This window comes from Brasilonema angustatum (genome assembly GCF_059505445.1).
Genome location: NZ_JCACKO010000141.1, coordinates 1 through 115,343 on the forward strand (window position 1 = coordinate 1; position 115,343 = coordinate 115,343).

At 41.5% G+C, this 115,343-nt stretch carries 74 protein-coding genes and 4 pseudogenes (1 of these 78 running past the window's edge); 42 read left to right on the forward strand and 36 right to left on the reverse strand.

Annotated elements, in window-relative coordinates; all coding sequences use genetic code 11:
- The 4 genes and pseudogenes from AC5JM2_RS27535 to AC5JM2_RS27550 all read left to right on the forward strand — a co-directional run.
- Positions 1-458: pseudogene (locus AC5JM2_RS27535) on the forward strand (hypothetical protein); the annotation flags it as partial.
- 10 nt (positions 459-468) lie between these two features.
- The gene (locus AC5JM2_RS27540) at positions 469-945 is read left to right on the forward strand and encodes an ASCH domain-containing protein (protein ID WP_495838004.1); all 477 of its coding nucleotides are present in this window, start codon (positions 469-471) and stop codon (positions 943-945) included.
- 131 nt (positions 946-1,076) lie between these two features.
- The gene (locus AC5JM2_RS27545; protein ID WP_495838006.1) at positions 1,077-2,642 is read left to right on the forward strand and encodes an McrB family protein; all 1,566 of its coding nucleotides are present in this window, start codon (positions 1,077-1,079) and stop codon (positions 2,640-2,642) included.
- On the forward strand, positions 2,639-3,832 hold the full coding sequence (locus AC5JM2_RS27550; RefSeq protein ID WP_495838007.1) for an McrC family protein: 1,194 nt from the start codon (positions 2,639-2,641) through the stop codon (positions 3,830-3,832). Before AC5JM2_RS27545 ends, AC5JM2_RS27550 begins: the two co-directional genes overlap by 4 nt.
- Here the strand turns inward: AC5JM2_RS27550 and AC5JM2_RS27555 are convergent.
- Entirely contained in the window at positions 3,829-5,091 is a 1,263-nt protein-coding gene (locus AC5JM2_RS27555; protein WP_495838009.1) for an FGGY-family carbohydrate kinase, read from the reverse strand. The two genes, AC5JM2_RS27550 and AC5JM2_RS27555, sit on opposite strands and share 4 nt — an antisense overlap.
- A gap of 513 nt (positions 5,092-5,604) precedes the next feature.
- On the opposite strand from AC5JM2_RS27555, the gene psaM reads away from it, so the two are divergent.
- Both psaM and AC5JM2_RS27565 read left to right on the forward strand, forming a co-directional pair.
- Positions 5,605-5,703: a photosystem I reaction center subunit XII gene (psaM, locus tag AC5JM2_RS27560; RefSeq protein WP_495838011.1), complete on the forward strand. Its 99-nt coding sequence runs from the start codon at positions 5,605-5,607 to the stop codon at positions 5,701-5,703.
- 237 nt (positions 5,704-5,940) lie between these two features.
- Positions 5,941-6,345, forward strand: coding sequence for a slr1601 family putative cell division protein (locus tag AC5JM2_RS27565; RefSeq protein WP_495838013.1), 405 nt, complete (start codon positions 5,941-5,943; stop codon positions 6,343-6,345).
- Positions 6,346-6,540: 195 nt separating this feature from the next.
- On the opposite strand, the gene AC5JM2_RS27570 is transcribed toward AC5JM2_RS27565, so the two are convergent.
- Positions 6,541-7,263 (reverse strand): tetratricopeptide repeat protein, encoded by a 723-nt coding sequence (locus AC5JM2_RS27570; RefSeq protein ID WP_495838015.1) that lies wholly within the window; start codon positions 7,261-7,263, stop codon positions 6,541-6,543.
- A 439-nt stretch (positions 7,264-7,702) separates the two neighbouring features.
- Between AC5JM2_RS27570 and AC5JM2_RS27575 the strand changes: the two genes are divergently transcribed.
- Entirely contained in the window at positions 7,703-8,167 is a 465-nt protein-coding gene (locus tag AC5JM2_RS27575) for a hypothetical protein (RefSeq protein ID WP_495838017.1), read from the forward strand.
- An 87-nt stretch (positions 8,168-8,254) separates the two neighbouring features.
- Positions 8,255-8,812, forward strand: a complete 558-nt coding sequence (locus tag AC5JM2_RS27580) for a glutathione S-transferase family protein (protein WP_495838018.1) — start codon at positions 8,255-8,257, stop codon at positions 8,810-8,812.
- Positions 8,813-8,901: 89 nt separating this feature from the next.
- On the opposite strand, the gene AC5JM2_RS27585 is transcribed toward AC5JM2_RS27580, so the two are convergent.
- The 4 genes from AC5JM2_RS27585 to AC5JM2_RS27600 all read right to left on the reverse strand — a co-directional run bounded on the left by AC5JM2_RS27585 (position 8,902) and on the right by AC5JM2_RS27600 (position 11,078).
- The gene (locus tag AC5JM2_RS27585) at positions 8,902-9,393 is read right to left on the reverse strand and encodes a YajQ family cyclic di-GMP-binding protein (RefSeq protein WP_495838020.1); all 492 of its coding nucleotides are present in this window, start codon (positions 9,391-9,393) and stop codon (positions 8,902-8,904) included.
- A 124-nt stretch (positions 9,394-9,517) separates the two neighbouring features.
- Positions 9,518-9,913, reverse strand: coding sequence for an MAPEG family protein (locus tag AC5JM2_RS27590; RefSeq protein WP_495838022.1), 396 nt, complete (start codon positions 9,911-9,913; stop codon positions 9,518-9,520).
- A gap of 30 nt (positions 9,914-9,943) precedes the next feature.
- Entirely contained in the window at positions 9,944-10,447 is a 504-nt protein-coding gene (locus AC5JM2_RS27595; protein ID WP_495838024.1) for a DNA recombination-mediator protein A, read from the reverse strand.
- A 100-nt stretch (positions 10,448-10,547) separates the two neighbouring features.
- Complete coding sequence (locus AC5JM2_RS27600) at positions 10,548-11,078, reverse strand: PadR family transcriptional regulator (RefSeq protein WP_495838026.1); 531 nt, start codon at positions 11,076-11,078, stop codon at positions 10,548-10,550.
- 120 nt (positions 11,079-11,198) lie between these two features.
- On the opposite strand from AC5JM2_RS27600, the gene AC5JM2_RS27605 reads away from it, so the two are divergent.
- A complete protein-coding gene (locus tag AC5JM2_RS27605) occupies positions 11,199-11,684 on the forward strand; it encodes a DUF3291 domain-containing protein (RefSeq protein WP_495838028.1) in 486 nt (161 codons plus the stop codon).
- A gap of 23 nt (positions 11,685-11,707) precedes the next feature.
- Here AC5JM2_RS27605 and AC5JM2_RS27610 read toward each other — a convergent pair whose 3' ends face one another.
- Entirely contained in the window at positions 11,708-12,802 is a 1,095-nt protein-coding gene (locus AC5JM2_RS27610; protein WP_495838030.1) for a phosphotransacetylase family protein, read from the reverse strand.
- Between the two features lie 314 nt (positions 12,803-13,116).
- Positions 13,117-13,488, reverse strand: a complete 372-nt coding sequence (ebsA, locus tag AC5JM2_RS27615) for a type IV pilus biogenesis protein EbsA (protein WP_495838032.1) — start codon at positions 13,486-13,488, stop codon at positions 13,117-13,119.
- Between the two features lie 705 nt (positions 13,489-14,193).
- Between ebsA and AC5JM2_RS27620 the strand changes: the two genes are divergently transcribed.
- Together AC5JM2_RS27620 and AC5JM2_RS27625 are read left to right on the forward strand one after the other, a co-directional pair.
- Positions 14,194-15,168 carry a radical SAM protein gene (locus AC5JM2_RS27620; protein ID WP_495838035.1) on the forward strand — a complete coding sequence of 325 codons (975 nt, stop codon included), beginning with the start codon at positions 14,194-14,196 and terminating at the stop codon, positions 15,166-15,168.
- On the forward strand, positions 15,122-16,537 hold the full coding sequence (locus AC5JM2_RS27625) for a glycosyltransferase family 2 protein (RefSeq protein WP_495838037.1): 1,416 nt from the start codon (positions 15,122-15,124) through the stop codon (positions 16,535-16,537). Before AC5JM2_RS27620 ends, AC5JM2_RS27625 begins: the two co-directional genes overlap by 47 nt.
- Before the next feature lie 105 nt (positions 16,538-16,642).
- Here AC5JM2_RS27625 and dnaX read toward each other — a convergent pair whose 3' ends face one another.
- Entirely contained in the window at positions 16,643-19,939 is a 3,297-nt protein-coding gene (gene dnaX / locus AC5JM2_RS27630) for a DNA polymerase III subunit gamma/tau (RefSeq protein ID WP_495838038.1), read from the reverse strand.
- 323 nt (positions 19,940-20,262) lie between these two features.
- On the opposite strand from dnaX, the gene AC5JM2_RS27635 reads away from it, so the two are divergent.
- Together AC5JM2_RS27635 and AC5JM2_RS27640 are read left to right on the forward strand one after the other, a co-directional pair.
- Entirely contained in the window at positions 20,263-20,949 is a 687-nt protein-coding gene (locus AC5JM2_RS27635) for a hypothetical protein (protein ID WP_495838195.1), read from the forward strand.
- Positions 20,950-21,223: 274 nt separating this feature from the next.
- Positions 21,224-25,018 carry a CHAT domain-containing protein gene (locus tag AC5JM2_RS27640; RefSeq protein ID WP_495838040.1) on the forward strand — a complete coding sequence of 1,265 codons (3,795 nt, stop codon included), beginning with the start codon at positions 21,224-21,226 and terminating at the stop codon, positions 25,016-25,018.
- A 10-nt stretch (positions 25,019-25,028) separates the two neighbouring features.
- On the opposite strand, the gene rpsU is transcribed toward AC5JM2_RS27640, so the two are convergent.
- From rpsU to grpE, 5 genes are all read right to left on the reverse strand, one after another.
- The gene (rpsU, locus tag AC5JM2_RS27645; RefSeq protein ID WP_048867264.1) at positions 25,029-25,217 is read right to left on the reverse strand and encodes a 30S ribosomal protein S21; all 189 of its coding nucleotides are present in this window, start codon (positions 25,215-25,217) and stop codon (positions 25,029-25,031) included.
- Between the two features lie 142 nt (positions 25,218-25,359).
- Positions 25,360-25,683 carry an RNA-binding regulator gene (gene rbp, locus AC5JM2_RS27650; RefSeq protein ID WP_495838043.1) on the reverse strand — a complete coding sequence of 108 codons (324 nt, stop codon included), beginning with the start codon at positions 25,681-25,683 and terminating at the stop codon, positions 25,360-25,362.
- Positions 25,684-25,964: 281 nt separating this feature from the next.
- A complete protein-coding gene (locus AC5JM2_RS27655) occupies positions 25,965-27,188 on the reverse strand; it encodes a J domain-containing protein (protein ID WP_495838045.1) in 1,224 nt (407 codons plus the stop codon).
- Between the two features lie 3 nt (positions 27,189-27,191).
- A complete protein-coding gene (locus AC5JM2_RS27660; RefSeq protein ID WP_495838047.1) occupies positions 27,192-28,943 on the reverse strand; it encodes an Hsp70 family protein in 1,752 nt (583 codons plus the stop codon).
- A gap of 196 nt (positions 28,944-29,139) precedes the next feature.
- The gene (grpE, locus tag AC5JM2_RS27665) at positions 29,140-29,781 is read right to left on the reverse strand and encodes a nucleotide exchange factor GrpE (protein ID WP_495838049.1); all 642 of its coding nucleotides are present in this window, start codon (positions 29,779-29,781) and stop codon (positions 29,140-29,142) included.
- A gap of 633 nt (positions 29,782-30,414) precedes the next feature.
- On the opposite strand from grpE, the gene AC5JM2_RS27670 reads away from it, so the two are divergent.
- The gene (locus tag AC5JM2_RS27670) at positions 30,415-30,879 is read left to right on the forward strand and encodes a hypothetical protein (RefSeq protein ID WP_495838051.1); all 465 of its coding nucleotides are present in this window, start codon (positions 30,415-30,417) and stop codon (positions 30,877-30,879) included.
- A 21-nt stretch (positions 30,880-30,900) separates the two neighbouring features.
- On the opposite strand, the gene AC5JM2_RS27675 is transcribed toward AC5JM2_RS27670, so the two are convergent.
- The 5 genes from AC5JM2_RS27675 to hisS all read right to left on the reverse strand — a co-directional run bounded on the left by AC5JM2_RS27675 (position 30,901) and on the right by hisS (position 35,786).
- Positions 30,901-31,299: a nuclear transport factor 2 family protein gene (locus AC5JM2_RS27675; RefSeq protein ID WP_495838053.1), complete on the reverse strand. Its 399-nt coding sequence runs from the start codon at positions 31,297-31,299 to the stop codon at positions 30,901-30,903.
- A gap of 38 nt (positions 31,300-31,337) precedes the next feature.
- Entirely contained in the window at positions 31,338-32,345 is a 1,008-nt protein-coding gene (locus tag AC5JM2_RS27680) for a zinc-binding dehydrogenase (RefSeq protein WP_495838055.1), read from the reverse strand.
- 34 nt (positions 32,346-32,379) lie between these two features.
- A complete protein-coding gene (locus AC5JM2_RS27685; protein WP_495838057.1) occupies positions 32,380-33,207 on the reverse strand; it encodes an alpha/beta fold hydrolase in 828 nt (275 codons plus the stop codon).
- Positions 33,208-33,410: 203 nt separating this feature from the next.
- A complete protein-coding gene (locus AC5JM2_RS27690; protein ID WP_495838059.1) occupies positions 33,411-34,235 on the reverse strand; it encodes an alpha/beta fold hydrolase in 825 nt (274 codons plus the stop codon).
- A gap of 162 nt (positions 34,236-34,397) precedes the next feature.
- Positions 34,398-35,786 (reverse strand): histidine--tRNA ligase, encoded by a 1,389-nt coding sequence (gene hisS, locus AC5JM2_RS27695; RefSeq protein ID WP_495838061.1) that lies wholly within the window; start codon positions 35,784-35,786, stop codon positions 34,398-34,400.
- Between the two features lie 93 nt (positions 35,787-35,879).
- On the opposite strand from hisS, the gene AC5JM2_RS27700 reads away from it, so the two are divergent.
- The gene (locus AC5JM2_RS27700) at positions 35,880-36,041 is read left to right on the forward strand and encodes a hypothetical protein (RefSeq protein WP_495838063.1); all 162 of its coding nucleotides are present in this window, start codon (positions 35,880-35,882) and stop codon (positions 36,039-36,041) included.
- A 65-nt stretch (positions 36,042-36,106) separates the two neighbouring features.
- Positions 36,107-37,450: an aromatic ring-hydroxylating dioxygenase subunit alpha gene (locus AC5JM2_RS27705; protein ID WP_495838065.1), complete on the forward strand. Its 1,344-nt coding sequence runs from the start codon at positions 36,107-36,109 to the stop codon at positions 37,448-37,450.
- Positions 37,451-37,541: 91 nt separating this feature from the next.
- On the opposite strand, the gene AC5JM2_RS27710 is transcribed toward AC5JM2_RS27705, so the two are convergent.
- A complete protein-coding gene (locus AC5JM2_RS27710; protein WP_495838066.1) occupies positions 37,542-37,988 on the reverse strand; it encodes a DUF3598 family protein in 447 nt (148 codons plus the stop codon).
- Positions 37,989-38,061: 73 nt separating this feature from the next.
- A complete protein-coding gene (locus tag AC5JM2_RS27715; RefSeq protein WP_495838068.1) occupies positions 38,062-39,531 on the reverse strand; it encodes an amidohydrolase family protein in 1,470 nt (489 codons plus the stop codon).
- Positions 39,532-39,719: 188 nt separating this feature from the next.
- On the opposite strand from AC5JM2_RS27715, the gene AC5JM2_RS27720 reads away from it, so the two are divergent.
- Positions 39,720-40,520 carry an aspartyl/asparaginyl beta-hydroxylase domain-containing protein gene (locus tag AC5JM2_RS27720; RefSeq protein WP_495838069.1) on the forward strand — a complete coding sequence of 267 codons (801 nt, stop codon included), beginning with the start codon at positions 39,720-39,722 and terminating at the stop codon, positions 40,518-40,520.
- A 369-nt stretch (positions 40,521-40,889) separates the two neighbouring features.
- Complete coding sequence (locus AC5JM2_RS27725) at positions 40,890-43,289, forward strand: FG-GAP-like repeat-containing protein (RefSeq protein WP_495838071.1); 2,400 nt, start codon at positions 40,890-40,892, stop codon at positions 43,287-43,289.
- A gap of 321 nt (positions 43,290-43,610) precedes the next feature.
- Here AC5JM2_RS27725 and AC5JM2_RS27730 read toward each other — a convergent pair whose 3' ends face one another.
- The 3 genes from AC5JM2_RS27730 to modA form a co-directional block, all read right to left on the reverse strand.
- Positions 43,611-45,038, reverse strand: a complete 1,428-nt coding sequence (locus AC5JM2_RS27730) for an aldehyde dehydrogenase family protein (protein ID WP_495838073.1) — start codon at positions 45,036-45,038, stop codon at positions 43,611-43,613.
- A gap of 3 nt (positions 45,039-45,041) precedes the next feature.
- Positions 45,042-46,085 carry a nitrilase-related carbon-nitrogen hydrolase gene (locus AC5JM2_RS27735; protein ID WP_495838074.1) on the reverse strand — a complete coding sequence of 348 codons (1,044 nt, stop codon included), beginning with the start codon at positions 46,083-46,085 and terminating at the stop codon, positions 45,042-45,044.
- Positions 46,086-46,293: 208 nt separating this feature from the next.
- Positions 46,294-47,196, reverse strand: coding sequence for a molybdate ABC transporter substrate-binding protein (modA, locus tag AC5JM2_RS27740; RefSeq protein WP_495838075.1), 903 nt, complete (start codon positions 47,194-47,196; stop codon positions 46,294-46,296).
- A gap of 707 nt (positions 47,197-47,903) precedes the next feature.
- On the opposite strand from modA, the gene AC5JM2_RS27745 reads away from it, so the two are divergent.
- A complete protein-coding gene (locus tag AC5JM2_RS27745; RefSeq protein WP_495838077.1) occupies positions 47,904-48,833 on the forward strand; it encodes a lysophospholipid acyltransferase family protein in 930 nt (309 codons plus the stop codon).
- An 8-nt stretch (positions 48,834-48,841) separates the two neighbouring features.
- Here the strand turns inward: AC5JM2_RS27745 and arsC are convergent, their stop codons facing one another.
- The 3 genes from arsC to AC5JM2_RS27760 all read right to left on the reverse strand — a co-directional run bounded on the left by arsC (position 48,842) and on the right by AC5JM2_RS27760 (position 50,798).
- A complete protein-coding gene (arsC, locus tag AC5JM2_RS27750; protein WP_495838079.1) occupies positions 48,842-49,243 on the reverse strand; it encodes an arsenate reductase, glutathione/glutaredoxin type in 402 nt (133 codons plus the stop codon).
- A gap of 43 nt (positions 49,244-49,286) precedes the next feature.
- A complete protein-coding gene (arsB, locus tag AC5JM2_RS27755; RefSeq protein WP_495838081.1) occupies positions 49,287-50,354 on the reverse strand; it encodes an ACR3 family arsenite efflux transporter in 1,068 nt (355 codons plus the stop codon).
- Positions 50,355-50,468: 114 nt separating this feature from the next.
- The gene (locus AC5JM2_RS27760; protein WP_495838083.1) at positions 50,469-50,798 is read right to left on the reverse strand and encodes an ArsR/SmtB family transcription factor; all 330 of its coding nucleotides are present in this window, start codon (positions 50,796-50,798) and stop codon (positions 50,469-50,471) included.
- 396 nt (positions 50,799-51,194) lie between these two features.
- Between AC5JM2_RS27760 and AC5JM2_RS27765 the strand changes: the two genes are divergently transcribed.
- On the forward strand, positions 51,195-52,079 hold the full coding sequence (locus AC5JM2_RS27765; protein ID WP_495838085.1) for an isocitrate lyase/PEP mutase family protein: 885 nt from the start codon (positions 51,195-51,197) through the stop codon (positions 52,077-52,079).
- Between the two features lie 73 nt (positions 52,080-52,152).
- Here AC5JM2_RS27765 and AC5JM2_RS27770 read toward each other — a convergent pair whose 3' ends face one another.
- Complete coding sequence (locus tag AC5JM2_RS27770) at positions 52,153-52,482, reverse strand: transposase (RefSeq protein ID WP_495838087.1); 330 nt, start codon at positions 52,480-52,482, stop codon at positions 52,153-52,155.
- A gap of 134 nt (positions 52,483-52,616) precedes the next feature.
- Between AC5JM2_RS27770 and AC5JM2_RS27775 the strand changes: the two are divergent.
- Positions 52,617-53,342 (forward strand): annotated as a pseudogene (locus tag AC5JM2_RS27775) (transposase); the annotation flags it as partial.
- 264 nt (positions 53,343-53,606) lie between these two features.
- On the opposite strand, the gene AC5JM2_RS27780 reads toward AC5JM2_RS27775, so the two are convergent.
- Together AC5JM2_RS27780 and AC5JM2_RS27785 are read right to left on the reverse strand one after the other, a co-directional pair.
- A complete protein-coding gene (locus tag AC5JM2_RS27780) occupies positions 53,607-53,795 on the reverse strand; it encodes a Tn3 family transposase (protein WP_495838088.1) in 189 nt (62 codons plus the stop codon).
- Between the two features lie 81 nt (positions 53,796-53,876).
- Complete coding sequence (locus AC5JM2_RS27785; RefSeq protein WP_495838090.1) at positions 53,877-54,374, reverse strand: hypothetical protein; 498 nt, start codon at positions 54,372-54,374, stop codon at positions 53,877-53,879.
- A 1,102-nt stretch (positions 54,375-55,476) separates the two neighbouring features.
- On the opposite strand from AC5JM2_RS27785, the gene AC5JM2_RS27790 reads away from it, so the two are divergent.
- The 18 genes from AC5JM2_RS27790 (at position 55,477) to AC5JM2_RS27875 (ending at position 102,536) form a co-directional block, all read left to right on the forward strand.
- Positions 55,477-57,345, forward strand: coding sequence for a fatty acyl-AMP ligase (locus AC5JM2_RS27790; RefSeq protein ID WP_495838092.1), 1,869 nt, complete (start codon positions 55,477-55,479; stop codon positions 57,343-57,345).
- Positions 57,346-57,437: 92 nt separating this feature from the next.
- Positions 57,438-57,773 carry an acyl carrier protein gene (locus AC5JM2_RS27795; protein WP_495838094.1) on the forward strand — a complete coding sequence of 112 codons (336 nt, stop codon included), beginning with the start codon at positions 57,438-57,440 and terminating at the stop codon, positions 57,771-57,773.
- A gap of 52 nt (positions 57,774-57,825) precedes the next feature.
- Complete coding sequence (locus tag AC5JM2_RS27800) at positions 57,826-59,184, forward strand: hypothetical protein (protein ID WP_495838096.1); 1,359 nt, start codon at positions 57,826-57,828, stop codon at positions 59,182-59,184.
- 97 nt (positions 59,185-59,281) lie between these two features.
- Positions 59,282-67,483 (forward strand): amino acid adenylation domain-containing protein, encoded by an 8,202-nt coding sequence (locus AC5JM2_RS27805; protein ID WP_495838097.1) that lies wholly within the window; start codon positions 59,282-59,284, stop codon positions 67,481-67,483.
- Positions 67,476-72,158 (forward strand): type I polyketide synthase, encoded by a 4,683-nt coding sequence (locus AC5JM2_RS27810; protein ID WP_495838099.1) that lies wholly within the window; start codon positions 67,476-67,478, stop codon positions 72,156-72,158. The genes AC5JM2_RS27805 and AC5JM2_RS27810 overlap by 8 nt, the downstream gene beginning before the upstream one ends.
- A gap of 296 nt (positions 72,159-72,454) precedes the next feature.
- Positions 72,455-79,123: an amino acid adenylation domain-containing protein gene (locus tag AC5JM2_RS27815; RefSeq protein ID WP_495838101.1), complete on the forward strand. Its 6,669-nt coding sequence runs from the start codon at positions 72,455-72,457 to the stop codon at positions 79,121-79,123.
- A 38-nt stretch (positions 79,124-79,161) separates the two neighbouring features.
- Positions 79,162-79,980, forward strand: a complete 819-nt coding sequence (locus AC5JM2_RS27820) for a phytanoyl-CoA dioxygenase family protein (protein ID WP_495838103.1) — start codon at positions 79,162-79,164, stop codon at positions 79,978-79,980.
- A gap of 229 nt (positions 79,981-80,209) precedes the next feature.
- Positions 80,210-81,814 (forward strand): MBL fold metallo-hydrolase, encoded by a 1,605-nt coding sequence (locus AC5JM2_RS27825; RefSeq protein ID WP_495838105.1) that lies wholly within the window; start codon positions 80,210-80,212, stop codon positions 81,812-81,814.
- A gap of 60 nt (positions 81,815-81,874) precedes the next feature.
- Positions 81,875-88,453 carry an amino acid adenylation domain-containing protein gene (locus AC5JM2_RS27830; protein WP_495838107.1) on the forward strand — a complete coding sequence of 2,193 codons (6,579 nt, stop codon included), beginning with the start codon at positions 81,875-81,877 and terminating at the stop codon, positions 88,451-88,453.
- Between the two features lie 166 nt (positions 88,454-88,619).
- Entirely contained in the window at positions 88,620-93,821 is a 5,202-nt protein-coding gene (locus AC5JM2_RS27835; RefSeq protein WP_495838108.1) for an SDR family NAD(P)-dependent oxidoreductase, read from the forward strand.
- Complete coding sequence (locus AC5JM2_RS27840; protein WP_495838110.1) at positions 93,814-95,142, forward strand: MFS transporter; 1,329 nt, start codon at positions 93,814-93,816, stop codon at positions 95,140-95,142. The genes AC5JM2_RS27835 and AC5JM2_RS27840 overlap by 8 nt, the downstream gene beginning before the upstream one ends.
- A 258-nt stretch (positions 95,143-95,400) precedes the next feature.
- Positions 95,401-95,631: an MbtH family protein gene (locus AC5JM2_RS27845; protein ID WP_210613560.1), complete on the forward strand. Its 231-nt coding sequence runs from the start codon at positions 95,401-95,403 to the stop codon at positions 95,629-95,631.
- A gap of 53 nt (positions 95,632-95,684) precedes the next feature.
- A complete protein-coding gene (locus tag AC5JM2_RS27850; protein WP_495838112.1) occupies positions 95,685-96,539 on the forward strand; it encodes a 3-hydroxyacyl-CoA dehydrogenase family protein in 855 nt (284 codons plus the stop codon).
- Between the two features lie 47 nt (positions 96,540-96,586).
- Complete coding sequence (locus AC5JM2_RS27855) at positions 96,587-96,838, forward strand: acyl carrier protein (RefSeq protein WP_495838113.1); 252 nt, start codon at positions 96,587-96,589, stop codon at positions 96,836-96,838.
- A gap of 47 nt (positions 96,839-96,885) precedes the next feature.
- Positions 96,886-98,040 carry an acyl-CoA dehydrogenase family protein gene (locus AC5JM2_RS27860; RefSeq protein ID WP_495838115.1) on the forward strand — a complete coding sequence of 385 codons (1,155 nt, stop codon included), beginning with the start codon at positions 96,886-96,888 and terminating at the stop codon, positions 98,038-98,040.
- Between the two features lie 33 nt (positions 98,041-98,073).
- Entirely contained in the window at positions 98,074-99,144 is a 1,071-nt protein-coding gene (locus tag AC5JM2_RS27865; RefSeq protein ID WP_495838117.1) for an HAD-IIIC family phosphatase, read from the forward strand.
- A gap of 144 nt (positions 99,145-99,288) precedes the next feature.
- Complete coding sequence (locus AC5JM2_RS27870; RefSeq protein ID WP_495838119.1) at positions 99,289-101,187, forward strand: acyltransferase domain-containing protein; 1,899 nt, start codon at positions 99,289-99,291, stop codon at positions 101,185-101,187.
- Positions 101,188-101,264: 77 nt separating this feature from the next.
- Entirely contained in the window at positions 101,265-102,536 is a 1,272-nt protein-coding gene (locus AC5JM2_RS27875) for an acyltransferase domain-containing protein (protein ID WP_495838121.1), read from the forward strand.
- Positions 102,537-102,854: 318 nt separating this feature from the next.
- Here the strand turns inward: AC5JM2_RS27875 and AC5JM2_RS27880 are convergent, their stop codons facing one another.
- The 6 genes and pseudogenes from AC5JM2_RS27880 to AC5JM2_RS27905 all read right to left on the reverse strand — a co-directional run bounded on the left by AC5JM2_RS27880 (position 102,855) and on the right by AC5JM2_RS27905 (position 113,516).
- Positions 102,855-104,408, reverse strand: a complete 1,554-nt coding sequence (locus AC5JM2_RS27880) for a sigma-70 family RNA polymerase sigma factor (RefSeq protein WP_495838123.1) — start codon at positions 104,406-104,408, stop codon at positions 102,855-102,857.
- A 475-nt stretch (positions 104,409-104,883) separates the two neighbouring features.
- Positions 104,884-109,614, reverse strand: coding sequence for an nSTAND1 domain-containing NTPase (locus AC5JM2_RS27885; RefSeq protein WP_495838125.1), 4,731 nt, complete (start codon positions 109,612-109,614; stop codon positions 104,884-104,886).
- Between the two features lie 69 nt (positions 109,615-109,683).
- Positions 109,684-110,922 carry a DUF1822 family protein gene (locus tag AC5JM2_RS27890; RefSeq protein WP_495838127.1) on the reverse strand — a complete coding sequence of 413 codons (1,239 nt, stop codon included), beginning with the start codon at positions 110,920-110,922 and terminating at the stop codon, positions 109,684-109,686.
- A gap of 652 nt (positions 110,923-111,574) precedes the next feature.
- Positions 111,575-112,708 (reverse strand): annotated as a pseudogene (locus AC5JM2_RS27895) (IS4 family transposase).
- A complete protein-coding gene (locus tag AC5JM2_RS27900; RefSeq protein WP_495838129.1) occupies positions 112,617-112,835 on the reverse strand; it encodes a hypothetical protein in 219 nt (72 codons plus the stop codon). Before AC5JM2_RS27900 ends, AC5JM2_RS27895 begins: the two are co-directional and overlap by 92 nt.
- A gap of 288 nt (positions 112,836-113,123) precedes the next feature.
- Complete coding sequence (locus tag AC5JM2_RS27905; RefSeq protein WP_495838131.1) at positions 113,124-113,516, reverse strand: transposase family protein; 393 nt, start codon at positions 113,514-113,516, stop codon at positions 113,124-113,126.
- Between AC5JM2_RS27905 and AC5JM2_RS27910 the strand changes: the two are divergent.
- From AC5JM2_RS27910 to AC5JM2_RS27920, 3 genes and pseudogenes are all read left to right on the forward strand, one after another.
- Positions 113,504-114,188: pseudogene (locus AC5JM2_RS27910) on the forward strand (IS1 family transposase). The gene AC5JM2_RS27905 and the pseudogene AC5JM2_RS27910 sit on opposite strands and share 13 nt — an antisense overlap.
- Positions 114,189-114,744: 556 nt before the next feature.
- Positions 114,745-115,089 (forward strand): hypothetical protein, encoded by a 345-nt coding sequence (locus tag AC5JM2_RS27915; RefSeq protein WP_495838133.1) that lies wholly within the window; start codon positions 114,745-114,747, stop codon positions 115,087-115,089.
- A 10-nt stretch (positions 115,090-115,099) separates the two neighbouring features.
- Positions 115,100-115,343: the beginning of a hypothetical protein gene (locus AC5JM2_RS27920; RefSeq protein WP_495838135.1), read on the forward strand. The gene runs 1,208 nt beyond the window's last position; only the first 244 of its 1,452 coding nucleotides appear in the window; it begins with the start codon at positions 115,100-115,102; the stop codon falls past the right edge of the window.

A 115,343-nucleotide genomic window follows, 5' to 3' on the forward strand; every position in this document is an offset into this window, starting at 1 on the left:
CGACTATTCAAGTGCAAAGCACCCACAGGTTGATAACCCGCAACTTGGGTTATTATAGATCAGTTAAAAACTCCGGAGGATTAAAAGCGCCATGCCGAATTTTATGGTACGTCAGCGGAAAACAAACGGAAGGTAAAGGTAAAGGTTTCAGCGGAGTAGAAGCAATTCGAGCCTCCTCTCGTCTTGATGAAGTCATCATTGGTAAACCTAAGGAGCTATATCAACGTTTCCAACGACTAGGTGTGTATAAGTTCAGTGATATTTTAAATATAAACATAGATAAAGATGGAAATATTATGGCTCTTCGTTTTAGTGATATCGAGTTATTCACTTCACCTGTAACCTTAAAGAAACTTCAAAAACTATCATTTTTAAATTTCTTACTTATATCACCTTATAAAATACCTCAATTTTTATTGAATCAAGTGTATAATTTAGGTGTATTAAATCAAATATGAACGGTAGAAAATGCCTAGTAATATCCTGCTACTATCAATACGTCCTAAATATGCAAAAAAAATATTTGAGGGTAATAAGAAAGTAGAACTGCGGCGGGTTCGTACTCGATTAGATAAGGATGACTTAGTGCTAGTCTACGCTTCGTCTCCTCAAAAAGCTTTGCTCGGCTATTTTGAAGTAGATAGTATTTTGGAAATTCCGATTCATAAGTTCCCGGAAGACCTTAATAAAATTTGGAATCAAGTGGGTAAAACAGCGGAAATGACCCGGAAAGAGTTTGATATTTACTATGCGAATGCTTCTCTAAGTGTATGCATCTTTTTAAAAAATGTTCAACTCTTACCTGAGCCTGTAAATTTAACACGTTTAAGAGAGGAATTATCTGACTTTAGACCGCCACAAAGTTATCATTACCTAACAGAAAATGATTTTCAGACTATTAAATATCTAGCGCAAAATAATACTTCTAGTGTTTCTAATTATTAAGTGTTTTATAGCAGAAGTCAGAAGTAAAAAGGTTTTTTCTATCTAGCTTTTATACCTCAGCCTTGCACCTTATTTACTTGCAATATGCTGTATTTATGAATTAGACACAATTTCCAGTATACGATTAGATAATGTTAGCTCACAAAAAAGATGAATTTGCAAGGCTATTTCAGGAGTTTTTAAACTCATATCCTTACACACCCGCTGGCCTACATCATACAGCAGCCTATGAAAAACAGCGTCAGCAAGGGAAGAGAAACTTTGAGGCGATCGCAGCAGCAGCAGACTTTGGAGAAGACGTAATAGAATTAGTCGTGCTGCAACTACTACCTTACCCAGACGCAACTAAAAATCGTGAAAGGGGAGCTTGGATTCATATTAGTTCATTTGTCACCAAAGATATAAAAGAATCTTTTGAGGCATCAATGTGGATAAAGCCAGAAGACTGGCAGTATATTGCTTTGGCGATTTTAAATTTTGTTCGCCACTGCAATGATGATCCAAAGCAGTTGTCAGCAGCTTGTGTGAATTTTTCGCACCTGCCTTATGCTCAATATTTACCAATAGGAACAATCACGCCTATCCTTAATGCACTCCGACCAGAGGAATTTCTACTAATTAATAACCAATTGATACAAGTGATTAACTATTTTTCAAATACAGTTTATACGGAAAAACTAACTGATTATCCTAAATTGAATGTCACTGGAAAAAAGCTGATAGCAGAACTTTCCCAGCAGATGCACCAATCTGGTGTACCAGCTTTGAGGGATGATGACTTGTTCGATATGTTCTCTCACTGGTTAGTAGCTGTTAAAAAGTATAATTTTATTGGCAAGGATGACCCACGATTTCAAGAAGTAGAATTGCAACCACAATATAGCTTAGCTGAATGCGCTGAAAAAATTGGCTTGAATGAAGCAGAACTAGAAAGCTGGATACGCGCAATTAATCGCAAAGGACAAGCAATATTATATGGCTCCCCAGGGACTGGGAAAACTTTCATTGCAGAAAAACTTGCCCAACACTTAATAGGTGGCGGTAATGGCTTTTCTGAACTCGTGCAATTTCACCCAGCATACTCTTATGAAGACTTTATTCAAGGCATCCGTCCTCAAAACGAAGATGGAAAATTAACATATCTGCTGCTTCCAGGTCGTTTTGTACAATTCTGTAAAGAGGTAGAAAATTGTCAAGGTATTTGCGTTTTAATAATAGACGAAATCAACCGTGCAAATTTAACTCAAGTTTTTGGTGAATTAATGTATCTCCTAGAGTACCGCGACAAAGAAATTCCCCTCGCTGCTGGTAACAAATTTCGCATTCCCACCAACATTCGTATCATTGGCACGATGAACACAGCAGATAGATCAATTGCTTTAGTAGATTATGCATTACGCCGCCGCTTCGCATTTATTGAACTCCGCCCAAACTATGATTTGTTGCGGCGCTATCACCTGAAAACAGATTTTGCAGTCGAGGTGTTAATTAAAATTTTAAACTATATCAATCTAGCTATTTCAGACAAAAACTATGAAATAGGTATTTCGTTTTTCTTAACAGATAAACTGAGTGAAGATATTGAAGATATCTGGCGCATGGAAATTGAGCCTTATTTAGAAGAATACTTCTTTAACCAGCTAGAAAAAGTCAATGAATTTCGCTGGGAGAAAGTCAAGCAACAGTTATCATTATGAAGTCAGAAAAACCAAGAATTATAAAACTGACTGAATATGCAACAAAGTCATGTCAGGCTGATGAAATACCCGAAGGAGTAGGAATAGAGTTATTTAAGAAATATAAAAACCAAATAGATATAGATTTTCCTACCTATAAAACGGGTAATAAATGGCAAATAAAATCTAATGGATGGGTAGGTTATATTCCTTTAAGCACTGAAATTGCTTTCAAACTCAATCCCAAAGTGCCTATCACAAACCTCTTTGGAATGCTAGAGTATGCCTATCATTTAAAAAGTTTCCGCTTTTTGGAAGGGCTGATGGATTGCGAATCTCTAGAGGAATTTTACAACCATCTTGCTTATGTCTTAGCCCTGCGAATTCTAGAGCGTTGTCGAAAAGGATTATATCGTACATACTTACCTCAAAGAAAAGAACTAAGCTATGTACGGGGAAGGTTAGATGTGCAACAAGCTATCCAAAATCAGTGGAATATTAAACTTAAATGCCACTACGAAGAACATAAGGCTGATATTAAAGAAAACCAAATTCTCGCTTGGACACTTTTTATTATTAGTCGCAGTGGTTTGTGTTCACAAAGAGTATCTCCAATGGTACGAAAAGCTTATCATGCCCTGCAAGGATTGGTAACCCTGCAACCCTGTCATTCACAAGATTGTATCGGGCGACAGTACAACCGCTTGAATGAAGATTATCGATTGTTACACAATCTCTGCCGATTCTTCTTAGACAACATTGCACCAACTCATGAAAGAGGCGATCGGACAATGCTACCCTTTCTCGTCGATATGGCAAAGCTTTATGAAAGTTTCGTTGCACAATGGCTGAAGGAAAACACGCCAAAAGCTTATTTTTTCAAACAGCAACATCAGGTAGAAATAGGTCAGAATCGACGGTTTTCTATCGACCTACTACTGTGCGATGCTGCGACTAGCAAAATATTAGCAGTGTTGGATACCAAGTATAAAGCTCCTGATAAAGCAGCAGATGCTGACATTCATCAAATGGTAAGCTATGCCACAACTACTCAGTGTAACCAAGCCATTTTGATATACCCAAAACAGCTCACACAGCCTTTGGATGTTAAAAGTGATGACATCCGAATCCGCAGCCTGATCTTTTCCCTAGATAATAACCTTGATAACGCAGGTCAGACTTTCTTAAAAAACCTTCTCGCCCTTTCTTAATTCATTTCTCCCACTCCCCTCATCGCCAACAACGCCGTCCCATAAGCTGCTTCCATATTCACAGGACGGACTACAGGAACCCGCAAAATTCGCTCCCTAATCGCCGTCCAAGTAGAATTCGCCGCACCACCACCAGCAGTATAAACTTGGGTTAATCGCTCAGCTCCCAATTCTTGCAATAATTCATACCCTCTTGCTTCTATCCGAGCAATGCTTTCTAGCAACCCATGCAAAAATTCTACGTTACTATCTGGACGTGGTTCCAGTCTTGGCAATAAATTTGAGTCATTTATCGGAAAGCGTTCCCCAGCTTTCAACAACGGATAATAATCCAACTTGCTGACTTTTGACCCATCGATTTCACAACTCAAGCTTTCTAATTCAGCTTTAGTAAAAAATTGCTGTAGCACTGCACCTCCTGTATTGGAAGCACCCCCAGTCAGCCACAAATCCCCGAAGCGATGGCTATAAATCCCGTACCTCGAATCTTCCACGCGGGTATGACTCAACAGCTTCAGCACCAGTGTTGAACCAAGCGAAGTCACTGCTTCACCGCTTAATTTGGCACCACTGGCAAGAAAAGCTGCAATACTGTCAGTCGTCCCAGCACACACCATGCAATCTCGACGAAACCCGAATTGATCTGCAATCTCAGAGCGTAATTCTGCAATCGGAGTTCCAGGAGTTATGACTTTTGGTAGATGAATTTTGATTTTTAAGTTTTCTAGCCATTCTGGATATTTCAACTCTTCCACGTCATAACCCAGCTTTAAAGCATTGTGGTAGTCAGTAATACCCAACTGCCCATGCAGGAGAAATGCTAGCCAGTCTGCTTGATGCAGGAAATATCTGGCTTGAGCAAAAGATGGCAATTGAGACATCCACAGAAGTTTGCCAAGGCTGGAAGTAGCACTTAAGACTGTATGATTTGCAGGCGCTATGCTTCTTAATTCCTCCATCACCACTGCTCCCCGTGCGTCGTTGTATAGCAGGGGTGCGTCTACAGGTATCCCCGCAGCATCACACAGCAGAACTGTGGAAGACGTACCGTTGATCGCAATTGCTCTTACTTCTCGCCGCAATTCTTGAGGAATTCGCTCAAGCAAGCTAAACAAAGCTTTCTGCCAAGAATTTGCCAACTCAGATACTTCTGACTTCTCAAAGGGAAATCGCCCCTCCGCTTGAACACAAGCTTGCTCGTCAACAACCACTGCTCTTGCACCGGACGTGCCAAAGTCAATTCCCAAATAAAAATTCATATATAGCAGTCGCCAACTCTATTAGGACATATAGCAAGGAACGCTTAACGCTTAACGCTTAACAGAGTTGAAAATCTCGTCATGTCTGTATTTTCTCATTAGTTCATGTCCTAATCTACCTAGCAACCGCTATTATATAATTTTTCTTTATATTAATTCATAACTAATGACTAATCACTAATCAGATAGGACTCCTATTTGATTTTTGTGAAAGTGCCTGGGTTCTGCGCTTAAAAAGCTCAGTGTACCCCCAACAGCATTTTTTCTGTTCCCTGCTCACGCCAGGTGCTACAACGGGGGGAACCCCCGCAACGCACTGGCTCCCCTGCTCCCTATTCCCTACTCCCTGCTCCCTATTCCCTACTCCCTGCTCCCTACTCCCTGCTCCCTGTTGCCTATTCCCTGTTAAGCGTTCCCTTAGTTATTGTTTCATCTTGTAACAACCTATTCCCCTATCTTGGCAAAACAGTGAAAAGTAGTAAACGAAATGTTCAATATCTGAGGTTTAAAACAATGGCTATTTCAGATACTCAAGTGTACATTGCCCTTGTTGTAGCGCTGATTCCAGGTCTTCTGGCTTGGCGGTTGTGTACAACACTCTACAATTCATAAGACTCGCAAGAGCTGAGTTACCTGGTAGTACAGGGTACAGTTCTCGGACTTTTGCGGTTTAGTATCGTAATTTGTTCGAGACTGTATACGTATAAATGCCAGGTTTTTTACTTGACAGACGATCAGTGTACCAAGTACGAAAAAATTGAAGTAATATGGCAGCTAAACAAAACTGTAAAAGGCGCAGGTGTGCATTTGGCATGCGTCTACTCATTTAGCGAGGTTCCTTTTATCACCATGAACGCATTTCAACCCTCTAGACTTCCGGTACAACCACCACAACAGCGTCGAGTCACTCCTCGACGGAAGCGGCATCTTCGTCAACGCTCTTATCAAGTGATGGCACTGGAAAGTACGGCAAAGATAGCTGTTAACGTTGTGATTTCAACAGCAGCAGTCTCTGCTCTCATGCAGCTTTTACCTTATCATTGGTCGCAGCAAGAAAAATTACGAACTATCCGTATTGATGTCAATCAGATGGAAGAACGTGTATATCAGTTGCAGGGAGAATTTAGCCGTAACTTTGATCCGCGCCAAGCTAAGATGATTATGCAAGAACAGGGCTATCGATTTGACCCTAATCAGCGTCAGGTCGTGTTCCCAAAAGATACTATAGAACATAAACAACTAGAATCAAACTAATTCCGTTCCTTGTAATTGCCATTCCATAAATAAATTTGGAATTTAGTAGTAAGGCTAAAAGCTGATAGTTCATAGCTAGTCGCTTACTATCTAGGAGCTATATAGTTATCATCTATTAGCCATTACACCGTTATCAGGATGTTTCTAACTCTGTGTTTCATACAGAGGCTATGCCAGTGATGATAAATGCAATGTCTACCAGGTAGGATGCTGCGTTGGTAGCAACTCGTGTAACCAATTTTCGACTTGTAAACGTAAGTGTGAACCGGACTCTACCTTTTTGAAGCTAGGATAAGGTAGTTCAATTAAGGCACGACGATAATCGGCGATCGCACAATTCCAGTCTCCCCAAAGATGATAAGTCCTACCTCGTTCTGCTAGAACATGACCTTCTAACTGACCAAACAGCAGAGCAACCTCAAAATTTTCAATTGCCTCCTCGTATTGCCCTAAATCGCGCAAGGTTATACCTCGGTTTATCCACGCCCTAACGTGGCTTGGGTTGAGATCTAAAGCCCGATCATAATCAGCAATTGCTTCTAATAACTCTCCACATGCGGCATAGTAATTTGCCCGGTTATTATAAGCACTGGCTAATTTCGGATTAAGTTGCAATGCTGTGTTATAATCGCAAAACGCTTTTTGCGTTTCACCACTTTGAAAATAAATTAGCCCTCGATTGTTGTAATCAATAGCGTTGTGCGGATGACGATGAATTAATTGATTCAACAGGGCGATCGCCTCAATGTAATGACCTTGTTGGGCTTTTGTTATAGCATCTGAGCGCAAGTAGGTGTCCCCAAAAGATTTACTGCTACCGTTAGTCCCTTGCTCCTGTCGTACTTTTGTAGTGTGTGAGACACATGGGTTGCGGTGATTTTGTTCGCCACCAAATGGGAAAGATGAATGATTGTTCATATATTACTACCTGAGCTGCTTGCTCTGTGAGATCAACTTATAAGGTTCCAAGCTTCTGTGGTTTTCTAACTGTGTCACTTGTTAAGGTGTCTATGAGTCATTCATAAGTATGGAATAAAAATGTCACAAGTCCTTATAGTGTGAGAGTTTACGGCGTAAAGAGCCAGAAGCTCTTTAACCAGATAAACGTAAAGCATACCCAATAGATGCTTGAATCTAATAATTGATACGTCTTCCCCAAGGTAAATTCCAGATAATATAAAGATCAATTTAGTAGACTATTCAAGTAGCGTGGGCAACAAATTGATAAAATGCCAGAACGCCCCCATGAAAAAAACTCCCCAACTCAAGTGTCAGAGCACAGAAGAACAAAAACACCTCTTATAGTGCGTTGCGGAATTCTAAATTTTCTTATTGTTCGTATTGATAAAATATTCTTATGACAACCGAAACCTCCTACTCCAATGCTCCTGATTTAACAGCCGATGATTACATTGTGATCGGATTGGCAACTTGCTTTGTCAAAGAAGATGGAGAAGTATATCAAGTTGAAGTTCTAGAACCTATTGCCTCTGCATCACTGGAAACACTTGTTAAAGGTATTCCTACCTCCTTCAAGCTTGCTTGCGCCACAACTTTGGGATCTGTGCTGGACGAAGACAAATCTCAAATGCCTCCTGAGTTTCCCCAGACGGCTCAATTTAGTGATGATTTTGTTGAACGGGCGATCGCCGCAGCTCGCACCTACAAGCGTCGTGAAGCTGCTAAATCTCTGATACCTCTGGGCACAACTTATACAGATTTTAAATATTCTACTGATCGCAAGCGAGTATTAAATGCCTCACGAGTTGTCACCAAGGAAGACAATGTCAAACAGCACCCCAATACTCATAAAGTTCTTTAATCAGTTATCAGTTATTTACTTTCAGTCTCAGAAATAACAATATAATTACTGATGACTGATGGTTGTTAACTGTTTACTTATTTGCTCATGCTAAAACTTTACGGCGGCGCACGTAGTCGTGCATCAATTGCTCAGTGGTACCTAGAGGAACTGCAAATTCCCTATGAATTTGTCAAGCTTGATATGCAAGCAGGTGAGCATCGTCAGCCTCAGTATCTGGCAATTAACCCAATAGGGAAAGTGCCAGCAATTGTTGATGGAGATTTCCAGCTCTGGGAATCTGGGGCAATTTTGCTATATTTAGCAGACAAGTATGGTAAATCTGCCCACTCTCCACAGGAACGGGCTCAATTAGCTCAATGGGTGTTATTTGCTAATGGGACTTTGGGACCAGGAATTTTCGTGGAAGCAAGCCGAGAACGAGAAATGCCAGTCTTGATGACTGCTTTAAATGAAATTTTTGAGCGTCAACCTTTCTTACTGGGTAATGAATTCACAGTTGCTGACGTGGCTGTGGGTTCTATCTTATCTTACATTCCCATCATGCTCAAGCTAGACCTGAGTTCGTACCCAGCTGTATTGAACTACATGAAACAAATGTCTGAGCGTCCAGCTTTTCAAAAGAGTATAGGTGGGCGCAGCTAATCACTCGCTTGCGCTCAGATTCACTCATTCGCTGATTCGCTAATTCAAAATTATTTTTTTGAATCAGCGAATTAAGCGAAGGTGCATAACTAACGATAATTTGTAAACTGCAAAGCAACCGGAAAATCTTCTTGCTTTAGCCGTTGAATGATAGCTTGTAAATCATCTTTATTTTTAGCAGTAACACGCACTGCGTCGCCTTGTATTGAAGGTTGTACTTTCTTGAATTCGTCACGAATCAACTTAGAAATTTGCTTGGCATTTTCCTGATCAATGCCTTTTTTAAGTTTGATTTCTTGACGAACTCGATTTCCACTAGATGATTCTACTTTGCCAAAATCAAAGATTTTCTGCGAAAGATTGCGCTTTGCTGCTTTTTCCCGCAGTATAGTATGTACAGATTCTAAAGTAAAATCACTGTCAGTGTTCACCGTAATACTTTGTTCACCTAACTCAACAGTTGTTTGAGTATCTTTGAGGTCGTAGCGACTTTTAATATCTCGTACAGCTTGGTCAACAGTGTTGACCAATTCTTGTCTGTCAAAATCGCTCACAATGTCAAAGGAATAGGTAGAAGCCATAGAAGATTCTAGATTTTAATTTTTGCATTTTGGATTGCTAATTGATTTTTATTAGTTGTTAGTGGTTATGGAATTTTTTACTAACTAATAAATGACTAACCACTAACTAATGCTCATTTCCTAATTAGCTATTTGCTTGAATGATGCTCATGACAATAAGAGTAGCAGACCCAAGGGAACCGATACCAAACATGAGCGAGCGTAAAACGGGTATATTCAAAATATAAAAAACTGAGTATAGCAACCTAGCTACGAGAAAAGCGATGGCCGCCCCTACAGCTAGGGTAGAAAAAACACCCGTTACGTATGCCATTAATGCTGCTGCAGAAAAAATCATAAACGCTTCATACGAGTTTTGGTGTGCCCAAGTTGCTCGTTGGGCGTATGGTGGTAGCTTATCAAACATGGCGCGGGGAGTAGACAAATCATACCCAACACGAACACGGGCATAAGCTACCACTAGAAACGGTAGATAAATGAGTGCAGCAGCAGCGGCAATAGAGTACAAAAAAATAGTCATTAGTCAAATACAAAAGTCAATGACACATGATTAATCAAAGTAGAATAATGTCACCACCTTTCTTTGTTCTTCTGCATCTTTACAAGTTTGCAGCAGGATGCCGCTGTCGTGAAATGCAAAACATATCAGTTGCTGGCAGCGCGAGACAATCTCCTTGTTGCACAAGTAGCTAGCTTCGGCAAGGGACATATGATCCTTGCTAGCATTTTCCACTAGATGCATGACCTTTTCTAATTGCTGACGCGATTCGTGAGGTTGGCGTTCTAAGCTTTGAGGTAGAATCACCGTTAACAAATTCGGATCAGCCCGCATTGCTCCCTTAATCGCAGCTGAATTTGTACCCGTAGCGCCAGAGGTAATCATCCTATTACCGGATAAAACCAAGGCGTAGGTCATCATCTCAATTAGATTCTGATGGGTAATCGGGACATGACGGGAACCGAGCAACGCAATTCGCTTAGAACCCGTTTGCTGGATTGTCGCCAGTTCTTGCGCTAATGTATCGACGTTGTAATGGTCTATTGACTGACTCAAAGACGGACAAAATCAGATTAAACGACCTAGCTATTGTAACAGACGTAGGGGAGTTCTCTGTCAGCGATTTGTCATGTCGTCATGCTATTTTTCTATTTGCTCAACTTAATAGCCTAATTGCTTGCTCACACCAAGCAAGCCAAGATGTTTCAGAACTTATGCCATTGAGTAGAGTCAGGTACTGAAATTTTGCTTGTTCTGGCAGTTGTTGAGGATTTTGGAAGTATTGTTGGTCTAAAAGTTTGTATGTAGACAATTTTTCTTCGTGAGCCTGACGATGACGCTCTAACTCTTCCAAAATTGTCTGCTTTTGAGCAACATAACCGCCAAAAATTTTAACCAGTAAATCGTCTTTGATCGGCGTGGGTTCACATGGCTGTGCAATCCAGTCCAAAAGCTGATGTTTTCCGTGTTCTGTAACATGGTAAAGCTTTTTATCTGGGCGTCCTTGCTGTGGAATGGTCTCGGAGGCAATCCAGCCTTGAGCTTCGAGTTTAGATAACTCCCGATAAATCTGCTGGTGACTTGCTGACCAGAAAAAGCCGACAGAACCATCAAATTGTTTGGCTAGGTCATACCCAGTACAGGAACGGTCTACCAAAGATGCCAATATTGCGTGAGCTAAAGCCATAGGAATCCTCCTTGACATATGCAACTTTTAGAATATATTTTGTCTATATGCAAATATTTGCATATAGACAAATTGCATACAAAGCTCCTCAAAACTGTCAACACAAAGGAAAAACGTCAAATGGTATTAGTTTCAGTAACACGCTTACATCTGTTGTCCCCCCGTTATTTTCCAGGCTTTTTATGGCACACTGCGCTTTCATCATGGCAAATCATCAATATTCCTGGGTTTTTAAGAGGTAAACTCGCATTCGATAAACAAGGAGGTGCTTGGACTATAAGTATATGGGAGACTGAATCAGTAATGCGACAGTACCGTAACTCTGGCGCACACCGCCAAGCGATGCGCTATCTACCCCGTTGGTGTGATGAAGCCGCAGTTGTTCACTGGCAGCAAGAAGATACAACCTTACCTGAAGCCTCAGAGGCTTACCGTCGAATGGTGTCTGAGGGTCACTTCACCAAAGTGCTTCAGCCATCAGATAATCACCAAAAGCGGCAAATTCCAGAACCTCCATTACCAAAGGCAGTACCACTATATCCCAGAAAAAAAAGTAAGAGCACCGCATCCCAGTACGGTACCCCTACTCTCAATCTTCATGACTGAATCGAACTTAGTGTTAAGAATTTTCAAGATAGTGCCGCTGCTGGATTTAAATTCAGCAAAGCAAGCAAGCGATCAACATCAAAATGTTGAGCCATGAGATGGCGAATGCACTGGACTTTTAGAGGTTCATGGACACGAACTGTACCAAAAGTGCGGTTAATAATTTCCACAGTTGTTAAGGTATCTAAATCAACTGATAAGATTGGGATTTCAAGTTCTTCTGCGCGATTGAGAATAAAGGGAGGAGGAGGTAATTGTCCGGTGAGGATTAGGCATTGGGTGGAAGTTTCCAAAGCCGCTTGCTGAATTTCTATGCGATCGCCCCCTGTAACTACTGCCATATTCCGGCGCATACCAAAATACTTTACCGCTGCATTGACATTCATCGCCCCAATTGCCAAACTTTCCACCATCAAATCCAGGCGATCGCCACAGCAAAGAACTTCCGCTTTTAACTGGTTTACCAGTTCACGCACGCTAACACTGCATAACACAACACTTTTCGGTAACATCCCCAGCACAGGGATATCCTGCTGTTCTAAAAACGGACGGATAGTGGTATTGACGGCTTGTAATTGTTCTGCAGGAATATCATTGATGACAACACCAACTAAGCGATCGCCCAGACGTTGTTTAGCACACAACAGTGCTTCAACTAAAAGCAGCGATTTATAGCGTGCGACCAAAAGTACCGCAGCATCCACCACTTCTGCTACTTGCAGCAAAGACAAATCAAACAAACTGCCTTCTTCCAAGTTACCTGGACCTTCTAGTAACACCAAGTCGCCGACTTGTATTTGCGAATATTGCTGCGCTAATAACTTTTGATAATTGGTCTTGTCTAACCCTTGTAAACGTTTTTGCACCGCTACTTCATTTAAAGCCAGCATCGTGGGTGCAACGCGGTTTTTTGGTAAGTTGAGACTGTCAGCAATAAATTGAACATCTTCCTCAACCATCGTTCCTGCAGATTCACTTAAACAAGTACCTAGCGGTTTGCCATAGCCAATATCCAGTCCCTTTAGCTGTAGTTGATAAGACAAACCTAGGACTGTTGCAGATTTCCCGCAGTAAGCCTCCGTAGATCCAATTAATAAATGCTTAGCGGACTTTGGCACACATGCACTCCTACTTTACAAAAGTTTAGGTAACTTTCAACGTTTAGCAGTCAGTTTGATTTTAGCTGTAGATAGTCTATCCACAAAACTTACGGACACACTGCTTTATCATTCGCACAATTTTTCTGTAGGAAGCACAAAAAAGCAAGGTATACGGGCAAAGCCCGTAGCGCTCAAGGGAACTTCTACTCAACCATAGGAATGATTGCTCAACTTAAGGAAATGTTGATGATTCTAACAACAGCTTTTTTTTACGGTAGCATAGCCAAAACCGACAATGATAGAATGACCTGGTCAAAATAGCGTATAATAATTCATTCAAAACGCAGAAGTTTGCGGTAAAATACTTGAGAAAAATCAGTGACGTGATAGCGTTCGTAATTTTCTATGAATTCAATTAAAAAATTAATAAACTCAAAGCTTGCCATCATGACTTCATAACTCAACTCGGCGTTGCCATCAAACTGCATTCGGCAACGGGTCAAGTCTGAGGGCAGAGTCGCAACATTCCAAGTGGCGACAAAGGGAATGTTATCACTGCCTTCTATCTTGCGGTATCCCTCCAAAATACCCTTTTGATAAACACTAATCGCATGAGGTAAGAAGTTACGCTTGTTACCCTGAATGTAAGGCAAGTAGACGCTTGCTTGTTGTTGAGTTGCTGGCTGCAGTTGTTCAAATGACATATTATAAATACTCCTTAAGTAACTTGACTCTTTGCGTAGTTTAATGATTTGTGTCAATAGTATTCCGAAAAAATGTTTGTTTAGTATCCATTGAGGTGAGGAGAATAATTTTTGTGTTTTTACCAAGACTGGGGGTGTAGGGTGTAGGGGAGGACAGTGCCGGGGTGAGGCAGCGCGGACGCCCAGAGGTCTAAAGCGAAGCGGAACCGCTCTTCGCAGCGTGCCCGGAAGGCATAGGTTCTCCCCCATAGCCCTCCGGAAACGCTCGTCGCCTGGCTGTCGGGAAAACGCCAGGTGCTACAACGGGGGGAACCCCCCTTCGGGGAGAACCTGAGCCCTATGGCTAACGCCACGGCTGCGCCTAACGGGCACGGTCCCGTGCCGAACGGTTCCGCTAGCCCCTAAGGGGGCCGGAGTTAACGCGTTCCACCAGTCGCCTAGGTCGGGAAAGCCGTCATTCGCGCTGGATTCACCGCAACGCACTGGCTCCCCTACCAAGAGTGCTGGTGGAACGCGTAGCGTGTCCGGAGGACATACCCGTAAGGGTGGTCTTTTATTGCTGGTGGGCTTCGCCGAACGTCCGAAGTCTTCGCCAAGCGTCCGAACGATTCAAGCCCTTACACCCGCACCCGTTGCGGTATTGACTTTTCAGTTTTGACTTTTTGTTTAAAGATGTCCTAAAGAACACTTAAGTGGTTTTACCCTATGGCTCCACTGGTTGCAAACTACTACTTGACCTACCGTTGTAACGCTAGATGTCATTTTTGTAATATTTGGTCACTTGAACCTGGTAAAGAAGCAGATTTAGAAACAATCAAGCACAATTTGAAGGATTTACGCCGCTTGGGAGTCAAATATGTAGATTTTACAGGTGGTGAGCCACTCCTGCGGAATGATGTGGGACAAATTTATACAGAGGCGAAACGTTTGGGTTTTGCCACCAGTATGACGACAAACACCATTCTGTATCCGAAGAAAGCTAAGGAAATTCAGGGATTAATAGATTATTTAAATTTTTCCTTAGATGGTTCAGATGCTGATACTCACGATCAGTCTCGGGGAGTCAAAATTTTTGACAACTTGGTTGAGTCGGTGGCGATCGCCAAGTCTTTTGGAGAATACCCTGTACTCAACCACACTGTCACCGCTCAGAATTACCAGCGGATAGAAGAAATTGGAGAATTAGGCAAAAAACTTGGTGTTCGGGTTTGGCTAAATCCTGCCTTCACAGCACACGAACACTACAACTCGAACAAAAATCCGACACCAGAAATGGTAACGGCAATAGAAGTCACTGCGAAGAAATATAACAATGTCGGTTACAATAAGGCTGCACTAGCTTTTATTGAGGCTGGGGGCAATGATACAAAAAATCCCCGCTGTAAAGCGGTAGATGCTGTCATTGCTATTTCTCCTAATGACGAATTGCTGCTACCTTGCTACCACTTCGCTCAAAGTGGAGTTCCCATTAATGGGCGACTTTACGAGCTGTATCGCGAGTCTGAGGAAGTTGAAAAATACCGCCAGTCTCAAGGTAAGCTCAAGGTATGTGAAGGATGCACAGTTTGGTGTTACCTAATACCCAGCTTCTTTATGGGTGTAGATAAATATTGGTGGTTAAATCAAGTAACCTATGCCAGCGAATTCCTGGCCCGAAAACGATTCTTACAACGAGCTTGATCCGCTCAATTCCCTATTATCTGATCTATCTGGTTCAGAGGAGTTGGAGGAGGAGACATCCGTAAGCGTGTCTCCTCCATCCCGGTTTCAAGGTCGTAGACGCAAAGCCGCTCTAGTTTTGACGATAGTCTGGAGTGGTACTATCGCTCTACATTTAGTTTCTTGGGGGAGTTTGTTTGTATTGGGACTGACCACTATCATAGGATTTCATGCCTTTGTGATAGTGTTCGCCCGAGCCAAACCCCACCCAGAACAAATGCAGGGAGATTTGCCATCTGTGTCTGTGTTGGTGGCAGCCAAAAATGAAGAAGCAGTTATTGGCAGATTAGTCAAAAATCTTTGTAATCTAGATTACCCAGAAGGTGAATACGAAGTCTGGATCATTGATGATAACAGCAGCGATAGGACGCCGCAGTTACTATCAGAACTAGCCCAAGAATACGACCAACTCAAAGTACTGCAACGAAAGCCAGAAGCAGGAGGAGGAAAATCAGGAGCGTTGAATCAGGTGTTAGCGCTGACAAAAGGAGAAATTTTGGCGGTATTTGATGCCGATGCCCAAGTTTCACCAGATTTGTTACAGCGTGTCATACCGTTGTTTCAACGAGAGAACGTAGGTGCAGTGCAGGTACGAAAGGCGATCGCCAATGCCAAAGAGAATTTCTGGACAAAAGGTCAAGCGTCAGAAATGGCATTTGATACATTCCTACAACACCAACGGACTACGAATGGTGTTATTGGCGAACTGCGGGGTAACGGTCAATTTGTCCGGCGAAAAGCACTTTTGTGTTGCGGTGGCTGGAATGAAGAAACAATTACCGATGATTTGGATCTGACACTGCGCTTACATCTAGAGAAATGGGATATTGAGTGTGTATTCAACCCAACGGTAGAAGAAGAGGGTGTGACCAATGCGATCGCCCTTTGGCATCAGCGTAACCGTTGGGCAGAAGGTGGATATCAGCGGTATCTGGATTACTGGGATTTGATTCTCAGAAACCGCATGGGTACGCGCAAAACCTGGAATCTATTCGTGTTTCTGCTGATCCAGTACATTTTACCCACAGCGACTGTGCCAGATTTATTGATGGCGATCGCACGACATCGTCCACTCATTTTGAGTCCAGTCACAGGCTTGACGATAACGCTGTCAATTACGGGGATGTTTGCTGGTCTACGGCGTATACGACGTCAAGATAAGGAATTCAAAATATCTACCTATCTTCTGCTGCTCCTCCAGACATTGCGTGGCACATTGTATATGCTCCACTGGATAGTGGTCATAAGTAGCACAACCGCCCGGATGTCAGTACGTCCTAAACGGTTGAAATGGGTGAAAACGGTACATCAAGGTAAAGATGAAGAATAAACACAGTGACCAGTTAGCAGTTATCAGTTATCAGTTATCAGGTAGGAAACGGACTCGTCCACCCCTTGTTTACTGTTTGCTGTTTACTGTTCACTGTTCACTGATTTAAAATTCATCATCAGCTTCTGGTTGAGCTTCCCACTCACTTGGGGTTGTAGAAGTCGGTCGTTCTATTTCATCTGCCAATCGGATGATTTCTCCATCAAAGAATTGTGCAAGACGTTGTGCGGCGGCTGCGACTTCATCAACCTCCCAATCAGGTGTGGACGCTTGAGGTTGAGTTGGCGACGGTGGATCACTGCGGTGAGTTGTGTCTGAAGTTTCCGCCGCAGCAGTATTTACTGGATTTGGGGATTTTGTTATCGGTGGTTTGGTTGATTTGGGAACTTCAGGAGAAGGCGCGGATGGTGGTTCATAACTGGGACGAGTTGTGGGCTTTTTTTGAGGAGAAGTTGATGGTGGGATAGAAGTTGATGTCGTTGCTATTTCTAGGTTTATCTTGACTTCGGATTTAAAAGTTTCTTTAAATGCTGCTGCGATTATGGGATGATATGTTTGTACTTGTTTATACCATTTTTCTTTAACACCAACACGAGCTACAGTACCATCAAATTCAATAAGATCGCACATTTGACGCAGTAGCTCCCGCCTTGAGATTGGCTGGAGATTACTCAGCACTCGCTGCCAAACTTGAGTGAAGTCTATTTCTATACTCTGACTAACTTCCTCTGTTTGGGATACTGAAATAGGTGCTTCTATTTCGGGGTGTGGTTTTGGAGGATTAGGAGAAATCGGGGTTTGTTGTGGTGATGAGGGGGTAGCAGAAGTTTTTGCTAAGGTATGCGTTTGGTCAATTTTGACTTCTTCTACAGTTTTTGAATTGTTTTCTGGTGCTGATACTGAAGGTGGTTGATGGCTTGTAATTGAGTTTTGTTCGCTTTTTCCTAGAGATGGTGAAACTGTAGGCGGCGAAATCGTTGGTACGGAAACTGCGCCTCTACCGTTTTGCACAACAGAGATATGAGCTGAGGGTAACAATCCCAGCAACGTCACCTCTAACCACAAACGCGGTTGTGTGGTGTTTTTTAGTTGCACTTCAGCGGTTCGCAAATGTTGCTGTCCCACCAAGATTGTGCTGATCTCAAAGTGTTGGGCAAAATCAATCAGTGCTTCCCAAGTTTGGGGAGTACAAGCAACTAAATCGTTGCGACCAGAGGCAGTTTTAGCTATGAGTAAATCTCGGTAAAATGCAGCGAGATTTTGGAGAATAATCAAAGGTTCTCGACCGCGATCTAAGATTTGACGAGTGCAATCTAAAACAGCTTCTGGGTTGTCAGAGGCGATCGCATTCAGCAAGAAAAGTAAATCGCGTTCGCTAACTGAACCAACCAAATCCCAAACTCGCTCAGGTGTGATTTCACACGACAATAAACTTAACTGATCGAGCAGACTTTCTGCATCTCGCAATCCGCCTTGAGCTATTTGGGCTATTAAAGTTATCGCTTCGATAGTAATATCAATATTTTCTTTGTAAGCGATGTGACTCAAGTGTTTCGTCATCGCTTCTAAGTCTATTCTGCGAAAGTCGAAGCGTTGACACCGAGAAATTATGGTAGGTAAGACTCGTTGTGCGTCAGTTGTTGCTAGTACAAAGACAACCTGTTTCGGTGGTTCTTCGAGTGTCTTTAGTAGCGCATTGAACGCTTGTGTACTGAGCATGTGACAGTTATGGACAAGTAACCCGTTAGCAACAAAGTTATGGTTGTCTGCCACTTCAATGTCATAGACTTTCTCGATCCCAGCGAGGTAAACAAACTCGACCGTTTCTAAACTTGTAGTCCATTGAGGGGATAGAATACTGTTTGAGGTTTGCCAACCATTTTCTACTGGCATCTGCTCCCATCCATATGTAGTGGTATGTTTTGCCAGTGCTACTCCTTGTGTAAAACTTTGTTGTTGCTGGATAACCAATTGCTGTGAGCCAACTGGCAATGATTTGGTTTTCTTCGCCAGAATATCCTTCTGTGTGAAATTGGATTTGTGGACTTCCTTCTGGGCTGAGACTGAGTGAGCCATCATCCATGTACCACCAAGCAAGTCCTTCTGGGGTAATTTGATTAAGCCAGTCTTTAGAGACGAGTTTTTTATCTCCATTTGGCTTAACAATGTTAAAGACATCGTTGAGTTGGGGATGGCAAGATGTGTTGCAAGTAACTGATGTTTTTCCGTATCCCTGATTAAGTCCCAATCGTAGCTTTGGTCGTAGTTCTTGAAGGCGAGAGACTTTATACTCCAGCCATTCTTGCTGGATTTCTCCATGTGTCCAAGCCAATCTAGGGAATCTACTGAATTTATTTGGGTAAGTGACGGAGCAATCTCCCAGTAGCGTTCCGTAAATAAGTCCCAGTGTTTCTGGTTGGAGAACTTCGGCATTGGCAAGGAAATGTTCTGTTCTAAGTTCCCAAATTCCGTGCCCTTTCTTGTATGGATGTTTTTTCCAGTGAGACTGCATGCTACCAAGTCCTCTACCTTTTTGTTGTAAAAAGGTAGGGATATCAAGTTTTTCTGTGCAACCACAGGCACATAAGGGACGGAGTAATTCAGCTTGTTTAAGGATGGATTCCAGGTCGTATGTTTTTTGCCCGTAGGTATTACCTTTAAATTGGTGCCCAGGAACAAATTTCCGAATGCGTCCATCTGTGCCAAATTTGTAGATGAGAGTACCGCATCCACATTCACAGGGGATAGTATCCTCATTCCTTCTTTTACGTCTTTTGCTGGTACCCATCCCTGGTCTGTTTTAATTAAATGATTGCCCGTGCATTTGATTTCTCGGTTAGTTGTTTTAATAACCAGAGTTTGACGCTCACCCTGATCTAGCCATCTTAGAACTTTCTTGAATTCCCACTTGAGCGATGAATCATTATAACTAAGAACTCTTTTGCCTTTAATATTGGGATCATCAATTCTAACAAGTCCCCTATCAGTCAAGACCAAAGAGTCTCCAGTCAGGCACTCATCAATAACATAAACTTTGTACCGACACTGTACGGGAGCAAATTGCGCTCTTTCTATAATTTCGCGAATATTATCAACACCAGTGTTGCTGGCAGCGTCTATTTCAATAACATCTAAAGAATAGCCCTTAGTAATTCCCTGACAAACATCACACACGCCACAGGGTTGAGGCGTGGGTTTGTCACTTTTGAGACAATTAAGCGATTTTGCCAAAATGCGAGCACTGGAAGTTTTCCCTGTACCCCTGGGACCCGTCAACAGGTAGGCAGGGGCAATTTTGGCGGCGCGGATAGCGTTTGTTAGGGTGGTAGCGATCGCCTCTTGTCCCACCAGTTCAGCAAAACTCTTTGGGCGATACTTGTGGTGCAGGGGTTCGTAAGACATAGATGATGATGTCAATGCCTTTGATGGTTAATAACTAGCACCCATGATTTTGGGTTAGATCATTTTAAATTTATGACGTAACTTCAGGCATTGATGATTCTTTTTGTATAGTACAAATATACCATAGAGCCAAGAAAGTCTAGCTTGGGGATATTATCCGACTTGATGCTAATTTTTGTGTCTCTATAGTGAAAAAATTTTTGTGTCTGTATATTCTACTCGATATTAGTAAGACTTCGGAGTGTAGTTGACAAACGCCTAGCAGGTTGTCCTTAGACACCGCTACAATCTATGATGACCACCAACACTTACGGGTGCGGGAGATGCTCAAGCGGTTAATTCAATGGTTCAAAAAGTTTTTGCAACGTTTGTTTGGCTCAAACCAGAGTCCAGCTAAAACACGGGTAAACGTTCACAATGAACCGCCTCCACCTTTAAGTGATACAGATTTGGAATTTCTGTTTACAGAACTATTAGAAGGTGTATATCAAGCACGAGGACAAGTGTGGGCGCAAAAGTGGCTGAATAATATTGAACATCGCGTCCCAGAAGAACGTTGGGTGCAGTGGTTGGAACGTTTTGGTGCAAGATTGTTAGCATCACCCACACCCAATAACGAATTAGCTTCCCGAATGGTACAACTAGGTGAGTTGGAAATTGGAGAAGTGGGAAACGTTGCCTATGATATTGGGATGCAGTTGTTAACGCGTACAGTTGGCGAGCCAATATGGGAGTATCAAGGACCAGATGCAGTCAAGCAAACTCCTGTAACGACACAAACTCAAAATGAGCAACACGATGATATAGAAATAGAAAATCTTCCAGAAGGAGAATACCAAAGTGTTACCTTAGATCAGTTATTTGTGTTAATACAGCAAGACGAGAATTTACGCAAGCAACTTTGTGAGCAATTAGGAATGGAGACAGACGATCCACAAATAATTATCCAAGCTTTGGTTGATCAATTCCAAGCGGCAAATGAATCCACTACAAATCAAGCTGAATCGTAATTCAAGGCTTCACGATGAAAGCATTTTGTATATAGAAATAGTAACCCTAAAACTTTCGGGTAAAATTTTGTGCTACAAATTAGTTTTTTAAGTATAAATACTTAAAAATTTCAACAACCTTTCTTCTGTGAGTGTTAGTATGCTATGTTAGATTGCCAACTGACTGTGTGATCGTTCATTCAATTGTTATAGGTTTTTAAGTCAAGATAACTTTTTTAACACAGTGCTCGCTAAAATCTGATGATGACCAATTTAATCTCCAATAATTCCCGAAATGCTCAAGTGGCTACTCAAGTGGATTAAGAAGTATTTGAAGTTCTTCTTGCGGAAAAAGCAGACTCGTTCTGTATATCCCACAGAAGAACGAAAGATGACACCTCCACCCGCATTGACAAATGCGGATTTAGAATTTCTATTTACCCAACTGCTGGAAGGTGTGCATCAGGGAAGAGGGCAAGAGTGGGCGATTAAATATCTACAAAGAATGGAAAAGCGTATCTCCAATGATCGCTGGATAAATTGGCTACTAGATTTTGGGGAGAGATTGTTAAAATCGCCGGCACCAAATAACTACTTAGCAGAACAAATGGTGCAACTAGGTGAGTTGGGTATTGGGAGGATTGGAGACTTATCTTACGACATTGGCATACGATTGTTGACGCGAAACTTAGACAATTCGTATTGGGAAAATGATCAGACACAAGATACGGAAACCATAACTGATACAACACTGCGAACCCAATTAGAAGAGGGGTTGACACGAAACAAAAGTATAGAGGATTCAGACAATATTCCCGCAGGGATGCCTGCACCCTTTTTAAATCCTCCACAGGAAGAGTATACCAAGAATCAAGAGGAATTTATATGGCAATTTGATCAACCAGGTGTTGATTTGCTAATACCAGAATCTGCCTGGACTTCATCAGATGAGCAAAAGGAGGAAGAATCCTACTACTATGCGGTAGAACAAAACGTGCAAGCAGATTCACAAAGTCCTACAACTCAGGATTTTTCAGATCTTCAGTCACCAATTGCTGTCAGGCTGGATGAATTGTTAGTTAGGTTAGAGCAGAGTACAAGTTTAGTTGAGGAACTGGCTTCTGGGCTAGGGTCTCAAAGCGAAGTATCAACCAATACAAGTTTACCAATAAATCAACAAAAGACGATTTTAGAACAAGCAGAAGCTTGGTTTTACGAAGGTCTTAAGCAAGCTAAAACAGGTGATTTATCAGGAGCAATTGCATCTTACAACAAAGCTATAGAAATTCACCCCAACTCGCATGAATATTGGTTTAACCGGGGGTTAACACTATTTTATTTAGGACATTTTGAAGATGCGATCGCATCTTACGACGAAGCAATTGCACTCAAACCAGACTTTTATAAATGTTGGTATTACCGAGGCGGGGCACTAGGTGAACTAGGACGCTTTGAAGATGCGATTTTGTGCTTTGATAAAGCTATAGACATTAGATTCAATTACCCAGAAGCTTGGTCTGGCAGAGGTATAGCATTGCAGAGATTAGGGCGTGCATTGGAAGCCGTTGCCAGTTACGATAAAGCAATCATACTGCAACCACAAGACCAAGACAATTGGTACTATCGAGGTCTGGCGTTGGCGCAGGATGGACGAAATTATGATGCGATCGCCTCATATGAGAAAGCTTTAGAAATCCAAAATGACTTCCACTTAGCTTGGTACAAACGAGGTGTGGAACTTTCTGATTTAGGAGAATTTGAAGATGCAATTGCCAGCTTAGAACAAGCAACAGAAATTCAAAGCGACTTCTTGGAAGCTTGGTACGCTTTGGCTGGTGCATTGGAAAAAGTAGGAAGATCAGAAGATGCGATCGCATCTTACGAACAAGCGGCTCAAATTAATCCAAACTCTCATGAAGTCTGGATTGACAAAGGTGTGGTACAGTTCAGTTTGGGACGCTGGGATGATGCAATTTCATCCTGGGAAAAAGCTTTAGAAATCAAACCCGACTACTATTTAGGCTGGTTCAACTGTGCTGTGGCGTTGGACAATCTCGGACAGCGTGAAGAGGCAATTGCTTGTTATGATAAAGCGATAGAATTTTATCCTCAGTTTGAATTAGCTTGGTACAACCGAGCTATGCTGCTATTTTATTTGCAGAGATTTGAAGAAGCGATCGCCTCATATGATAGCGCTTTACAAATCAAACCTGACTATTGGGAAGCCTGGATCGCCCGAGGGAATGCAGCAGAAAGTGTCGTTTCTAGGGACAACTCACACTTAAGTTTCTTGAGTCCAGCACAGGTGTATGAACAAGGGCTTGAAGAGAAATTGGCAAGCTATGAACAAGGGCTGAAATATGTTGATCAAAATACACAGCCAGAAGGTTGGGGCAGATTGCATCTCGCGCTTGGCAATGCCTATTACGACCGAGGTAAGAGACATTCTACACCCTCCTATTATTGGCAACAAGCCGTCACTGCGTATAATCAGGCGCTTCATACTCTCACACCAGAACCCTTTGCTTTACTACACCTAGAGGTTTTGCAAAACCTGATAAAAACACTTGTAGCTTTGGGGCAAACTTCCCAAGCGCAAGATTTTCATCTATATGGAACAGATTTCATACAATTTTTACTAAGCGAAACGACTCAATCTGATGAAGAGAAAAAACAGTTAGCACTCAAGTTTGCAGGTTTTGAACAGTTGGCAGTTGATATAGCTGTACAGTCTGGTGAGATAGCGGAAGCTATAGAAATTGCCGAACGTGGCAAAAATGCTTGTTTAACCTGGCTTCTGTATGGTTGGACAGATGAAACCAAACCACTTAGCTATCGATCAATTCAGGAACTTCTCAATCCTACAACTGCAATTATTTACTGGCATATTAGCCCTTGCGCCTTACACACATTCATCATTAAATATAAGTCTCCAGAACCTATTCTCATTTTTAGACCGGTACTTGATAGGGTGATTGATGAAGTGCCTTTACCCGAAGTGGTACAACGCTTGGTTGAATTTGAAGATTGGCTAAAAGATTGGAATCAACAATACAGGCAATATCAACAACTCCAAACTAACGATGCATCAGACAAAAGTGTCCATTCATGGCAGGCAGAAATGGATCAGAGGTTATTGCATTTGAAACAGATCCTCAATATTTCTGCAATTGTGAATGAACTTGAGGACATCACCAACCTGATTTTAATTCCCCACCGTGACTTACACAGATTTCCTCTCCACGCCCTTTTCAATCTTTCCTCTGTTTGGGAAGAAGAATTGTTGAAGCAGCATAATTACACATTTACCTATCTACCTAGCATCCAAATCGGGTTTTCTTTCAAATCCCAACAACTCTTCCAGGTTCAAAACCAATCATTACTCATTGTGGAACCCCAAGAAAGCATAAATTATCCCACACCACAATTTGCTGAACTTGAATCTGAAGCTATTAGTCAGATGTTTACTTACTGTAAACGCATTCAAGGCTTACAAGCTACAAAAAAACAGGTAGAAAATGCTTTATCTGAAAATTACAATATATTTCACTTTACAGGCTATGTTACTGACAATTTAAGTCAGCCACACAAATCAGAATTTCTATTAGCAGGTGAAGATAAATTAACTCTAGAGGAAATCTGCAAACAGCCAATTGCAAGTTATAACCTTATGATTCTTTCAACTTGCGAAACAGGCATGACTAGCAACCAGAATATCACGACTGAATATGTTGGAATAGTCACTGCTTTTCTTAGTCAAAGAGTTAATCATGTATTGAGTAGTGTGTGGACTGTGGAATCAGCTGCTATTACTTTGGTTATGATAGAGTTTTATCTGCGACTTCAGCAAAATAAATCAGCAGCCAAAGCATTGGCGGAAACAACCGCATGGCTTAAGGAACTGACTGCTGGTGAACTGAAACAATGGTATGAAGAATTACTCAACCAACTACCTGAAGAAGGGCAAAAAATTAGGGCAAGTTTAGCAACAGAATTACATAGAAGTCGTGAAATGTCAGCCGAAACCAAGCTCTATAATCACCCTTACTACTGGGCAGCATTTAAGATTGCAGGTAAGTTTTCTTTTTAAACAGTTACCCTCAATAGCGGAAACGATTCTGACGCTGCTTTTGCTTAGCAACTGCTTTGCGTTTACGTTTTTGAAGGGGTGTTTCAAAGTGACGGTGTTTCTTCACGTCCGGAAAAATTCCTGCCTTGGAAACTTCTCGCTTAAATCTGCGGAGGGCTGACTCAATTCCTTCATTTTCGCCAAGAATCACTTGGGTCATTATTATCTCCTCCTTAAATTAATTGAATGAATAAATGACTGGATAGGTTTGAGGAACGTAAGTTAAGCTGAAGCGCAAAAAAGGGCAGACTCTTTGTCTGCCCTTGAGACTTTAGAGTTAAATTCTTTATCGCAAAGCTTAATTAATAGCGATTTCTAGAAGAGTATCCTCCTCTATCTCTATCATTAAATCTACCACCACCACCACCAGATGAGCCTCTGTTCTCTTTGGGCTTAGCCTTATTAACCTTGAGATTACGACCCATCCACTCTGCACCATCTAGAGCCTCTATTGCTGCAGTTTCTTGTGCCTCTTCTGCCATTTCTATAAAAGCAAAACCTCGCACACGACCTGTTTCCCGGTCTACAGGCAATTGAACACTTTTCACAGTTCCATATTCCTCAAAAACCCGTCTGAGGTCATCTTGCTCAACTTGGTAAGATAAATTACCGACGTAAATCGACATGAAACATCTCCAGAATCAAATGGTGTAGAAAGTTAGATTCGGAGAGACGCTTGTAAATAGATAAACACAAACTACACAACCGAATATAATTCCTCGTTAGTAATGTTAGCATAAAATAACAGGATTCTGTTGTCCATATGAAAAAAGTTCAGAAATGTTCAAATTGATTAACAACAGAAGCTCTTGGCTTCCCAAGCCCTTTGCTTTGCGGCAGATTTAGCACCTGATTGTTGTGACAATAGTTATCACAAATTTGCGGATGAGTACTATACTAAAGGGTGTTAAGGTACACAAGCCACTTGCTCAATTCGATGAAAGAGTTCTACGTTCAGCTTATACACTGCAGGATAGTAAAATTTAATTCTCTCAAGTGACGCAAAAATTGTACTGGTGGGAGAAACTAAAATTTCTGTGAGTATGTCATTCAAAAAACTTTTTCTTTCTTGCTGTGAATCATAAAAATTAAAATAATCAGCTAAACAAAATGCAGCTAGTCTTTGGAATCCTTTATTAATGAGATAATCACGATTGAGATTTTCATATTGATCAATAGCTGCAACGGTTTCCTCAACTTTTGTACAAATTTCTTGAATATCTAAATTATCTGGTTCTACATCCCTAGCTGTTTTGAGGAATTGAAAAGCTGCTCTCCACCTATCAAAATTACTAGAGTTTGCAGCACTTTTTGCGATTTCAATTCCCATGTTAGCAAATCTACTAGCAGCGTATCGTCGAATATCTGAGTTTTTCGGTAGTAAAGATATAATTCTCTTGCCTAAAATTTCTATTTTTTGTAATGCACCACTATAAAAGTGAACGCGGCAGATAAAAAAAAGTGCTTCAAAGTCATTATAATCAGCTTTCCCATCAGCACTAATAGCACGTTCTGCCCAAGCAAGTGCTTCAGAGTAATTTTTTTGGTCAAGATACGTTTCCGCTATATCTAGATATGGTGCAGAATTAAATGGTTCTAATTTTACTGATTGCTGAAAGCAGTCACGGGCATTGTGATACATTTGAATTTTACTAAAATCTTCCTCATCAGAACATTGAGCTTGCAGTTTATAAACATAACCTAAGTTACTCCAATAGAGTGTCACGTCTGGGTTAGTTTTCGTTAGTGCTGTGTAGATTTTCACAGCAAAATCCCAATTTTCAGTATGAATGTAACAAAGACCCAGTAGATGACGAGCTATGTCAATTCTTGGTGCTAGTATAAGAGCTTGCTTAAGTAAAGGAATGGCGTTTGACCATTCTTCTACTTGCATTTTATTTTGAGCTTGCGAAATCAGGTCTTTAACTTGGTCGCCATACTTCTGCATGGCGTCATAATTTTCTCGTGTTTTTGAGTCGAAGAGCGTATTATACGCTATCCGAATTTGTTGAAACCGTTCTGGATCTTTTTCTGGAGAATACTTACGAACTAACTGAAAGTACGCTCGTTTGATTTCATCAGCAGATGCCTGAGAGGAAATTCCCAGGATATGATAGAGTTCATACACCATCTGTTATAATTCCATGTTATTTTCTAAATCAAACAATAAGTCAACAAGGCGATCGCCTGCTGTTTGAATTTCTTGAATATTGTCATTCATGAGAGCTTTTTTGAGTTCCATAACAATATCAGATAACGGCGATCTTTCTTGAGGAGGTATTCCAGCCATATATCTTTCTGCTTTATTAATAAGTCCTTCGTATTGTCTTGCTTTGGCGTTTTGCTTCCACAGTTCTTTGAGACGAGAAGCTGCATCCGCTATATCTTTGTTAGCCATGCGCTTGGCTGAAAAACCGTAAGATAGCTCTACACTTTTATTAATATTAGGAATAGTCGCTTTTAGTTTAGCTATCCCATTAATGTCATAATAAAATTCCACTTGCACTGCATAGGGAATACCATCAACAGCTGGAGGAATATCTGTGATCTGTGCTTCTATTCCTGTGTCAATCGCTTCATTTGGTAGCTTTGCTCTCCCTGTGTTGTCTTGATAGAGACGAACTTCCAGCCGCTTTTGATCTGCTTTCAAAAGAGTGTAGGTTTTTTGAGTAGAATAAGGAATCGTTGTATTGGGTTGGATCAAAGGTTCATAGGTAAGCATATACTGTCCGCCAACGTAACTCACCACTTCAATACCCAATCCAAAAGGAGCAACATCAGTGAGAATAACACCGGAATCCTCACAGAATAAACCTTGAGCAATCCCAGCATGAATAGATGCACCAACACCCACAGCTAAGTCTGCACCAACATCAAGTGCTTTGCCTTGTTTACCAAAGATCTCTACGACTAATTGGCGAACAGCAGGAATGTAAGTTGTTCCACCTACAAGTAACACTCGATTGATTGTGCTGGGGTGCAGATTTTTGGCATTTAGTGCTTGATTGATGCAGTCTCGCGCCTTTTCTAATAGAGGTGCGATCGCCTGCTCAAACTCTTGCTGCGTTACTTCCACTTCTAAGTCAATAAATTCACCATGACTTGCTGCAAAATACGGAATTCGTATATCATACGATTGTTGTGTAGAAAGAACTTTTTTTGCTTTTTCTGCAGCTTCTTTCAGTGCACCATGAGCTTTTTGAGAAATTTCTGCCTGAGGATTTTCTGTCTGAAATTTTCTCTTGATGAATGTCATCATTACTTCATCGAAATCTTTACCCCCCAATTGAGGATTACCGAAACTACACTTAACATCAAGAACACCTGCAACCATTTCCAGTACAGTGATATCTAATGTACCACCACCAAAATCAAAGACAACAAGCTGTTCTTCAACATCAATATTTTTGATCCCAAAAGCTAAAGCGGCTGCTGTTGGTTCATTTATCAGGCGAATAATTTTTAATCCTGCCAATTCACCTGCATTCAATGTGGCTTGTCGAGCTGCATCTGGAAAGTTCGCGGGAACAGAAAGGACTACTTCTCGAATTTCTATTCCTAGTGCAACTTCCGCATTTTCCTTCAGTTGACGAAGAATTAAAGCAGAAATTTCTTCAGGTCGATAGTCTTTACCCAGCAGTTTGATAGTTTCTCCAGTTCCCATCTTCCGCTTGACTTCACGAACTCCCCTATTTGAGACATCAAGCCAACTTCTGGCATTTTCTCCTACTAACAGTTCGCCCTTTTTATTTATAGCAACAATTGAGGGAATAATCGTCATTTTTGTAACAGGATCAGGAATTGGAAATGACTCATTATTTCTGTAGACACAAATTTCAGATGTTGATGTTCCTAAATCAATTCCTATAGCATAATTTTTTGTCATTGCCTAACGGATTCCTTTCTCACTGTAAAATTCCTAAGCTGTTATACTAAAATCAGTGCATATAGTCAATATCTAGGAAATTTGCTTATGCTATTTTCATCTTTTTGTAATTTCTGCACAAAAGTTACAGATGCTCACGCAAAACCGCTCCGGAGAACATATTTTGAGTTTTTTAATTTTACTGTTAGGGTACTAGTTATTTTGCTACAATAACCTTTGCTTTCTCAAGAACTTTCTCACCAATTCTGTAACCCCAACTTATACATCTAACGATATTACCTGGTACTATATCTGATTCTTCTTCATCGATTGCCTCATGAAATCTTTCCAAAAGCGATTCTTTTTGTTGTGGAATAATACGCTCTATTCCTAAATTTAGAAAACTCTCATTATAACAATCTAATATTCTATTTATTATCACTCTATTCTCATCTTTCTCGTAATCAACTGCCCTTTCTAATAGCCTAAGAAACTCTATTGCTGACTGTTCCCAATTATTAATTTTTCGTTGCAGTTCCCCATTCTTCTGACGCTGCTCCATAAGCATGTTTTCCACAGATTTTTTCAACTCGTCCAGTTCTGCCATCGTTTGTTCAAGTTTTTCATCTAAATTTTTAATGGTAGCAGTATTATCTAGAATTGCGTTAGTATTTGTGTAAGAGGCACGTTGTATTTTTCTTTGCTCTGATACATATTCATCTAAAGATTCTTTAATATATTTCTCTATATTATTTTTCAACATACTATCTAAAAAAATCTGTAAATTTTCATTGAGTAATTTCTGTAAACCTTTCTCTAATTCTTGAAAATCTTTATTGTTATTATGACTGAAGCTCATCTGATTTTACCAATAATAAAAACTATGTAAAGTTTATAAGTGTTCAAGAAAATATATGCTACTGCTAATATAGCAATCCTAAATCATTTATAAACAATCCCTGTTACGCGTTCCCTGTTCCCTGTTAAGAGCCCTCATGAGACAATTTACAATTTCATTTAGGACTGCTATATTAGCTAATTGATCACAATGATAACAAAGCAGTTCGCTATAGCAATCCTAATTGATTTGTCCTAACTTGCCCGCACTCGCGTATGCCTACGGCACGCTACGCTAACGTGAAACTCTTTTATCTCTGGTGTTTCTTGGCGTCCTAGCCGGAGGAGGCGTCTATATCCTGCGGACACGCACTCGTCGCACTCAAAGAACGCACTCGCGTGTCGCCAAGGGCGGTTAATATTTAGAAATCCAATAGAACTGTTATATGAGCCGATATCAATTAAGCTTTTCTGAGAGTTGAACAGATTTTAAATAATTCTCATTTGTTCAATGTTCAAACACACAAAGGTGTGTAGAGATATTACGTGTAAGCTCTCTACTGTATTGCACCCAATTAAAAATCGCTATGATTCATTTGGTCAAGGGATTTACAAGTGATAGTATGTTAGAGTCGCTGCTTAATGCTCGCTGTCGATGAATAAACCATTGAATGAAGCACTTTCTCTCGATATTGCCCAACGCGTAAAAAGCAAACCTAAAGCTCCATTTGATAATGCTTACAAAGCAGCATTACGGACTGAGGGAGCATTATACGTACAAGGCTTTTTAGCTTTTGCTGGCAAACCACACAAACCGACTGAACACGGTTGGATAGAACTGGAAGATTGTATTGTTGATCCAACATTAGCGTACCTGAATAAAAATCCTCAAGAACTTTGGTACTTTACAGCACAACGGCTAACCGTAAAAGAACTAAAAGCAATCATAGAAGAATCTAAAGAAGATTATCCAGAAGATGATCCATTGCCAATCTATGGTGATCCACCTTACGAGTATTACGGAAATATTATGTTGGGTGCTAAGGATTACTTAGAGGCTTATCAAGCTGCAGAAGCAAAGTGCAGAGAATTGAATCAAAAAAATGCTGAGAAAAATTAACGAAAATTAACGTAGTCTGACCTAATTCGATTTGCCATCACTGCCAAAATATTCTCTATAGCCACAAATTTTGTCTCCCCGCACATCAAAGGAAACTGCTATCCGATTTTTGTAAAGTTCTCCCATGAACGGTCCCTCATCGCGGAACTCAAAAACAACCGTTGTCTCATTACTAGTAACATGGTCTAAGGAAGTCACTGTCAGTCCTGAACTATAAGCTTGGGAAACGTATTCAAAAAACTCTTTAGCTCTTTGTTTGCCTACATTCAACCCGTGAAATTTTCCCACTGGAAACCAGAAGTTAAAGTCTTCTGTAAGCATATCCAACAACTGGTTCCACTCGCCTGTTGCCAAACCATGCTGTAAATTTTCAAATGCTTGATGAGCAACTTTTAAAGTGTTTTCTGACTGTTGTGTCATTGTGACTTCCTGTGTACTGCTAAATATATGATTATTTTCTAAAATCTAACGACGACTTTGCCACAATTTTGACCACTAAGGAGGTATTCGACAGCAGCAGTAATGGATTCTATGCCGTGAAATGGAGTTGAGTCAACAGCAACTTTTAGCTTGTTTGTGTAGAACAGATTGAAGAGGCGATCGCGTGCCTCTGTCATATATTCTTTATACAAAGGCATGAGAAACCCCCGCACCGAAGCCGCTTTCCAAAACAACTTGTGATAAATTCGCGCTTGTGTCACTTGTTCTAAATTATTCGCATATTCGGAAACGAAACCAACCACAACTAAACGTCCGCGAACTGCCAAATTATCCACACAAGTATCAAAGACTTGTTTACCCACACATTCAAAAACTAGGTTAACGCCATTGGGATATTCTTGCTTAAGGACTTGATTAAGATTTTGTGTGCGGTAGTTGATGATGCGATCGCATCCCAACTCCTCCAATAACTCTACCTTTGCATCAGTTCCGCAAGTACCAATCACATGATTACCCGCTAACTTCGCCAATTGTACCGCAATGTGTCCGGTACCACCCGCCGCCGCTGTCACCAACACAACTTCTTGGCTTTTCATCTCTCCCACTTGTTCTAAGGCTACCATTGCTGATACACCAGTAGGCATCAAGGTTAGTATCTCTGGCGTTGCTTGGCGCACCTTGATTGCTAAGTTGGCATTTATCGCTTGGTACTCGCGATACCCTCCGCCACGCACGGTAGTGACTATCGCATCACCAACTTGGAAATCTTTGACATGATTTCCTACTGCGACGACTTCTCCCACCGCTTCCACTCCTAAATCAAAGGCAGGAGTTAAGTTAATGTAACTCACGTCGCCTCGGCAAAGTAAAGTGTCAAACCCAGCGTTGATTCCAGCGAATTTGTTGCGAATGACAATTTCATCTGGTGCAGGTTCGGGGATGGGGAGTTCTACGATTTCAATAGCTGATTTGAAATCTTGGGCAAACTGTTTTGCAACTAGTTTTTTGTAGGTTTTTGAACTCATGTTTTTTGCTTGAGAGTTTCACCTTTTGTATCATTTATGAAACGCTTGTCTCATCCAAAAATTCAAGCACAACATGTGAGATTTCCTCAGGTATCTGGTTCATCATACAAATTGTGCCGTCAGGAAACTCTGCAACCTTAGCGTGGGGAATCGCTTGAGAGAGAAAAAATCGATCTTTTGCTAGCGCTAAACCCAATCTTTCAAATTCTTCTACATCATGAATACCCCATAAAATGAGTGTTGGACATTTGATGAAACTGAACCTTTCTGCCGCTTCCATGCAGTAATTACCCACAGCCCAAACTGCATATAAAGGATAGCCAAAGCATTTTAAATCATCCAAAACCCAACGATGATTTAACTCCGCAGAACCTACATATCTAGAACGAGCTAACCATCTTTCCATCAAGTGAGAGCCATCTTCTTTAATGACGAAACCTTCATCAAATCTCTGCATTAAATCAGTTTTTCCAGCTTCACCAAAACCAGCAACATTGCCCAATATCAGTTTGTTAACACGTTCTGGGTAAGCTGCTGTTACTTCTCCGGAAACAAACGCTCCCGTATGGTTTCCCAGAAGGTTTACTTTTTCAATACTCAACTCATCCAAGAGAGCAATGACAGTTTTGGCGTAGTCAGCAACAGAGTACAATCTAGGGGGTTTGTCAGAATCACCAAAGCCCATCAAATCCATTGCTATGACGCGGTACTTTTGTGCAAGGATGGGCATTAATTCGCGATATTCATCACTACTGCGGGGGTTCATATGTAGTAGTAAAAGTGCTTCTCCCTCACCACAAATTTTGTAGTGAATTTGACCATCTTCAGTATCTAAAAATGCTCGCTTGATAGATTTGTTCATGTGACCCTCCTGATAACTTAAAACTAATATCAAACTCCTTTTTATCTCGTTATCAGGCTCAGCCTGGGAACGAGGAAGCTCAGAATCCGAGTATGAGCGCCTTCCAAAAGATCATTCACAACCCAAGATATCTGCTCGACATCCCCTGATTGAATAAACTCCATGTGCTTTCTTGCCATAATGTTTTTGACAATTCTATAGTTTTAAAAACTTTTGTCTTCTAAAAAATCGATGACTATCTTCGATATTTCTTCAAATCTCTGGAGCATCATGTATGTAGTTCCGCCTTCAATATCAACCACTTTTCCATGAGGAATTGCTGTTAAAATCAAATGGTGATTGTCTGCATTTACTAAACCCAACCGTTCCAACTTTTTTATACCTTCAGTTCCCCATAGAATTAGGGAGGGACATTTTATTTTTTGAAATCTTTCTTGCGTCTTTAAACAGTAGTTTGCTACAGCCCAAACGGCATATAAAGGATAGCCAAAGCCTTTTAAATCATCTAAAACTAACATATGATTTAATTCATCAGATTCTACATACTTTGCACGGACTGCCCATCTTTCCATCAGGTGGGAACCGTCAGTTTTTATTTGAAAACCTTCTGAAAATTGCTGTAATAGGGCTGCTTTTCCTTCTTCACCTAAGACAATGGGATCAGATAAGACAAGTTTTTCGACTCGTTCCGGATATTCTACTGCAACCTCTCCTGCTACAAAAGCACCTGTTAGGTGTCCCAAGATGCTTGTGCTTTTTATGCCTAATTCGTCTAAAAGCAAGATGACAGTTTTAGCGTAGTCCTCAATTGAATACATTTTGGGGGGTTTATCTGAATCACCATAACCCAGAAAGTCCATAGCAATGACACATCGATTTTTTGCCAAAATAGGCATTAACTCTCGATATTCGTTACTACTCATTGGTTTTTGATGTAGTAAAAGCAGAGGACTTCCTTCACCACCTATGCGGTAAAGAATCTGCCCGTCTTCGGTGTCTAAAAAAGCTCGCTTGATTGGTTTATTCATATCCCCCCCTGATAAATTTAGGAATTCATCTCGTTACCAGGTTCAGCCTGGTAACGCCTTGTCAGAGGCTCTGCCTCTAGTATATTTAGTAGTATATTTTAGGAGGCAGAGCCTCCCTGTAGGCATTCCCAGGTAGAACCTGGGAACGAGGAATACGAGGAATTACGCCAGTCTTCTTTTAATTTCCTGAGCCAAATCTTCCAGCGCGACTTCCACCTGCTCACGTGTTCTCAAATCTTTGAGAGACGCCTTTTGCGCTGCTGCTTCTTCAGTACCAATTATCACACAAAATGGAATTCCTTGTTTTTCAGCTAACTGAAATTGCTTGCCTAATGGTCGCTGTTCAAAATTCGTGACAACATTAATTTTAGCTTGACGCAGTTTTTGCGACACATTTAAATAAACAGGCATCAAATCATTTTGCATATTCACTACCATAACTTGCGCTGGAGTAGCCGCGAAGGTACTGAGAATACCAGCTTTGATCAACCGACTAATTAAGCGAGTTAAGCCAATAGAAATGCCGACTCCTGGCATTTTCTCATCCAAAAACATCCCCACTAATTCTTCATAGCGACCACCAGAACAAATGCTGCCCAAAGCTTCATGTCCTATGAGGGTTGTTTCGTACACTGTACCGGTATAATAATTCAGACCGCGAGCAATGGATAAGTCAATACAGAAACGATTTTCTGGAACTCCAAGATTGCGAACTCCAGAAATAACTGTTTCTAACTCTGTCACTCCCAGACTAAATTCCTCAGCTTCTGGTGTTGATTGAGCCAGGTACTTGAGTTTATCTAGAACTTCATCTACAGTGCCATTAATATGAATAAAGTCGATGATTTTTTGAGTTGTATCTGCTAACACTCCCTCTTTTACTAACTCCTGCTTTACCTTGTTCTCACCGACTTTATCCAAAGTATCAATAATTCCAATACAAGATTTAATTTTGTCTTCTGGAATTCCTACGGACTTAAAGAAACCAGTGAGAATTTTACGATTATTGATGCGAATCAGAAAATCACCAATATTAATTGCATCAAATATCTCAGTAATAATAGCAGGCATCTGAGCATCATAGAGCAAACTCAGTTCACGACGACCGACAACATCAATATCGCACTGACGAAACTGACGAAATCGACCATCTTTTGCTCTTTCCCCACGAAATACCACATCCATTTGGTAGCGAGCAAAAGGAAAGCTTAATTCATTCAAGTGACGAGCAATATACGCTGCTAAAGGAACTGTTTGATCAAATTTTAAAGCTCTTGCTTCCGAACCTGTTTCACCTGCCTTATCCTTCTCTGCTTGCCGATTTGGTGGCAAAATGGGATTAAGACCATAGATAATATTGTCGCCTTGATTCCCCTTCGCTTGCAAAACTTCCAAGCGTTCCACTGCGGGAGTTTCTATAGGTGTAAATCCGTAGCTTTCAAAAACTCTCCGGATGGCGTCTAGCAAATACGATTCCAAGCGCTTTTCGCCAGGAAGAAATTCTGGAAAACCACTGGGAGTTGAGAAATTTATTTTGTCACTTTTTGCCATGCCTTTGCCTTGCTAACTCTAGTTAATCTGGGACTGGAGAAATAAAATGGGTAATAGTTCAAAATCTTATCAAGTACCGATAAGCATTTACCAATGACTCATAAAATTTCAACATATGAAACAATTCAATTTTATTGTGCCATTTTTCATCATCCCGAATCTCAAGTTTTCATAAGTCTCACACAGATAGAAGCAAAATTCTTCGGTTCTTCTGTGACTCTCAATAAATCAGGTAAGTCAACCAAGAAAACCTAACTTTTGCTATATGTAAATTAGATAAATAATACAGAGTATATAAGTAGCCGAATCAGGATTCATCCATGATAGTAGATTCCAAGATAGAAGAACAAGCAAGACAAACGGCGCTCCAAACAGAGCAAAATCAAGAGTTCAACTGGAGGGAATGCTGGTATCCTGTTTGCTTTGTGCAAGATTTACCCAAAAACCGTCCCTATAGCTTTTCCTTATATGACGAACCGTTCGTTTTATTTAGAGACTTGGATGAAAAGCTTGTCTGTCTGGTAGATCGCTGTCCTCATCGTGCTGCCAAACTCTCGGATGGACAGATAACTGACGGAAAAATCGAGTGCTTGTACCACGGGTGGCAATTTGGTAGTGATGGTCAATGTCTGCATATTCCCCAGTTAGCTACAGATGCCAAAATTCCTGCAAATGCTTGCGTGCAATCTTTCAAGGTTGTGGAACGCCAAGGTATGGTTTGGATGTGGGCAGGAGTTGGTGAAGCAGCTGCTGATGAGAAGATCCCAACAATAGAGGAGTTGGACAAGCCAGAGTTTGTCACCACAGACGTTATGCGTGACCTGCCTTATGACCAATTCTATTTTATTGAGAACATCATGGATCCAGCTCATGTTCACATTAGCCATGATGGCACTTTAGGTCAGCGAGAAAATGCCAAGCCATCGGAAATGGAAGTGCTGGAAAATTCTAGTAGAGGAATTCGAGGAAGGTTGCGAGGAATGAGCAAACCCAATCTACCTTGGTCACAACTAGATTTCATTGCTCCCAACTTCGTGATTTACAAATTTAGTGTTCCGCAGCGAGGTGTGGCTGGGGGAGTCGCTTTTTATTCGATACCTTTGGGTAAGGGTCGATGCCGGATTTTGGTCAGAAATTATAATAACTTTAAGACGTGGAAATTCAAGCTGACGCCCCGGTGGCTAGATCATATGCTTCGCAACAGAGTATTGGAAGAAGATTTGCCACTTATTATTGGGCAAAAGACACAAATTGAGCGGTTGGGACAAAGCTTGAAACAAGTGTTTTTGCCCCTGAAAACTTGTGACACATTTGTCGTAGAGTACTACAAGTGGTTGGATAAATTTGGATCATCTTTACCCTACTATCAGGGCTACTCCACCTCAAAAAATGTCAGCAGTGATGGGAATTGTTTAAACCCACCGCCACTAGACAGGTTCTCGCAACATACACAAGTGTGTAGTTCTTGCTCTAGTGCATATCAGACGACAAATCGAGTCAAACAAATTAGTGTGGGTGTGGCGATCGCCTTTGCAGCTTTAGCAATATGTGCCGACGGGTGGATGCAAGTTGTGGAAATTTCAGCTTCTCTTCTGGCAGTTGGTATAGCAGTTGCTGCTCAGAAACTCAAAACTCACTTTGAGCTTCCATACACTCGCCACTGAATGGATCATATAACAATGGTGCGTTACACTGCTTAACGCACCCTACGCATTGGAGATCCATTTTACAAATTCTGTGCGATCGCTCAACGTTTTATCGTAGCCGTTCTTCTTGGATCAGGGTTCGCTTGAAGAGTTGATTGTTCTTAAACCAGTGCCAAGTGCGGGCGCGATGATTATTGCAAGGACTAATCACAATCATTTCATACAAGAACATATCCGGTACGGTCTTATAAGAGAACCACAAAATAACCGTTGCATCATCGATTTCCCAGGCTTTTCCGTCAATACGGTCTGTGTCAAACCACAGCGTTTTGTCTCGGTAAGTTCCAGGAAACTCATACTCTTCGTGTTTCCCATCAGACCACTTATAGCGATTGATTTGGTAGTAGGAGTGGGAACCGTCTTCTGGAAATTGACAGGTTAAGTGAGATTCATATTTATCAACGATTTTTCCTTCTGTATCAACCACTGTATACGTACCTACCCAATCTCCTTCGTGGCGAGTAAGTACAGGCATTTCTTCTCGAATGGCAGACATAGCAGAACTCCTTTGTCTTCGCAGATACTAATTACTAAAGATTGTAAGCAACAAGATTTAACTGGAGATTGCTCTAACATCTTTTTAAATAACGTCCAGTCGGTGAACCTACAACCTGTCCATTATTGTAAATAAGATTTCCACGTAAAAACGTACTTTTCACCCGTCCCGTTAACTCCACCCCTTCAAAGGGTGTGTAACCTTGTTGTGACTCTGATTCAGCAGCACGTACCACAAAGGTTTCATTTGGATCTACCAGTACTAAATCAGCATCGTAGCCAATGGCGATATCCCCTTTTTGTAACAAACCAAAGCGTCGCGACGGATTCCATGATAGCAACTTAGCCATGTGGTTGTACGACATTCCCCGCTTACTACCTTCACTTAATACACCAGAAAGTAAATATTCTGTACCACCAAAACCAGACTTTGCCAACCAAATATTATTTGGGTCTTTAGCACTTCTTTTTTGTTCAGCAGAACAGCAAGCATGATCACTCACTATCCAATCTACCTGATGGTTGAGTACTGCTTGCCATAAGTATTCCACATCGGCACGGGGACGAATAGGGGGGTTTACTTTTGCCCAAGTAGCGGTGGGGGTATCAACATCTAATAGCAAATGTCCGACGGTCACTTCTCGCCGAAAATTGATATGGGGAAAAGCAGTTTGCATAGTCAAAGCTGCTTCCATTGCCTTACGTGAACTCAGGTGCAATAAATTGATATTTGCACAGTTCGTCTCATGTGCCAAATAGGAAGCAATGCAAATTGCTAAACCTTCAGAATGAGGGGGACGTGCTGCACTGTAGGCGTTTAGTCCGCTAAGGTTGGAGTCATTTTCAACTATTTTGGTATAGGCGTTGAGAATTTCAGCAACTTCGCAGTGCAAACTCAAGCTGATAGTATCTCGCGCTTCTGGATGTGCTTCCATCAAGCGAGTTAGACGGCGCATGATAAATTCAAAATGGGCGAAGTCATAGCGTTCCTCTTTATTAATCATCAGGAAGAGGTTTTGCTGGTCTGACAAACCATGCAACCCATAGCCGCCATAAAACATGAATATTTTAAACGAAGATACACCATGTTCTTCAAACAGTAAAGGTATTTCGTCGATATGCTGGCTAGCTATAGGTGCGACGTGATAGCCATAATCAACAAAAAAATGATCTGCGGATAACGCCAGTACTTCTGGAAAAAAATCCCGGTAGGAACCGCCTTTGTTGAGATAATACTGTCCTGTACGGATGTAATTGAGACTAGTTGTGACTCCCCCCATCGCGGCTGCTTTGGTTTCAGTCACAGCATCTTTGTCGAGGGGTTGATAGATACCGATGTGCATATGGGCATCTACGACTCCAGGAAAGCCTAGCAAGTTTTTGCCATCCAAGACCTCTTTGCCTTGGTCTGGGTTAATATTAGGAGCAATAGTAGCAAATTTTCCATCCTTAATTCCTAAATCAAGTCGTTCGACAGCATCCTGATGGGGACGAACTACCCGTAGATTTTTGATAATTTTATCTAATACCGGAGCTTCAGACACAGTTGACCTCACGTTAAAATGAGTACAGAACCCAAAAGTTTAAGAACATCAACACAGATGATATTATTCCATTAAACCGTTGTATAAGTTTAGTCTTGAAATCATAAATTTCAACATCGTACTGGGACGCAGACAAAATCCCATCACCATGTAACTTTTTTATTCAATCATCTTTAGGAGAAAAGATAATGGAAAGTTTTAATGAGTATCATCTAGACCCAAAGCAATTTAATTTTCTCAAAACCTTTCAAGATAACTGGCAAGTTATTAGAGATGAGTTTACACACTTTAGTAAACACGCATCGAATGAGGAGTTACAATTCACTTATGATGTTTTGGGTCCTAAAAGTAAAACGATAAAAACAAAAGGAAATTCAAAATACAGTGCTTTTGGTATTTTATTTCAAGGTATCTTCATTGAAGAATATATTCAAATTCATCAAATAGAATATCCTAATTATAGCCAAAATGACGCATCGGAAAAAGCACTTGCACTAAGAGAGAAATATTTCCCAAATGTGGCTCAGGTAATAAAAAAAATCAACTTAATCGATGATAACATCATCAGAAATGTCTATTTTGGTACATTCCATCCAGGCTTGGATATCAAGCTGCATGTGAACGATAACCCTCATATGAATCGTGGCTATCTAGGATTAATCGTACCACCAGGGGATATAGCTATGAAAATATGCCATGAGCAGCTTTATTGGCATGAAGGAGAATTCATGGTTTTAGATCACAGTTATCCACACTGCCCACATAATTACACCAATTATGACAGAACTGTCTTAGTTGTAGACTTTTTAAAAATAGATAAGCCGAGAGAAGAATTGATACGATTTGAACAAGAGCAAGTCACACAACGTATGCAAGATAATCCTTACAGTTTAGGTGTTTTTGGTAAAAGTGATAAAGCTAAAATAGAAGATTTTACCAAGTATGGTTTGGCTCATCAGTTAGAGTGGGATAAAGCTTTAGGGGCTTAATATTCTCTTCACAATAATTGGAAAAACTTATTGCATCCCACATCCTACAGTGGTCAATATTTTGCACATTAATATTTGATAGTGAAGCACTCATGCTTCAAAAATCCAATAAACTTGTTGCAAAAGTCAGGAAGTCTTGACAGGGAACTTTTAACAGAACCTCGTAAAATCTCACTTTTACAAGAAGTGTAATATTTTGCGATACGCATCGACGGTGTCTTCCCTTGAGGTGGCGATAAGCCGGAGGCTTGACGCTTTGCGTATCGCACCTGCGCAGTGCGGGCTTCTACGTGTTAGACCCCATGAGCGCAGACGCTCCAGAATCAGGATTTGCTGAATTCTTTTGCAACAAAAAAGGAACCAATATTTATGGTACTCGCCCGTACCGCAAATCGTCATCCTGTCGTCTTCATTGATGCCAACGTAGACGACTTTCAAAGTCTAATACTCGGTGCAGTAGCAGAAGCTGAAGTGATTGTCCTAGAAAATCACAGTGATGGAATTGCACAAATAACTACAGCACTGGTTGGACGCAGCGATATCTCTAGCATTCACATCGTTTCTCACGGTGCGCCGGGATACTTATATCTGGGTAATAGCCAGCTAAGCTTGGACACCATCGACTCTTATCGCTCACAACTGAAAACTTGGGGATCTGGTTGCATCCAACTCTACGGGTGTAACGTCGCCTCCGGGGATGTGGGTGCACAATTTGTTGCTCAACTATACGAATTGACAAGAACAAGTATCGCTGCCTCTTCTAAGCGAGTCGGAAATACAGCATTGGGTGGGAGTTGGCAATTACAACAACACATCGGAGAGTGTGACGCAACGAATGCGTTTACACCCGAACTGATGCAGAGCTACTCTGGGGTATTTGCTGTCACTTTTAGCACTCCTATTTACTATGGAGTGGGGTCAAATCCCTTTTCCATAACCACAGAGGACTTCAATGGTGACGGGCTACCCGACTTGGCTGTGGCGAACTATGGCTCCGACAACGTTTCAGTGCTGTTGAACAACGGTAGTGGCGGTTTTGGTACTGCTACCAACTTTGCGGTAGGGTTACGTCCGAGATCTGTGACCACGGGCGACTTCAATGGTGACGAGCTACCCGATTTGGCTGTGCCGATCATTGGCTCCGGTGCAGGCACAGTTTCAGTGCTGTTGAACAACGGTAGTGGCGGTTTTGGCACTGCTACCAACTATCAAGCGGGGTTAGGTCCGATATCCGTGACCACAGGGGATTTCAACTCTGACGGGCTACTCGACTTGGCTGTAGCGAACAATAGCTCCAACAACGTTTCAGTGCTGTTGAACAACGGTAGTGGTGGCTTTGGCACCGCCAGCAACTTTGCGGTGACGTCAAGTCCCCAATCCGTGACCACAGGGGATTTCAACTCTGACGGTAAACTCGACTTGGCTGTGGCGAGCTATAGCGACAGCGACAACGTTTCAGTGCTGTTGAACAACGGTGATGGTGGGTTTGGCACTGCTACCTACTATCAAGCAGGGTCAAATCCTTATTCCGTGACCACAGGCGACTTCAATGGTGACGGCAAACTCGACTTGGCAACAGCAAACATTTCTTCCAATAACGTTTCAGTGCTGTTGAATAACGGTAGTGGCGGCTTTGGCACTGCCACCAACTTTGCGGTGGGGTTAGTTCCCCAATCCGTGATCACAGGGGACTTCAATGGTGACGGTAAACTCGACTTGGCAACAGCAAACGTTTCTTCCAGCAACGTTTCAGTATTGTTGAACAACGGTAGTGGCGGCTTTGGCACTGCCATTAACTTTAGGGTTGGGCCAAACTCAGGTCCGATATCCGTGACCACAGCTGACTTCGACTCTGACGGCAAACTCGACTTGGCAACGGCGAACCTTAACTCCAATAACGTTTCAGTATTATTGAGTAGCATCATCAATAACCAATCTCCAGTTGCCGTTGACGACAGCGCCACCACTCGCCAAAATACTGCTGTGACTCTTTCTGTAACCACCCTGCTTGCTAACGACACAGACCCAGATGGCAACCTTTTAATCATTACTGCTGTCGGCAATGCGACTAACGGTACTGTGAGCTTAAATGACAATGGCACTCCTGATTATACGAGTGATGACGAAGTTATTTTTACTCCCAACAACAACTTCAGTGGCAACGCCACTTTTGATTATACCCTCAGCGATGGCAATGGTGGCACTGACACTGGAACCGTCACAGTTGCTGTTGGCCAAAACATCAACGGTGGTAATGGCAATGACAACCTCACTGGTACTGCTGGTAATGATGTCATTTTCGGTTTGAACGGCAACGATACTATCAATGCCTTGGCAGGAGATGACCAACTCGACGGTGGTAATGGCAATGACACTTTACTCGGAGGTAATGGCAATGATCAACTCGACGGTGGTAATGGCGATGACACTTTACTCGGAGGTAATGGCAATGACACTTTACTCGGAGGTAACGGAGATGACCTACTTGTCGGTGGCAACGGTAATGACTTCCTCAGAGGTGGTAATGGGGATGATATCTTAACTGGTGATGCTGGTGCGGATACTTTCGTCTTGCAGAAGAACAGTGGTGTCGATATAATTACTGATTTCAACCGCAGTGCTGGTGACAAAATTGGTTTAACAGGGGGTCTAACCTTTAAGAATTTGACGTTCTCTGGCAACAATATTCTATCGGATAATAGTATCTTAGCAACCCTAACGGGAGTTAATACGATGACGCTAACTGCAAGTCAGTTTGTGAGTGTGTAGAAGAGCTTACCTCACAGAATTTACGCAACGAGAGGCTTCGTTATGGGAGGGTGTAAGCAGGGCTGTTTCATTCGTTAAGGAGCAAGGATTTGTCAATATGTAGCGCGATAATTTTTGGGACATAAGTTATAGAAAACCTACATTGGAACCCAGAAAATTCAATTTTTCTCCAGGAAATAAGGAGCGATGGCTAAGATTAACCCTTGACATGATGAGCCTTTGAGGGAATGAAACAGCCCTGGGAGGGTGTAAGGGGGTAAGGGTGTAGGGCAGTGGCTCCCCTACACCCTTACACCCCCATACCCCTACACCCTTTGTTGGTCAACCACCCGACATGTCATCAAACCACCAAGGGTCGCTGATGTTCTTTGTTTTCACCAAAAAAGCTTTTTTTCGCATAAAACGTGTCAGCGCTGCAGGTCCCATGCGTGATCCACCCATGCCAGAAAATTTAAAAGCATTTTTTTCTCCCTCATGCATAAGAGCAGTCAGACCAGCATCATTAATACTAATAGCACCCGCATCTATCTGACGTGCGACTTTCAAAGCTTCTGTTTCTGAGGAGGCAAAAACGGCTGCACTTAATCCATAAATCGAATCATTTGCCAAGTTCACTGCTTCTTCAGTTGTGGAAAAAGGCATCACTGGCATAATAGGACCAAATGTTTCTTCGGTCATCACCTTCATAGAATGGTTGACAGAAGTGAGAACTGTAGGACGACACCACCAACCTCCTCCATAATTCTCAACTTCACCGCCACAGTGAACAACTGCTCCTTGTTCCACGGCGTCTAGCAGATGGTCGCTGATAATTGCTGCTTGTTTTTCTGCAATAATAGGACCAATTTCTCCATTTTCCAGCCTAGGATAACCTAACTCAAGACGTTGGGCTTTGGCTACCAGTTGTTCAACAAACTTTTCAAAAATAGATTCCGCAACATAGATTCGCTCAATAGAAAGACACGATTGTCCGGTGCTAACGACGGAACCCCACAAAATTGCTGATGTTGCTAAGTCTAAATTAGCAGACGACAAAACGATCGCCGGGTCTTTTCCTCCTAATTCCAAAAAAGCAGGAATAAAGCGTTTGGCTGCTGCTTCTGCGACTTTTCGACCTGTTGCCACACTCCCAGTAAAGCATACCAAATCCACATACTCGATCAGTGCAGCTCCGGTTTCGCCTGCTCCCTCTATAAAAGTTAATATCTCACGTAATATTGGCACTGCATTAATTGATGCCAACAGTGGTCCGCAAAAGCGGGGAGCAATTTCACTGGGTTTGATGATTACAGCACAACCAGCGAGTAATGCTGGAATTGTATCTATTGTGGAAAGCAGCAGAGGAAGGTTCCACGGGCTAATGACTCCAACTAGAGGGTAAGGAACCGCTGTTTGTTGCAGTTCGATAAAAGAAATTGCTGTATCTTTAACAGATTCTTGCAATAGTTGTGGTGCTAATGTACACCATCTATCAATGCTAGAGAGAAATGAGTCAATTTCTAATTGCGATATTGATAATCTTCCGGTGTCATTGACCAACGCTTCGAGCAGTTTATCGCGTCCAGATATAATCGCACTCTTCCACTGTTGCAGAACTGAGATTCTCCCTTCTAAACCAAGCTGCAACCAACTTCTTTGTGCTCTGCGCAAGCGGTTGCATTGCTGTACTATTAGCTTTGGCGGTAGTGGTATAATCACATAATCAAATTTTCCAGTCCAGGGGTTGCGAACTTCTATTGGTTTGGACATGACTCAAATTACCCCCAGTTTAGCTAGGCGCTCTATCGTTTCTTGCTGTGTTTTGATGAAGTGTTTGCGGTCTACTTCTTTTTCCAGCATAGTGTTAGCTGGGTAAAAGTGCGAGTCACGATAACTTTCTGCGTAGAGTTCAAACCGTTGTCGTGAAAGTAAATTATTTAACCCTGGGCGGCGGCGGTAGCGGCGTAAAGCAGCCAAGTCTATCTCAGCAAAAGCTGCTATACTCTCCCCTTGGCCTGTCTCGGCTAAAACCAACCCTCGATAGTCAATGATTTTAGAGCCACCATCGGCAGAAGCAACAGGGATGGGGATATTAGTGATACCCGCAGTATTTGATGAGACTACGTATGCCATATTTTCTGCCGCGCGGCAGATTTTTGCCGCTTCTTTGGGAGCGCGTTCTTTACCATAAACTTCTGAGGTTGAGTGCAGAAAAATCTCTGCTCCACGCATTCCCAGACAGCGCGTCACTTCCGGATATAAAATTTCTTCTGATGCGATCGCCGCTAAATTCCCAATAGCAGTTTTGGCAACCGGAAACACACCTTCAAGTCCATAACAGTCAAGATATTTATCCCAGACATCATGCGGTGTCGGAGCAAACATAGAATTCAGCCGCCGATACCGCAAGACAACTGACCCTGATGGGTCAATAACAAAGCAAGTTTGAAAGTACAGTCCTGGAAAGTTGGGGTCAAGTTCGTAGGCGTTACCCGCAAGAAAAATACTATGTTTTTGTGCAATTTTACTGAGTGCCTCATATTCAGCACCCGCCATTTCAAGACTTGCTTTTTCCCCCCAGACAGCCAGCGACTCTCCCATTGGAAAGCCCGTGAGGAAGTATTCCGGTAAAACAATTAAACGACAGTCAAAGCCGATGAATGCAATACTGGCAGCAATTTGTTGTCCTAAACGCTTGATAGTATTTTGCATCAAAGAACGTGCTTCCTGACGATCAGTTGCTTGGTTGACTGCGTGGCACGTTACTTGGAGTGCTAAGGCTCGAAATGAGTCGATGGTTTCTGGATTGACTGTCATAATCTCGACTTTGTCTAGATTTTCACTATTTTATGTTTTATTGCGATGGGCGATCGCTTTTACAGTATCTGAGCTTCACGGCTGAGAAAGTGCATTCATCCCCCCTTAATCATCAGACAAAAGTGCAAAAAAACCCAGGTTACGCCTGGGTTAATTCCTACTTACAGTTGTGAGTTCAATTTTGATTGCTGGGTACTGCCAAAAACCTTTAATTCACTGCTGCTTTAGTTTTAGCTTTAGCTGCTTTTCGCTTCATCGCAGCACCGAATATACCTGCTGCTATTGTGCCACCAATAGTCAGAGGTTCGGGAACGGGCTTACTGAATCCATATGACTGAAACACGTTGAATGCTTGAGGGCTGCCCAGAAAGCGGTTAAAATCTGTAGCTGCATTTAGGTTTTGACTTTGCGTGAGTACAGCTGAGCCATAAATGATCGGAGGGTAAAGGTTGGTAGGCGGAGTGTATACAACTTTGACTAGATTAGGTTGTGTTAGAGCGTCTGTTTTGTAAACAACACCCGCATCTATAGTATCATTAGTCAAGCTTGACACTTTATTTAGTACGTCACGCACATCCGTGCCGAAGACAAGTTTGGGTTGGATTCGATCATATATCCCTGAATTCCTAAAGAATTGCTGGGCAAACTGTCCGGCTGGAACAACCGCAGGATCACCAATAGCCACGTTACGGGTGAAATTTAATATGTCTTGAGGGCTTGATATAGGTGTGGTTCCATTTGTAGGCTCGATTACAGCCAAGGTGTTGCCTACTACATCTTGTCTGGTTCCCGCTACGAGTTTACCGTTAGATTGCAGAGTATCTAAGGGTGCTTCGGATACTGGGAAGAAGACATCTATATTTCTATTATCTGTGTTGTTTAGGATTTGATTAACGAGAGTACCAGAAGCCCCAAAAGTATTGTTAAAGGTGACGCCTGGATTGCTTTGCTGGTAAAGTGCTTCAACATCCTGTAGGCTGCCGTTCAAGCTGGCAGCAGCGTAGATGTCAATCCCACCAACTGTAGCAGCTTGTGCTGGTTTAGCTTGGACGCCACCGAAACCCAAAGCAATGCTAGCGCTAGCCAGCGCTAATTTGTACCTTTTCTTCATGAAAGATTTCCTGCGTTAATGTGCGATATGTGACTGTAATTTTTCAAATTCCAAATTTCGCACCCACTATTGAAAGTTTGCTTTTTACTCCAGCTAGAAGATAGGAATAAAGTCGTAGCTGGTAAGCAATCTTTGGTAGTCTAGTATTTTTTAAACCTACCTTAATGTTCACTAACTTACAATTATCTCCAAAGCATCTTTATCCAAAAAAGACAGTAGTCTATGTACTTATACTGGTAGAAAATCGTCTGAATTACCAATAAAGTAGGTTAATTTATCTGTTCTATCCTGAAAATTTTGTATAAAGTTATCTTAAAAATTCAATTTTCTATTTAAAAAAGTATACGGTTACTCAGCATATATTGCTTTTATTGTAGCGATTTAGCTTGAAAAAGGGTGTAGGGGTGTAGGGGCATGGGGGTATAGGGGAAAGGCATTATACCGGTTACCAACTTGGTCAGGTACGTTTTTAAAGGTATAGGACTTACGCATGAAAACGAAAAATCAAGGGTTTGGGCAAGGGGTATAGAGGTATAGGGGGGGTAAGGGTGTAGGTGTTCAAACCCTTACCCCCTATACCCTTACACCCTCCCATAACGAAGCATCTCGTTGCGTAAATCCTAAGGTATTAACTCTGAGAAAAAGATTTAGACGTACCTCAATTGCTTGGGAAACGCTATAAGGAAAAGGTATTCAACAATATTTTTATGCGTAACCAGGACTACGACGACAAAATCTCTAACCCGTTTTCTGAATTATTAGAGCAGTTAAGTATTTTCACAAACAACTCGGGTACTGACTCAAAAGCCTCTGGTCGTAGGTTCGATGGTTGGTCTTTATCAGAGCGAAACCCTGAGATTATAAAAGCTTGGATGCCGATATGGGAATGGTTTTACCGCTACTATTTTCGGGTTCAAACCTCTGGGTGGCATCATATGCCATCGGTTGGAAAAGTGTTGATTGTCGGTTCTCATAATGGCGGGTTGGGTTCACCAGATACCTCAATGTTCATGTATGACTGGTTCCGCACTTTTGGCTATGAGCGATTAGCCTACGCCTTGATGCATCCGTCAGCCTGGGATACTCCTATCTTTGCTGTGCCAGGTGCTCCGGTGGGAGCTCTCATAGCACATCCCAAAATGGCGAGTGCGGCTCTACGAAAAGATGCAGCACTACTGGTTTACCCAGGAGGTGCTCAGGATTTGTTTCGTCCTTACACTTGGCGAAACCGAATTCATCTGGCAAACAATAAGGCATTCATCAAGCTGGCTTTGCGCGAGGAGGTGCCAATTGTGCCTATTATTTCTCATGGTGCACACTCAACTTTGATTGTGCTAGCTGATTTCTACCAGCAGATGAAACAATTCCATGAATGGGGCTTTCCTTGGTTACTTGATGGAAACACCGGTGTATTCCCTATTTACCTTGGGCTACCTTGGGGCGTGGGGATTGGACCATTACCAAATTTTCCGTTACCCATGCAGATTCATACTCATGTCTGTGCACCAATTGTATTTGAGCGCTATGGTCGTGTGGCGTCTCGCGATCGCACCTACGTAGATGCTTGTTACGAGCAGGTTCGTGCGATGATGCAAGCTGAGCTAGATGAGTTAGTACAAAAGTGTGAGTCCGAATAGCAAACACTTTAAGTTTGACTTAACAATTCAATCAACTTCACGACTCGTTCTTTAACTTCATCTCGAACACGGCGAAAGGTTTCTATACCTTGCCCTTCTGGATCATCTAGTTGCCAATCTTCAAACACATTTCTTATCACCCATTCTTCAGGTAAATTGACTCCACAACCACAAAGAGAAATCACAGCATCATAATTTTCTGCTTTGAAATTATCTAAAGGTTTGGAAGTCTGATGACTAATATCAATTCCAATTTCTGACATCACTTGGACAGTTTTTGGATCTACTGAACTTGATTCCAATCCAGAACTGTTAACAGCAATTTTACCGTCTCCCAATGTGCGAGCAAATCCCTCTGCTATTTGGGAACGACGAGAATTTTTCTTGCAAACAAACATGACTCGTTTCACGCGCGTTTCCTCTCTATTAGATATTCAAAAATTTTCTGAAAAATTACAAAGTTCTTGGTTCAGAAGACGTGAAGAATCGTCTTTGAAACCAGAGTGCGACATTCACCAAACCAATCAGCACAGGAACTTCTACCAATGGACCAATGACTGCAGTAAAAGCAGCACCTGAGTTGATTCCAAATACAGCGACAGCAACGGCGATCGCCAACTCAAAATTATTACCCGCAGCCGTAAACGCCACACTTGCTGCTTTTGCATAATCAGCTCTGATTTTCCAAGCCATGTAGAAGCTGACAAAAAACATAAGTATGAAGTAAATCAGCATTGGAATTGCGATTCGGACAACATCAAATGGAATCTGAACAATGAGATTGCTCTTCAAGCTAAACATAACCACGATGGTAAATAGTAAAGCGATAAGTGTGATGGGGCTAATTTTGGGAACAAACTCAGTGTGATACCATCTTTTTCCTTTTGCTCTCACCAAAAGAACGCGAGTCACGAATCCAGCGATGAAAGGAATTCCTAAATAAATAAAGACACTCTGGGCAATTTCTCCAATACTAATGTTGACGACACTCCCCTTCAAGCCAAATAAAGGAGGCAAAACACTCATAAAAAACCAAGCGTAAGGACTGTAAAACAGGACTTGAAATATACTGTTGAACGCCACAAGTCCTGTTGTGTATTCAGTATCTCCTCTAGCTAAATCACTCCAGACAACGACCATTGCAATACAACGGGCTAATCCAATGAGAATTAATCCCGCCATGTATTCTGGATAATTATGTAAGAAGATAATCGCTAGAGCAAACATCAAAATTGGTCCGATAACCCAATTCTGAACGAGCGATAAACCGAGAATTTTGCCATTACGAAAGACATCACCCAACTCTTCATATCGCACCTTGGCAAGAGGCGGATACATCATCAGAATTAAGCCGATGGCAATGGGTATATTAGTAGTTCCTACCTGGAATTGGTTAATAAAGGTATCTATTGCGGGAAAAAAGTAACCCAAAAAGACCCCAATAACCATTGCTAAAAAAATCCAAAGGGTTAGGAAGCGGTCAAGAAACGAAAGTTGCTTAAGAAGATTTTTCTTCTTCATTGACCTGATTCCCGTAGAGTATTAAGACTATATCTCTATCATTTCAAAAAAAATTGATATGCCAATCTTTAAAGTAGATTCTGTTACACAAATTAATCAAAAAAAGTTGATGCGTTAGGATGACTCTTGACACAAACGAGCAGGCAGAATTTGGTACAGGCGGCGAAACTCTGACAAATACTGCTCTAAAGCAGCAAATTGAGGTATATTGAGGCTGTAGTAAATCCAGCGTCCTTCTTGACGAGAGCGAACTAAACCAGCTTCCCGAAGAGTTTTTAAGTGAAAAGATAGCTTTGACTGGCTGACTTCTAAAGCATCGCACAAGTCACATACACAAAGCTCTTTATTTTGCAGTAGTTCGATAACACTAATTCTCAGTGGATCGGAAAGAGCATGGAAACCGAGAACAATTAAATCAGGAGTGGTTGTGGAGGAGGATTGCATTAATAAAAATGAAGGTGAAAGTGTTCACTCTCTATTGTGGAATAGAAAATTGAAGTTGCAAGTATTAACTCTGGCAAAAATGCAAAGCTTTATACCTATAAGTCGTGCTAATACCGTGATTTCCACAGGTATTGATTTGATTTTTTAATTTTTGTTTTTGTAGAGTGCAAGGACGCAGTCCATTTTGAATTGTTCATGCCATGCACCTGTTATACTAATCTAAACAAGACAAAACTTTAACAGTTATCAGTTATCAGTTATCAATTGTTCACTGTTTACTGTTCCCTGTTCCCTGTTTACTATTTACTGCTCCCTGCCCCCTGCCCCCTGCTCCCTGTTCCCTGCCCCCTGTGCTCCCTGTTCCCTGTTCCCTGTTCCCTGTTCACTGATTTATTCATGCAACCTTCTAGTCAAAAGCTGCGACAATTACTACAGCGTCCGGAAATTATCATCATTCCTGGCGTTTACGATTGCTTGGGAGCAAAACTGGCTGAACAATTGGGTTTTGAATTAATCGCGACTAGTGGCTTTGGTATCGCCGCCTCTACACTTGGTGTACCAGACTATGGTTTGATGACTGCGACGGAAATACTTGCCAGCACAGGACGAATTGCTCAATCAGTGAGTATACCTTTAATTGCTGATATGGACACTGGCTATGGCAACGTATTAAACGTGATCCGAACTGTAAAGGACGCGGTGCAGCAAGGAATTGCGGGTATTTTACTAGAAGACCAAGAATGGCCAAAAAAATGTGGTCACTTTGAGGGAAAACGAGTCATTTCGATGGCTGAACATGTTGGTAAAATTCGGGCGGCTGTACATGCGCGTGGTGAGAGTGGTTTAATTATTATTGCTCGCACTGATGCTCGTGCTGCATTGGGTTTGGAAGAAGCAATGAATCGTGGTAAAGCTTATATTGATGCTGGAGCAGATATCTTATTTATTGAAGCGCCTCAATCTGTCGAAGAATTACAAAAAATTGCCTCTGCGTTTCCAGATGTTCCTTTAGTCGCCAATATTGTCGAAGGTGGCAAAACTCCCCAACTCTCGGCGTCACAGTTGCAGGAGTTAGGTTTTAAGATTGTGTTTTTCCCAGTTTCTGCTTTGCTTGCAGCGACAAAAGTTATGACTGCTTGCTTGCGTCAATTGAAAGAACAGGGAACTACGGCGGATTTTCAGGAGTTGGTTGAGTTCAAGGAATTTCAAAATCTGATTGGTGTACCTGAATATCTGCAAATGGAGAAGCAGTTTATATTAAATCCGGTAGCATCGGAGTAATTAACAGGCAGTCTGGGGCCACCAATGATAGTAAGTAATAGCCCGAATTAAAAACTGCTGTTCTAAAAGGACTTTACAGCATTGGAATAAAGCTTCCTCGCTCATCCTCAAGTTGATCGAAAGAACGATTCGCTATGGGTTCATTAACTAACGGCCACAAACGTTCTGCAGCCTGCAATTCGGGTGAATAGGCAGGTAAATATTCCAAATGCAAACCCACGGGTATCTCTAAATCTTTGCTCGTATGCCATCCGGCTCTGTCAAGAGTTAATATGATGTGCTTATCTTGACCTAATTTAAATTCTCGCGCGAAGTCGGCTAAAACTTGGTTAAAAAGACAAACGTTAACTTTTGGTAAAATCCAATTAATTTGTCTCTCCAGATTCCGGATGTACAAAACCATATAACCACAGCCATTGATAACGCCAGTACACGTTGGCGATCGGCTGCTCTCCCATATTTACCCACACTCGTCGTAATTTATATGGTGAGCAGCGCGTTGGGCGGCGAGCCGCGCTTGTTGCGACTGCGAACCCGGAGGGTGAAAGTAGTCAATTTATTAGAAAACTAGCTGAATATAAATTAGATTATGTCGTAGCAATAAGAAGTAATCATGGAGTCTGGCTGCCAGCAGGTCAGAGCGTCAGGGCGAATAAGTGGTGTAAATTTGAAAGAACATTTAGCAATCAAAAATCAGAAACTAGATACATTAGAGAAATAATTTATGGTAAAAAAAGAGCCATAACTTACTGGGAAATAACTACCGACCCAGAAACCATGCCGGAAAATTCTACTTCTTACGTTATGACAAATCTTCAAGGAAATCTGAAGAAAACTTTAGGCGACCTATATGGATTAAGAACCTGGGTAGAATATGGTTTTCGGCAGTGTAAACAGGAACTAGGTTGGACAGATTATCGTTTTACTAATTCCCAACATATTGAGAGGTGGTAGGAAATTTTTTTTTGTGTTTACAGCATGATTAGTTTAAATTCTCCAGCATTTGTAGGCTTAAATATTAGTCAAATAGAACCGGAGGTACAAGAAAATAGTTCTGTTGATTTTTCTAATCATCAACAATGGAATCATGAATGTGGATGGAAGAATACTTTAAATAATCTGCGTCTCATTGTCCAACCTATATTACTATTTTGCTTAATTGACCCCTGGTTAAATATTTTTACAAATTCCAATTTTTTCCTGGAATTCAATCAATTAATTAGTACAATGAATCAATTCAAACCCTGTTATGGTTCTGGATAATTTAACTTATTTACTACTTGCTTACTCCGGAAAATGACAGAAGAGGGATATATAAAGAAGAAGCCCAACAAAGAACAGATGATAAGTGGAGGGTCTCTGAATTTTTACTGGGGGATATTGAAAATAGCCCTAGTAAAGACTCCGAACAGATAGAGATACCCCCCAGTAAAGACAGCCCTAGTACAAACTCCTCTAAGTTCCATATACCCCCCAGTAATAGCAGCCCTAGTAAAAAGCGCAGAAATTGGGGTGAGGGTAACGGCACTATTCATTATCAATACTTGCACAGATACGCTTGAGTCCCGTATTCGACCCCAAACCATATAAACACAACAACAACCGTCGTTGCAGAATATCTCGCTCTAAGTTAGAACGGACACCAATATTTTTGAAATGATTGGTAAAACCAATTCGCAAATCGGCTTCTTTCAAGATATCTAGCAAACTTGTCATAAACCAGCATTGGTCTATTTCACGTTTCAAATGCAAAATATTTATGGGTTCGGGTTGAGCTTCTAGTGGCGAAACTTTTATTCAACCGTTGTTTTTCTCTTGAATCTTGACTCTTGTATTTTTGGGCATTCCTTTATCCAACATAGTCAGAGCATCAGTCATTTCCTGTTGGAGTGTAGTAATAAATTTTACGGCTTCGAGTGGTTGCCCAATTGCTTGATAGTAAATTTCCCGGTGTATGTCAAAGTCTTGAGGTAAATCCTCTTCTGGGTTGCAGTAGCGTTTTGCCCCAACGACCCAGATTTCTTTGGAGCGCAACCTGTCCCGCAGTGCTTGCAATACAGAAATTTCGTAATTTACTCGATTAATCCGCTCTCGTCCATCACTCTCAATCTCAACAATCAAATCCTTCCAGTCATTTTTGAGGACACCATCAATGAATAACTCCTCAAGAGGCGCATAGGCTTTGGCATGGCGATTGCCTACGGCAGAGCTACGCTTAACGCACAATTCATATCGTGATTCAGCAACGCCGAATTGACATACTACTTTATCGCCAACACTGGCTGTTGTTGTCATAAGTTTGAAGTCGGAAGTTTGAAGTCGGAAGTTTGAAGTTAGTAATTCAATTATATCTCTTCTTCCTTCTTCCTCCTTCTGCCCTCTGCCATCTGCCTTCTGCCTTACCCCAACCCAGATCACCAAAAGCTGCCAAGAACCATATTATCCTTCCACCGACAAGTTGAAATGTAACGAAATATTTCGCCAACAGCATCCATTGCTACTGATGCCCCTGTTTATGTTGTCTCGTCAGACTGGTGCGAAGTTTCGGCATCACTTAAATCAAACCGCTCACAGATTACTCCGATTGAGGCGATCGCACTTCTACCCCCTGAACGGTTACGAAATTTTTCTGAAAAATTATTTATTTTTTTGAGCAATCACTGCATAAACAATTTATAGAAATACCCACTAAATAAATAGGAGGGCATTGTTGAATTTCAACTGTACTCACATACTCTTCTACAAGACCCTATTATTTAAAGGAGAAAAATAATTGTCAGTTCTACGTCCTCGTCCGTGTCCTTGAAATTACCAGCCACTACGTCAGTGACTTTCAGTAGACCGAAAAGTTTTGTCAGTCAACGCAAGAATCAGGGTTTCAAGCAACGTTTTTGGAATGGATCACAGCGAGTAAAAGCGATAAGCCGGAGGCTTGACGCTTCGGGTACGGTACCCTTGGCGTCCACGAGCCTGTTGCCCAAAAGGCAGATTATGGAAGGATTTCGGTAGATTGTGTTTCCTCGCTCAAATGAAGAGCGCTTAAGTCTTTTAGAAAAGTTTTCGGTCTACTGACTTTGATATGACCAGCCATTACATCAACGACACTGATCACACATTGCAGCATAAGCTGCAACAACTCAAAGACCAACTTCCTAACCTAGAGAGTCATTCACAGGAGTACTGAAACATATTTAGAAGTACGATTTATTTGCTCAAAACTCATTCCTATTGCCCAATACCTTCGCCAAAATAAAGAGGGCTTTCTGTAGTAGAGCAATGCTTTACCACAACTACAACTCAATCACGATAGAAAGCTCATGCCAGATATATTAGCTTTGTTGAAATATTTGCAGCGATATGCGACAAGAACGACATTGAGACGGTGGAGTCGAATTGTATGCTGAAACCTTATAAAGATGAGAAGAAAATGGATAAATTTTCTACCTTTTTAGATATCTTGCAATACCGAGCAATACATCAGTCTGAACAAATTGCCTATACCTTTTTATTAAACGGGGAAACAGAAAGCGTAAGTCTTACTTATCAAGAATTGGAGCGAAAAGCGCAAGCGATCGCCGTTCGAGTTCAAGACCGAGTTAAAGTTCCTGGTTCGCGAGTCTTGTTGCTGTTTCCACCAGGTCTAGATTTTATTACTGCTTTCTTTGGCTGTTTATACGCTGGGTGTGTCGCCGTTCCCGCCTATCCGCCTCGACGCAATCAAAAACTATCCAGACTGCAAGCGATTGTATCAGATGCCCAAGCGTCAGTGGCGCTGACCACTCAATCTCTTTTAGCTAATGTAGAGAACCAATTGACTGAGAATCCAGAATTGGATGCTGTGCAATGGATAGCTACCGATAACCTCAACAGCGACTTGGCGTCAAACTGGCAAGAACCGACTTTGTTCGAGAGTGACCTGGCTTTTCTCCAATATACTTCAGGTTCTACTGGAACACCCAAAGGGGTAATGGTGAGTCATGGTAATCTATTGCATAATCAGCGAATGATTGAAAAGGCTTTTGGGCATACAAAGGAAACTATTTTTGTAGGTTGGTTGCCCTTATTCCACGACATGGGACTGATTGGAAATGTACTGCAACCATTATATTTAGGCATACCATGCATTCTCATGTCGCCAGTAGCTTTTCTACAGAAGCCTTTGCGCTGGCTGCAAGCAATTTCCCGCTACAAAGCGACGACTAGCGGTGGGCCCAATTTTGCTTATGAACTATGCGTTCGCAAGATTACTTCCGAACAACTCTCTACTCTTGATTTGAGCAGCTGGGAAGTAGCTTTCAATGGAGCAGAACCTGTCCGTGCAGAGACATTGGCAGAATTTACAACCACTTTTGCATCTTGTGGTTTTCGTGACGAGGCGTTTTACCCTTGCTATGGGATGGCTGAGACAACCTTATTTGTTTCTGGAGGTTTGAAAACAGCTTTGCCAACAGTACTTTGTGTTGATGGAACAGCTCTTGAACAAAATCGGGTTATAGAAGTTAGCGATGAGTATACAGATCGTCGGAAAATCATTGGCTGTGGCCAGACTTGGTTAGAGCAGAAACTTGCGATCATCGATCCCAATTCCTTAACCTTGTGTCATGCTGACCAAGTAGGAGAAATTTGGGTTCATGGTTCTTCTGTTGCTGATGGCTATTGGAATCGACCTGATCTGACCCAACAAACTTTTAACGCGCAACTACAAGATACTGATGAAGATACTGATGCTGGATCTGAACCATTTTTACGCACTGGAGATTTAGGATTTTTGCACGATGGTGAATTATTCATTACAGGGCGACTTAAAGATGTTATAATTATCCGAGGAAGAAATTATTATCCTCAGGATATTGAACTAACAGTAGAGAAGAGTCATCCAGCACTGCGACCTAGTTGTGGATCTGTTTTTACGATTGAGGTAAATGGAATTGAACACCTGGTTGTTGTTCAAGAGTTAGAACGGAGTTATTTACGAAAATTAGACACCAGTGAGGTGCTGAGAAATATTCGCCAAGCGATAACAGCAGAATATTCTCTACAGATTTATAGCATCGTACTGATTAAGACTGCAAGTATCCCTAAAACTTCTAGTGGTAAGATTCAACGTCAAGCCTGTCGATCTAAATTTCTAGTTGGAGATTTGGATGTTGTCAGTGAATGGAGTGAAAATCCTCGGCATCAAGTCAAATTTATGAATTTGCAGTCTGATATCGAATTAACTTTGAACCAATTATCAACTGTCAGCAGTGAGAAAAGTAAGTCTTAATTAGTTTAGCAATTGCTAAACTAATTAAGTATTTCTAAAAAAATGTCAAAACGAAGGACATACTTGTTAGTAAAATCAACGGAGATGAAAAAATGGTTGAATTTTTGAATTTTCAAATGAGTAACTCTGATTTAAAAACTAATAATGCCTATCACGTGGAAGCCTCACCTGAAAAGCTTAAGACTACAGCAGAAATTCAAGCGTGGTTAGTGTCCTACCTAACAAATGTATTAAAAATTAATCCAAATGAGATTGATGTTACACTTCCCTTTGACTGCTACAACATGGATTCTGCGTCTGCCATTGGATTGAGTGGAGAGATAGAGGAATGGCTTGAATGCGAATTTGAACCAACTTTGCTGTACGATTATCCAACTATTGAAGCTTTAACAAAGTATTTAGCTAACAGCTTATCTATTAAGCAGTAAGTTGTTAGCTAAATACCGAAACAAACATGTAGTATTTGATAAGGTGAAAACAATGCAAAATGTCAACAGCGATCCAAACACAAGTATGCCAAATCCCAAATTTACTGTAGAAAAGGAAATCAAACGTATTAAAATTGTTGAAAATAATTACCAGAATAACCTGAATTCTGACTACACTGAGAAAATTAAGGAGCTAGACCACAATTTCAAATATGAAGAACAGAGTAAATATTATTGGAATCCTCCTGAACTTTCACTTCTTTACGGAACACCCTTTTATGAAGTTGCTTCTCCATCTCAAAAAATAGCACTTAATCATCAATTTTGGATGTCAAACTATAGCCTTACCGCTTATAGTGAAATGGAAACAATTGACTATAACCTAATAACAGCAGATTGTTTCTCTGCTTTAGGCGGTAATTATAAAATTCTTGCTGAACAGCTTGAACATGAAGCGGTTCAAGAACGTGTTCATATTCATGCTTTCTTCAAAGTTAATTTCCAAATTTTGAAAAATTTGTTAGGCAAGCAAGCTTTTACTAATATTTTGCTGGAAAACAAGCCTGCAAAAAATAGTCAATTTGCAAATTTTCAGTATCATAGTCTACGCTTTTTATCGACCCTAATTTCCGATAAAAGAAAACATTATGTCTCTCCTCATTTGAAAAAACTAGAAGCCAAAAATAAATTATCTGTAACGACTACTAATGGTTTTTTCCATGGATACGGAATGCTTCCTTCTTATTTCATCCGATTCTTTGCATCTAGTTGGGGCAGTTCACCCTTCTTAGCTAGCCAATACTATACGTTACGTTATCTTGCTAATATGCTTTTGAAGAATCAAGAACATACTATACATTTGTATTTCAAAAAACTTCAGAAGCAAGGCGAGTATGTTCCAGTACCAACTGCTATCTCCCACTACCACTTTTTAGATGAATCTTTCCATACAACGACATCTTTATTCCTAGCTCGAGATTTACATAAAAACTTCCCAGCGCCAACTGCTTACGAAAAATTACTGATTAATTGGGCAGTTTATGTCACTCAAAAGACTAACCTTAGCCATATATCGGGAGTAATCAAGAATCGCTTTTTTGGAGATGATTTATCGGGAATGTTCTATATTTATAAGGTGTTTAGGAGCACTTTATTTAATCTGTCTCACGAAGAAGCCGTTCAATGGGTTGAGAAATGTTTCTGTCAAGAACACGAAGGTTTTCATCAGTCAGTTAAATGCCACCAGCGTCTTCATTTAGATATACGTAAACTTTGTGAGAATCTCGACTATCTATGGCCAATTAACCGCGAAATGCGTCTCATGGCTTCAGGAGGAACGGTTGACAGAGCTATTAGAGATAATATCAAGACATTCAAACAGTTCTCTAAGTTAGTTGCTTCAGCTGAGTGATAGAATCACCAATCAGTGGGATAGCATCTTTGCAGTCCGTAGAAATATACTTAGCCCTTGAAGCAGTTGCAGGTACGTAAATTATCGTAGGTCTGAAATGGAAGCTATAGCGATTATAGGCATTGGCTGTCGTTTTCCGGGTGCTAACCACCCAGAAGCCTTCTGGCATCTACTAAGAAACGGTGTGGACGCCATTACTGAGGTGCCATCAGAGCGATGGGATATTGATACCTTATACGATCCAAAACCGGTTACACCGGGAAAAATGAATACCCGCTTTGGCAGTTTTCTAGAGCAGGTAGATCTGTTTGCTCCTAGATTCTTTAGGATTTCCCCCCGTGAGGCAGAGCGAATGGATCCCCAGCAAAGGCTAATTTTGGAGGTAGCCTGGGAAGCTCTAGAAAATGCTGGACTAGCACCAGACAAACTAGCTCAGAGCCAGACGGGGGTTTTCATGGGCATCAGCAGCCATGACTATGGCGTTTTGCAAGTCAAGGATTTAGACAGTATAAATGCTTATAGTGGCACGGGAAACGCTTTTAGTATTGCTGCCAATCGTCTGTCGTACTTGCTGGATCTGCATGGACCAAGTGTGACAATAGATACTGCTTGCTCTTCTTCATTAGTTTCACTACATTACGCCTGTCAGAGTTTGCAGATTGGAGAGTCTGAGCTTTGCTTGGTTGGAGGTGTGAACCTGATTTTATCTCCAAATAATCATATTGTTTTCTCGCAGGCAGGTATGATGTCAGCAGATGGGCGTTGTAAAACTTTTGACGCTAATGCTGATGGTTATGTTAGAGGCGAAGGCTGTGGTGTACTTGTCCTCAAACGTCTTTGGGAAGCTCAAAGAGATCAAGACAATATTCTGGCAATTATCAAAGGTTCAGCAGTTAACCAAGATGGTCTTACCAATGGACTTACAGCTCCTAATGGTCTTTCTCAACAAAGAGTAATCCGTCAAGCCTTAAAAAGTGCTGGAGTAACACCAGCGCAGATTAGTTATGTTGAAACCCACGGCACTGGTACCCCTTTGGGAGATCCCATTGAGATTAGAGCTCTAAAAGCTGTGCTAATGGAGGGTCGTTCCTTAGAGCAGCCTTGTTATATTGGTTCAGTTAAAACTAATATTGGTCATTTAGAAGCTGCTGCGGGAATTGCTGGACTGATCAAGGCGGTACTTTCACTACAACATAAAGAGATTACACCGCACTTGCACTTGCAGCAACTGAATCCATATATTTCTTTTGAAGGAACTCCGTTTTCGATTCCAACTAAACGCCAACCTTGGATTGCTGGTACAGAAAAACGTTTAGCAGGGGTAAGCTCGTTTGGCTTTGGTGGTACCAATTGCCATGTGATTCTTGAAGAAGCGCCTGCTGTGACTTTCTCCCCTAGCGATCTTGAACGCAAAATGCACCTGTTGACACTTTCGACAAAAAGTGAGACAGCGTTACAGGAATTGGCACAGAGTTATGTAGATTTCGTCAGGTTTCATCCTAAAGCATCACTGGCAGACATTTGCTTTACTGCTAATGTCGGGCGATCGCATTTCAACCACCGCTTGGCAATTGTCACTGAATCTACTACACAGTTGATCGAGCAACTAACTGCTTTTACTACTGGGAAGCAGGCATCTGGAGTTATTAATGGAACTGTGGAGATTGTGAATCGCCCTAAGATAGTGTTTCTCTTCACTGGGCAAGGCTCTCAGTTTCATGGTATGGGACGCAAGCTCTATGAAACTCAACCCACTTTTAGGAAAATATTGCAGCAATGCGAGCAACTCCTGAAACCCTATTTAGAGCAGTCACTGCTTGAGATACTCTACGGGACGACCCAGACAGCTCATCTGTTAGATGAAACTGCCTATACCCAGCCAGCCCTGTTTGCTCTAGAATATGCCCTTGCTGAATTGTGGCGTTCTTGGGGAATTGTACCAGATGCTGTCATAGGTCACAGTGTAGGTGAGTATGTTGCTGCATGTGTCGCTGGAGTGTTCAGTCTGGAAGAAGGACTTATGCTCGTTGCAGAACGCAGTCGGTTAATGCAGTCTTTGCCAGATAATGGTGAAATGGCAGTGGTGTTTGCCGAACAGGAGAAAGTAGTCAACATTCTTACCCAGTATGAAACAGCGTCATCAAAAGTAGCGACGGACACTAGTGTTTCCATTGCAGCTGTTAACGGACCAAACAACATCGTCATTTCCGGTTTAAGAGAATATGTGCAGTCGGCAGTTGAACAGTTTCAGTCCCAAGGGATTACTGTAAAGCCTTTGGAAGTTTCTCATGCTTTCCACTCACCATTGATGGAGCCAATTCTTGATGAATTTGAGTCTAAGGCAGCAACAGTAAACTTTCAAGCCCCACAAATTCCTTTAATTTCTAATCTGACAGGTGAAATTTTCCAGCCAGGAGAAATTCCAGATGCAAGTTATTGGCGTCGCCACCTGAGAGAACCAGTGCAATTTGCGGCAGGAATCAACACCATAGCAGAGCAAGGTGATAAAGTATTTCTCGAAATTGGTCCTCGCCCTAGTTTATCAGCTATGGGTAAGCGATGCTTGCCGAACGTAAAAAGTACTTGGCTACCTTCATTACAGTATGGGCAAGATGACTGGCAGGTTTTATTGAAAAGCTTGGGGATATTAGACACTCAAGGAGTAGAAGTCAATTGGGTGGGATATGACCATGACTACCAACGACAAAAAATCTCTTTGCCCACTTATCCTTTTCAGCGTAAAAGTTATTGGTTCGACTCGGACGAAGAGAAAAACAACAATTCTATGGATTTGAAAAATTCAGATACACAACTAGTGAAACCACAGCTTAATACTGTTCAAAAAACGATATATAAAGAGAAAATAATATCACAATTAAGTACTCTTGTAGCTGGTTTACTCCAAACAGACTTGTCGGAAATTAATGTTTATGAACCTTTTTTGGAAATGGGTGCAGATTCAATAGTTCTGATTGAAGCTGTCAGAACTATTGAAAACACCTTTGGAATTAAGGTGACTATTCGCCAGATGTTTGAAGAGCTAACAAATATTGACAGTCTTGCAAGTTACATAGAGCAAAATCAACCCGAAGTTGCGATCGAGGAAAAATTAACAGAGCCTGAAATTATCGCTCAAAATCAACCCAACCAAACTATCCAGGAAGAAGCTTCAGAACCTGCAATTGCAATTGGTACATTACCCCAACTCCCACAACCTGCGCTTCCAACTGTGGCTGAGAAGTCTACATCTGTGCGTGAGAACGGGTTAGTAAATAAAACATCAGTAGTTGAAACAGGACTTGAGCGAATTATGGCTCAGCAACTACAACTCACGTCTCAAGTCATATCTCAACAATTGCAGTTATTACAAAACAATCATGTTGTCTCATCAACAGATGAGTCACAAGTAGGATTGATCAAAACCTCAAAGCCAGCAAGTCCAGCAAACAATTTGGTTAAAGGAACAGGAACTCAAGAACCTTTAAGTTTGCAAAGAATTACCGCAGAAGGAGCGGAAGGGCTAAATTCTAAACAACAGCAACACTTAGAGGCATTGATTGCACGCTATACCAAGCGCACGCAAGGGTCAAAACAAGCAAAGCAATCTTATCACCATGTTCTAGCTGACAGCAGAGCTGCGGCGGGATTCCGTCCTTCGATCAAGGAAATGGTTTACCCTATTGTTTGCGATCGCTCTGTTGGTTCTAGGTTTTGGGATGTGGATGGTAACGAGTATGTAGACATCACAATGGGCTTTGGCGTGCATCTATTTGGTCACAATCCGCCCTTTGTCATAGAAGCTTTACAGGAGCAGATAAAACTTGGTATACAACTAGGTCCCCAATCCAGTCTAGCGGGGGAAGTGGCAGAGTTGTTGTGCGAACTGACGGGTACAGAACGCGTCACCTTTTGTCAGTCAGGTACAGAAGCCGTAATGACATCACTGCGTTTAGCACGAACAGCGACAGGACGCACAAAGATTGTCCTATTCTCAGGTTCTTATCATGGGCATTTTGATGGAGTTTTAGCTAGAGCACAAGCATCTGATGACGAGCAGGTTTCTGTACCGTTTGCTCCCGGTATATCGCCACACATGGTTGAAGATGTTGTGGTACTCGATTATGGCGATCCTGGTGCATTAGAGTATATCGAAGCTCATGCTCATGAATTAGCTGCGGTTTTGGTTGAACCCGTACAAAGTCGGCGACCCGATTTACAACCCAAAGAGTTTTTACAGCACTTGAGGCAAGTGACCGCAAAAGCAGGCACAGTCTTGATTTTTGATGAAATAATTACTGGCTTTCGCATTCATCCGGGTGGTGCGCAAAAATACTTTGGTGTAAAAGCAGACTTGGCAACTTACGGTAAAATTTCTGGTGGTGGTCTGCCGTTTGCAGCAGTAGCTGGTAAGGCTACCTTGATGAATGCAATCGATGGTGGTCAGTGGAATTACGGTGACGATTCGTATCCTGAAGCAGAAAGGACATTTTTTGCAGGTACTTTTAACAAATATTCTCTGGCTTTGGCGACCGCAAGAGCGGTACTTAAACATCTTAAAAATCAGGGATCGGGTCTTCAAGAGCAATTAAATCAACGCACAGCACAGTTAGCCCAAACACTCAATACCTTCTTTCAACAAGAGCATGTACCTATTCAAGTGGTTTATTTTGGCTCACTGTTCCGCTTTAGCTTTAAGAAGAACTTGGATCTGTTTTTCTACCACTTAATTGAGAAAGGTGTCTACGTTTGGGAAGGACGCACTTGTTTTCTGTCCACAGCGCATACAACTGCCGATATTCAGTATGTGATTCAGGCTGTGAAAGAAAGCGTAGCCCAAATGCAAGCAGAAGGTTTTCTACCCGAACGTTCACCCAACTTGAATGGATCGAAAAGCAATTCGACAAATTCATTCTTAGCTAAAAGTTCTACTTCTGAAGCTGCTATTTTGCCACAAACGACTACAATGCCTTCTGGGGGTATCGTAGAACCTGTAAATCCGAAAATATTCACATCATTGACCACAATCTCTGATTCTGATGAAGTAGTAAAGTCTGATGCTGTACTTACAGTCCCCTTAACAGAAGCACAAAAACAACTCTGGGTTTTAGCGCAAATTTCAGAAGAAGCATCGAGCGCCTATAACGTCTCTATAAATCTGCAATTACGGGGTTCGTTGAATTTAACAGTACTACATAAAGCAGTACAGAAAGTTGTAGAGCGTCACGAGGGTTTGCGAACGACTATCGATAGCCAAGGAGATTTTCAGCAGATATTGCCATCCTTGAAAGTTGATATTCCTTGCATTAACTTCTCAAATGTTGATAGTTGTGAGCGTGAGTCTAAAGTCGTTGAGTGGTTTAAACAAGAAAGCCTAAAACCTTTTGATCTGACTCAAGCACCTTTGTTCCGTTGTTACGTTCTTAAATTAGAAGAACAGTTACATCTATTGGTTATGACAGCTCATCACATTGTCGTCGATGGCTGGTCAATAAACGTTATCCTGCAAGAATTAGGTGCATTGTATTCACAAGAGTGTCAAGGTGAAGTTTGTCAACTTAAGCCACCGATGCAATTTAGGGAATACATTGATTGGCAGGAACAGCAAAGTCAAACCGAGGAAATGGCAGCCCATGAATCCTACTGGTTGGAAAAATTTGCTAGTTCAACTCCTGTTTTAAACCTGCCAATAGATCATCCTCGTCCTCCAATAAAAACCTATAGAGGTAATAGGCAAACGCTGCGGCTGAATGCAAGCCTTTATCGTGAAGTGAAACAATTCAGCAGCAAAAAGGGTTGCACCCCGTTTATGACTCTCCTTTCTGCATATACGGCTTTTCTTCACCGATTGACAAACCAAGAGGATATTGTAGTAGGTATTTCTTCTGCTGGGCGGTCTTCTGCAAGTAGTGAAAAGCTTGTTGGGTACTGTTCTCACCTACTACCTATCAGAAGTTGTATTGTTGAAAATTTGGCATTTTCCGAATATCTTGGCAAAATGAAGGGTGTCTTGTTAGAAGCTTACGAAAATCAAGATTATCCTTTCGCTTGGTTCCTTAAACAACTAAAATTAGGTCGAGACGCAAGCCACTCTCCTCTGATTGCAACCATATTTAATTTAGACCGACCTGTAGCCGTGCCAAAAATGTTTGGACTGGAGACAGAAATTTTCTCTCCACCGATCGCTTTTACTGGATTCGACATCAGCTTTTATGTGATTGAAATGGGAGATGAGCTGGTGTTGAATTGTGATTACAACACAGACTTATTTGACGCTGCCACAATTAGCCGGATACTAGGGCATTTCCAAACCTTGGTAGAGGGGATTATCTCTCATCCCGAACAACGCCTTTTTGAATTGCCTCTGCTAAGTGAATCTGAGCAACATCAGTTACTTGTGGAGTGGAACAACACTCAAGCAGATTATCTCCAGGACAAGTGTATTCACCAGTTGTTTGAGCAACAGGTAGAGAAAACACCCTATGCAGTGGCAGTGGTGTTTGAGAATCAGCAGTTGACCTACCAGCAATTAAATCAAACAGCCAACCAATTAGCACATCACCTGCAAACCCTCGGTGTCGGACCAGAAGTATTGGTGGGGATTTGTGTAGAACGTTCGATTGAGATGGTGGTAGGACTGTTGGGGATACTTAAGGCTGGTGGTGCTTATGTACCTCTTGACCCTAGTTATCCTCAAGAACGGTTGAGTTATATGTTAGAGGATTCTAGTGTTGAGGTGTTGCTTACTCACAGGTCATTGCTGGAGTATTTGCCACAAAATCAAGCACGCGTGGTTTGTTTGGATACTGATTTGGTGGAAACTGAGCAACATCAAAAGGAGAACCTTGATGTTGGGGTATGTTCGGATAATTTGGCTTATGTCATCTACACTTCTGGTTCTACTGGACTACCCAAGGGAGCAATGAATACCCACCAGGGAATTTGCAATCGTTTACTGTGGATGCAAGAGGCTTATCAATTAACGAGTAGCGATCGCGTTTTGCAAAAAACTCCTTTCAGCTTTGATGTTTCAGTGTGGGAGTTTTTCTGGCCGTTACTAACTGGAGCGAGGATTGTAATCGCTAAACCAGAAGGACATAAAGATAGTACTTATTTAGTCAACCTCATTTTTACTCAGCAAATTACGACAATACATTTTGTACCATCCATGCTTCAAGTTTTTCTGCTTGAACCCAACTGTGGAAATTGCAGTTGCTTGAAGCGAGTTATTTGTAGTGGAGAAGCACTACCGTTTGAACTTACTGAACGTTTCTTTGAGCACCTTGAATGTGAACTTCACAATCTTTATGGACCAACAGAAGCAGCGATTGATGTGACTTTTTGGCAATGTCAGATCCAAGAAAATCGTCAGCTAGTCCCCATCGGTCGCCCCATCGCCAACACCCAAGTTTATATCCTAGACAAACAGCTCCAAGCAGTACCCATAGGCGTACCCGGAGAATTGTACATTGGAGGTGATGGGTTAGCCAGAGGCTACCTGAACCGCCCAGAACTAACTAGCGAAAAATTTATCCCAAATCCCTTGTGTGATCACAAATCCGAACGCCTTTACAAAACAGGGGATTTAGCTCGTTACGGTAGTGACGGTAACATTGAATTCCTTGATCGAGTCGATAATCAGGTAAAGATTCGCGGCTTTCGCATCGAACTTGGAGAAATCGAATCCGTCCTCAACACCCATCCCCAAATCCAACAAGCGGTAGTCATTGCCACAGAAGATCTGACGGGTAACAAACGTCTAGTAGCATATATAGTCAGTGAGGATGAATTACTCACCACCAACCAACTACGTGAATTTCTCTTTTCAAAGCTACCAGAATATATGGTGCCTTCTGCCTTTGTCACTTTAGACACCTTACCGTTGACACCCAACGGCAAAGTAGACCGCAAAGCACTACCAGTACCAGATTTATCTACAAGTGATTTGTTAGAAGGCTTCGTTGCACCTAGTACTCCTACAGAGGAAATATTAGCTAAACTTTGGATGGAAGTTCTCGGGCGAAAACAAGTAGGCATCTACGACAACTTTTTTGATATTGGTGGTCATTCACTCCTGATAATTCAAGTAGGAAACAAAGTTAGAGAAATCTTTAATAGCAATATTTCAGTCACTGACTTGTTTAAGTATCCAACTATAAGTAATTTGGCTAAATATTTAAGCCAAGAAAATAATGTAGAACAAACTACTCTTGCCCCAAGTGATGAGTTAGCCAAAAAGCAAAAAGAGGCTATCAAAAGACAAAAGCAACTCATGAAGCAGAAGAGGAAAGCAAATGTATAATTGGGAAGCTCAAGATTCTTTAGAACCTATAGCTATAATTGGCATGACTGGTCGTTTTCCAGGAGCTAACAGCGTTGATAAATTTTGGCAAAATTTAGTCAACGGTGTAGAGTCAATTACATTCTTCACGGATGAAGAACTCATTGCTTCAGGTGTAGACCCGACTTTACTCAATTCCCCTAACTATGTTAAAGCCAAAGGTGTGTTGGAAGACATTGAAATGTTTGACGCTCTCTTCTTTGGCTTTACACCCAAGGAAGCTGAATTGATGGACCCCCAGCACCGCCTCTTTTTAGAGTGTGCTTGGGAAGCTCTTGAAAATGCTGGTTATGACTCTCAAGCATACGATGGTCGAATTGGTGTTTACGCTGGCGCTGGTTTGAATATTTACCTGGCAACAAACTTAATGTCAAACCGTGACCTGATCGAATCAGCAGGCAATTTACAAGTTTCAATTGGCAATGATAAAGATTATGTGCCTACACGGGTTTCTTATAAATTAAACTTGACAGGGCCCAGTATTAACGTTAATACTGCCTGTTCTACTTCGTTGGTGACTGTTCATTTGGCATGCCAAAGCTTGCTAAATTATCAATGTGATATGGCACTAGCAGGTGGTGTTTCCATTTATACTCCACAAAAAGAAGGTTATTTTTACCAAAACGGCGGTATTGCCTCTCCTGACGGACACTGCCGAGCTTTTGATGCTCATGCTCAGGGAACTGTTGATGGCAGTGGTGTCGGCATTGTTGTGCTGAAGAGGTTAGAGGATGCTTTGGCAGATGGTGACTATATTCATGCAGTTATCAGAGGCTCTGCTATTAATAACGACGGTTCGTTGAAAGTGGGCTACACGGCTCCAAGTGAGTCCGGTCAGGCGGCAGTGATTTCAGAGGCTCTAGCAATAGCAGGAGTTGAGGCTGAGGACATTTCATATATAGAAGCGCACGGAACCGGAACAACTCTTGGAGATCCGATTGAAATTGCAGCACTGACCCAAGCTTTTCAAACCAGTACTCAGAAGAAAGGCTTCTGTGCTATTGGTTCCGTAAAAACAAATATTGGACATCTTGATGCAGCCGCTGGAGTGGCGGGTCTAATTAAGACTACCTTAGCCCTGAAACACAAGTTGCTGCCTCCTAGTCTGAACTTTGAAAAACCATCACCCAATATTGATTTTGCCAATAGTCCATTTTACGTCAATAAGACGCTGTCCGAATGGACAACAGACGGAACACCCTGCCGTGCTGGGGTCAGTTCCTTTGGCATTGGGGGTACTAATGCCCATATTGTCTTAGAAGAAGCACCTGTTAACCAGACGCAAGATATAGCGTCTTTACATTCCAGACCTTGGCAACTAGTATCGCTGTCTGCTAAAACCAGTTCGGCGCTGGATGAAATGACTGCAAACTTAGCTGCGTACTTAAAACAGCATCCCGATCTTGACATTGCTGATGTAGCTTACACGCTTGCTGTTGGTCGTAAAGCTTTCGAGCACCGACGGATTTTAGTTTGCCAAGAGCTTAATGAAGCTGGAAACGCATTGGAGTTAGTTGATCCGCAACGAGTTTTTACAAGCTTTCAGGAACTCAAAGAGCGGTCTGTGGTGTTTATGTTTTCAGGGCAGGGTTCTCAGTATGTGAATATGGGGCGCGAACTCTACCAAACTGAACCGACATTTCGCGAGCACATCGATCTATGTTCGCAAATCCTCAAACCTCATTTAGGATTTGACCTGCAATCTGCATTGTATCCTCAAGAGGAATTAACACAAGAAGCAGTAGAACAACTTAAACAGACAGCTATTGCACAGCCAGCTTTGTTTGCGATCGCCTACTCCCTAGCTCAACTGTGGATGTCTTGGGGCGTGCGTCCAAAAGCAATGATTGGTCATAGTATCGGTGAATATGTAGCAGCAACTCTAGCTGGTGTCTTATCTTTAGAAGATGCCTTAGCCCTAGTAGCTTCACGAGGGCAACTCATGCAACAATTGCCAACAGGGGCAATGCTTGCTATTCATCTTCCAGAAAAAGAGGTGCAAGCTCTCCTAAATGCAGAGATATTGCAGACAAAGTCTCTACAAATTGCTGCCGTTAATGGACCATCCCTTTGTGTGGTTTCAGGTCTCACGGATGATGTGGAGGCATTGCAGAACCAGCTTGCAGAAAAAGGTGTAAACTGCCGACGGCTGCATACCTCCCATGCATTCCATTCCCAGATGATGGATCCAATTTTGGAACCCTTTACCCTCATAGTCAAAAAAGTAACTCTCAATCCCCCACAAATTCCTTACTTGTCCAATGTCACTGGCACCTGGATTACAGCGTCACAGGCAACAGATCCAAGTTATTGGGCAAAGCATTTGCGCTCTTGTATACGCTTTTCCGAAGGACTGCAACAGTTGTTGAAAGAACCCGAACAAATACTGCTAGAGGTTGGCCCTGGAAGAACGTTAAGTACGTTAGCTACACAGCATTCAGCTAAGACAGCAAAGCAAGTTGTGCTAACTTCGTTACGTCATCCACAAGACCGTCAATCAGATGTAGAGTTTTTGCTTACTACATTAGGCAAGCTTTGGCTTTTTGGCGTCAAAGTGGATTGGTCTGGATTTTATAGCCAGCAGAAACATCTTCGCGTTCCCTTACCGACATATCCCTTTGAGCGTCAGCGTTATTGGATTGAACCTCAAAAACAGTTAGATCATAACCGTGAATCTCAGGTATCACTGGGCAAAAAACCAAATGTCGCTGACTGGTTTTACTTACCTTCTTGGAAAGCATCTATACCACCAGTGTCTCTTGCAAATGAAGAGTTGGTAGAAAGGAAATCATCGTGGCTAGTGTTTGTTGATGATTACGGTTTGGGTTCCCTAATTGTAGAACGATTGGAACGGGATGACTGTGATGTTATTATTGTTAAAGTTGGAGCAGAGTTTACTCAGCAGAGCGATCGCGCATATACTCTGAACCCTCAACAACCTGATAACTACAGTACTTTAGTCAAAGAAATTTTAGCGCAAAGACAGTTCCCAAACACAATTGTTCATTTGTGGAGTGTCACAAAGAACAGCCAAACAGTATCAAGGCTTGAAGGGGTTGACAAAGCTCAAGATTTAGGGCTGCACAGTCTTATCTTTCTAGCGCAGGCACTTGGGAAACACAATGTTATGGATGAGATTCAACTGACTGTTATTTCAAATAATGTACAGCCAGTAACTACAGAAGAGGAACTGTGCCCGGAGAAAGCGACCATGTTGGGAGCAATTAAGATCATTCCGGAAGAATACTCCTCAATTAGCTGTCGCAGCATTGATGTTGTCCTTCCCAAATCAGGAACTAGAAGCAAACGCAAGCTTATAGACCAGCTACTCAACGAACTACAAGCAAAATCCTCCGACCTGTTTATTGCCTACCGTGGTCTTCACCGTTGGGTACAAACCTTTGAACCAGTCCAATTGAATAAGCCCAGTGAAACAAATCTCAGGTTAAGGGAACAGGGAGTTTATTTGATTACAGGTGGTCTTGGAGGCGTTGGATTTGTGCTAGCAGAACATCTGGCGAAGACTGTAAAAGCCAAATTAATTCTGTTAGGTCGTTCAGCTTTTCCGGCACCAGATGAGTGGGCCGAATGGCTTACTAATTACGGTCAAGACAATGATATCAGTCGTAAAATTCAGAAAATTCAAAAACTCGAACAGTTTGGAGCGGAGGTTTTAGTAATCAGCGCCGATGTAGCTAACTTTGAACAAATGCAAGCAGCGATCGCCAAGGTTCAACAGCAGTTTGGTTCAATAAATGGTGTTATCCATACTGCTGCGGTTGTTGATTATGCAGGTGTTATTCAAAGAAGAACAAAAGAAATGACAGAGAGTGTTCTAGCACCAAAAGTGAGGGGTACATTGGTACTCGCTAAGCTATTAGAACACGTTGAATTAGATTTTTTAGTTCTTTGTTCATCTATAGGTGTTGCACTGTATAAAACAAAATTTGGTGAGGTTAGCTATGTTGCTGCTAACGAATTCCTTGATGTTTTCTGTTATTACAACACTTGTCAAAATAGAACTTTTACAGTTAGTATTGATTGGGATGATTGGCAAAAAGTTGGAATGTCAGTCGAGGCAGTAAAAAATGCTGCCAAAATAAACTATAATATTCTTGAAGAAGAATACCTCCAGAATGCATTACTTCCTTCAGAAGGTGTTGAGGTTTTTCTGCGTATTCTGGATAGTTCATCTCCCCGATTTACAGTATCAACTGAAGATTTAAGGACTAGGATTAAGCTAAATAATTCCTTTTCAAAAATTTCTTTTGAAAACTTAGAAAAAGTTAATAGATCCCAAGATAAACACTCACGACCTGAACTTAGTAATGCTTATGTTGCTCCTCACAATGAACTTGAGCAAACTATTGGCGAAATCTGGCAACAATTACTTGGTATTGAGAAAGTGGGTATCTATGATAACTTTTTTGAACTAGGGGGACATTCATTACTAGCCACTCAAGTTATTTCTCGGGTTCGTGAAGTCCTTCAAGTGGAACTTTCCTTAAATAACCTGTTTGAAGAACCTACAGTAGCTGGCATATCTGCTTTAGTAGATAAGATTCTTTTAACAACACAAAAACGACAGATAACAATTAGTGATTTTGTGGGTGAGCGAGAGGAGATAGAGCTATGAAAAGCACAAAGAGTTTTTGTCCTATCTTAACAACTTAGACGTCAGGCTTTGGAGCATAGACAATGGTTCCGCTCTAACGCGGCTAAAGGAACATTGACATCAGAACGCGGGAGATATATCAACAGACAGTGGTTGCTATTTTGGGACAAAGAGGAGATATCTTGATGTTAGATAATATGTCATTTGCACATGGAAATCTGTCGTATTTTGGTAAAAATTTTGCAGTAGGCATGGCATAATCTTCGAATTTGAATGTTGTTTTAACAGAAAGAGTGCAATTTTTAACAACTAAAATTATGAAACCCATAGAAAAGTTTTTGTCGTATTTAGATGAGTTAGATATTAAACTTTGGATTGATGAAGTTAATGGATCTGCTGCACAAGATGTTAGCCTGCGCTGTAATGCCCCTAAAGGAACACTGACACCAGACATACGTGCTGAGTTAGCTGAACGTAAAGATGAAATTATCGCGTTTCTGCAAAAAACCAGTCTCGCCTCAACTTTCACTGTTGAACCCATTCGACCCATTTCAAGGAACGGAACTATTCCTCTGTCGTTTAATCAGCAAGGATTGTGGTTCTTAGACCAAATTGAGGAAGGAAGTACTACCTATAACGAGTTTTTTGCCGTGAGCATTAAGGGTTTGCTTCAGATTACTCATTTGGAGCAGAGCTTGCAAGAAATTATACAACGTCATGAAGTTCTACGCACTACTTTTCCCAATCAGGATGGGTATCCTATCCAGGCGGTCGCTCCTACTCTAACAATAACCGTACCAGTAGTGAACTTGCAGACATTGCCAAAAGTTGAGCAATCTGCTCTCATACAACAGTTATCTAAAGAAGTTCAACAACCCTTTGACCTAGTAAATGGTCCGTTGTTGCGAGTTAATTTGGTGCAACTAGAGAAAGAGTCTTATGTGTTGCTACTTTGTATGCACCACATTGTTTCTGATGGTTGGTCAATGGGGGTATTTATTCAAGAACTATCTAGTTTATATCAAGCGAGTTGTGCTGGAGTTCCATCCCCTTTACCAGAATTACCAATCCAGTATGCTGACTTTGCAGTCTGGCAGAGACAATGGTTAAGTGGAGAAGTCCTAAAAACTCAACTAAATTACTGGCTTTCTCAATTGCATGGTGCTCCATCGCTATTACAATTACCTACAGACCGTCCTCGTCCAAGTGTGCAAACTTACCAGGGTAGGACGGAAAGTTTTAGTTTAAATACTCAAATAACCCAGAAGTTGCAAACTCTGTCTCGGGAGTCGGGTACAACCTTATTTATGACCCTGCTGGCGGCGTTTGCCACTTTACTATATCGTTACAGTGGTCAATCAGATATTTTAATCGGCTCATCAATTGCCAATCGTAACCGCAGTCAAATAGAGTCACTGATTGGCTGTTTTGTGAATAATTTGGTGTTGAGAACCCGTTTTGAAGATAATCCCAGTTTTGAGAACTTACTGGCACAAGTTCGGGAAACTACACTCAAAGCTTATGAACATCAAGATGTACCTTTTGGACAGGTAGTTGAGGCATTGCGACCGAAACGAGATTTAAGTCATTCTCCCCTGTTCCAGGTGATACTTATATTACAGAATACACCAAAGAGTGAATTAGAAATACCTGGTTGTACCTGGTGTGAATTAAATCAAGAAAGCACTATTGCTAGGTTTGATTTGACACTGTCAATCACCGAAACAGAAGCAGGATTGGTAGGATCATGGGAGTACAATACAGACTTATTTGATGGCAGCACTATCGAACGCATGGCGGCTCATTTCCAGAACTTGTGTAGCGCAATTGTGGAAAATCCACTAGCAACTGTGGATGAATTACCCTTACTCAGTCAAGCAGAACGCCATCAGTTATTGGTAGAGTGGAATGATACTGCAACGCTTGGAACCACTGACAAATGTATTCATCAATTGTTTGAGCAGCAGGTTGAAAGAACGCCGGATGCGGTGGCCGTGGTATTTGAGAATCAGCAGTTGACCTACGAGCAATTAAATCGAAGAGCCAACCAACTAGCACATCACCTGCAAACCCTTGGTGTGGGACCAGAAGTATTAGTGGGTATTTGCGTGGAACGTTCGATTGAGATGGTGGTGGGACTGTTGGGGATACTTAAGACTGGTGGCGCTTATGTACCCCTTGACCCCAGTTATCCGATAGAACGCCTGAGTTACATGTTGGACGATGCGGAGCTGGCAATATTGTTGACGCAAGACAGCTTGTCGTCGTCTGTTCCATCTCATACTGCCTGGACAGTTTGTTTGGACACTGATTGGGAAGTCATTGAGCAGCATAGTCAGGAGAATTTGGCTACTAGTGTCAGTGCAGATAATTTGGCTTATGTCATCTACACGAGTGGTTCTACGGGGCAACCTAAAGGGGTACAACTACTGCACGGAGGTTTAAGTAACTATTTGCACTGGGCTAAAGACTACTACGCAGTAGCGCAAGGACAAGGTACGCCTGTACAGTCTTCTCTTAGCTTTGATGCAACGATTACCTCCTTGTACCTTCCTCTAATTTGCGGACGTACCACCATCTTGGTAAGAGAAGAACAAGAATTGGAGCTTCTAGCAGACATTGTTAAACAAAATAATCATCTCTCGCTAGTCAAAATCACACCCTCGCATCTGGAAATACTGAATCAGCAAATTAATCCTGATACCATGTCGAATCGGGTCAACGCCCTTGTTTTAGGCGGTGAGACATTACACACTAAGCAAATAATTCCGTGGTTGACTCATGCCCCCGATACTCGCCTGATTAACGAATATGGCCCCACAGAAGCCGTTGTAGGGTGTTGTGTCTACGAAGCAACTGCAAAAAGCGATCTGGCGAGCGATGTATTAATAGGACGGCCAATTGCCAATGTACGTATCTACATTTTAGACAAACAAAACCAACCCCTGCCTCCTGGCATTCCTGGGGAACTTTGTATTGCAGGTGCTCCTTTAGCCCGCGGCTATCTCAAGCGTCCCGGACTCACAGCCGAAAAATTCATCCCAAATCCTTTCTCTGATGACAAATCCGAACGCCTTTACAAAACAGGGGATTTGGCTCGTTACGATAGTGATGGTAATATTATCTTTATTGGTCGCATTGATAACCAGGTAAAGATTCGCGGCTTTCGCATCGAACTGGGAGAAATTGAAGTAGTCCTTAATACTCATCCCCAAATCCAACAAGCGGTAGTTATTGCCACAGAAGATTTAACGGATAACAAACGTCTAGTAGCATATATAGTTAGTGACGATGAATCACTCAGCACCAATCAACTACGTGAATTCCTAAAACAAAAGCTACCAGAATACATGGTGCCTTCTGCCTTTGTTAGCTTAGACACCCTACCGCTATCGGCCACCGGCAAAGTAGACCGCCGCGCACTACTAGCCGCCGATACAGAAATTAGTCGAGAAAGTGAATACGTAGCACCACGTACACAAGGAGAAGAAATAATAGCCAATATATTTGCTTCTGTTCTAGGTATTCCAGCAGTAGGCATTAACGACAACTTCTTTTCCTTGGGAGGACATTCTCTACTCGCAACCCAATTAATTTCCCGACTCAAAGTTGCCTTTGAAGTAGAAATAGAATTACGAGCAGTCTTTTCTTCTCCCACCGTAGCTCAACTAGAGCAAACATTAACCCAGTTACGCACTAATAATTGGGGATTAAATCTTCCCCTCATTCAACCAAGAACACACAGCGAAGAATTACCCCTATCTTTTGCACAAGAGCGGCTGTGGTTCCTTAACCAACTAGAAGGAGCTTCTGCTACCTACAACATACCAGGAGCAATTCGTATCAGTGGGAACTTGGATATTAATGCCTTACAACGTGCGTCATCAGAAATAGTCCGCCGTCACGAGATACTACGCACCAGCTTCACAATTGTGAATGGCACACCAATACAAGTAATTCACCCACAAGCCACCATAAGCATCAAGGTGGTGGACTTACAGCAACTAGAAGTTACAGAACGGGAAACTGTCCTACACCAACAAGTACACAAAGAAGCAATTACCCCCTTTGACTTAGAGAAAGCACCACTAATCAGGTGTAGTTTAGTACAGTTAGATGCCAGAGAATATGTGTTGTTATGGAATATGCACCACATTGTTTCTGATGGTTGGTCAATGGGGGTATTTATTCAAGAACTATCTAGTTTATATCAAGCGAGTTGTGCTGGAGTTCCATCCCCTTTACCAGAATTACCAATCCAGTATGCTGACTTTGCAGTCTGGCAGAGACAATGGTTAAGTGGAGAAGTCCTAAAAACTCAACTAAATTACTGGCTTTCTCAATTGCATGGTGCTCCATCGCTATTACAATTACCTACAGACCGTCCTCGTCCAAGTGTGCAAACTTACCAAGGTAAAACTGAAAGTTTTAGTTTAAATACTCAACTAACCCAGAAGTTGCAAACCTTGTCACGGCAGTCGGGTACAACCTTATTTATGACCCTGCTGGCAGCGTTTGCCACTTTACTATATCGTTACAGTGGTGGAACAGATATTTTAATTGGTTCACCAATTGCTAATCGTAACCGCAGTGAACTAGAGCCACTGATTGGCTTTTTTGTGAATACTTTGGTGTTGAGAACCTGTTTTGAAGGTAATCCCAGTTTTGAGAACTTACTGGCACAAGTTCGGGAAACTACACTCAAAGGTTATGAAAATCAAGATGTACCTTTTGAACAGGTAGTTGAGGCATTGCAACCACAACGTTCCTTGAGTTATTCCCCCTTATTCCAAGTGCTATTTGTATTACAGAATACACCAAAGAGTGAACTAGAAATATCTGGTTGTACCTGGCGTGAGTTAAATAAACAAAGCACCATTGCTATATTTGATTTAACACTGTCAATCACCGAAACAGAAGCAGGATTGGTAGGATCATGGGAGTACAATACAGACTTATTTGATGGCAGCACTATCGAACGCATGGCGGCTCATTTCCAGAACTTGTGTAGCGCAATTGTGGAAAATCCACTAGCAACTGTGGATGAATTACCCTTACTCAGTCAAGCAGAACGCCATCAGTTATTGGTAGAGTGGAATGATACTGCAACGCTTGGAACCACTGACAAATGTATTCATCAATTGTTTGAGCAGCAGGTTGAAAGAACGCCGGATGCGGTGGCCGTGGTATTTGAGAATCAGCAGTTGACCTACGAGCAATTAAATCGAAGAGCCAACCAACTAGCACATCACCTGCAAACCCTTGGTGTGGGACCAGAAGTATTAGTGGGTATTTGCGTGGAACGTTCGATTGAGATGGTGGTGGGACTGTTGGGTATACTCAAGGCTGGTGGTGCTTATGTACCCATTGACCCCACTTATCCCCTTGAACGCTTGAGTTATATGTTGGCAGATTCGGGTGTCGAGGTGTTGTTGACCCAACAGTCTTTGCTAAAATCTTTGCCGCCACATACTGCACAGGTGATTTGTTTAGATACCCAGTGGCAGTTAATAGCTGCTGAGCCCGATACCAATTTAGAACCTGAAGTGCAGCCCGATAATTTGCTTTATGTCATTTACACCTCTGGTTCTACAGGTTTGCCTAAAGGGATCGCCCTATCCCATCGCGCCTTAACCAATCTCATCCAATGGCATTTAGCAACAATGGCGACAGGGGTTGGAGTCCTCCAGTTTGCTTCCCTCAGTTTTGATGCCAGTTTTCACGAAATATTTGCTGCTTGGTGTTCGGGGGGTACGCTGTTTTTGATTTCTGATAATTATCTTCAGGATTTGGATAAATTAGTACATTTCTTAGCAGAAAACCCGATCCAAAAGACAATTTTGCCAGTTGCGCTTTGGCAGCAATTAGCAGAAGCATATGGAGATCAACCCCAGTTGTTCGCTAACCTTAGAGAAGCGATCGCTACAGGGGAGCAGCTTCAGATTACCCAACAGATGATCAATCTATTTTCTCGCCTCGACCAATGTACACTGCATAACCACTACGGCCCTTCTGAAACCCATGTTGTAACTTCATACGTTTTCACCGAATCACCCCAGAGATGGCTAATTTATCCTCCTATTGGTAAGCCAATCGCCAATACTCAAATCTACATTCTAGATCACAATCTCCAGCCAGTTCCCGTCGGGGTAAGAGGGTTTCTATTTATTGGTGGAGTCAGTTTAGCTCGCGGCTATCTCCGCCGTTGTGATTTGACGAGTGATAAATTTATTCCTAACCCGTTTAACAATTCAAGATTATATAATACTGGAGATTGGGCTCGCTATTTACCTGATGGCAATATCGAGTTCTTAGGACGGGCGGACGATCAAGTCAAAGTTAGAGGCTTCCGCATCGAACTCGGTGAAATTGAGGCAATACTTAACAAGCATCCTCAGGTCAGTCAAGTTGCTGTGATGCTGTATGGCTCACAAGCACTGAAAAAACGTTTAATAGCTTATATTGTCTTGGTTCGGGAGCAGACTATAACGAGCGAGCAGTTGCGGGAGTTTCTCAAGCTCAAGCTACCAGAATATATGCTACCTTCCGCTTTTATTTTCCTCGAGACTCTACCTTTGACCCCCAATGGCAAGGTTAATCGAACTGCTTTACCAGCTCCTGATGAAACTCTATCAAACTCGGAACGCGCATTTGTCCCACCCCAAACCCCCGCAGAGGAAGTCTTGATCCACATTTGGGAAGAAATTCTTGGTCTTGAGCATATAAGCATTCACGATAACTTCTTTGAGCTAGGAGGTCATTCCCTGTTAGCAATGCAGTTAATCAGCCATATTCAACAAAGGTTCGATCTAGAGTTATCGGTGCGTCAGGTATTCCAAAGTCAGACAGTAGCTCAATTGGTAAATACTATGGCTCAAATAGCAGGCGATCGCAATGTAATCGAAGAAATTGCTGGTACTTGGCAGGAAATCGCCGCACTTTCTCCCGAGCAAGTACAGTCGATGCTGACAGAACTTAGAAAATAAATCTACGAGTCTAACTGTGACTAAAGAGACTAATTGCCATGAAACTTACTCAAAATCAGATACAACAGTACGAAGAAGAAGGGATGTTATTTCTCCCCAACTATTTTTCTAAAACAGAAGTTAGTACTTTGCAGGAAGAACTTTCACGATTACCAGAAAAGACCCCTGGACAAATCATGGAAAAGGACAACCAAACGGTACGAGCTGTTCATGGAGTTCATATCCATAGCAAAGTTTTCCAGAATTTGATTCAACATCCACTTTTGTTAGAACCTATTCAACAACTTTTAGGGAATTCGGTCTATCTTTATCAGTTCAAGATCAACATGAAAGCAGCTTTTACTGGCGATGTTTGGCCTTGGCATCAAGACTATGCATTTTGGTATGAGGAAGATGGAATGCCAGAACCTAGACCAGTTAATGTCGGTATCTTCTTGGATGAAGTGAATCAGTTTAATGGTCCGCTGTATTTGATTTCAGGTTCGCATAAAGAAGGACTTATCCAATTTGATACGCATAGATCCGCAGTTGAAGGCAAAGATATTAGTTGGGAAGCAAATGTCAGTGCTAATCTTAAGTACTGTCTAGATAATGCAACTATAACTCGACTTGTTGAAAGGGGAGGCATAATAGCTCCTGTTGGTTGTGCTGGATCTGTTCTCTTCTTCCACAGCAATCTAGCTCATAGCTCAGTTCCTAATATCTCTCCTTACCCTCGTAGACTACTTCTTATTACCTATAACAGCATCGAGAATATTCCGCGCCCCTATGGCAAGCCGAGACCAGAATTCTTAGTATCTCAGGATTATACGCTACTGCAACCTCTAGAAAATGATGTTTTATTGCAACAAGTATAATCGTAAATAATTGCTCAATGACAAATGATACTTCATCTTCAGTATTCAATTTCATTTGTTCGACGAATTCGACGAGTTATCAAATGACGAAGTAAAGCAACTGCTCACACAATACCAGTAACCCCTAATTTGCTAATTAACTTGACATGAATTTGACTTTTGGATAGCGATTTAGTCCTACTCGTAATCTGCCAGTTTCAAATCCAATTAATTTCAAAAAAAGACGATCATGAAAAATCAGCAGCAATTATACCTCAAAAACAACGTAGTAGTAGAGCCTTTAATTAATCAATGGTATGCCTGGCCGTACCTGATTTCACCTGTTACGGCTGCCATGTACATAGCACATTCGCATTTAAAAATAATGCAGTCGTTTGTATCAACACCGCAAGTACACATTTCTGCTCTTAAAAATCCAGCAATGCTGGGAGGTCCATTTATTAACTATGACACAAGTAGAGTTGATGAAATTAAGGATTTGATAGAAAAGACAATAAAAGAGCAAGCTCATATTTTAGAACTTGCAGAAGCTATCAAGACTCTTGATAAGATGTTAACAAACGAAGCCAAAGGCTTTTCTCTTGAACCTATTTATCAAAAAGTACCTGAAGTTTTGAAAGGCTATGTCGAATTGGTTTATGACTTAAATAATAATCCTTCAATTCGATTTATTGAAGGGCTACTTTATAAAAGCCCATATTACAACCAATCTGCACAGAGTATAGCACTCTTTTTAATCAACACAGATCAACGTCATTTTGTATTTAGTACTCCCAGGTTAGAGGATGATAGCAGCTTACATTTAAGTATACCTTTTAGCTCCAATGTAATAGATGAGTTATTCAAAATGAAAAATTTTCCCTGTTCATTAAGTAGCATAAAAGAAAAGCTAGATATAAAAGACAAAGATTATGAGTTATTTACATCATTATTTACGGAAGAGGAGCCGGATAAATACCCTGAGTATATTGGTGACGAGGTAAGAATTCGTTACTTCGGTCATGCTTGCCTTTTAATTGAGTCGAAAGGTGTTAGTATTTTGTGCGATCCGATAATTAGCTATAAGTGTGATACTGGAATCAGCCGTTATACATATGCCGATCTACCAGAGAGTATCGACTATGTATTAATTACTCACAATCATCAAGATCATTGCATGTTTGAAACCTTATTGCAGTTGCGCCATAAAACTAAGAATGTGATTGTGCCTAAAAATAATGGCGGCGGATTGGCAGATCCATCTTTAAAATTAATTTTGCAGAACATAGGTTTTAAACAAGAAAAAATTATAGAACTTGATGAAATGGAAAATATAGAAATCGAAGGAGGAATGATTATTGGCTTACCTTTTTTTGGCGAACATGGAGATCTCAATATTAGAACCAAGATTGCCTATGTGATTAGTTTACAAGGGAAGACTATATTTATAGCAGCCGATTCAAATAATCTTCAACCAAAAGTTTATGAATATATACATAGCTTTTTAGGGAATGATGTTGATGTGCTATTTTTAGGAATGGAATGTGATGGAGGACCATTTACTTGGTTATATGGTCCATTGTTAACTCAGCCATTAGCAAGAAATATGGATCAATCAAGAAGATTTAATGGCTCTGATTATGAAAAAGCTATTGATTTAGTCAATCAATTAAATCCTAGAGAAGTTTACGTGTATGCTATGGGACAAGAGCCTTGGTTAACTTTTCTTACATCTATTCAATATACTGAAGACTCTCGTCCGATTATTGAGTCTAACAAATTAGTCGAAAAGTGTACTGTCCAAGGAATTACAGCAGAAAGATTATTTGGACAAAAAGAACTTTTTTTGAAATAGACTCTCTTACCACAAGAGCAAAACTATAGGCTCAATTAGCTAATTAAAAATAAGTGTTTTATGAGTGACATTCATAAAGGTCTTAACAATCTCTCTCCAGAAAAGCGGGAACTTCTTGTAAAAAAGCTACAAGCCCACAAAGGAATTTCTTTAACACAGAAAGCAAATAAAATTCCATCGATTCAACCAGTCTCTAGAAATCAGCCAGTTCCCCTATCATTCGCTCAACAACGGTTGTGGCTATTGGAGCAGCTAGAACCAGATAGTGCTGCTTACAATATTCTAGGGGGACTGTACTTGACTGGTCAGCTCAATGTGAGTGCCTTAAAACAAAGTTGCAGCGAAATCATCCGCCGCCACGAAATTTTACGCACGAATTTCATTACACTTGATGGACAACCAATTCAAATCATTCACCCAGCTTATTCCTTTTCACTGACAATGATAGACTGGCAAAATCTGTCAGTAAGTGAACGAGAAATCTCCATTCAGCAATTGGCAACAGCAGAAGCAAAACGCCCGTTTGACCTAGCAAAGGAACCTTTAGTGCGGGTGAGTTTGATCAAATTAGAACAGACAGAACACATATTGATGTATTGTATGCATCACATTGTTTCTGATGGTTGGTCAATGGGTGTGTTTGACCAAGAGTTAGCCACTCTTTATTCTGCGTTTTGTAATCAGCAGCCTTCACCGCTTACGGAACTAACTGTCCAGTACGCCGATTTTGCTGTATGGCAGCGCCATTGGTTGCAAGGTGAAATACTTGAGTCCCATCTCGCTTACTGGCGACAACAACTTGCGGGTGCACCAGCTTTATTAGAACTGCCTACAGACCGACCAAGACCTGCTGTGCAAACCTTCCGAGGAGCACGTCAATCTTTTACTCTATCCAGTGAACTAACTCAAGCGCTCAACTCACTTAGTTTGCGAGAAGGAGTCAGTTTGTTCATGACGCTGTTAGCAGCATTTGATACCTTGCTTTACCGCTATACAGGGCAGGTGGATATATTGGTCGGCTCGCCCATTGCTAATCGCAATCACAGTGGAATTGAAGGATTAATTGGCTTCTTCGTCAATACTTTAGTGATGCGTACTGATGTCTCGGGCAATCCCACCTTTGGCGAATTACTTGGGCGAGTTCGGGAAGTAACAATGGATGCTTATGCTCATCAAGACTTGCCTTTTGAACTATTGGTAGAGACATTGCAACCCCAACGTGACTTAAGCCATACACCATTGTTCCAGGTGATGTTTGTCTTCCAAAATGTTCCTATGTTAGAGATGGAGATTCCAGGTTTAACTTTGAGTGCATTGCCTATAAACAACAAAATAGCAAAGTATGACCTGATTTTAACATTTGAGAACACTGCCCAAGGACTAGTGGGGTTATGGGACTACAACACTGACTTGTTTGATGAGTCAACCATTGAACGCATGGCTGCTCATTTCCACAACTTGTTGGATGCGATCGCCGAAAATCCTGATCGGAAAATTGCTGAATTACCTCTACTGAGTGCCGCTGAGCGTCAGCAGTTGTTATTTGAGTGGAATGATACCCACAGCGAATATCCCAAAGATAAGTGTATCCATCAACTATTTGAGGAACAGGTAGAGAAAACACCGGATGCGATCGCAGTGGTATTTGAACAGCAGGAATTAACCTATCGACAGTTGAATGACCGAGCGAACTGTCTGGCCCATTATCTCCAAACCCTCGGTGTGGGACCAGAAGTACTGGTCGGTCTCTGTGTTGAACGTTCCTTGGAGATGGTGGTGGGATTGTTAGGTATTCTCAAAGCGGGTGGAGCTTATGTGCCTCTTGACCCCAGTTATCCGATAGAACGGCTGAGTTACATGTTGGACGATGCCCAGGTGGCAATATTGTTGACGCAAGACAGCTTGTCGTCGTCTGTTCCATCTCAAACTGCCTGGACGGTTTGTTTGGACACTGATTGGGAAGTAATCGAGCAGCATAGTCAGGAGAATTTGGCTACTAGTGTCAATGCAGATAATTTGGCTTATGTCATCTACACGAGTGGTTCTACTGGAACTCCCAAGGGGGTTTGTACGGCTCATCGTGGTGTAGTGAGACTATTACAAAATACTAATTACGCTCACTTTAACTCTGAACAAGTTTTCCTCCAACTGGCTCCCATTACCTTTGACGCTTCCACCTTAGAACTGTGGGGAAGCTTGCTTCATGGCAGTAAATTAGTTATCTTTCCCAGCCAAGCTCTCGACCTAGCGCTCCTAGTACAAATCTTGCATCAACACCAAATCACTTTCTTGTGGCTGACAGCAGGACTTTTTCATCTGATAGTAGAAGAATACTTGGATGCCTTGTCCTCAGTGCAACAACTATTAGCCGGAGGAGATGTCTTATCCGTTGCCCATGTATTGCAATTTAGGCAACAACATCCCCACTGTCGCCTAATTAACGGCTATGGTCCAACGGAAAATACCACCTTTAGCTGTTGCTACTCGCTCGTTGATGAGCAAGACATCCAGCAGACCGTTCCTATTGGCAAGCCAATCGCCAACACCCAAGTCTACATCCTAGACCAACACATGCAACCAGTACCGATTGGGGTGGCTGGAGAACTACACGTCGGAGGCGATGGCTTGGCCAGAGGCTACCTCAACCGTCCCGAACTAACTTTAGAAAAATTCATCCCCAATCCCTTTTCCGCTGATAAATCAGCACAACTGTATAAAACTGGCGACCTCGTGCGTTATTTACCCGATGGCAACATTGAATTCCTTGGACGGCTCGACGCTCAAGTCAAGATTCGCGGCTTCCGCATCGAACTGGGCGAAATCGAAGCAGTTCTAAGTACTCATCCCCAGATTCAACAAGCCGTGGTCATTGCTATTGCCGATAATTCTGAAAATAAACGTCTGGTCGCTTATGTAGTCAGTAATGAGAAAACCCTCAGCACTAACCAATTACGGGACTTCCTGCAACAGGAAATGCCTGCTTACATGCTGCCCTCTGTGTTCGTCATCCTTGACACTCTACCCCTAACTCCTAATGGCAAAGTAGATAGAAAAGCGCTCAGGGAAATAGATTCACAAAACTCTGAATCAAATGCTAACTTTGTTGCTCCTCGTACTCTAGAAGAAGAGCTGCTTGCACAGATTTGGTCTGAAGTGCTTGGAGTTGCACAAGTGAGTATTCATGACAATTTCTTTGCGCTTGGTGGAGATTCTTTGCGTGCCGTGCAAGTGTTAGCTAAAGCCGACAAGAGTGGATTAAAACTGTCTCTAAAACAGATATTTAACCATCAGACGATCTACGACCTCGTTGGGGTTCTCCAACAGTCAGACCTATCCGCAAGTATATTAAAAACAGCCCCTTTCAGTCTCATTAGCTCAGAAGAACGCCAGTCTTTACCAAATGGGATTGAAGATGCCTACCCATTGACAAGGCTACAGTTGGGAATGCTTTTCCATAGTGAATATGCTCCTGAGACTGCCATCTACCACGATGTTTTCAGCTATTATCTAAAAGCTCCCCTCAATATCCAAATTCTGCATTCAGCCATAAAAGAGATTGTCACCCGTCATCCAGTGCTACGTACTAGCATTGCCATGACTCAATTTTCACAACCACTACAATTGGTTCATTCTCAAGTAAGCATTGAACTACCTGTTGACGACCTCAGTTGTTTACCATTAGATGAACAAGAGAGCAACATTACTACTTGGATTGAACAGGAAAAACAGCGATCATTTTCTTGGGATACTCCCCCATTGGTACGCTTTCATATCCATCAACGCAGTTGTGACACCTTTAACTTAAGCTTCAGCTTTCACCATGCCATTTTAGACGGATGGAGTCTCGCAACTCTAATGACAGAATTAGTTCAACACTATTTCTTCCTACTAGGTGAGACGATACCGCCTCTTTCCACAGTTCCAAGTCTAACATTTCGAGATTATGTGGCTTTGGAACAAGAAACATTACAGTCTCAGGAGTGCCAACGGTACTGGCATGAAAAACTAGCAGACTTTACCGCGACTAAATTACCTCGTCTGCTAGATAGTCAACAGCATAGCTCAGTAGAACAGGTCGGTAACCAGGCGGTTGAGATATCGCCAGCTTTATCAGCACAACTCAAACAGTTTGCCATAAAGGTTGGAGTACCCCTCAAAAGTGTTCTGCTAGCTGCTCATTTGAGAGTAATGAGCTTTTTGAGCAATCAAGCAGATATTACCACTGGGGTGGTGACTCATGGAAGACCAGCTGCAGAAGATAGCGAGCGTGTTCTGGGTTTGTTTCTTAATACCATACCTTTCCGAATGCAATTAAGTGGGGGAACTTGGGTTGAATTGGTAGAGCAAACTTTTGCAAATGAGCGAGAGGCATTGCCTTTCCAACAATATCCCTTGGCACAATTACAACAGAAAGTGGGATTAGGACAGCCATTATTTGAAACAATATTCAATTATGTTAATTTTCATGTTTACCAAGGTTTATCTGGCATTGATAACTTGGAGGTGTTAGGGGGGCAATCTTTTGACCAAAACAATTTTACATTCGCAGCTCAATTTCCTGTTGATCCGATAACGGGTGAAATCTCCTTAAGTCTCACTTACCCAAGCCAGTTTAGCTTTGAACAGGTGAAAAATATCAGTGGTTATTACCTCAAAATTTTGGAGGCAATGGTTACTCAACCCGAAGAGCAATATGAGCAGGTTTGCTTGTTAAGTGCCACTGAACGTCAGCAGTTGTTAATGGAGTGGAATGATACCCAGAGGGAATATCCAAAAGATAAGTGTATCCATCAACTATTCGAGGAACAGGTAAAGAGAACACCGGATGCGATCGCAGTAGTATTTGAACAGCAGGAATTAACTTATCGACAGTTGAATGACCGAGCGAACTGTCTGGCGCATTACCTTCAGACTTTGGGAGTACAGCCAGAAGTGTTAGTAGGGATTTGTGTCGAACGTTCGATTGAGATGGTGGTGGGATTGTTAGGCATTCTCAAGGCGGGTGGAGCTTATGTACCTCTTGACCCCAGCTTTCCCCAAGAACGGTTAAGTTATATGTTGACTGATTCGGGTGTCGAGGTGTTGCTGACTCACAGCCAGTTGTTGTTATCTTTGCCGTCACCTACTGCACAGGTGGTTTGTTTGGATAGTGATTGGAAGACAATTGAGCAATACCAGAAGGAAAATCTTGATATTGGGGTAGGTGCGGATAATTTGGCTTATGTGATCTACACTTCTGGTTCTACTGGACTACCAAAGGGAGTTCAAATCTGCCACCACAGTGTGGTCAACTTCTTAAATTCTATGAGTCATTTTCCGGGATTAACTCAGGAAGATACTTTCAGTGCAGTTACCACCATTTCCTTTGATATTGCAGCCCTTGAACTTTATCTGCCATTAATGGTAGGAGCAAAAGTTATCGTGGTTCCCCGTGAAATAGCTACTGATGCGGATTTGCTGTTGTCTGAATTATTCGAGTCGAAGACAACCGCTATACAAGCCACACCAGCTACTTGGCAAATGCTATTAGCTGGTGGTTGGTCTTCTAATTATCCCTTGAAAGTATTTTGCGGTGGTGAAGCATTACCAGCTCAACTAGCTCATCAAATTCTAGAAACTGGTAGCGAATTGTGGAATCTGTATGGTCCAACAGAAGCAACAATCTGGTCTGCAATTTACCAAGTAAGAGCAAACAAAACAGTAGCAAGAAACGAAGCTGCTCCTTCTGCCATTGGTCGCCCGATAAGTAACACCCAAATATACATCTTAGACTCACACCTCCAACTAGTACCTATAGGCGTACCTGGAGAACTCTACATTGGTGGTGATGGTTTAGCCAGAGGCTACCTCAACCGCCCAGAACTCACCCAAGAAAAATTTATCGCCAACCCCTTTAGCCAGGAAAAGGAGGCACGACTTTACAAAACTGGAGATTTAGCTCGCTATTTAGATGATGGCAACATCGAGTATCTTGGTCGAATTGATAACCAAGTGAAGATTCGCGGCTTCCGTATAGAGTTGGGAGAAATTGAAGCAGTGTTGACCAAACATCCTCAAGTGCAGGAGGTAGTGGTCATTGCCCGTGAAGACCAACCAAGTGACAAACGTTTAGTTGCTTATTTTGTCCCCAAGAAGCAACAAGTCCCCTCCAATAGTGAACTGCGCTGCTTCCTCCAAGAAAAGCTGCCCAATTATATGTTACCTAGTCACTTTGTACTTTTAGAATCACTGCCGCTCACACCCAATGGTAAGGTTAACCGCCGCGCATTACCCGCACCAGAAGGTCTTCGCCCAGACCTTGAAATTGCATATGCGATGCCACAAAATAAGCTACAACAAACAATCGCCACTGTTTGGCAAAAAGCCTTGAATCTAGAAAAAGTAGGTATATACGATAACTTTTTTGAATTGGGTGGTCATTCATTACTCATCATTCAAATTTATAGCCAATTGCGGGAAATATTACAAACAGATTTTCCAATGATCGAGTTTTTGAGATATCCAACTATCAGTTCTCTAGCAGAGTATTTCAGTCAAACCAATAATCAAGAAACATTTTCTCATCAAACTGAGACACAAGCTGAGAAGCTCAAAACTGGCAAAGCTCGACTCAAACAACGCCGAAAACAAATACAGTAAAAATCAAGCTGTCTTAAGTTAGTTAATCTCATACTAATTCGCGTTCAAAAGCGTAATTTAAAAAGTTTGATTGTCTAGTTTCATCAAGAACTATCGCCATTTGAAAGTTACGGTTTAGAACGCAGTTTGGTATCAGGAGTTAGAACAACCAATCATGGATAATCCTATGCCCTTTAATCAAAACACTGGTTTAGAAATAGCAGTCATTGGCATGGCTGGTCGTTTTCCTGGAGCTAAAAATCTTAATGATTTTTGGGACAATCTCCAGAAAGGAGTAGAAACAATTTCTTTTTTTACTGATGAGGAGTTACTGGCTTCAGGAATAGATCCAGATGTATTGAGTAAACCTAACTATGTGAAAGCATCTGGAGTATTAAAAGATATAGAACTTTTTGATGCTTCGTTTTTTGGTTTTGATGCAAAAGAAGCAGAAATTACCGATCCGCAACATCGTTTTTTTCTAGAATGCGCTTGGGAAGCCCTGGAAAATGCTGGCTATGACTCTCTGTCTTACAAAGGTTCGATTGGTATTTACGCTGGTACTGGGTTTAGCCAATATTTACTCAACCTTTATTCAAATCAAAACATTACAAGTTCGCTTAGTGATTTAGAAATTTCCATTGGAAATGACAGAGATTTTCTCACCACACGCATTTCCTATAAACTTAACTTGGAAGGACCCAGTTACACAGTTCAAACTGCCTGCTCAACATCATTGGTCTCTGTTCACTTAGCCTGTCAAAGTTTGCTAAGTGGTGAATGCGATATGGCTTTGGCTGGCGGCGTTTCTATAGGTTTATATCGAAAAGAAGGCTATCTTTACCAAGAAGGGGGTATTACTTCTCCAGATGGGCACTGCCGTACTTTTGATGCTAAAGCAAAGGGAACTATCGGTGGTGATGGTGTGGGTATTGTAGTGTTAAAGCGATTGGAAGATGCTCTCACAGATGGAGACGATATTTCTGCTGTGATCAAAGGTTCCGCTGTTAATAACGATGGTTCTTTTAAACTTAGTTATACAGCACCTCGTATAGATGGTCAAGCAAAGGTTATAAGAGCAGCTCAACTGACGGCTGAGGTTGAACCTGAGACAATTACATATATTGAGGCTCATGGGACAGCAACTCCCTTGGGTGATCCAATAGAAGTAGCAGCATTAACACAAGTGTTCTCACTTCATACTGAGAAAAAACACTTTTGTGCCCTTGGTTCAGTAAAAACTAATGTCGGTCATTTAAATACGGCAGCTGGTGTTGCTGGCTTTATCAAAACTGTCCTGGCACTGAAACATGGTTTGTTGCCACCAAGCTTGCACTTTGAAGAACCGTCACCTCAAATTGACTTCGATAACAGCCCCTTTTATGTAAATACTGAGCTATCACAATGGAAGGTTGACAATGGTCCTCGCCGTGCCGGGGTTAGTTCTTTTGGTATTGGCGGTACTAATGCACATGTAATTTTAGAAGAAGCACCAGTTGACATTAGGCAAGACATAGACTCATGTCAATCTCGCCCTTGGCAGTTATTAGTACTTTCTGCGAAGACAAGCTCTGCACTGGAGAATGTCACAGTAAATTTAACAACTCACCTCAAGCACAACCCGACATTAAATCTTGCCGATGTGGCTCACGTACTGCAAATAGGTCGTCGCGCTTTCAACCATCGCCGAATATTAGTTTGCCAAGATCTAAATGATGCAGTGCAGGCACTAGACCCTCCAAATCCTCAGCGAGTTTTGACTAACTTTCAAGAACCTGGCGATCGCCCTATTATATTTATCTTTCCTCAGGAGGAAGTACTGTGTGTAAATAAAACTTTGGAATTATATCAGTATGAACCAACATTCCGTCAGTGGGTTGATTCTTGTTCTGAAATTATAAAATCTGCTCAGGAACTAGATTTACGCACAGTATTGTATCCAAACCAAGAACAGGCTGAAAAAGCTGCTTATTTGCTAGAACAAACTCAAATTTCCCAGCTAGCATTGTTTGTGATTGAGTACGCTTTAGCACAGCTATGGCTGTCTTGGGGTATACGTCCTCAATCTATGATTGGTTATAGTACTGGAGAGTATGTAGCTGCAACTCTTGCTGGTGTATTTTCCCTAGAAGATGCCTTAACACAAGTAGCTGTTCGCGGGCAACTGTTGCAACAGATAGCCTTGGGGGCAACCTCCTATCCACTTCTAGAGCAATACATTGGGCAAATCGAAAAAATCGAATTTAACTCACCTCAGATTCCTTTTATCTCGAATGTGTCAGGAACTTGGATTACCACAACGGAAGCAACAGATCCGAACTATTGGTCAAAGCATCTAAAGCAAACAGCAAACTTTGCAGATGGTATTGCTGAGTTAATAAAAGAGCCAAATGCCATTTTATTAGAGGTTGGTTCCGGAGGAACATTGGGTGCTTTAGCTTATACGCATCAAGAAGATAAACCTACGGCTTTGAGTTCACTTCCTCATCCAAAAGACCAACAGTCGGATATAGCATTCTTGCTCAATACGTTAGGGCAACTCTGGCTTTTGGGAGTTCAAGTAGACTGGTCTGGTTTTTATGCTCACGAGCAGCGTCACCGGATTCCCTTGCCAACTTATCCTTTCGAGCGTCAACGTTACTGGATTGACGAACAACCAGGTTTTGTACCTGTTTCCACACAAGTAATACACAAAGAGTCAAATATTGCAGACTGGTTTCACATTCCTTCATGGAAACAATCTAAACTCATTGAACCTTTTGAAGAAGAAAAGATACAAGCTCAAAAGACTTGTTGGCTTGTTTTTGTTGATGCATGTGGGTTAGGAAAAGAACTTGTAACACGACTGGAACAACAAAAGCACAATTCGATCGCAGTGGTTGCCGGAGAACAGTTTGCAAAACTAAGTGATAATGCATATACAATCAATCCCCAGCAACAAGATGACTATGAAGCCTTGATCCAAGAACTGCGCCAATTAGACAGGATACCAGAAGCGATCGCCCATTTATGGAACGTCACTTCATATGACCAAACGTACTTACCAGATCGAGACTTTGAAAATAGTCAGTATTTAGGCTTTTACAGCCTGCTTTTCCTAACTCAAGCCTTAGATAAACAAAACATAACTTATCCTCTGCAAATTATTACAGTAACAAACAATTTGCATGAGGTGACAGGTGAAGAAAGTTTAAATCCTGAAAAAGCAACTTTGTTAGGACCGTGTAAAGTTATTGGACAAGAATATCCGAACATAATTTGCCGTAGTATTGATGTTGTGATTCCCAAATCTATAACTGAACACGAGAAGCTAATAGACTATTTGATAGAAGAATTTACCACTAAAACAGATGACCTAATAGTTGCGTATCGTGGACATCGTCGCTGGGTTCAAACATGGGAACCCGTCCAACTAGATGCAGTGACTGATGAAAAAACCAAGTTTAGGGACAAAGGTGTTTATCTGATCACTGGTGGTTTGGGAAACATTGGCTTTACTTTCGCCAAATACTTAGCTAAGGCATTCAAAGCCAAGCTGATCTTGTTAGGACGCTCCGGTCTTCCTATCAAAGAGAATTGGTCTGAATGGATAGCAACGCATGGTGAACAGGACAAAATAAGTCGCCAGATTCAAAAAATAAAGACTCTGGAAGAATTGGGGGCTGAGGTTTTAGTCATCAGCGCGGATGTGGCTAACTTTGAACAAATGCAAGCAGCAATAGCTCAGGCATATGAATACTTTGGCAAAATTAATGGTGTGATTCATGCGGCAGGGATAGTTGCAGATAAACTTATTCAAGAGATAGGTAAGGCGGATTGTGAAATACTTTTTCAGTCTAAAGTGCATGGATTATTTGTCATGCAAAAAGTTTTGCATGATAAAGAGGTTGATTTTTGCCTTTTACTATCCTCCGTATCCTGTATTCTGGGAGGATTAGGATTTGCCGCTTATTCGGCAGCAAACCTTTTTATGGATGCTTTTACTTATCAGCAAAATCGCACGAATACTGTACCTTGGATTAGCTTAAATTGGGAAGGCTCTCCAGTTGAGAAAGAAGAACAGCAAAATACAGATCATCAATCAACTTTAGCTGAATTATTTATTACACCTACAGAAAGTGTAGAGGTCTTTAAACGTGTTCTTTCTATCAAGAAGCTATCTCAAATTGCTATTTCATTAGGGAATTTACAAGCTAGAATTAATCAGTGGCTTAAACTCGAATCAATACATAATGCAGAACGTTCTACACAAGATACAGAGCGTTCAGTACAGAAAGATTCATCCCAACTGCGCCCAAGAGCAAATTTGCAAACTGCCTATGTTGCTCCCCGTACTCCTGTCGAGCTACTTGTTGCTAATTTATGGCAACAACTCTTGGGTGTTGAGCGTGTAGGTATTCATGACAACTACTTTGAATTAGGGGGTCATTCCCTTGTAGCTGTGCGCTTGATGGCTCAAATTCAACGGAAATTTGGTCAAAATCTGCCTTTGGCGACTCTATTTCAAGCTCCTACAGTTGAAAAACTAGCCAGTGCTCTCCACCAGACAACAGATTCCCGACCTTGGTCTCCTTTAGTAGAAATTCAGCCTCGTGGTTCAAAGCGACCTTTCTTTTGCTTACCAGGAGGTGGTGGAAATGTCCTTTACTTTCACCAATTAGCGAATTGTCTGGGGCTAGACCAACCATTTTACGGTTTACAAGCATCAGGTCTTGATGGAAAAACTCCTGCATACACAAGTATTGAAGATATGGCTGCTGATTACATCAAAGCAATACAAGTTGTGCAGCCAGAAGGTCCATATCTTCTGGGAGGTCATTCCTTCGGAGGTCGTGTAGCTTTTGAAATCGCCCTACAGTTGCAACAGCTAGGTCAAGAGGTTGCTGTATTTGCCATTTTTGACACTTGGGCACCAATTCCTGACCAAAAACCTATAGAACACAAGGATGATACGCAATACTTAATTGAGATGGTGAACATGGTAGAAGGATTTTTTAGCAAGAGTTTATTTATAACAGAGGATACTCTGAGAACCCTGATGCCAGATGAGCAGTTAAACTATTTTCTCACTCGGTTAAAAACTGCTGAAATATTACCTCCACAAGCTACTTTAGAGCAAGTTAACGGTTTCCTAGAAGTTTATAAAGCTAACACTAAAGCTAATTTTGCTTATATGCCACAGGAAGCCTATCGTAATCAAGTTACTGTCTTCCGGGCAAAAGAAGAGGTCTGTGATAATCCATCAATGGGTTGGGATAAGTACTCTTTAAAATCAGTAGAAACTTATGAAGTACCAGGCGAACACATCACAATGTTGGCGGAACCTCATGTTCAGGTTTTGGCAAAACATTTAAAAGTTTGTCTTGAACAAGCACAGGCAAATGGTTGAAGAAAATTATACCAAACAACGCTCTACCCTAAATGGAATTTGGGTTTTTATCCCAATCTGGTTTGGACAATTGGTATCAGTGATTGGCTCTGGTGTGACTAGCTTTGCACTGGGTATATGGGTGTATCAGCAAACAGGATCGGTGACAAATTTAGCCCTCACTTCTTTGTCAGCAACTCTACCGTCTGTGATCATTTCTCCAATAGCGGGTGTGTTTGTAGATCGCTGGAACCGAAAGTGGATAATGCTTATAAGCGATTTGGTTGCAGGTTTAACGACAGGCTTACTCGCGCTGATGCTCTTTGTAGGTAACCTTGAAATCTGGTATATTTATTTAGTGACAGCTGTTCATTCCATCTGCACTACCTTCCAACAACCAGCTTATATGACAGCTATGACATTGTTGGTTCCCAAGCAGCAACTGACTCGAGTCAATGGTCTAGTTTATCTTGGAGAATCTATGACTCGGATGATATGCCCTATGCTAGCAGGTGTGTTGATAGCAAGCGTTAAAATTCAGGGTATTATTCTGTTCGACTTAGCTACCTTTGTCTTTGCCTTAGTCACGCTGCTATACATTCGGTTCCCCAAACCTAAGATCATAGATCATGTAAATGTTTCGGGAAAAAGCTCGCTGTTAATTGAAGTGGTGGATGGTTGGAGATACATCAAGGCAAAACCAGGAATTTTAGGGTTAATGGTATTAACAGCTGTTATCAGCTTTATGTTTGGCACAGTTGGAGTACTAAGTATCCCTTTGGTAATCTCTTTTGCTTCAGTTACGGTGGTAGGAATTTTAACATCTGTTAGTGGTAGTGGTATGTTGTTCGGTAGCTTAGCTGTGAGCATTTGGGGAGGATCGCAGCGCAACATGAAAAATGTGTTTTGCTTTATGTTGTTGAACGGGCTGTGTCTTGCATTTATAGGGCTAAAATCTAATATTTGGCTTGTTGGTGTCGCCGCCTTTATCTTCTTTTTCGGCTTGCCAATTATCAACAGCTCAATTAATGTCATCCTTCAAAGAAAAGTCATGGCCAATGTTCAGGGAAGGATCTTCGCCTTGACAGCAATGATTTCTAAATCTTGCCTACCCCTTGCTTATCTCGTTGCTGGACCTCTAGCCGACAATGTCTTCAAGCCCCTAATGGCTCCAAGTGGTCCATTGGCTGGAAGCCTGGGACAAATTATCGGTGTCGGACCAGGACGCGGTATTGGTCTAATGTTCATAGTTATGGGAATGTTAACCATGATAGCAGCAATTCTTGCTTACCAATATCGTCCTCTTAGATTGGTAGAGAAAGATTTACCAGATATTATATAGACTCTCGCTTTCAAGTAAATAAACCACACCGTTCACAAAAATCTTATGACTGGTATCACTATGGCAACAATGGAAAAATACTGCAAAGCTTATTTGTTGACAAATTTACGTTATTCAGTCAGTGGAATGAGCGAATTGAGAACGTTAGAAAATAAAAGAAAAATAGACTTTTAAATTTGAAATTCCAGTATACGAACCTGTGGTGGTGGGAGCATTAGCAGGTAAAGAAGCAGAAATATAAACTAATAGGAGACAACCATGAATACACATGAACAAGAAGACAAAACAATTTACAAAGTGGTTGTAAATCACGAACAGCAGTATTCTATCTGGCCTGCCGAACGAGAAAATGCTCTTGGCTGGCAAGATGCAGGTAAAAGTGGTTCCAAGGAAGAATGCTTAGCATACATTAAGGAAGTGTGGATCGACATGAGACCGCTTAGCTTGCGGAAAACAATGGAGGAGTCAGCAGGTAAAACACACTCGTAACTTCAATTCAAGCTAATTCTTTTCTGTCTGGAAATTTACCTTCACAATAAATTATGGAAATTCAAGTTGTAGGCGTTATAGGCGCAGGTGTTATGGGGATAGGACTATCACAAAGCCTAGCCCAAACTAATCATAATGTAATTCTTTTAGATATTTCTGACAAAATTTTAGAACAGGCAAAACAAGAAATAAAAAATAATATCCGTTTCCAACAGCTTTTCACAAAAAATAAGAAAGTCAACAAACCAGATGATATTCTAAGTAACATTACGTTTTCTACAAATTATCAATTACTTCAAAATGTAGAATTTGTGATAGAAAATGCTACAGAAAAGTGGCACATTAAAAAGAATATATACGAAAAAATAGATGCAATTTGTCCGCCAGAAACCGTCTTTGCTGCTAATACATCTGCTATACCTATTACTCGCATTGCTTCAGTCACAAAGCGTGCCTCTAAAGTTATTGGGATGCATTTTATGAATCCCGTACCAATGAAGCCTGCGGTTGAAACAATTCGTGGTTATCACACTAGTAATGAAACTATTGAGATAGCCAAAAAATTATTGTCTCAGATGCAAAAAGAATGTATTTTGGTCAATGACTCTCCAGGCTTTGTATCGAATCGCATCTTGATGTTAACCATTAATGAAGCTATTTTTATTTTACAAGAACAAGTAGCATCAGTAGAAGAAGTAGATAGAATTTTCAAAACATGTTTTGGACATAAAATGGGACCGTTAGAAACTGCTGACTTGATAGGATTAGATACGATTCTCTTCTCTATCGAAGTTCTGTATGAAAGTTTTAATGATAGTAAGTATCGTCCATGTTCTTTACTTAAAAAAATGGTTGATGCTGGATTACATGGACGAAAAAGTGGACAAGGTTTTTACACCTACAATTGAGAAATAAAAAATGTTAACCCATAAGTACTATTTACAGCAGGTTGATAATGAAAGAAGCTAAAGACAAAATCAAAAAATTTCTAACTCAGTCTTTTGGTGAACATGAATTTCAAGAAGGGGAAGATATATTCTCTCTTGGCTTTGTAAATTCGATGTTTGCTATGCAGCTAGTTCTCTTTCTAGAGAAAGAGTTTCAAATAACGATTGAAAATGAAGACCTTGAAATTGAAAACTTCAGCACTATAAATGCTATGAGCAGCTTTCTAGAAAAAAAGCTGGCTATATCTGCACAGAATTGAAGTAAAGAATATAAGCTTTAACATTTGTAAACACTTAAGTAAAAGGGATGCAAATAGAATTAACTCCTCAGCAAAAAGAGGCCGAAGCTAAATTCCGAGCCTTCACAGACGAAGAGATTGTCCCTGATGCGGATAGGGCTGACCAAGAAGAACGGACTTCGGGGGAACTGATTCAAAGAATAGCTCAACAAGGTTATTTAGGTGCCATTGTGCCTAAAGAAAGAGGTGGCAGTGGTATGGATATGATAACTTACGGTCTCCTAAATGAAGAAATGGGACGGGGATGTTCTTCAGTGCGAAGCTTGCTTACAGTTCACTCTATGGTTACTCATGCCATCCTCAAGTGGGGCAGCAAGTTTCAAAAAGAGCATTGGATTCCCAAATTCGCTTCTGGTGAAGCGATCGCTGCTTTTGGCTTAAGTGAACCTAATGTAGGCAGTGATGCTAAAAAAGTGGAGACGACAGCAACAGTTTCTGAAGAGTTTTACGTTTTAAATGGGCAAAAGAAGTGGATTACCTATGGACAAATTGCTGATGTTTTTTTGATATTTGCTCACTGTGAAGGTAAACCCACTGCTTTTCTAGTTGAAAAAAACACACCAGGACTCTTGGTTAAACCAATTTTTGGCATGTTGGGTACTAGAGCTTCAATGTTAGCAGAATTGCACCTAAATAATTGTCGGATTCCCCGAGAAAATCTTGTATGTAAAGAAGGTTTTGGTTTTTCCCATGTAGCATCTTCTGCCTTAGATTATGGCAGGTACAGTGTAGCTTGGGGCTGTATAGGTATTGCCCAAGCCTGTCTTGAAGCCTGCATTCGGTATACAAGTCAAAGAAAGCAGTTTGATGTTTATTTGAAAGACCACCAATTAATTCGACAAATGGTGACTGAGGCGATCGCTAATGTGAAAGCAGCGAGACTATTGTGTTATCAAGCAGGCTACTTGAAAGACATTGGCGATCCTAAATCAATTATGGAAACCTCAATTGCTAAGTATTTTGCTTCTACAACTGCGACTAAAGTGGCAAGCGATGCTGTACAAATTCATGGTGGTCATGGTTGTAGTAGTGAATGCTCTGTTCAGAGGTATTTTCGAGACGCCAAAATTATGGAGATTATTGAAGGGAGCACTCAGATTCAACAGATTACCATTGCTGAGTATGGTTATCAACAATATATGTTTTCATCTACTCCAACCTAGTGTCTTAACAATTAGTAACAGGAATTTAAAAAGATGATTAATTTAAGTGCTGAACAAGCAAAAGATAAACAAAAATTTAAAAAAGCTATCAAGTGTGTCGTTTGGGATCTTGATAACACTATATGGCATGGTGTCTTACTAGAGGACGATCGGGTTTTCTTGCAGAATAATGTCATTGACATCATCAAAATTTTGGATAGTAGAGGAATATTACAATCTGTAGCTAGCAGAAATGAACAGAATAAAGCAATGTTGAAGTTGGAAGACTTTGGATTACATGAGTATTTTATATATCCACAAATCAATTGGAACTCTAAAGCTTCCTCTATTCAAAAAATCGCTAAATCAATCAATATTGGAATAGATGCAATAGCTTTCATTGATGACCAACTATTTGAATTGGAAGAGGTAAATTTTTCATTACCTGACGTTCTGTGTATCAATACAACTCATCTCGATCAGTTGCTAGATATGCCAGAAATGAATCCTCGTTTTATTACAAAGGATTCCAAAAATAGAAGACTTATGTATCTCAGCGATATAAAACGCAATCAGGTTGAGGAAGAATTTGTTGGTTCTAAAGAAGAGTTTTTAGCTACTCTAAAGATGCGCTTTACCATCTCTTCTGCTAAAGAGGAGGATTTACAACGAGCCGAAGAATTAACAATACGCACAAACCAATTAAATACAACAGGTTATACATACTCTTACGAAGAACTCAACCATTTTTGTCAATCAGATAAGCATAAGCTACTAATTGCTAGCTTGGATGATAGGTATGGCAGTTACGGAAAAATTGGATTAGCTCTTATTGAATGTCAAGATACTATATGGACAATAAAACTATTGTTAATGTCCTGCCGCGTTATGTCTAGAGGCGTAGGGACAATTATGCTCAATCATATTATATCTATGGCAAACAATCAAAATGTTAAATTGTGTGCTGAGTTTGTCTCAAATGATAGAAATAGGATGATGTATATCACTTATAAATTTGCTGGATTTAAAGAACTTGATACTCAAAATAATCTTTTGATTTTTGATAATCAATTAAATTACAAATATTCTTTTCCTGATTATGTAGATATAGTCCTACCTGTGTGAACAGTATCTTTAACGAACCACAAAGGCACAAAAAAGGCGCGCAGCGTTTTTGCCAGAAAAAGGAAGAGAGTAGAGAGTTCATAACTCATTTAAGATTACTCAATGCAAATATTAAATGAATTTCAACATTACAAAGAGGTAATAATGAACAATTCTTTAATTTCTAATAGCAATAAACAATCAAACTCTGCTTTGCCGTGGCAGTTGCTGGTGCTATCTAGCAAAACAGAATCAGGCTTGGAGACTACAACTGATAATCTAGCTGAATTTTTAAACCAGAATTCTGAAATAAACTTTAATGATTTAGCTTATACTCTCCAAGTTGATTGTCAGGCGTTTAATCACCGTCGGATACTAGTGTGTTGCGATCGCCAAGATGCAGCGAGTGCGCTGACAACCAGAGACCCCAAACGTATTTTTAACAGCAGCATTCAAGAAACTAACAATCAATCTATAGTTTTCATGTTTCCTGGCTTAGGAGAGCAATATGTCAATATGGCTTTACAGCTTTATCAGCTTGAGCCAACTTTTCGCGAACATATAGCTCGTTGCTCAGAACTCCTCAAACCTCACCTGGGTTTTGACTTGCGAGATGTACTTTATCCTCATCAGGAACAAGCCGAGCAAGTTCGACAAGCAAACAATCCAGCCGCAGTCATGTCTTCCCAGAAGCTAGATTTACGACGGATGCTGCAACGTGACCAAACTCCAGTAGATGTCAACACTCAAAAACTAAATCAAACTTATATTGCTCAACCAACACTGTTTGTCATTGAGTATGCGCTAGCCCAGATGTGGATGGCATGGGGGATAAAGCCTCAGGCGCTTATTGGTTACAGCATCAGCGAGTATGTAGCGGCAACTTTAGCTGGTGTTTTATCTCTGGAGGAGACCTTAGCTCTGGTTGCTAAAAGAGGTCAACTCATTCAACAATTACCCACTGGGGCAATGTTAGCAGTTTCCCTCTCAGAGATAGAACTCCAGCCACTGCTCACAGAGCATCTGTGCTTATCTGCTGTCAATGGGCCTCAGCTGTGTGTAGTTGCAGGATCTACAGAGGCGATAGCTAAATTAGAGCAGCATCTGTTGAAAGATGGGATAGCTTGTCGGCAATTGCAAACTACTCATGCTTTTCATTCTCCAGTCATGGAGGCAATTTTGGAGCCGTTCATCCAGTTAGTCAAAAGCTTTGACCTCAAGCCTCCTCAAATTCCATACATATCCAATGTCACAGGAACTTGGATTACAGCAATGGAAGCCACCGATCCAAGTTATTGGGGCAGGCATTTATGTCAAACTGTACGTTTTGCTGATGGAATTGAAACATTATGGCAAATGCCGGCTCAAATCCTCTTAGAAGTTGGACCAGGCCAAACTTTGGGTAGTCTAGCGCTGCAACACCCAGCTAGCGCCAAAGTATCAGAACGGCTAGTACTCGCCTCATTACCAAACTCCTATGACCAACAATCGCATTTGGCGTTCTCGTTCAACACACTGGGTCAAATCTGGCTAGCTGGTGTGTCTGTGGATTGGTCGAAATTCTATGGAAATCGCCATTCTAGTACACTTCCTTTACCTACCTATCTCTTCGAGAACCAACACCACGGGAGAGAATCTCAAAAAGAGCAATGGCAGAAGACTCACAAAGAGTCAGACAACAATGTTTTATCATCACAAGAACAAGAATCAATTCAAATAGCACAACAACGTCAGCGACTGAACTTACAAAATAGCTATGTTGCCCCCAGGTCTAATACTGAGCAAAAGATTGCTGATATTTGGCAAAAAATTTTCCGTATTCAACAAGTCGGTGTTTATGATAATTTTTTCAGTTTGGGAGGTAATTCCTTAGTCGCTATAAAAATTATTTCCCAGTTAAAAAAAATATTTCCAACAGACATTCCTACGATTGCTATATTTAAAAATCCAACTGTAGCCGAATTAGCATCAGTTATTGAAGAGCAAGTTCTAGCAGAAACAAAAACTTTAAACCAAGAACAGGTGGGGTCTTTTACATCAACAACTATCTCTGATTCAAAATAAGCACATCAAGCCGCTAAGTGGTAATAATACGCAACAGAGAATTTTGGATAATGAATTTATATCTTCAGGAGAATCAAATGAATAAAACTTTAGAAAAACCTCGTTCTTGGCATTTGTTAGTACTCTGTGCAGAAACAAGCTCTGCTTTAGAGACGGAAACCACAAACCTGATTGAACACTTAAAGCGATCTACCAACCAAGACTTTGTTGATATTACTGGCTCCTATCAAGTTCATGAAAAAGCTTTTAAGCATCGTCGAATGCTTGTTTGCAATAACCTTAGTGATGCTGTGACTGCCCTTGAAACACTCGATTCCAAAAAAGTTTTTACACGCTTCCAAGAGTCCGAAGAGCGACCTATTGTGTTTATGTTTCCAGGGCAGGGAGCGCAGTATGTAAATATGGGATTGGAACTTTATCAAACTGAGAAGACATTTCGGGAACAAGTTGATATCTGCTCAGAATTTTTAAAGCCTGATTTGGACTTAGACATTCGCAACATAATATATCCTGATGAAAAACAGATAAACGTTGCCACGCAGCAACTTCAACAAACATTGATTGCACAGTCAGCACTCTTTGTGATTGAGTATGCTTTAGCTAAGTTATGGCAAGAGTGGGGCGTGCTTCCCCAAGCAATGATCGGTCATAGCCTTGGTGAATACGTTGCAGCAACTCTGGCTGGCGTTTTCTCCCTCAAAGATGCATTAAAACTAGTAGCTGTGCGTGGACGACTTATACAAGAACTGCCTAGTGGAGCCATGCTTGCCATTGAGCTTTCAGAGAAGGAAGTGCGCCCATTTTTAGGCGAGATATCCCTAGCTGCAATTAACGGGCCAAACCTTTGCATTGTTTCAGGTCCCGCAAAAGCTTTAGAGGAATTAGAGGATCGACTCAGCCAGAAGGATGTGATGTGTCTTCCTTTAGATGCCTCCCATGCTCCTCACTCACAGGAAATGGACTCCATCATAGAGCCATTTAAATCTTATGTAGAAAAAATGACTCTTAGACCACCTCAAATACCGTATATTTCTAGCGTTACCGGGACTTGGATTACAACGGATCAAGCAACAGATCCAAACTATTGGGCTAGACATATGCGCGAAACTGTGCGCTTTTGCGAAGGTTTGCAAGAACTTTTTAAAAAACCAGAGCGGATATTGCTACAAGTTGCTCCTGGGCGGACGTTGAGTGCTATGGCGGTGCAGCATCCAGAACGTGCGGCTGGACAAATCGTTCTTTCTTCGTTAAGCCACCCGTATGAAGAAGAATCGGATGTTGCATTCATACTTAACATCTTAGGTCAGCTCTGGCTTGACTCGCATCTTGCACCAAAAAAAGTTGATTAGTTTTTCACACTCAGTACGAAACCTCAAGCCCTTATTATTACGAAAAAAAGAAGAAAAATCGTGTTACTTTCTTGCCCTAGTTTTAACGAAACCCGAGTTTATACGGTTAGGTACAAGTTAAGAGCCTCTAACTAGCGCGAGTACGCGCCAGCAAAATACCCGAGGAAGGTTTTTTCCCTGAGTCTTGGCCTGCCTTTACTTCAGAACCAAATGTTTCCCAAATTACCTTCTCCACCGCCTAAATTTTAAACACCTACCCTTGAAAGCCCCGTGAGGGTTGGCAGCTTGCTAAACGGACTTAACGGGAAAAGTCAGAATTTAGTTAACTGACGATTGTAACCATTCGCCTACAATACGAGCTATTTTCCTGTTGACAAGTTTCAAAGACTCAGGAGATAAATTCATATTTTTTTCTAGTTGCTTTTCAAAAGCTTGTATAAAAGCTTGCTTTCTTTCTATGAACTTACTTGTTTGTTCGTATTCTGGTTGTTCATTGTGTATTAAATCAGTCAATATGAAAAATTCGTCTTCACTGTAGTATTGGTGAGCTAATTGCTCTAAATCTGCGTATAATAAACGTTGACAGTATGACTGTAAACATTCATCTAACGACTCTTGAATGAGTTCTATATCTTTGTCATTATACAAAGAGATTCCGGAATTTAGTTGATGACACTGCTGAAGAAATTCTTTTAAGAAATTTCTACTATATTTTCCCAACTGACGAGCCACTTGATACTGTTTTTGTAATTCGGAATACTTGTGCTTTAAAACTGTTGCTATCTCAGCTTGAGTTAAGTTTAATCCCAGCCAAAGTTTTAGCATTGTTTGACCAATCTCTGGTATGGTTATAAATATCTTGGAGACTAAGGATTCTATTTGCTCTGTTTCTTCTGTTTGGATGACAATATCCCAAGGAGTAGGCATGGGGTCAGAAATAATGTCATCATTTTCTAAAGTCAGAACACGTTTAGTACGATAGTCGCGCGCAGCCTGAATGCAGGTTGATAGCATTTCTTGAATTTTCTTAGAGTCAGCTAGTACGGTTGGCAAGTTTAACTGATTGTGTCGCTGATTGTAGCAGAAGGCAATTTGAGTTAAATCTTCCGGACTAGGAGATTCTAAACTACGGCTACTTTCTCTTTTTTGAGGTTGAAAAACTGCATTAAAACATTGTCTAGCTAAGCAGTATGAATCAAGTTGGCTAGTGTTTATTCCTTTTGATGCTAAGGCTTCTTTTAATTCTTTGTTATTTAAATCCCTCAACAAGCCATAATCAGAAAACTTTTCTCGCTTTGCTTCTACATCTTGGGTATAAATTGTATTGCCAATGAAGCGAAAGAGTGCGGTTTTTGCATAACTTTCCAAGTTACTGTGTTGATATTCTAATTTAAAACTACGGAAGAGTTTTGCTGGTTGAGTAACAAATAAATTACCGATTTGAAAAAAATCTTCTAATGAATATTTATGCTGAATTGATTGAAATTGCTTTTGTATCTTTTGTGCAGCTCTATAACAAGCTTCTTGTAAGTAAGCTGACAGATGCTTTCCTGCTTTTAAATGCTGGTTGGTAGAAGAATATTGAGTAGTGACTGGAGAATGTATAGAGGATAATGTATAGACCAATTGTCTGTTATTTTTCTGTACCCCGGTGTCTCCACTTTTCTCCTCTTCCTGGGATTTACTTTGTAAAAGATCTAAAAAGTAAAGTGCCCATAATTCTGCTGTCTTTTCTGGATGTGTTTGCACTTGTTGTTTGATATTACGTTCCAATTCCGGTTCTGTTATCCATTCGTGTATGAGACTTTTTCTTGCACCTAAAAAGCTAAGAAATGTGGAAAACTTTTGTATTATAATTTGACGTTTATTCATATTTCTGACTCACTATAAATTGCAGTTAATGCTGTATTAATACGCAATAGCAAAGCATTCACAAGGGTGTGGGGTGTAAGGAGCCACGCGCTATAGCGTAAGATTGAAACAAAAACGCATTGCTTTATCGGGCTGCGCCACTTAAGGCAATTCTTTTTTTTACTGGGCTTAAAACCCAGAGAAGACAGTTTTCTCCCCACACCCCACACCCTGCACCCCGTTTTCGGGTGAAGCAGGAGATGCGACCTACTTTTAATATATAGGTGTAACTAATAGTTTGTTATGCAGTACTACTGTCTTGTCTTTCTTGAAAAATTACAAGTCTCTTAAATTATTAATAATTAATAAATTGCTAAATATTTCTATCTTGAGTCATAAATATATGTAACTTTTGATAGAGGTAGGATAAAATTAAAAACTTTAAAGACTTGAGTAAGAAATGTTTGCTCTATAAATTTAGAAATAATCCAGTAATTTATTGACTAAAATCGCAAATATGGCGATCGCTCTGACTCACATGCGGATTAGTTTTCAGATAATCTCGCACCCAGTCGCAACCATACGCTAGTATATTATTTAGATCAACAACACGATCTAATTTCCACAGAATCACTGTCTTGTCCTCACTCGCTGAGGCGAGAGTTTTACTGTCAGGACTGAAAGCAACTCCCCAAACTCTACCACTATGCCCATTGAGAGTAGCCAGTAAAACAGGTAACTTGCCTGCTTGCACGTTCCACAGTTTGACGGTTTTGTCTGCACTCGCCGAAGCTAAAATTTTACCGTCAGGACTGAAAGCCACTCCAAAGACTATAGATTGATGTCCCCCAAGAGTGGTCAGCAAAGTGCCGTCTCGCTTCCAAAGTTTAACCGTCTTATCTTCACTACCGGTGGCGATTATATTGCCGTCAGGGCTAAAAGCAACTCCCCAAACCGCAGCTTTATGTCCCTTAAGAGTCGTCAGTTCGGTGCCGTCTCGCTTCCAGAGCTTGACTGTCATGTCTCCACTAGCTGAGGCGATTGTATTGCCGTCAGGACTTATTGCAACATCCCAAATCGAATCTCGATGCCCCTTAAGAGTCGTAAGTTCGGTGCCGTTTTTGTTCCACAATTTGACTGTTTTGTCCCAACCTACCGAAGCGATCGTGTTCCCGTCGGGGCTAAAAGCAACTCCCCAAACCGCAGCTTTGTGTCCTTTAAGAGTTTTCAGTAAGGTGCCGTTTTTGTTCCACAGTTTGACTGTGCTGTCCGAACCCGCCGAGGCGAGCGTATGACCGTCGGGACTGAAAACTACTGCGTAAACTGGTGCTTTGTGGTCAAGCGTAATGGGTAACGTGCTATCCCGAGTGCAGAGTTTGACGGTTCCATCGTCACTCGCCGAGGCAACCATCTTACCGTTAGGGCTAATGGCAACTCCGATAACCGGAGCGCTATGACCTCGCAGGGTAGTTAGCAATGCGCTATCTAGTTTCCAGAATTTGATAGTCATATCCCCACTTACTGAGGCTAAAGTTTTGCTGTCAGGGCTAAAAGTGACTCCCCAAATTCTATCGCTATGTCCATTAAGTGTTGTCAACAAGGTGCCATCCTTGTTCCAGAGCTTGACAGTATTGTCCCAACTTGCCGAAGCTAGAGTCTTACCGTCAGGACTGAAAGCAACTCCTGAAACGGGAGCTTGATGCCCCTCCAAAGTTTTCAGCAACTTGCCGTCCTTGTTCCACAGTTTGACAGTATTGTCTGCACTCGCCGAGGCAATTGTGTTTCCATCGGGGCTGAAAGCAACATCCCAAACTGTATCCTTATGCCGAGCAACCGTGGTCAAGAACGTGCCGTCCCGCTTCCATAGTTTGACGGTCTTGTCTTTACTAGCCGAGGCGATCATATTCCCGTCGCGGCTGAAAACAACTGCCTCAACCGATTCTTGATGTTTCTTGAGAGTCGTCAGTAAGACAGGCACTTTTCCTGATACTCTCCACAATTTCACACTATGATCCTCACTTGCTGAGGCGAGAGTTTTACCGTCAGGGCTGAAAGCAACTTTGGTAACCGCAGCATCGTGTCCCTCAAGAGTACCCAACAACGTGCCGTCTCGTTTCCACAGCTTGATGGTCTTATCTTCACTCGCTGAAGCTAGAGTTTGACCGTCGGGGCTGAAAGCTACATCTAACACCGCAGCTTTGTGTCCCTCAAAGGTAGTCAGCAACGTACCATCACGCTTCCAAAGTTTGACAGTTTTATCGTTACTGGTTGAGGCGAGCGTGTTACCATCAGGGCTGAACACTGCGCTCTTGACTTCACCGCTATGTCCTTCCAAACGATTGTACTCAACAGCTCCATAAACTGCTCGGCGTAGCGCTGATTCAGCAATTAGCTGGGTGGCTGCATCTGTCCCACCTAATTTTTGCAGTTCTCGCTTCGCCCTGATTGCTTCTTTGAGCGCATCCAACTTTTGATTTGAGGCAAACAGCGCTTCGGAAGATTCATCGATCGCTTGAATCTGACTAATGACCGAATTGTGCCATTGCGACCAAGCAACAACAGCCAAAGTCGAAGTAACTATTAAGCCACTCACTAGCCCATATATAATAAATCTGCGCCTGCGCTTTTGCGTCTGTTTCTCCCACTCCTGAAGTACCAAAGAACGCTCGATGAAATTTATCTCCCTGGAACTCAGTTCCTCCACGCGTTTGTGCTGCCAGTGTTGAGCATCCGCCAGAGGCTTTCCTCGCAACAAAGCTCCATTATCAAAACCACTACTCTCCCACTGATGGATGGCTACCCGCAATTGCTCTTGCCAAAGGCGAAACTCGGACGCCAGTAGCAGCCAATTCTCCAAGCGTCCCCAGGAACGAACTAACGCTTCATGGACGATTTCCACCGTTTCTTCACCTGATAACTCATTACGGTTTGTTACTAGCACACGGGCGTCCGCAAGTTGCGTTATCAAATCCCAGTTTTCGCTTCCTACCTCATCAATCGTCGCCAATCGTCGGTTGAAGTCTGTTCCTGTCCCCGGTTGCACCAACTGAATAAATACCCGCTGCACCAAGAGCCTTTGGTTGTGAGTTAGTTGAGCATAAACCGCCTCAGCGTGATTCGCTAAAGCTTGCTCAACACCACCTATTTCATTGTAAGCAGCATGAGTCAACCAACCACAGAGTTGTTTTGACCACATTTGTGTCAGGGCAAACTCCAGTAACGGTAAACGTCCGGGGTATCCTAATGGATCACTAATGAGTAGATTTGTCAATCCCTCCTCTAGTCGGACTTGCATTTGTGCCGCAGGTTTTTCGATCACCGATCGCAATTCCTCATGGCTCATCGGACCGAGGTTATAAACTGCCCCTTGTAAAGCATCGCTGAAGCGGCGGTCAGAAACAGCATGTCCGTAAAAGTCGGCGCGCAGTGTTAAAACAACGGTAAACGCTGGAGCGTCTCTACAGGCTTTGAGCAGTCCATCTAAGAAAGGTTGACGTTCTGATTCTAGGCTTATAGTATAAAGTTCTTCAAATTGGTCAGCTATTAGTATTACGCGGGTGCAACTTGATTGCTGCACTAAGTTTTTGATGATTTTGGTTAAAGCTTGGTGATCCTGCCGGAGTGTGTTCGCTACTTCTAGTTCAATTTGGGAACGGGCATTTGATTTTAGATTTTGGATTTCCCTGCGAGAAGCCGCTTGCGCGTCTATGGATTTTGAATTGTTTACTTGCTCGTGTGATTCAAAGTACAATAAAGGTGCTAAAGCTACTGCCAACCCAGCAATTGGATTATGCCCCGGACGAAAACAGATAATATGTGGGGCAGCAGGTTTTGTTGGGGATATAACAGATGAGTTATTTATTGGATTCACAAACAAATTATCCGTTACATCCGTAAATTCATCCGACACCCGTAGGGCTGGAATCAAGCCAGCAAAAACGACACTTGACTTACCGCTTCCAGAAGCACCAACCACAGCCACCAATGGCTTAGTTTTTACTGCCAAAAGCAAATCCTGGGTAAATTTTTCTCGCCCAAAATATAGATGTGTATCCTCTTCCCGAAAAGCAAATAAACCGCGATATGGACTTGGAGGCATTCCCCCCAAAGTCAGCCAAGTTGGGGCTTCTACTGATGGATTTTGGCAAATCACAGGCAACCAAGACGCACCAGGAAACTTATCTTCTACCCCTTGCAACTTCCGGCGCGCTTGCTGTACTGCTAAATATAAAGATAGTCTACGAACTGCGAAAGCTTCTAGAAAATACTGAAAAAAATCCTGCGCTACACGATTCGGCACAGGTTCTCGCATGACAATTACTGCGGGAATATTTAATTTCTCCAATGCTACAGCTAGTCCCAACCCATCACAAGAGTTAAAAAGTGCCAATTTTAAACCATTTTCTATAGCCGCTAGCAGCGCTTGGTTTAATTCTTCAATCGTCAAGTTGTTATTTGTCGGGTTCTCGTTGATATAAATTCGCCCTGTTTCATTTTCTGTTTGACTGTGACCTGCAAAAAATAAAATATCCCAGCCGTCCGAATTCCAAAGCTGGGCGTCTAGTTCTTGACGCGATGGATTAACGAGAAAAACAGTTTGGGTATCCGCTAAGCTGTTGAGAAATTGACTTTCTCTCTCAAAATCAATACCGAAGCTATTACCCAAAACCCCTAAAATTCTAACTTTCCCACTTTGGTCTTTTGCAGGGTTCACTAAAGTACGTTTGTACTCCGGTCGAGACAGCACCATTTCAGCAAAAGGAAAATCTGTAAAGAAATTCCAGCGATGCCAAGGTAATCGCCGCAGCATCATATCACCAGTTTCAAGGATGACTCGAATTTCTTCTGCTGTTGTGAGTCGTGATCGCAATTGTTGGTCAATATCAAGAAACTCCCTTGACCGGAACCACTCATTAATTCCTGCTTGTAATTCTTCGGATAACTCATCGAAGCTGACAACAGAAACGTTAGTTATATCACCTTCCTCAATCTCTATCTCTGGAGAGTTGTCTTTTGCTGGTGGTGAAAGTAGCTGTTGGTGGGCGTAGAGATGCTGGTAAAGTGACTGCCAATTTTTATACAGTTCAATCAGATAAGCTGCTGGAGGTAAACTGCCAATGAATTGCTCTGGTAGAAGGTGTTCTTCAGACCAAATTTGAGCAGTTACTCTTGGAAATCCACTCTGGTAATCACCGCTTCCCAGATTAATGACTACTGATTTACTCATTTGTTAGGGCTTAAGACAGTGTAATTAATGTTACTTTTTTTCTATTTGTCGCGTCTATTTTATCGCAATCTACCCATCAATTTCCTCCAGCACAAAATTTTCCTTGATACTGACATTGCCCAAAGAAACTTTGATACTAAACCTCGTACCTTGTAAAGGTTTAAATCTTTTAAGCTGAATATAGTTATCGTGACTGCGCGAGCAGACTTCTTGAAGTACCGTTCCCGAGTCACTGAGCAAAACCAATTTCATATTAGCTGGCAGGTAATTTTCTCCAGTCGTTGGACATAACCGCGCACGAATACATACTTTTTCATCAGCTTCCCGAGTTAAACCAAGCAGTAGCACCACTGATTTTTCCCTCAGTTGCATTCCGAGATCAATTAACTTAACACCTTTAATCTTGATCTCCGAGTTAAACAGAGAATTACTGCGGAAATTAAAAGCGAAATCTCTTTGTTCTAGAACAAAGAGTGCATCTAAAGACTGCCATCCTGCTGTAAAAATATTTTGGAACCAAAGGCTTAAATTACTACCAGTTACAGCCTGGCTAGATTCGACTATTTTTTGGTTGCAGTTTTCTATCCGGAGGTGATACAGTTGCTGTCGATATTCATCTGATGCTACTATTGCTGCCCACTCTGGGAATGGCGCATCTAGACGGGGTGAATAAGACGTTGTATAACTAAGTTGTTCTAGTAATTTTTCGACTTGACTAGGTAACAAACTCGGCAAAAATTGAACTTCTGGTTTCTGAGGAGGACAAAATTCCTGTGCTACCCACATTATGTTTATATTTGGAATTAAATCTTCGGCATCCAAGCAGTAACTTCGGCTGATCACTTCATATCTTGCTTGTTCGCGTATTTGTGTCCTCGTAGCGTATCCCCACACCCGTAACCAACACTCTTCTAAGTTTAACTGTACAGCCAAATAATAATCAGGTACCCAGTTTGTAATATCAACCCATTCTTGAGGAATGCAAAATTCGGATATATTGCTTTTATCATCAGGAATTAAGACAATACGAGTTTCACCAAAATTAATAAATGTCCCATTGACAACTTCCCAAATCGATAAATCAGCTTCTTGATGCAATTGGAAATCACCATTGTCAAAATCATCTTGAAACCAAGCCAGAAAACTATTTAGACAAAGAGTATTTAGATAAGCATTCCAGCGGGCGGCTGCATTCGAATATAGTTGTTTGGTTACAAGTTGCCATGTGTGTTCCTGCTCCTGTTCAGGTATTTCTAACCATAGCTGATTTGGGAAAATAGCCATTAGATCATTTGAAGTAAATACCATTGTTGACTATCCTTAATTGTCAATTTCTTAGTTGACTGAATAATTTTCTCTTTTAGGAATCATTCATATTACCGATTTAGAGTCGTAGTAGGGCATTGTTTGTCTGCCAAAGTCCTTAAGTATTTTTACTCGGTAATAGAAGCGAATATTGATTGCTTTTTCTAATACTTCTGTACTACAATAATAGGAATTGCGTAATCTGGGTTTTACGCATCAAAAAATCGTGTTATTTGAAACGTAGGATTCCGCTTTGCTCGACCCAACCTACAAAGATAAATTTTATTACAAATAATCATCCGAATTATATATAATTTGTGCATAACTCGTCCATGTTCGTTTTGAAACAAAATTGTCTGCATGATAGTGCCTACTTATTTATGGGTGCTAAAGGCAGATGATTATGCAGTTTTTTTGTATTTTTGGATTAATTTTATAGTGTTCTGTAAAATGGGGACACTGACATTCGATGCCAATACGGTTCAGTTAAGGCTAAAAAGCTGATTAGTGATATGAAATTTCGGAGCTTCTAGTCGTTTTCCAGTACCTCTGTGTTTTAGCTTTTTAGAACTAAACTTTGATACAGGTTTTTTCACGACCCTAGGATTAGTACGGTGAATTCGTTTGGATAATAACGTATCCAGAATCTCTACGGTTAACCAATCGAAAAAAGGGGGAATTTTTGTGATTGCAAACGTTGAAATTTAGGAATAGCACGACAATGACCCGTAATGTTCCTGTAAAACTTAGACACAAAGGAGGAACAGAGGCACTGGTTGCAGCTTGAAACATCAACACTCTGACTGACCAATGTCCCAACAACCAACCATACACTTCTTGTACAACTTCTCGTGGTTTTTGGGAACGAACATGGGTTTTTCGTCCCAAAAGATGGATTTTCAATTCATCAATGGTATTTTCTACTTCCCATCGTTGATGATATTCTTTGGCTAACAACTGTGCCGGGAATTTTTCAATGTTTAACAAGCTACTAATCAAGCGATATCTGAGTTGTTCAGTAGGGTTTTCAGGATGCTCAATTGTGTATTCAATAACTCTGACGACTAGCGGGTGACAACCTTTTTTTCTTCGCTTTCCACATGGATAAATCCACGATAGATAGGAGCCATCTTCTAAAGGTTTTTCTGCCAGAATTTTAACATTAGCAGGGATTCTACCCACATAATCGCAACCCTTAGAAACTGTTGTATGTACCATTGCATAGGAATGTAAACCCCTATCCCACATTAATAACATCCTGCCCTGTACTGAGCGTAATAATTTAAACGCTCGTACTCGTTCTCCCATACGATATGGACACTATTATTGCATCAAATATTATGTGTGTTCCTGCTTCTACTAAGATGACTAATCTTACTTTTGGGAACGCAGCAACTGTACCAGGACGGCTACCCGGACGACCAAAAACTCTAGCATTTTCTTCGCTGTCTGGGACATCAAAACAGGTGCCATCAATAACTACAATTCGTAGCCCATTTAAAAACGCCCCTAAAGTTTCGGTTGTGGCCATTGGTCTTACCAACTGATGAAATAAATCGCTGATCACTTTTGCTCCTAATCGCTGCCGAGCTTGTGTAATTGCTGATTTACAGGGCACCCGCCAGTATTTACCAACTTTTACCCATGCCTCTGACATCCCATCTATTAAGTTTTTGAGTACATCCCGCATTGAGTCTCTAGACCAAAGACTCATTGCTATTACCAGGCTGACCACTAATTGCGCTGGTAGCGAGCGCTTGCGTTCCTCCTGTTTTTGGGTATTGGCGATTCCTTCGGAGAGCTTCGCTTAACGCCTGTTCGATGGCAAAAGCGGGAATCGCCATCTCGATTGCTTTCAACAGCTCACCACTTTGTATATCAGGAGACACTAACGAAAAATTCTTGAGATGTACCACACTCAATTTCCAATTTTGGAAACAATGCCTAATTTACATGACTTTGAGCCTTAACTGAACCGTAATGAACCTGCTCCTTGTTTACTTCCTTAGGTGACTTTTTCAGATCATACATTACCTGCTGCCCAACGCTCCGCATAGGTCTGACTCGAAAACTAAAATCTTTATTACCTCCACGAGTGATTCAGCAACTGGGGAAGATTGGGCGGCGAAGCGGAGTGCTGGGTGCGGGCTGCGATCATGCGCGATTGCCCACAGCAAATTAGAACTGCCCGTACTCAGCACCGCTCAATCTAGCGTAGCGTTCCCCAGTTGCGTCGCTGCTACCCCCTGAACGCATACAATCAATCTTATCGCCACTCTAAATATCTTGACTAAACGTATGAGATGCTCCACCAAAATTCGTTCTGTAGATAATTCTTTATTTTTTTGTTTTTGCTCTGGAGTTAATTGCTGGTTTTTAGGTTTCTTTTGCGGAGTCTTTATGGCTGGTTCTCCCACATAACCTTTATCCCCATTAAACTTTTGATTCAGGTCAAATTCTGATTGCCGCTCTCGGAACAAATTAATATCACTTTTTGGATCCCGTGCTCCCGCGATCACATCCACAATATCTCTACCATCGGGCAGCACAATCAATTGATTTTTTGGCGTTGCATAATTAAAGGATGAACTGTCCATATTGTGCATCCAACCATATCCGTAATAACGGGCATCGTGGTGGTAAATAGAACTACATCTGTGTCTCTTGCGAACGCAAATTTATAGAATCATATTCAAAACGCGGATACAACGATGAAATTTAACAACAATGTCTAACCATGTATGTAAATGGCATTGGTTTTCGCGCCATTGAGCGACTGACTGAAGTCAATCATAATACCGTAATAAATTGGGTAAAAAAAGTCGCAGAAAAATTACCAGATGCGCCGGAACATTCAGAAATTCCCGAAGTAGCTAAGGTGAATGAACTTGAGACCTTTGTCGGTAAAAAAAAAAATTTGGCTATGGACAGCAGTAAATAATGGTCTTCCAGGTATTTTAGCTTGGATTTTAGGTGACCGTAGTGCCAAAACCTTTGCAAAACTGTGGAAGATTATTAAATGTTGGAAATGTTATTTTTATGTAACAGATGGATATCCAGTTTATCCATGTTTTATCGATGATTGTGACCAGATAATCAAAAAAACATACATGACACTCGTGATGTGAAAAAATACCAGATTAAGACATTATCTGGCACGCCTTCATCGAAAAACTCTTTGCTACTCTAAATCCCAAGAAATGCTTAAGCTATCAATTCGATTGTTACTGCACTACCTCCATTATGGATTTGTACCCCTAGTAGCCTAATTCATCCCGCGACTATGCAACGCCCGATTTTACGACAATCAGGACTCTTTACCAATAGCCGAAGCACTTTGTCAGGCGCAGTGCTGGTTACGCGACTCTACCCAAGCCGAACTCATAGAATGGACTCAAAAGCACTCAAATATCAATGAACAACACAAGCAAACTATTTTGTCGCGTCTCAAAAAATGGTATAGTCGTCACGATGAAAAACCCTTTAGCAAACCAGAGGCTTGGGCTGGTTTTTGTGCGATCGGGCGTTAGTTTATGGTTGCCTTATTCCCAGTCATATCAAGTCCAGATGAACAGTTGTCATTGCGTTAGCGTAGCGTGTCCGAAGGACATACGGAGCGATAGCGGAGTGTAGACGCGTTTGCGCAGCGCCCCCTTAGGGGCTAGCGGCTTCCCGATAGCCGTAAGGCGTGGCGTCAGCCATAGGGTAGCAATCTCAAACACTTGCGATTGCTTCGTTTCACTTCGTTCCACTCGCAATGACATATCGTAAGAACCTGGAAACGAGATTGAACGAGATTTAAAATCCTAATGGAGGTATGATCCTATGGAAACTAATGAACCTAGCATCATCTTTGAGGCATTTTTAGAAGTTGTAGGCAATCAAGGATTTGTCTTTGATGAAAAAAGCAGCGAAGATTTATTGACAATTAAGCAAACCCTGTCAGAATTAGAAAATCAACCACTTTCAGAAGCAGTTGATGCAATTACCGTTTGGTGTACAGAACATCCAGATATTAGAAATGCTGTGTTGTTTGCTGCTAGAGAAATCACTATCAAAAAGCGCAATCCTGCAAACCAAGAAGGAACTTTAATCAATCAGTTCCCAGATTATAAAAAAATTATTGATGAACGGCAAAAAAATCCACAGTTAGAACCTCCTAAAAAATAAGTCCTAAAAAATGAGTCAGAAAGTCTATGCTCCCAATGTTCATGTATTTGCCTTTGTTCTGCAAAAAGCAGAGGAAAAAGATAAACATTGGCTTTGGCAAACCTGTGATCAGATCATCTACAAAATCCTGCGTGCAAATTTCAACTTGATGCAATGGCTGGATTTAGAAAAGGAACCAGATAACCCGACTGTCTCTTTAATCAAAGAGCAGGAACAAACAGAAGTTGCCCCGATTGAAGGCGCGGTGACTTTCG

Excerpts from the sequence above, each read along its gene's own strand:
- AC5JM2_RS27745 (WP_495838077.1), top strand. The coding sequence starts at position 47,904 with ATGCGTAACCAGGACTACGACGACAAAATCTCTAACCCGTTTTCTGAA.
- AC5JM2_RS27840 (WP_495838110.1), top strand. The coding sequence starts at position 93,814 with ATGGTTGAAGAAAATTATACCAAACAACGCTCTACCCTAAATGGAATT.
- AC5JM2_RS27730 (WP_495838073.1), bottom strand. The coding sequence starts at position 45,038 with ATGTCCAAACCAATAGAAGTTCGCAACCCCTGGACTGGAAAATTTGAT.
- AC5JM2_RS27565 (WP_495838013.1), top strand. The coding sequence starts at position 5,941 with ATGAACGCATTTCAACCCTCTAGACTTCCGGTACAACCACCACAACAG.
- AC5JM2_RS27670 (WP_495838051.1), top strand. The coding sequence starts at position 30,415 with ATGAATAAACCATTGAATGAAGCACTTTCTCTCGATATTGCCCAACGC.
- AC5JM2_RS27580 (WP_495838018.1), top strand. The coding sequence starts at position 8,255 with ATGCTAAAACTTTACGGCGGCGCACGTAGTCGTGCATCAATTGCTCAG.
- AC5JM2_RS27555 (WP_495838009.1), bottom strand. The coding sequence starts at position 5,091 with ATGAATTTTTATTTGGGAATTGACTTTGGCACGTCCGGTGCAAGAGCA.
- AC5JM2_RS27635 (WP_495838195.1), top strand. The coding sequence starts at position 20,263 with ATGCTCAAGCGGTTAATTCAATGGTTCAAAAAGTTTTTGCAACGTTTG.
- hisS (WP_495838061.1), bottom strand. The coding sequence starts at position 35,786 with ATGGCAAAAAGTGACAAAATAAATTTCTCAACTCCCAGTGGTTTTCCA.
- AC5JM2_RS27860 (WP_495838115.1), top strand. The coding sequence starts at position 96,886 with ATGCAAATAGAATTAACTCCTCAGCAAAAAGAGGCCGAAGCTAAATTC.
- grpE (WP_495838049.1), bottom strand. The coding sequence starts at position 29,781 with ATGAGCTTCAGTCATAATAACAATAAAGATTTTCAAGAATTAGAGAAA.
- AC5JM2_RS27785 (WP_495838090.1), bottom strand. The coding sequence starts at position 54,374 with ATGACAACAACAGCCAGTGTTGGCGATAAAGTAGTATGTCAATTCGGC.
- AC5JM2_RS27795 (WP_495838094.1), top strand. The coding sequence starts at position 57,438 with ATGGTTGAATTTTTGAATTTTCAAATGAGTAACTCTGATTTAAAAACT.
- rbp (WP_495838043.1), bottom strand. The coding sequence starts at position 25,683 with ATGTCGATTTACGTCGGTAATTTATCTTACCAAGTTGAGCAAGATGAC.
- AC5JM2_RS27770 (WP_495838087.1), bottom strand. The coding sequence starts at position 52,482 with ATGGTTTTGTACATCCGGAATCTGGAGAGACAAATTAATTGGATTTTA.
- AC5JM2_RS27820 (WP_495838103.1), top strand. The coding sequence starts at position 79,162 with ATGAAACTTACTCAAAATCAGATACAACAGTACGAAGAAGAAGGGATG.
- AC5JM2_RS27640 (WP_495838040.1), top strand. The coding sequence starts at position 21,224 with ATGCTCAAGTGGCTACTCAAGTGGATTAAGAAGTATTTGAAGTTCTTC.
- arsB (WP_495838081.1), bottom strand. The coding sequence starts at position 50,354 with ATGAAGAAGAAAAATCTTCTTAAGCAACTTTCGTTTCTTGACCGCTTC.
- AC5JM2_RS27780 (WP_495838088.1), bottom strand. The coding sequence starts at position 53,795 with ATGACAAGTTTGCTAGATATCTTGAAAGAAGCCGATTTGCGAATTGGT.
- AC5JM2_RS27800 (WP_495838096.1), top strand. The coding sequence starts at position 57,826 with ATGCAAAATGTCAACAGCGATCCAAACACAAGTATGCCAAATCCCAAA.
- AC5JM2_RS27880 (WP_495838123.1), bottom strand. The coding sequence starts at position 104,408 with ATGAATAAACGTCAAATTATAATACAAAAGTTTTCCACATTTCTTAGC.
- AC5JM2_RS27735 (WP_495838074.1), bottom strand. The coding sequence starts at position 46,085 with ATGACAGTCAATCCAGAAACCATCGACTCATTTCGAGCCTTAGCACTC.
- dnaX (WP_495838038.1), bottom strand. The coding sequence starts at position 19,939 with ATGTCTTACGAACCCCTGCACCACAAGTATCGCCCAAAGAGTTTTGCT.
- AC5JM2_RS27875 (WP_495838121.1), top strand. The coding sequence starts at position 101,265 with ATGAATAAAACTTTAGAAAAACCTCGTTCTTGGCATTTGTTAGTACTC.
- AC5JM2_RS27660 (WP_495838047.1), bottom strand. The coding sequence starts at position 28,943 with ATGACAAAAAATTATGCTATAGGAATTGATTTAGGAACATCAACATCT.
- AC5JM2_RS27675 (WP_495838053.1), bottom strand. The coding sequence starts at position 31,299 with ATGACACAACAGTCAGAAAACACTTTAAAAGTTGCTCATCAAGCATTT.
- AC5JM2_RS27765 (WP_495838085.1), top strand. The coding sequence starts at position 51,195 with ATGCAACCTTCTAGTCAAAAGCTGCGACAATTACTACAGCGTCCGGAA.
- AC5JM2_RS27885 (WP_495838125.1), bottom strand. The coding sequence starts at position 109,614 with ATGAGTAAATCAGTAGTCATTAATCTGGGAAGCGGTGATTACCAGAGT.
- modA (WP_495838075.1), bottom strand. The coding sequence starts at position 47,196 with ATGAAGAAAAGGTACAAATTAGCGCTGGCTAGCGCTAGCATTGCTTTG.
- AC5JM2_RS27870 (WP_495838119.1), top strand. The coding sequence starts at position 99,289 with ATGAACAATTCTTTAATTTCTAATAGCAATAAACAATCAAACTCTGCT.
- AC5JM2_RS27590 (WP_495838022.1), bottom strand. The coding sequence starts at position 9,913 with ATGACTATTTTTTTGTACTCTATTGCCGCTGCTGCTGCACTCATTTAT.
- AC5JM2_RS27865 (WP_495838117.1), top strand. The coding sequence starts at position 98,074 with ATGATTAATTTAAGTGCTGAACAAGCAAAAGATAAACAAAAATTTAAA.
- AC5JM2_RS27620 (WP_495838035.1), top strand. The coding sequence starts at position 14,194 with ATGGCTCCACTGGTTGCAAACTACTACTTGACCTACCGTTGTAACGCT.
- AC5JM2_RS27585 (WP_495838020.1), bottom strand. The coding sequence starts at position 9,393 with ATGGCTTCTACCTATTCCTTTGACATTGTGAGCGATTTTGACAGACAA.
- AC5JM2_RS27600 (WP_495838026.1), bottom strand. The coding sequence starts at position 11,078 with ATGGCTTTAGCTCACGCAATATTGGCATCTTTGGTAGACCGTTCCTGT.
- AC5JM2_RS27905 (WP_495838131.1), bottom strand. The coding sequence starts at position 113,516 with ATGGACAGTTCATCCTTTAATTATGCAACGCCAAAAAATCAATTGATT.
- AC5JM2_RS27655 (WP_495838045.1), bottom strand. The coding sequence starts at position 27,188 with ATGGTGTATGAACTCTATCATATCCTGGGAATTTCCTCTCAGGCATCT.
- AC5JM2_RS27825 (WP_495838105.1), top strand. The coding sequence starts at position 80,210 with ATGAAAAATCAGCAGCAATTATACCTCAAAAACAACGTAGTAGTAGAG.
- rpsU (WP_048867264.1), bottom strand. The coding sequence starts at position 25,217 with ATGACCCAAGTGATTCTTGGCGAAAATGAAGGAATTGAGTCAGCCCTC.
- AC5JM2_RS27700 (WP_495838063.1), top strand. The coding sequence starts at position 35,880 with ATGACTCATAAAATTTCAACATATGAAACAATTCAATTTTATTGTGCC.
- AC5JM2_RS27815 (WP_495838101.1), top strand. The coding sequence starts at position 72,455 with ATGAAACCCATAGAAAAGTTTTTGTCGTATTTAGATGAGTTAGATATT.
- AC5JM2_RS27720 (WP_495838069.1), top strand. The coding sequence starts at position 39,720 with ATGGAAAGTTTTAATGAGTATCATCTAGACCCAAAGCAATTTAATTTT.
- AC5JM2_RS27890 (WP_495838127.1), bottom strand. The coding sequence starts at position 110,922 with ATGGTATTTACTTCAAATGATCTAATGGCTATTTTCCCAAATCAGCTA.
- AC5JM2_RS27685 (WP_495838057.1), bottom strand. The coding sequence starts at position 33,207 with ATGAACAAATCTATCAAGCGAGCATTTTTAGATACTGAAGATGGTCAA.
- AC5JM2_RS27725 (WP_495838071.1), top strand. The coding sequence starts at position 40,890 with ATGGTACTCGCCCGTACCGCAAATCGTCATCCTGTCGTCTTCATTGAT.
- AC5JM2_RS27690 (WP_495838059.1), bottom strand. The coding sequence starts at position 34,235 with ATGAATAAACCAATCAAGCGAGCTTTTTTAGACACCGAAGACGGGCAG.
- AC5JM2_RS27835 (WP_495838108.1), top strand. The coding sequence starts at position 88,620 with ATGCCCTTTAATCAAAACACTGGTTTAGAAATAGCAGTCATTGGCATG.
- AC5JM2_RS27570 (WP_495838015.1), bottom strand. The coding sequence starts at position 7,263 with ATGAACAATCATTCATCTTTCCCATTTGGTGGCGAACAAAATCACCGC.
- AC5JM2_RS27575 (WP_495838017.1), top strand. The coding sequence starts at position 7,703 with ATGACAACCGAAACCTCCTACTCCAATGCTCCTGATTTAACAGCCGAT.
- AC5JM2_RS27805 (WP_495838097.1), top strand. The coding sequence starts at position 59,282 with ATGGAAGCTATAGCGATTATAGGCATTGGCTGTCGTTTTCCGGGTGCT.
- ebsA (WP_495838032.1), bottom strand. The coding sequence starts at position 13,488 with ATGTCATTTGAACAACTGCAGCCAGCAACTCAACAACAAGCAAGCGTC.
- AC5JM2_RS27680 (WP_495838055.1), bottom strand. The coding sequence starts at position 32,345 with ATGAGTTCAAAAACCTACAAAAAACTAGTTGCAAAACAGTTTGCCCAA.
- AC5JM2_RS27625 (WP_495838037.1), top strand. The coding sequence starts at position 15,122 with ATGCCAGCGAATTCCTGGCCCGAAAACGATTCTTACAACGAGCTTGAT.
- AC5JM2_RS27790 (WP_495838092.1), top strand. The coding sequence starts at position 55,477 with ATGCTGAAACCTTATAAAGATGAGAAGAAAATGGATAAATTTTCTACC.
- AC5JM2_RS27705 (WP_495838065.1), top strand. The coding sequence starts at position 36,107 with ATGATAGTAGATTCCAAGATAGAAGAACAAGCAAGACAAACGGCGCTC.
- AC5JM2_RS27845 (WP_210613560.1), top strand. The coding sequence starts at position 95,401 with ATGAATACACATGAACAAGAAGACAAAACAATTTACAAAGTGGTTGTA.
- AC5JM2_RS27545 (WP_495838006.1), top strand. The coding sequence starts at position 1,077 with ATGTTAGCTCACAAAAAAGATGAATTTGCAAGGCTATTTCAGGAGTTT.
- AC5JM2_RS27605 (WP_495838028.1), top strand. The coding sequence starts at position 11,199 with ATGGTATTAGTTTCAGTAACACGCTTACATCTGTTGTCCCCCCGTTAT.
- AC5JM2_RS27855 (WP_495838113.1), top strand. The coding sequence starts at position 96,587 with ATGAAAGAAGCTAAAGACAAAATCAAAAAATTTCTAACTCAGTCTTTT.
- AC5JM2_RS27915 (WP_495838133.1), top strand. The coding sequence starts at position 114,745 with ATGGAAACTAATGAACCTAGCATCATCTTTGAGGCATTTTTAGAAGTT.
- AC5JM2_RS27710 (WP_495838066.1), bottom strand. The coding sequence starts at position 37,988 with ATGTCTGCCATTCGAGAAGAAATGCCTGTACTTACTCGCCACGAAGGA.
- AC5JM2_RS27810 (WP_495838099.1), top strand. The coding sequence starts at position 67,476 with ATGTATAATTGGGAAGCTCAAGATTCTTTAGAACCTATAGCTATAATT.
- AC5JM2_RS27540 (WP_495838004.1), top strand. The coding sequence starts at position 469 with ATGCCTAGTAATATCCTGCTACTATCAATACGTCCTAAATATGCAAAA.
- AC5JM2_RS27850 (WP_495838112.1), top strand. The coding sequence starts at position 95,685 with ATGGAAATTCAAGTTGTAGGCGTTATAGGCGCAGGTGTTATGGGGATA.
- psaM (WP_495838011.1), top strand. The coding sequence starts at position 5,605 with ATGGCTATTTCAGATACTCAAGTGTACATTGCCCTTGTTGTAGCGCTG.
- AC5JM2_RS27550 (WP_495838007.1), top strand. The coding sequence starts at position 2,639 with ATGAAGTCAGAAAAACCAAGAATTATAAAACTGACTGAATATGCAACA.
- AC5JM2_RS27760 (WP_495838083.1), bottom strand. The coding sequence starts at position 50,798 with ATGCAATCCTCCTCCACAACCACTCCTGATTTAATTGTTCTCGGTTTC.
- AC5JM2_RS27830 (WP_495838107.1), top strand. The coding sequence starts at position 81,875 with ATGAGTGACATTCATAAAGGTCTTAACAATCTCTCTCCAGAAAAGCGG.